General features: G+C 41.0%; 104 protein-coding genes and 2 pseudogenes (2 of these 106 cut by a window edge). 48 read left to right on the top strand and 58 right to left on the bottom strand.

Annotated features, from left to right (window positions below):
* The 3 genes from ACMUMK_RS14735 to ACMUMK_RS14725 form a co-directional block, all read left to right on the top strand.
* Positions 1-592, top strand: partial view of a hypothetical protein gene (locus ACMUMK_RS14735; protein ID WP_414701903.1) — the 3' portion only. 152 nt of this gene lie to the left of the window's left edge; the window shows 592 of its 744 coding nt (coding positions 153-744); the start codon falls outside the window, past its left edge; it ends in the stop codon at positions 590-592.
* 358 nt (positions 593-950) lie between these two features.
* Complete coding sequence (locus tag ACMUMK_RS14730) at positions 951-1,976, top strand: hydrolase (protein ID WP_414701902.1); 1,026 nt, start codon at positions 951-953, stop codon at positions 1,974-1,976.
* Positions 1,977-1,978: 2 nt separating this feature from the next.
* On the top strand, positions 1,979-2,233 hold the full coding sequence (locus ACMUMK_RS14725) for a YheU family protein (RefSeq protein ID WP_414702022.1): 255 nt from the start codon (positions 1,979-1,981) through the stop codon (positions 2,231-2,233).
* On the opposite strand, the gene ACMUMK_RS14720 is transcribed toward ACMUMK_RS14725, so the two are convergent.
* The 3 genes from ACMUMK_RS14720 to nudE are packed head-to-tail and all read right to left on the bottom strand — an operon-like array spanning position 2,220 to position 4,217.
* Positions 2,220-2,801, bottom strand: coding sequence for a YceI family protein (locus tag ACMUMK_RS14720; RefSeq protein WP_414701901.1), 582 nt, complete (start codon positions 2,799-2,801; stop codon positions 2,220-2,222). The two genes, ACMUMK_RS14725 and ACMUMK_RS14720, sit on opposite strands and share 14 nt — an antisense overlap.
* 7 nt (positions 2,802-2,808) lie before the next feature.
* Positions 2,809-3,672, bottom strand: coding sequence for a 3'(2'),5'-bisphosphate nucleotidase CysQ (gene cysQ, locus ACMUMK_RS14715; protein WP_414701900.1), 864 nt, complete (start codon positions 3,670-3,672; stop codon positions 2,809-2,811).
* Positions 3,654-4,217 carry an ADP compounds hydrolase NudE gene (nudE, locus tag ACMUMK_RS14710; RefSeq protein WP_414701899.1) on the bottom strand — a complete coding sequence of 188 codons (564 nt, stop codon included), beginning with the start codon at positions 4,215-4,217 and terminating at the stop codon, positions 3,654-3,656. Before nudE ends, cysQ begins: the two co-directional genes overlap by 19 nt.
* A gap of 86 nt (positions 4,218-4,303) precedes the next feature.
* Here nudE and yrfG point away from each other — a divergent pair, with 86 nt between their 5' ends.
* Positions 4,304-4,987, top strand: coding sequence for a GMP/IMP nucleotidase (yrfG, locus tag ACMUMK_RS14705; protein ID WP_414701898.1), 684 nt, complete (start codon positions 4,304-4,306; stop codon positions 4,985-4,987).
* 23 nt (positions 4,988-5,010) lie between these two features.
* Here yrfG and ACMUMK_RS14700 read toward each other — a convergent pair whose 3' ends face one another.
* From ACMUMK_RS14700 to gspC, 12 genes are all read right to left on the bottom strand, one after another.
* Entirely contained in the window at positions 5,011-5,754 is a 744-nt protein-coding gene (locus ACMUMK_RS14700; RefSeq protein ID WP_414701897.1) for a type II secretion system protein N, read from the bottom strand.
* A complete protein-coding gene (gene gspM, locus ACMUMK_RS14695) occupies positions 5,751-6,230 on the bottom strand; it encodes a type II secretion system protein GspM (protein ID WP_414701896.1) in 480 nt (159 codons plus the stop codon). The genes ACMUMK_RS14700 and gspM overlap by 4 nt, the downstream gene beginning before the upstream one ends.
* Before the next feature lie 5 nt (positions 6,231-6,235).
* On the bottom strand, positions 6,236-7,432 hold the full coding sequence (gene gspL, locus ACMUMK_RS14690; protein WP_414701895.1) for a type II secretion system protein GspL: 1,197 nt from the start codon (positions 7,430-7,432) through the stop codon (positions 6,236-6,238).
* A gap of 109 nt (positions 7,433-7,541) precedes the next feature.
* A complete protein-coding gene (gene gspK, locus ACMUMK_RS14685) occupies positions 7,542-8,582 on the bottom strand; it encodes a type II secretion system minor pseudopilin GspK (protein ID WP_414701894.1) in 1,041 nt (346 codons plus the stop codon).
* Positions 8,582-9,214 carry a type II secretion system minor pseudopilin GspJ gene (gene gspJ, locus ACMUMK_RS14680; RefSeq protein ID WP_414701893.1) on the bottom strand — a complete coding sequence of 211 codons (633 nt, stop codon included), beginning with the start codon at positions 9,212-9,214 and terminating at the stop codon, positions 8,582-8,584. The genes gspK and gspJ overlap by 1 nt, the downstream gene beginning before the upstream one ends.
* Before the next feature lie 2 nt (positions 9,215-9,216).
* Positions 9,217-9,594 (bottom strand): type II secretion system minor pseudopilin GspI, encoded by a 378-nt coding sequence (gene gspI / locus ACMUMK_RS14675; protein ID WP_414701892.1) that lies wholly within the window; start codon positions 9,592-9,594, stop codon positions 9,217-9,219.
* Positions 9,584-10,213: a type II secretion system minor pseudopilin GspH gene (gene gspH, locus ACMUMK_RS14670; protein WP_414701891.1), complete on the bottom strand. Its 630-nt coding sequence runs from the start codon at positions 10,211-10,213 to the stop codon at positions 9,584-9,586. Before gspH ends, gspI begins: the two co-directional genes overlap by 11 nt.
* Before the next feature lie 21 nt (positions 10,214-10,234).
* Positions 10,235-10,690, bottom strand: a complete 456-nt coding sequence (gene gspG / locus ACMUMK_RS14665; RefSeq protein ID WP_414701890.1) for a type II secretion system major pseudopilin GspG — start codon at positions 10,688-10,690, stop codon at positions 10,235-10,237.
* On the bottom strand, positions 10,690-11,910 hold the full coding sequence (gene gspF, locus ACMUMK_RS14660) for a type II secretion system inner membrane protein GspF (protein ID WP_414701889.1): 1,221 nt from the start codon (positions 11,908-11,910) through the stop codon (positions 10,690-10,692). Before gspF ends, gspG begins: the two co-directional genes overlap by 1 nt.
* A complete protein-coding gene (gene gspE / locus ACMUMK_RS14655) occupies positions 11,911-13,482 on the bottom strand; it encodes a type II secretion system ATPase GspE (protein ID WP_414701888.1) in 1,572 nt (523 codons plus the stop codon).
* 2 nt (positions 13,483-13,484) lie between these two features.
* The gene (gspD, locus tag ACMUMK_RS14650; protein WP_414701887.1) at positions 13,485-15,536 is read right to left on the bottom strand and encodes a type II secretion system secretin GspD; all 2,052 of its coding nucleotides are present in this window, start codon (positions 15,534-15,536) and stop codon (positions 13,485-13,487) included.
* Positions 15,537-15,538: 2 nt separating this feature from the next.
* Positions 15,539-16,468, bottom strand: coding sequence for a type II secretion system protein GspC (gene gspC / locus ACMUMK_RS14645; RefSeq protein ID WP_414701886.1), 930 nt, complete (start codon positions 16,466-16,468; stop codon positions 15,539-15,541).
* Between the two features lie 140 nt (positions 16,469-16,608).
* Between gspC and hslR the strand changes: the two genes are divergently transcribed.
* Together hslR and hslO are read left to right on the top strand one after the other, a co-directional pair.
* On the top strand, positions 16,609-17,007 hold the full coding sequence (gene hslR, locus ACMUMK_RS14640; protein ID WP_414701885.1) for a ribosome-associated heat shock protein Hsp15: 399 nt from the start codon (positions 16,609-16,611) through the stop codon (positions 17,005-17,007).
* Between the two features lie 18 nt (positions 17,008-17,025).
* Positions 17,026-17,913: an Hsp33 family molecular chaperone HslO gene (gene hslO / locus ACMUMK_RS14635; RefSeq protein ID WP_414701884.1), complete on the top strand. Its 888-nt coding sequence runs from the start codon at positions 17,026-17,028 to the stop codon at positions 17,911-17,913.
* A 60-nt stretch (positions 17,914-17,973) separates the two neighbouring features.
* Here the strand turns inward: hslO and ACMUMK_RS14630 are convergent, their stop codons facing one another.
* On the bottom strand, positions 17,974-18,594 hold the full coding sequence (locus ACMUMK_RS14630; protein WP_414701883.1) for a TetR/AcrR family transcriptional regulator: 621 nt from the start codon (positions 18,592-18,594) through the stop codon (positions 17,974-17,976).
* 137 nt (positions 18,595-18,731) lie between these two features.
* On the opposite strand from ACMUMK_RS14630, the gene ACMUMK_RS14625 reads away from it, so the two are divergent.
* Complete coding sequence (locus ACMUMK_RS14625) at positions 18,732-19,829, top strand: efflux RND transporter periplasmic adaptor subunit (RefSeq protein ID WP_414701882.1); 1,098 nt, start codon at positions 18,732-18,734, stop codon at positions 19,827-19,829.
* Between the two features lie 8 nt (positions 19,830-19,837).
* Positions 19,838-22,894 (top strand): efflux RND transporter permease subunit, encoded by a 3,057-nt coding sequence (locus ACMUMK_RS14620; RefSeq protein WP_414701881.1) that lies wholly within the window; start codon positions 19,838-19,840, stop codon positions 22,892-22,894.
* A 203-nt stretch (positions 22,895-23,097) separates the two neighbouring features.
* Here ACMUMK_RS14620 and ACMUMK_RS14615 read toward each other — a convergent pair whose 3' ends face one another.
* Positions 23,098-23,814 (bottom strand): haloacid dehalogenase type II, encoded by a 717-nt coding sequence (locus ACMUMK_RS14615; RefSeq protein ID WP_414702021.1) that lies wholly within the window; start codon positions 23,812-23,814, stop codon positions 23,098-23,100.
* Between the two features lie 296 nt (positions 23,815-24,110).
* Here ACMUMK_RS14615 and ACMUMK_RS14610 point away from each other — a divergent pair, with 296 nt between their 5' ends.
* Positions 24,111-25,151: a GGDEF domain-containing protein gene (locus ACMUMK_RS14610; protein WP_414701880.1), complete on the top strand. Its 1,041-nt coding sequence runs from the start codon at positions 24,111-24,113 to the stop codon at positions 25,149-25,151.
* A 36-nt stretch (positions 25,152-25,187) separates the two neighbouring features.
* Here the strand turns inward: ACMUMK_RS14610 and envZ are convergent, their stop codons facing one another.
* From envZ to ACMUMK_RS14595, 3 genes are all read right to left on the bottom strand, one after another.
* Positions 25,188-26,483 (bottom strand): two-component system sensor histidine kinase EnvZ, encoded by a 1,296-nt coding sequence (gene envZ / locus ACMUMK_RS14605; RefSeq protein WP_414701879.1) that lies wholly within the window; start codon positions 26,481-26,483, stop codon positions 25,188-25,190.
* 47 nt (positions 26,484-26,530) lie between these two features.
* Entirely contained in the window at positions 26,531-27,259 is a 729-nt protein-coding gene (gene ompR, locus ACMUMK_RS14600) for a two-component system response regulator OmpR (protein ID WP_414701878.1), read from the bottom strand.
* Positions 27,260-27,417: 158 nt separating this feature from the next.
* On the bottom strand, positions 27,418-28,320 hold the full coding sequence (locus tag ACMUMK_RS14595; protein ID WP_414701877.1) for a phosphoribulokinase: 903 nt from the start codon (positions 28,318-28,320) through the stop codon (positions 27,418-27,420).
* A gap of 251 nt (positions 28,321-28,571) precedes the next feature.
* On the opposite strand from ACMUMK_RS14595, the gene ACMUMK_RS14590 reads away from it, so the two are divergent.
* The 15 genes from ACMUMK_RS14590 (at position 28,572) to ACMUMK_RS14520 (ending at position 43,629) form a co-directional block, all read left to right on the top strand.
* Positions 28,572-30,713: an FAD-dependent oxidoreductase gene (locus ACMUMK_RS14590; protein ID WP_414702020.1), complete on the top strand. Its 2,142-nt coding sequence runs from the start codon at positions 28,572-28,574 to the stop codon at positions 30,711-30,713.
* Entirely contained in the window at positions 30,713-31,558 is an 846-nt protein-coding gene (locus tag ACMUMK_RS14585; RefSeq protein WP_414701876.1) for a DUF547 domain-containing protein, read from the top strand. The genes ACMUMK_RS14590 and ACMUMK_RS14585 overlap by 1 nt, the downstream gene beginning before the upstream one ends.
* Positions 31,539-32,702, top strand: coding sequence for an ABC transporter substrate-binding protein (locus tag ACMUMK_RS14580; protein WP_414701875.1), 1,164 nt, complete (start codon positions 31,539-31,541; stop codon positions 32,700-32,702). The genes ACMUMK_RS14585 and ACMUMK_RS14580 overlap by 20 nt, the downstream gene beginning before the upstream one ends.
* Positions 32,678-34,312: an ABC transporter permease subunit gene (locus tag ACMUMK_RS14575; RefSeq protein ID WP_414701874.1), complete on the top strand. Its 1,635-nt coding sequence runs from the start codon at positions 32,678-32,680 to the stop codon at positions 34,310-34,312. Before ACMUMK_RS14580 ends, ACMUMK_RS14575 begins: the two co-directional genes overlap by 25 nt.
* Positions 34,313-34,969, top strand: coding sequence for an ATP-binding cassette domain-containing protein (locus ACMUMK_RS14570; RefSeq protein WP_414701873.1), 657 nt, complete (start codon positions 34,313-34,315; stop codon positions 34,967-34,969).
* Between the two features lie 12 nt (positions 34,970-34,981).
* A complete protein-coding gene (locus tag ACMUMK_RS14565) occupies positions 34,982-35,611 on the top strand; it encodes a CDP-alcohol phosphatidyltransferase family protein (protein ID WP_414701872.1) in 630 nt (209 codons plus the stop codon).
* A 106-nt stretch (positions 35,612-35,717) separates the two neighbouring features.
* Positions 35,718-36,707 carry an alpha/beta fold hydrolase gene (locus tag ACMUMK_RS14560; protein WP_414701871.1) on the top strand — a complete coding sequence of 330 codons (990 nt, stop codon included), beginning with the start codon at positions 35,718-35,720 and terminating at the stop codon, positions 36,705-36,707.
* A 156-nt stretch (positions 36,708-36,863) separates the two neighbouring features.
* The gene (locus ACMUMK_RS14555; protein WP_133469925.1) at positions 36,864-37,061 is read left to right on the top strand and encodes a CPXCG motif-containing cysteine-rich protein; all 198 of its coding nucleotides are present in this window, start codon (positions 36,864-36,866) and stop codon (positions 37,059-37,061) included.
* Positions 37,062-37,206: 145 nt separating this feature from the next.
* The gene (locus ACMUMK_RS14550; RefSeq protein WP_414701870.1) at positions 37,207-38,196 is read left to right on the top strand and encodes a YeiH family protein; all 990 of its coding nucleotides are present in this window, start codon (positions 37,207-37,209) and stop codon (positions 38,194-38,196) included.
* A gap of 189 nt (positions 38,197-38,385) precedes the next feature.
* Positions 38,386-39,282: an amino acid ABC transporter permease gene (locus ACMUMK_RS14545; protein ID WP_414701869.1), complete on the top strand. Its 897-nt coding sequence runs from the start codon at positions 38,386-38,388 to the stop codon at positions 39,280-39,282.
* Positions 39,283-39,289: 7 nt separating this feature from the next.
* Complete coding sequence (locus ACMUMK_RS14540; RefSeq protein WP_414702019.1) at positions 39,290-40,042, top strand: amino acid ABC transporter ATP-binding protein; 753 nt, start codon at positions 39,290-39,292, stop codon at positions 40,040-40,042.
* A 36-nt stretch (positions 40,043-40,078) separates the two neighbouring features.
* Complete coding sequence (locus tag ACMUMK_RS14535; RefSeq protein ID WP_414701868.1) at positions 40,079-40,942, top strand: ABC transporter substrate-binding protein; 864 nt, start codon at positions 40,079-40,081, stop codon at positions 40,940-40,942.
* A gap of 68 nt (positions 40,943-41,010) precedes the next feature.
* The gene (locus ACMUMK_RS14530; protein WP_414701867.1) at positions 41,011-41,679 is read left to right on the top strand and encodes an AroM family protein; all 669 of its coding nucleotides are present in this window, start codon (positions 41,011-41,013) and stop codon (positions 41,677-41,679) included.
* A 9-nt stretch (positions 41,680-41,688) separates the two neighbouring features.
* A complete protein-coding gene (hutI, locus tag ACMUMK_RS14525; protein WP_414701866.1) occupies positions 41,689-42,942 on the top strand; it encodes an imidazolonepropionase in 1,254 nt (417 codons plus the stop codon).
* A 9-nt stretch (positions 42,943-42,951) separates the two neighbouring features.
* Positions 42,952-43,629, top strand: coding sequence for a GntR family transcriptional regulator (locus ACMUMK_RS14520; RefSeq protein ID WP_414701865.1), 678 nt, complete (start codon positions 42,952-42,954; stop codon positions 43,627-43,629).
* 52 nt (positions 43,630-43,681) lie between these two features.
* On the opposite strand, the gene ACMUMK_RS14515 is transcribed toward ACMUMK_RS14520, so the two are convergent.
* A complete protein-coding gene (locus ACMUMK_RS14515; protein ID WP_414701864.1) occupies positions 43,682-44,491 on the bottom strand; it encodes a sterol desaturase family protein in 810 nt (269 codons plus the stop codon).
* A 105-nt stretch (positions 44,492-44,596) separates the two neighbouring features.
* On the opposite strand from ACMUMK_RS14515, the gene ACMUMK_RS14510 reads away from it, so the two are divergent.
* From ACMUMK_RS14510 to ACMUMK_RS14485, 6 genes are all read left to right on the top strand, one after another.
* The gene (locus tag ACMUMK_RS14510; RefSeq protein ID WP_414701863.1) at positions 44,597-45,301 is read left to right on the top strand and encodes a DUF1499 domain-containing protein; all 705 of its coding nucleotides are present in this window, start codon (positions 44,597-44,599) and stop codon (positions 45,299-45,301) included.
* A gap of 225 nt (positions 45,302-45,526) precedes the next feature.
* The gene (locus ACMUMK_RS14505) at positions 45,527-46,159 is read left to right on the top strand and encodes a hypothetical protein (protein WP_414701862.1); all 633 of its coding nucleotides are present in this window, start codon (positions 45,527-45,529) and stop codon (positions 46,157-46,159) included.
* Positions 46,160-46,198: 39 nt separating this feature from the next.
* Positions 46,199-48,217 carry a hypothetical protein gene (locus ACMUMK_RS14500; protein WP_414701861.1) on the top strand — a complete coding sequence of 673 codons (2,019 nt, stop codon included), beginning with the start codon at positions 46,199-46,201 and terminating at the stop codon, positions 48,215-48,217.
* 57 nt (positions 48,218-48,274) lie between these two features.
* Positions 48,275-53,356 (top strand): DNA repair ATPase, encoded by a 5,082-nt coding sequence (locus ACMUMK_RS14495; RefSeq protein ID WP_414701860.1) that lies wholly within the window; start codon positions 48,275-48,277, stop codon positions 53,354-53,356.
* Between the two features lie 194 nt (positions 53,357-53,550).
* Positions 53,551-55,572, top strand: coding sequence for an ATP-binding protein (locus tag ACMUMK_RS14490; protein ID WP_414701859.1), 2,022 nt, complete (start codon positions 53,551-53,553; stop codon positions 55,570-55,572).
* A gap of 85 nt (positions 55,573-55,657) precedes the next feature.
* Entirely contained in the window at positions 55,658-57,640 is a 1,983-nt protein-coding gene (locus ACMUMK_RS14485) for an alpha/beta hydrolase family protein (RefSeq protein ID WP_414701858.1), read from the top strand.
* Between the two features lie 87 nt (positions 57,641-57,727).
* On the opposite strand, the gene ACMUMK_RS14480 is transcribed toward ACMUMK_RS14485, so the two are convergent.
* The 4 genes from ACMUMK_RS14480 to ACMUMK_RS14465 form a co-directional block, all read right to left on the bottom strand.
* Entirely contained in the window at positions 57,728-58,231 is a 504-nt protein-coding gene (locus tag ACMUMK_RS14480) for a hypothetical protein (protein WP_414701857.1), read from the bottom strand.
* Between the two features lie 192 nt (positions 58,232-58,423).
* A complete protein-coding gene (locus ACMUMK_RS14475) occupies positions 58,424-60,271 on the bottom strand; it encodes a PKD domain-containing protein (RefSeq protein ID WP_414701856.1) in 1,848 nt (615 codons plus the stop codon).
* A gap of 146 nt (positions 60,272-60,417) precedes the next feature.
* Positions 60,418-60,630, bottom strand: coding sequence for a SlyX family protein (locus ACMUMK_RS14470; RefSeq protein WP_414701855.1), 213 nt, complete (start codon positions 60,628-60,630; stop codon positions 60,418-60,420).
* Positions 60,627-61,565: a WD40 repeat domain-containing protein gene (locus ACMUMK_RS14465; protein WP_414702018.1), complete on the bottom strand. Its 939-nt coding sequence runs from the start codon at positions 61,563-61,565 to the stop codon at positions 60,627-60,629. The genes ACMUMK_RS14470 and ACMUMK_RS14465 overlap by 4 nt, the downstream gene beginning before the upstream one ends.
* 131 nt (positions 61,566-61,696) lie before the next feature.
* On the opposite strand from ACMUMK_RS14465, the gene ACMUMK_RS14460 reads away from it, so the two are divergent.
* From ACMUMK_RS14460 to ACMUMK_RS14450, 3 genes are all read left to right on the top strand, one after another.
* Positions 61,697-62,446 carry an FKBP-type peptidyl-prolyl cis-trans isomerase gene (locus tag ACMUMK_RS14460; RefSeq protein ID WP_414701854.1) on the top strand — a complete coding sequence of 250 codons (750 nt, stop codon included), beginning with the start codon at positions 61,697-61,699 and terminating at the stop codon, positions 62,444-62,446.
* An 86-nt stretch (positions 62,447-62,532) separates the two neighbouring features.
* Entirely contained in the window at positions 62,533-63,039 is a 507-nt protein-coding gene (greB, locus tag ACMUMK_RS14455; protein WP_414701853.1) for a transcription elongation factor GreB, read from the top strand.
* Between the two features lie 123 nt (positions 63,040-63,162).
* Entirely contained in the window at positions 63,163-65,475 is a 2,313-nt protein-coding gene (locus ACMUMK_RS14450) for a Tex family protein (RefSeq protein ID WP_414701852.1), read from the top strand.
* A gap of 66 nt (positions 65,476-65,541) precedes the next feature.
* Here ACMUMK_RS14450 and ACMUMK_RS14445 read toward each other — a convergent pair whose 3' ends face one another.
* From ACMUMK_RS14445 to bioH, 3 genes are all read right to left on the bottom strand, one after another.
* On the bottom strand, positions 65,542-66,504 hold the full coding sequence (locus tag ACMUMK_RS14445; RefSeq protein ID WP_414701851.1) for a putative metalloprotease CJM1_0395 family protein: 963 nt from the start codon (positions 66,502-66,504) through the stop codon (positions 65,542-65,544).
* 18 nt (positions 66,505-66,522) lie between these two features.
* Positions 66,523-66,846: a hypothetical protein gene (locus ACMUMK_RS14440; RefSeq protein ID WP_414701850.1), complete on the bottom strand. Its 324-nt coding sequence runs from the start codon at positions 66,844-66,846 to the stop codon at positions 66,523-66,525.
* 133 nt (positions 66,847-66,979) lie between these two features.
* On the bottom strand, positions 66,980-67,753 hold the full coding sequence (bioH, locus tag ACMUMK_RS14435) for a pimeloyl-ACP methyl ester esterase BioH (protein ID WP_414701849.1): 774 nt from the start codon (positions 67,751-67,753) through the stop codon (positions 66,980-66,982).
* 97 nt (positions 67,754-67,850) lie between these two features.
* Here bioH and ACMUMK_RS14430 point away from each other — a divergent pair, with 97 nt between their 5' ends.
* The gene (locus ACMUMK_RS14430; protein WP_414701848.1) at positions 67,851-68,522 is read left to right on the top strand and encodes a ComF family protein; all 672 of its coding nucleotides are present in this window, start codon (positions 67,851-67,853) and stop codon (positions 68,520-68,522) included.
* On the opposite strand, the gene ACMUMK_RS14425 is transcribed toward ACMUMK_RS14430, so the two are convergent.
* Entirely contained in the window at positions 68,506-71,052 is a 2,547-nt protein-coding gene (locus ACMUMK_RS14425) for a M14 metallopeptidase family protein (protein ID WP_414701847.1), read from the bottom strand. The genes ACMUMK_RS14430 and ACMUMK_RS14425 overlap by 17 nt on opposite strands.
* Before the next feature lie 149 nt (positions 71,053-71,201).
* Here ACMUMK_RS14425 and nfuA point away from each other — a divergent pair, with 149 nt between their 5' ends.
* Positions 71,202-71,780 carry a Fe-S biogenesis protein NfuA gene (nfuA, locus tag ACMUMK_RS14420; protein ID WP_414701846.1) on the top strand — a complete coding sequence of 193 codons (579 nt, stop codon included), beginning with the start codon at positions 71,202-71,204 and terminating at the stop codon, positions 71,778-71,780.
* A gap of 250 nt (positions 71,781-72,030) precedes the next feature.
* Here nfuA and ACMUMK_RS14415 read toward each other — a convergent pair whose 3' ends face one another.
* Positions 72,031-73,380 carry an MATE family efflux transporter gene (locus tag ACMUMK_RS14415; RefSeq protein ID WP_414701845.1) on the bottom strand — a complete coding sequence of 450 codons (1,350 nt, stop codon included), beginning with the start codon at positions 73,378-73,380 and terminating at the stop codon, positions 72,031-72,033.
* Between the two features lie 23 nt (positions 73,381-73,403).
* Here ACMUMK_RS14415 and ACMUMK_RS14410 point away from each other — a divergent pair, with 23 nt between their 5' ends.
* Complete coding sequence (locus ACMUMK_RS14410) at positions 73,404-74,447, top strand: polysaccharide deacetylase family protein (protein ID WP_414701844.1); 1,044 nt, start codon at positions 73,404-73,406, stop codon at positions 74,445-74,447.
* Here the strand turns inward: ACMUMK_RS14410 and ACMUMK_RS14405 are convergent.
* From ACMUMK_RS14405 to ACMUMK_RS14380, 6 genes are read right to left on the bottom strand one after another with little or no spacing between them, the layout of a single operon-like run.
* Positions 74,444-75,061, bottom strand: coding sequence for a GNAT family N-acetyltransferase (locus tag ACMUMK_RS14405; RefSeq protein WP_414701843.1), 618 nt, complete (start codon positions 75,059-75,061; stop codon positions 74,444-74,446). The genes ACMUMK_RS14410 and ACMUMK_RS14405 overlap by 4 nt on opposite strands.
* A 35-nt stretch (positions 75,062-75,096) precedes the next feature.
* Positions 75,097-75,744 carry an SCO family protein gene (locus ACMUMK_RS14400; protein WP_414701842.1) on the bottom strand — a complete coding sequence of 216 codons (648 nt, stop codon included), beginning with the start codon at positions 75,742-75,744 and terminating at the stop codon, positions 75,097-75,099.
* A 20-nt stretch (positions 75,745-75,764) separates the two neighbouring features.
* On the bottom strand, positions 75,765-76,676 hold the full coding sequence (gene cyoE / locus ACMUMK_RS14395; protein ID WP_414701841.1) for a heme o synthase: 912 nt from the start codon (positions 76,674-76,676) through the stop codon (positions 75,765-75,767).
* A gap of 11 nt (positions 76,677-76,687) precedes the next feature.
* Positions 76,688-77,665, bottom strand: a complete 978-nt coding sequence (locus tag ACMUMK_RS14390; RefSeq protein ID WP_414701840.1) for a COX15/CtaA family protein — start codon at positions 77,663-77,665, stop codon at positions 76,688-76,690.
* Between the two features lie 10 nt (positions 77,666-77,675).
* Positions 77,676-78,245, bottom strand: coding sequence for a hypothetical protein (locus ACMUMK_RS14385; RefSeq protein ID WP_414701839.1), 570 nt, complete (start codon positions 78,243-78,245; stop codon positions 77,676-77,678).
* A complete protein-coding gene (locus ACMUMK_RS14380) occupies positions 78,238-78,969 on the bottom strand; it encodes an SURF1 family protein (protein ID WP_414701838.1) in 732 nt (243 codons plus the stop codon). The genes ACMUMK_RS14385 and ACMUMK_RS14380 overlap by 8 nt, the downstream gene beginning before the upstream one ends.
* A 27-nt stretch (positions 78,970-78,996) precedes the next feature.
* On the opposite strand from ACMUMK_RS14380, the gene ACMUMK_RS14375 reads away from it, so the two are divergent.
* A complete protein-coding gene (locus tag ACMUMK_RS14375) occupies positions 78,997-79,206 on the top strand; it encodes a DUF2909 domain-containing protein (RefSeq protein WP_414701837.1) in 210 nt (69 codons plus the stop codon).
* 39 nt (positions 79,207-79,245) lie between these two features.
* Here ACMUMK_RS14375 and ACMUMK_RS14370 read toward each other — a convergent pair whose 3' ends face one another.
* The 5 genes from ACMUMK_RS14370 to lexA all read right to left on the bottom strand — a co-directional run bounded on the left by ACMUMK_RS14370 (position 79,246) and on the right by lexA (position 84,450).
* Complete coding sequence (locus ACMUMK_RS14370) at positions 79,246-80,124, bottom strand: cytochrome c oxidase subunit 3 (protein ID WP_414701836.1); 879 nt, start codon at positions 80,122-80,124, stop codon at positions 79,246-79,248.
* A gap of 18 nt (positions 80,125-80,142) precedes the next feature.
* On the bottom strand, positions 80,143-80,709 hold the full coding sequence (locus tag ACMUMK_RS14365) for a cytochrome c oxidase assembly protein (RefSeq protein WP_414701835.1): 567 nt from the start codon (positions 80,707-80,709) through the stop codon (positions 80,143-80,145).
* Positions 80,710-80,729: 20 nt separating this feature from the next.
* The gene (gene ctaD, locus ACMUMK_RS14360; RefSeq protein ID WP_414701834.1) at positions 80,730-82,337 is read right to left on the bottom strand and encodes a cytochrome c oxidase subunit I; all 1,608 of its coding nucleotides are present in this window, start codon (positions 82,335-82,337) and stop codon (positions 80,730-80,732) included.
* Positions 82,338-82,348: 11 nt separating this feature from the next.
* Entirely contained in the window at positions 82,349-83,422 is a 1,074-nt protein-coding gene (coxB, locus tag ACMUMK_RS14355; RefSeq protein ID WP_414702017.1) for a cytochrome c oxidase subunit II, read from the bottom strand.
* 404 nt (positions 83,423-83,826) lie between these two features.
* Positions 83,827-84,450 (bottom strand): transcriptional repressor LexA, encoded by a 624-nt coding sequence (gene lexA, locus ACMUMK_RS14350; RefSeq protein WP_133470000.1) that lies wholly within the window; start codon positions 84,448-84,450, stop codon positions 83,827-83,829.
* A gap of 89 nt (positions 84,451-84,539) precedes the next feature.
* Between lexA and ACMUMK_RS14345 the strand changes: the two genes are divergently transcribed.
* Positions 84,540-84,758, top strand: coding sequence for a hypothetical protein (locus tag ACMUMK_RS14345; RefSeq protein ID WP_414701833.1), 219 nt, complete (start codon positions 84,540-84,542; stop codon positions 84,756-84,758).
* 9 nt (positions 84,759-84,767) lie between these two features.
* Here ACMUMK_RS14345 and ACMUMK_RS14340 read toward each other — a convergent pair whose 3' ends face one another.
* Positions 84,768-85,469 carry a hypothetical protein gene (locus tag ACMUMK_RS14340; protein ID WP_414701832.1) on the bottom strand — a complete coding sequence of 234 codons (702 nt, stop codon included), beginning with the start codon at positions 85,467-85,469 and terminating at the stop codon, positions 84,768-84,770.
* Positions 85,462-85,797: a PadR family transcriptional regulator gene (locus ACMUMK_RS14335; protein WP_414701831.1), complete on the bottom strand. Its 336-nt coding sequence runs from the start codon at positions 85,795-85,797 to the stop codon at positions 85,462-85,464. Before ACMUMK_RS14335 ends, ACMUMK_RS14340 begins: the two co-directional genes overlap by 8 nt.
* A 257-nt stretch (positions 85,798-86,054) precedes the next feature.
* On the opposite strand from ACMUMK_RS14335, the gene plsB reads away from it, so the two are divergent.
* Both plsB and ACMUMK_RS14325 read left to right on the top strand, forming a co-directional pair.
* Positions 86,055-88,487, top strand: a complete 2,433-nt coding sequence (gene plsB, locus ACMUMK_RS14330; protein ID WP_414701830.1) for a glycerol-3-phosphate 1-O-acyltransferase PlsB — start codon at positions 86,055-86,057, stop codon at positions 88,485-88,487.
* 127 nt (positions 88,488-88,614) lie between these two features.
* Complete coding sequence (locus ACMUMK_RS14325) at positions 88,615-89,634, top strand: patatin-like phospholipase family protein (RefSeq protein ID WP_414701829.1); 1,020 nt, start codon at positions 88,615-88,617, stop codon at positions 89,632-89,634.
* A gap of 214 nt (positions 89,635-89,848) precedes the next feature.
* Here the strand turns inward: ACMUMK_RS14325 and ACMUMK_RS14320 are convergent, their stop codons facing one another.
* Positions 89,849-90,550, bottom strand: coding sequence for an HNH endonuclease (locus ACMUMK_RS14320; RefSeq protein ID WP_414701828.1), 702 nt, complete (start codon positions 90,548-90,550; stop codon positions 89,849-89,851).
* Between the two features lie 741 nt (positions 90,551-91,291).
* The gene (locus tag ACMUMK_RS14315) at positions 91,292-92,173 is read right to left on the bottom strand and encodes a bacteriophage abortive infection AbiH family protein (protein WP_414701827.1); all 882 of its coding nucleotides are present in this window, start codon (positions 92,171-92,173) and stop codon (positions 91,292-91,294) included.
* 204 nt (positions 92,174-92,377) lie between these two features.
* Here ACMUMK_RS14315 and ACMUMK_RS14310 point away from each other — a divergent pair.
* Positions 92,378-93,189 (top strand): annotated as a pseudogene (locus tag ACMUMK_RS14310) (IS110 family transposase); the annotation flags it as partial.
* Between the two features lie 288 nt (positions 93,190-93,477).
* Here the strand turns inward: ACMUMK_RS14310 and ACMUMK_RS14305 are convergent.
* Positions 93,478-94,596 (bottom strand): hypothetical protein, encoded by a 1,119-nt coding sequence (locus tag ACMUMK_RS14305; protein ID WP_414701826.1) that lies wholly within the window; start codon positions 94,594-94,596, stop codon positions 93,478-93,480.
* Between the two features lie 150 nt (positions 94,597-94,746).
* Between ACMUMK_RS14305 and ACMUMK_RS14300 the strand changes: the two are divergent.
* Positions 94,747-95,747 (top strand): annotated as a pseudogene (locus ACMUMK_RS14300) (IS110 family transposase).
* Between the two features lie 376 nt (positions 95,748-96,123).
* Here the strand turns inward: ACMUMK_RS14300 and ACMUMK_RS14295 are convergent.
* The 4 genes from ACMUMK_RS14295 to ACMUMK_RS14280 form a co-directional block, all read right to left on the bottom strand.
* The gene (locus ACMUMK_RS14295; RefSeq protein WP_414701825.1) at positions 96,124-96,474 is read right to left on the bottom strand and encodes a hypothetical protein; all 351 of its coding nucleotides are present in this window, start codon (positions 96,472-96,474) and stop codon (positions 96,124-96,126) included.
* A 115-nt stretch (positions 96,475-96,589) separates the two neighbouring features.
* Positions 96,590-97,018, bottom strand: a complete 429-nt coding sequence (locus tag ACMUMK_RS14290; protein WP_414701824.1) for a hypothetical protein — start codon at positions 97,016-97,018, stop codon at positions 96,590-96,592.
* Positions 97,019-97,105: 87 nt separating this feature from the next.
* Positions 97,106-97,294, bottom strand: coding sequence for a hypothetical protein (locus tag ACMUMK_RS14285; protein ID WP_414701823.1), 189 nt, complete (start codon positions 97,292-97,294; stop codon positions 97,106-97,108).
* Between the two features lie 380 nt (positions 97,295-97,674).
* The gene (locus tag ACMUMK_RS14280; RefSeq protein ID WP_414701822.1) at positions 97,675-98,574 is read right to left on the bottom strand and encodes a LysR family transcriptional regulator; all 900 of its coding nucleotides are present in this window, start codon (positions 98,572-98,574) and stop codon (positions 97,675-97,677) included.
* A 107-nt stretch (positions 98,575-98,681) separates the two neighbouring features.
* Between ACMUMK_RS14280 and ACMUMK_RS14275 the strand changes: the two genes are divergently transcribed.
* The 4 genes from ACMUMK_RS14275 to ACMUMK_RS14260 are packed head-to-tail and all read left to right on the top strand — an operon-like array spanning position 98,682 to position 103,623.
* The gene (locus ACMUMK_RS14275; RefSeq protein WP_414701821.1) at positions 98,682-100,052 is read left to right on the top strand and encodes a nucleobase:cation symporter-2 family protein; all 1,371 of its coding nucleotides are present in this window, start codon (positions 98,682-98,684) and stop codon (positions 100,050-100,052) included.
* 5 nt (positions 100,053-100,057) lie between these two features.
* The gene (locus ACMUMK_RS14270; RefSeq protein WP_414701820.1) at positions 100,058-101,431 is read left to right on the top strand and encodes an amidohydrolase family protein; all 1,374 of its coding nucleotides are present in this window, start codon (positions 100,058-100,060) and stop codon (positions 101,429-101,431) included.
* Positions 101,432-101,458: 27 nt separating this feature from the next.
* Positions 101,459-102,670, top strand: a complete 1,212-nt coding sequence (gene tsgA, locus ACMUMK_RS14265) for an MFS transporter TsgA (RefSeq protein WP_414701819.1) — start codon at positions 101,459-101,461, stop codon at positions 102,668-102,670.
* Positions 102,667-103,623, top strand: a complete 957-nt coding sequence (locus tag ACMUMK_RS14260; protein ID WP_414701818.1) for a nucleoside hydrolase — start codon at positions 102,667-102,669, stop codon at positions 103,621-103,623. Before tsgA ends, ACMUMK_RS14260 begins: the two co-directional genes overlap by 4 nt.
* 16 nt (positions 103,624-103,639) lie before the next feature.
* Here ACMUMK_RS14260 and ACMUMK_RS14255 read toward each other — a convergent pair whose 3' ends face one another.
* The 7 genes from ACMUMK_RS14255 to ilvD form a co-directional block, all read right to left on the bottom strand.
* The gene (locus tag ACMUMK_RS14255; RefSeq protein WP_414701817.1) at positions 103,640-104,881 is read right to left on the bottom strand and encodes a leucine-rich repeat-containing protein kinase family protein; all 1,242 of its coding nucleotides are present in this window, start codon (positions 104,879-104,881) and stop codon (positions 103,640-103,642) included.
* Positions 104,882-105,028: 147 nt separating this feature from the next.
* The gene (locus ACMUMK_RS14250; RefSeq protein WP_414701816.1) at positions 105,029-106,123 is read right to left on the bottom strand and encodes a polysaccharide lyase family 7 protein; all 1,095 of its coding nucleotides are present in this window, start codon (positions 106,121-106,123) and stop codon (positions 105,029-105,031) included.
* 540 nt (positions 106,124-106,663) lie between these two features.
* Positions 106,664-106,924: a Txe/YoeB family addiction module toxin gene (locus ACMUMK_RS14245; protein ID WP_414701815.1), complete on the bottom strand. Its 261-nt coding sequence runs from the start codon at positions 106,922-106,924 to the stop codon at positions 106,664-106,666.
* On the bottom strand, positions 106,917-107,171 hold the full coding sequence (locus tag ACMUMK_RS14240) for a type II toxin-antitoxin system Phd/YefM family antitoxin (RefSeq protein ID WP_414701814.1): 255 nt from the start codon (positions 107,169-107,171) through the stop codon (positions 106,917-106,919). The genes ACMUMK_RS14245 and ACMUMK_RS14240 overlap by 8 nt, the downstream gene beginning before the upstream one ends.
* 686 nt (positions 107,172-107,857) lie before the next feature.
* Positions 107,858-108,778 (bottom strand): glutaminase, encoded by a 921-nt coding sequence (locus tag ACMUMK_RS14235; protein WP_133468959.1) that lies wholly within the window; start codon positions 108,776-108,778, stop codon positions 107,858-107,860.
* 34 nt (positions 108,779-108,812) lie between these two features.
* The gene (gene ilvA / locus ACMUMK_RS14230; protein WP_414701813.1) at positions 108,813-110,357 is read right to left on the bottom strand and encodes a threonine ammonia-lyase, biosynthetic; all 1,545 of its coding nucleotides are present in this window, start codon (positions 110,355-110,357) and stop codon (positions 108,813-108,815) included.
* Entirely contained in the window at positions 110,358-112,205 is a 1,848-nt protein-coding gene (gene ilvD / locus ACMUMK_RS14225) for a dihydroxy-acid dehydratase (protein WP_414701812.1), read from the bottom strand.
* A gap of 467 nt (positions 112,206-112,672) precedes the next feature.
* Here ilvD and ACMUMK_RS14220 point away from each other — a divergent pair, with 467 nt between their 5' ends.
* Entirely contained in the window at positions 112,673-114,187 is a 1,515-nt protein-coding gene (locus tag ACMUMK_RS14220; RefSeq protein ID WP_414701811.1) for a YifB family Mg chelatase-like AAA ATPase, read from the top strand.
* Positions 114,188-114,269: 82 nt separating this feature from the next.
* On the opposite strand, the gene yjgA is transcribed toward ACMUMK_RS14220, so the two are convergent.
* Positions 114,270-114,809, bottom strand: coding sequence for a ribosome biogenesis factor YjgA (yjgA, locus tag ACMUMK_RS14215; protein WP_414701810.1), 540 nt, complete (start codon positions 114,807-114,809; stop codon positions 114,270-114,272).
* A gap of 145 nt (positions 114,810-114,954) precedes the next feature.
* Here yjgA and pmbA point away from each other — a divergent pair, with 145 nt between their 5' ends.
* A protein-coding gene (gene pmbA, locus ACMUMK_RS14210; RefSeq protein ID WP_414701809.1) for a metalloprotease PmbA crosses the window boundary here: on the top strand, positions 114,955-115,343 show its start. 937 nt of this gene lie beyond the right edge of the window; only the first 389 of its 1,326 coding nucleotides appear in the window; it begins with the start codon at positions 114,955-114,957; its stop codon lies beyond the right edge, outside the window.

Genomic DNA, 115,343 nt, shown 5'->3' with positions numbered 1-115,343 from the left:
CAAAGGGGATTATGACAAGACTATTCTTTGTAAAGAGTGTGACTCGGTATTTGAAAAATGGGATGGGTTCGCTAAAAGATTATTAGTAGATGAATTTAATAATTTTAAAGAAATAAGAGATAACGGGGAATTATTAGCCTGGGATATGGGGAAAATAGATCATCGGTCGCTGGTTTACTTTTTTCTAAGTATATTATGGCGCTCATCTATATCACACAGACCTTTCTCTAGAGGTGTGCAGCTTGGCACTCATGAAAAGATAATCAAAAGTATATTATGGGAAAGAAAGCTAGATAACTACCCTTGCTATAGTGTTGTTCTATTTAAGTTTTACCAAGATAAAGACAACACTATTGAGAAAACAATTTTTTCTCCAGAGTTAGTTAAATATGACGGCATTAACCACTACCATCTCTATTTAGCTGGATATAAGGCAATTATTAAAATAGACAGAAATAGAAAGAACCCCAATTTTTCGAAGTTTGAAATTAAGGAAAATAACTGTTTAATTTTAGCTAAGCCATTTGGCCAATCTAAGGAAGAAAATTATTTAAAGAGCTGCAAAAATAGGTACCAAAAACACACCAAGTAACATTTAGCATATTTATTCTTAAAACCGCTATTCAATTTAAAGCCTCACTAGCCCTAAAATTCAGAAACGTTAACAGACACAAAAGCAAGGAAATCGGACTATATTTAAGGCTAACTGCTAACAGAACAAACACTTTATTCGCTAGTTAATCACCTTATAGCCTGCCCATCGCTCAATGACTACATCACCCCACCGCTTAAGCTTTCCTGTAAATGTTTAGGGAGCCTTGCTTTACCTACTAAGGGCTTTGCTAATTAGCTATGTAGCCTACTTTGCATGTGGTTACTGCTTAAGGTTTTATTTAATATCAGGTACTCTTGCTCTCTTATTTTGTTTTTATAGTGTTAGTTTTGTTTGTATGCCTGTAAGTAATACCTCCGTTCCGTTCGGCTCTATTTGTAAAAGTGATTTTTCTCCTGCTTGGTGGGCCCGTAATCCAAATGTACAAACTATATTTCCTAGGTTCTTCCAAAAGCGAGCCAAAATAGAACATAAATATCAAAAGCTTACCCTGCCAGATGGGGATTTTATTAACTTGGTTTGGATGGGAGACGTTACTTCTTGCAGAGGCTTAGTTGTAATGTTTCATGGTTTAGAGGGCTCGATTAAATCCCACTACACTAATGACACAGCCGCCAGTTTAGTAGGCAAGGGCTTTGCTGTGGTATTGATGCATTTTCGTGGTTGTGGCGGCGAGATAAATCTCAAACCCACCGCTTATCACTCTGGTGAAACCGAGGATGCTTGGCATATTTTAAATTGGTTAGATGGGCAATATCCTAATTTACCCAAGGTTGCCGTAGGTTTTTCATTAGGGGCTAACATGCTGTTAAAGCTATTAGGAGAGCACCCGAATCAAAGCATTGTAAAAGCAGCGATGGCCGTGTCTGTTCCATTTATGTTAGACGAGTGTTCCGACAGCATTAACCAAGGGTTTTCTAAGGTCTATCAAGGGTATTTGCTAAAAAGTATGATTAATTATTTATTGGCAAAAAAGAAGGTTGTTGATTTTAACGGAGTGATTAACGTAAGCGACAAACAAATACAGAGCTTTAAAAGTTTCAAAGAGTTTGATGAAAATGTCACTGCCCCTTTACACGGTTTTAAAGATGCCGACGACTACTATAAAAAATGCAGTTGCAGGGACTTTTTGAAATTTATCGATACCCCAACTTTGATACTGCACGCAACAGATGACCCCTTCATGCACCCTGATATTGTACCGAGTGCAGCGTACTTATCGAGTAAGGTGTGCCTTGAGGTATCTGACCATGGTGGCCATGTGGGCTTTATGCAAGGCACTCCCTGGCAACCAAAAATTTGGATGCACCAAAGGATTGCTGAATTTTTTGCTACTTACTTACCCATTAACCACAGAGGATAATGATGATTATTCCAATTGCAGATGTAAAACAAGAAACATTGTTTAGCATTATTGAAAGCTTTGTGCTTAGAGAGGGGACTGAATACGGTGAAACAGACGTGTCACTTGATGACAAAGTACAGCAGGTTCATAACCAGCTAAAAACCGGTGAGGTGTTGTTGGTTTACTCTGAACTACATGAAACTGTGAACATCATCCCCAAGCAAAAGCTTGGGGAATTTGAGGCAGCAGAAGCCCAAGAGTCTAATGGGCCATAAACACTAGGTTAAAGTTAACCGGAACAGTTAGCCCAATTCCGTTTAACCCAGCTAGCTTTTGTAATACTTCAATACCCGGTGCTAAGCCATAGTCTTTAGCTGAGATTAAAATAGGCTTAGTGCTGGTGGCCACTATGCCGTTATCTGCTTTACGGGTAACTTGCACACTTACTTGTATCTCGTTGCTATGGCCAAATAAGCTTAATGTTGCCGGAAGGCTCACTAAGCTAGTTTCGCCTTTGGGCAAGTCTAATACAGCTTTTGGTAATTGCGCCGTTAGCACTGCTTTAGGGAACTTATCTACCATAAAGAGTTTTTCACGCATACGGGTATCACGAATTTCGATACCTGAATCAATGCTACTTAAATTAATATCAATGCTGAGTTTTCCATCGGCTCCAAACTCACCATCAAGCTTAGTAAATTGCTGCACTTCGCTTATATGTTGATTCTTGGTGGACACAAAACTTAAGCTCGACTTATCTTCATTTAGCATCCAATTGGCATTGGCACTACCACAAAGAAGACTTAGGCTGATAACGGCTGTAGATAAAATTTTAGATTTCATAAGTCTCTCATTTAGGTTGGTTATGGTTACCAAATTCTTGTTTGACTATATTTAGCCAATCAACACTTTGGTCTCCGGTAATAAAAAAATCTGGGTTAATTACACTGGTTCGTTCGTTGTAACTTAAAGGTTCAAAATCATGGGCTAATACCTTACCGCCTGCTTCGACTATTATGCATTGAGATGCCCCCGTATCCCATTCACCTGTTACCCCAAAGCGTAAAAACAAATCTGCTTTTCCTTCTGCAATAAAGCAGGCTTTTAACGAGCAACTACCAGCAGGAAGGGTTTGATAGGTTCTGCTATCACTTAAGCTAGATATAACTCTTTCTCTGGGTTGCCTACGGCTAATAGCAATAATAATCGGATCTTCATTTGGGGTATCTAGTTTGCGCACATGAATAGGCTTATGCTCTAACGGGCACTTTTTAAAGGCACCAAAGCCTTTTAAGGCTGAGTAAAGGGTTTCACCAGAAGGCCAGTAAATCACTCCCATAATAGGTACATTATTTTCTATTAAGGCAATGTTCACAGCAAAATCACCACTACGGGCAATAAACTCTTGCGTGCCATCTATAGGGTCAATTAGCCAGTAGCGAGTCCAAGCTTTTCTTTGCTCTAATGAGCCTAAGGCCGTTTCTTCAGACATAATCGGTATATCTGGTGTTTCACGTTGCAATATATCTAGAATGATTTCATTGGCTTTGTAATCAGCTGTGGTGACAGGAGAGTCATCGCCTTTTTGGTAACTAGTAAAATCGCCACTTTCATATATTTTAAGTACCACTTTACCGGCTTCTACTGCAGCCTGTTTAGCTATGTCTAGTAACTCATGTATATCTTGGTTGGGCATTACTGAGTTCGTCTCCATTTTTCTGCTAAAAACAACGCTGCGATACATCTTGCTTCATTAAAATCCTCTCGCGCCATTAAAGCATCCATCTCATGTATGGACCATTTGACCACTTCTAATGGCTCGGGTTCATCTCCTTTTAAACTTTCAGGATATAAGTTTTCAGCAATAAATATATGCATTTGAGCATCGAAAAAAGCGGTGGCTAAATTCATTTTTTGTTGATGGTGTAATAGCTTAGCCCCAAACCCAACCTCTTCTTTTAGTTCGCGATTGGCGGCAACTTCGGGGAGTTCTCCTGGGTCAATTAAGCCTTTAGGAAAACCTAACTCATAGGTGTGAGTACCAGCGGCATACTCTCTTACAAGGAGAAATTCATGGTCATTAATGAAAGGCACTATCATGACAGCTCCACGACCACTGCCACACATTCTTTCAAATATTCGCGTTTGTCCATTCGAGAATTCAAGATCAAGTTGCTCAATTTTCATTAAAGAACTTTGAGCGACTATTTTTCGCTGATGGATTTTGGGCAGTGTTTTATTTTTGTCTATGTTGCTCATGTATAGTTTCAAGTAAAATGGCTAATTGCTTCATCACTAAGCAAATTTAGTATTTAAATATACCTGTTAACTAGAGGACTTACTACTTGTCAACGCTCCCTTGGAAAGAAATTAATACGGTTTTATTAGATATGGACGGTACTTTATTGGACCTACATTTCGATAATCATTTTTGGCTAGAATACGTTCCAATTAAGTTAGCCGCTAAACGAGGTATTTCTGTTCAAGACGCTAAAGGGTTTATGGCAACCGAATATGAAAAAGTGATGGGCACCCTAAGCTGGTATTGCTTAGATTATTGGGCTGAAAAATTAGACTTAGATATTATGGAAGCAAAGCGCGAAATTAATCATTTAATTAGTATGCGCGAAGATAGCATTCCCTTTATTGATGCTTTAAAAGCATCTGGCCGTGAGGTGATCTTAGTCACTAACGCACACCCCGATAGCTTATCTTTAAAAGTGGAACACACCCAGTTAGATGAGCATATTGACCAACTCATTTCGACCCACGAATTTGGTGTCACCAAAGAATCTCAGGCTTTATGGAAAAAGTTACAGGCTAGACTTGGGTTTAACCCCGGCACTACCTTATTTGTTGATGACAGCTTAGGGATTTTACAGGCCGCAAAAGACTTTGGTATCAAACACTTACTTGCAGTAAGTAACCCTGATAGTAAGCAGCCTACGCGAGACATTTCTGAATTCCCTGCGATACAGGATTACCGGTACTTACTAGAAGAAATCCGCCAGAATCAGATTTCTTCTTAGATTACTCCTAAAGATATACTCTGTTAGAGTTTAACAGGGTAGTAGCCATTTGAATCTGGCTTTCCAAAGAATGATGCCGCTTGATGCACTTCTTTAGGTAAGCTGGCATCGGGCTTAAAGCGGCCATTTACTTTAAATTTCATATTGGCCGGTAGCGTGACTTTAGCCGATAGCCCAAAGCTATTTGGCTCTTTCACATCTACAATCACGTTTTCATCTAAGCAGCTTAAGTCTGCATTAAAGTTACCTAAGTTAATCACATCTTGAGGACCGGTAAAGCTGGCATTTAGCCATTGCCCAGTACCCTCAATAACCTGACAACTTTTAGTGTAATCAAGGGCGTTAAGCTGTACCTTAAAACGGCCATTTGCTTCAACGGGTATGGGTAAAGGTAAGGCGCTAATCACAAACTCGGTGGGCACATAAGCCACTAAGTTATCGGCCTGAATGCGCTGGTTAGACACAGTAACCACACCATCAATAGATATTTGCTCTAAGTCTCGGATATTACCTGCACTTATTACTGCCTCTGCCTTACCCAACAGCAAAGGTAAAAAAGACAAAGACCAATCGACATCATTTAGCGGAATACCTTTTACAACAACTTGTTGTAAATTCCCTTCCCAAATGGTGCCTGTAACACCACTTATTTTGATGTCTTTACCTAAATCAACCCGAGAGATAACCTGCACTGCGGGTAGTTTTGCAACTAAAAAAATGCCATACACAAGTAAAGCCAACAGGCTCCATTTCAATACTAACTTCATGATTTTCCTAGTTTTAAACGGCGAATTTTAACCTGACCTGGTAAGTCTGATTCTGCAATATCAATATCTAGAATAATAATTCCCATTTTTTCTAGGCTCTGCAACCAGCTCAATACATCATTAAATGGAGCTTGATCCACCCATACTTGAATTTCATTACTTTGCGGTTGCATTCGGGATATAACGATTTTCATGCGGTTGGCTGCTTGGTTAACCGCTTGAGGTAACGAGCCTGAAAACCCGCTAGTGCGGCCAGAGCTACTACGCAATTGAACCGCTCTATTGGCATTTTTTTGAACCCAAGCTAAAAGACTTTTTTGACTAGTAACCGCTGCTTGCCCTTTTGCAATCGAGGTATTCAAAGGAGACCAAATACCCCAATAAAATATTGCTACCAATACAAAAACCGCCGAGATTAATACTAATCGTTTTTCCCGCTCATTTAATTGTTGATAGATGCTTTTGATTTTTTCCATTGCCTTTAGCTCCTCACCGATAAGGTACCAACAACTTGGTCACCTTTTTGATTAATCGCCCCTTGTTCAACTTCAAAACCTTGGGCTTCAGCTTGGCGTTTAAATTTGTCTAATGCGTCAAAATTAGCCGCAATAACTTGAATACGAATTTCGGCTCTTTTGCTGTCAAAGCGCATGGTTTGTGGCTTAACTTTAGACTCTCCAAAGGCTGACTCTAATTGACTAAGCATCACTAGCATAGAAGCTCCACCACCGCCTTGCTCTAAACTTTGCATTTGACGGGTCATGGTACGTCTTAAGTCACGATACGCACCTGAATTTGGAAAAGCGCTTTTGTAGGCTTTATCAGTTTGCTCTTTTAAACTCGCCAACTCTTTGGAAATTCTTTGTTGCTCAATACTTTTATCAATCAAGGTGGTACTTAAGGCAATAACGGCCAATACGGCAGCCACTCGCCATTTTTTCCACGCCCCTGAGGTTTTGTTGTTTACTTTGAACTCACCTTGTAACAAATTGAATTTGCTACTTTTAGCGCCACTAGCCAAAACTTTCATGGCTAATTCTAACGGCTGACTTATGATCTCTAAATTGTCTATTTCTGATAAGTCTACACCTGAGTAATCGCTTATCTTTAAAGGGGTTTCATTACGTTTGGCTTGATGTGCAATTGCCTGCTTTAACCAAGCCAGTTCACCTTGTAGCCCCGCCCAATCGTCTTGGCGGATCAAAAGCTGCTCGCCTAGTTGTAAAACAGACCATGCTTCTTCATTTTCTCTGGGTAAGGCTAAAATATCTGGCAGCATTTGCTCGCAGCTTAGGCCGGCTTCTTTAATAACCTCTAACCAAGCTGTCATGGTACTTTTTTGTAAAATTGCTACCGCCTGACGATTGTCTAGCTTTGGGCCCAGTGCAAAAAATTGATCGTTGATATCACCACTTATGTCTTCTTCTAACATAAATGGGATGGCAGAAATGGCCTTACGACCAGCTTTAGCAGGTAATGTTACCCACTTTAATAAAATGTCACTGGTAGGCACTAATGCACATATTGGCCTGCCACCAGCCCTGTCAGCTAGTGTGGCTAAGTGTTCTGCCGAGGGTAACTCACCAGACGCTATAATTTCATTTTGTTGGCTGGACCACACAAGCCAATGAACTGGCTCTTGTGAGCTGGCGCCTAAACGCACCACTAACTGTTCCATTTGGTTATATTACCTTTTGAATTATTTGTTAGTTTAACAATGTGGAAATCAAATTATATACTCAAACCAATACTATCTCGCGCACTTTGTAGCGGCTTGGATATACAATCTAAAACCCGTTAAATTCTCTGCTGACAACGCTTACGCTGTTATCTTCATTTATTTTTAAGACACTTTGCATCGCAAAAGTTGCGTCATTATATTTGGTTCTGATGTCGAGCATAAAATACGAAGTTGTGACATCAAACCACTTCTCTTGTTCATCACTTAAAGACAAAGCTGTAATACTTGGCTCTGCTAAAAAGTCTGTGACTTCTTGAAAACCTTCTGGGCCTCTATTAGATAAAACAGACTGAGCGTCTGCCAAGCTTAATCCTGTTGCTGCTGCTATTACTGCGGCATTTTCTTCGGTCACTGTATTCACATTGATAACAAATAGACTATCGCTTGGAATAACGCACACCAGCTCAAATAACTTCTCTAGCCACTTTACTTCCATGCCATGGATTAGCCGCAGCTCAGATTTGTGAGCCAAAAAGTTATTGGCTGGCAAATAAGGAAATTGCAAACTCTCATATTCACCATCTTCTGCCCCTAACTGTGATGATTGGTCATCGTCGTCTAGCCAATCAACTAAGGAGTCACGGACAGTCTCAACGTTATATGTGGGAATATCCCCATCTACTAACTCTAGTAATCTTTGAAAGGCTACCACTCTGTCTGGCAAGGCCGTACTTGAGTTACCTTGTACTGTAGCGTCTGTGGTTTGGTCGCTATCACTATCGGAACTATTATTTGATGTACCACCGGGATCCCTAAGTGCGTTTAAATTAAAACAACTCTGTAAGTCCACCAACTTAGCTTCAATTCCACCGCCATCAATAGGAAACACAAAGTCTTGATTCCATGCTTGGTCTAAATAAATCAGATCTCTGTCTTGTTCAGCCAAGTCTTTAATGGATTTACGTGCATATTGCTCTGCACTCATGGCATACCAATAGGCTTGATTATTGTCTTTAATATTCGATGAACGTTTAATTTGTAATTGTAATCTGGAGCCCATTTCTGTGGCCAATACACTTACAATGGCCACTATCATAAGCACAATAATCAGTGCCACGCCTTTTTGTTTTGGGTATCGGTTAGTCATTATTCAGCACCCACCACCAAAAATTCTCGGCGTATTTCACCAAAGGTTTTACTGGTGATTGTTACCGACACTGCCAGAGGTAAGGTCTCACTGGAATATATCTCTTCCCAATCTTCTGGCTCTTCTAGTTTCTGATCATCTGTTAAAAAGCTAACTTGGAAGTCTTCGATATCAGATAACAGCACCCTGACTTTGGGTTCATAACCAATAACGTTATCTACGTAATTACTGTAAACCCTTTGTAATTCATTGTCTTGTAAACGATAACCTACACTTTGCAACGTACTACGAGGCAGTATCATTTGAGGGTTGTGCCAACCAGACCTAACAAACGCCAGCCCACCAGCTTCACTAGCTAACACATCTTCACCGCCAGATACAACCACACTGCTTGCTTCACCATTTACCCGCACTGAGCGCTGCGACATTTGCATAATATCTCGCTCTATGGTGAGCATAGCTCGTTGTAATTCTTCAAGTTTTGCGAATCTTTCTGTGGATAGCTGATCGCTATCAATTACAGAATTTAAAACACCTGTGCTTGCGACTCCAATTAACGCAAATATGGCGATAGCAACCAGTATCTCTATTAGAGTAAAACCTTTTGAGGCGTTATAGTTGGCGTTATACATGGTTAATCTTGTTTCGCTATAAAGGTAATAGCAGAAGTCACCACGCCATTGTATTCTGGGTCTAAGCCTACAAATACTTCCACTTGAACCATCTCAGAGTCACTGGTTTTCTCTACGGTTTGTTGCCAATACCAAGTGCGGCCAGCCATATCTTGAGAGCCTTTTTTGTTATTTTTCACAGGCCAAGTAGTGTCAATGTGCAGTTGCGATAATCTGTTGTTGGCCACCCAGGTAGCAAAGGTTATATCTTCAATTTGGGCAACACTATTTAAATGCTCGCTTGCTGCTTTCATTATGGTGGTTGCTGTTAAAGCAAAAATTAATAACGCCACCATAACTTCAAGTAGTGTCATGCCTTTAGAGCTATGTTTATAGCTCATCTAAGGGGCCTTCCATTTCAATGGGGCTGGTATCTTGGCCGTTTAATCTGAAATAAACAGGCTCGGCATTCCCAAAGTCAGCTTCGTAAATTAATGACAAGGAGAAAGGGGTGATTTCGCCACTTGAGAAAATAAACACTTGAGGTGGTTCGGGCTTTTTATCTTCTTCGTTACCTATTTCGGTGCCATCTTCAGAAAGTGAGAAGTCTTCTTCAAATAGCTCATCGTTACTAAATAAACTACTGCTGGTATCCCAAGGTAAATCGGTCAAAGACAATTCTAAAGAAAACTCTTCAGGCAGAATGTGATCACCTAAAGCTCTGTCTTCTTCAATTTTTTGCCAAGTTTGCTCTTGGTCTAAATACATAAAATAATATGTATTTTCGTCTTCTTCTACTCTTAGCCCTAACTGTCTTTGGTTAAGGACAGCAAAGTCTGCTGCCATGTTAAAGACAACCTGCAACCGCTGAGCTTGCTTTTTGAGCCTATCCTGAGCACTCTCACCAGAATAATTAAGAACAACCGCCCCTACTGCTAGCCCCATGATGAGCAATACCAGCATTACCTCGATTAAGGTAAAGCCAGTTTGCTTTTGTTTATGTACAGGGGGCTTAAACATATAGGGGCAAACTCAAACTGACTAATTTAAATAATCGTTTAGGTTCCAGTTACCAATATCATCTTCTGTGCCTGGTTCACCGTCTGGGCCGTTTGAGAAAATATCAAACTGTCCTAGTTCACCTGGGCTTAATAACTGGTAAGGATTACCCCAAGGATCGTTAGGTAAACGTGTGATGTATCCATTAGCTCGGTAATTACGAGGAATAGGATCAATAGTTGGCTCGCTAACTAGGGCTTCTAAGCCTTGTTCGGTAGTAGGAAATACGTTATTGCTTAACTTATATTGGGTAAGGGCATTCTCTAAACTTTGAATATCAATAGCTGCGGTTTTAATTTGTGCTTCTTCTTGATTTCCTAGAATTTGCGGAGCAATCATACCCGCCATAATGCCAATAATTAGCAGTACCACCATAACTTCAATTAAGGTGAAACCCTGGGTTTTACGGGATGCAATAAGTGTTAAGTGTTGTTTCATTAGATATTTACCATTGAATTTAAAGCCATAATTGGTTGTAAAATTGCGATTACGATCAGCAAAACCACCACTGCCATAGTCACAATCAGGATAGGTTCAAATACTTTGAGTGATACACTCACTAAAGATTCAAATTGTCTGTCTTGGTTATCAGCAGCCCTACCCAACATTTGTTGTAGTTCGCCACTGCGCTCACCGGATGCAATCATATGCATCATCATAGGAGGAAACATTTTTGTTTGCTCTAAAGATGCCCGTAAACTGGAGCCTTCTTTTACATGGCCTGCGGCCTCTTTAATAGACTCTTTTATGTGTAAGTTTTCTAACACATCCCCTGCTATTCGCATACTTTCAAGTAAAGGAACGGCACTTGAAGACAAAATACTCAAGGTTCGTGCAAATCGTGCGGTATTCAAGCCTTTGGATATCTTACCTAGCATGGGCATGGATAAAATAAAGGTGTGATAGCGCATTTTCATGGCAGGTTGCTGCAATACTCTATTAACTATGACTATCAGTAGTACCAGAGCGATGAACACAAAAATGCCATAGGCTTGTAAAAAGTCACTCACCGTAATCAGAGCTTGAGTGATAGCTGGCAAATCTTGCCCCATATGCTGAAACTGCCCAACAATTTTAGGTACAACTTGCGTGAGTAATAACAATACAATTGCAAAAGCGAAAAACAGCATAATGCAGGGATACACCATAGCTTGAGTGATTTGGCTTTTGGTTTGCTGGCGCTTTTCTGTGTAATCGGCTAAACGATTTAACACAGTGTCTAAGTGTCCTGACTTTTCTCCGGCGGCAACCATGGCTCTGAATAAGTCATCAAAAACATGGGGGAATTCAGCCATAGCATCGGCAAGGGTATGACCTTCAACTACCTTACTGCGAACCGCCATCATCATATTTTTTTGACGGGGCTTTTCACATTGCTCGGCAACCGCTAACAAGGCTTCTTCAATGGGAAGTGCTGACTCCACCAAAGTAGAAAGTTGCCTGGTAAGCAAAGACAAATCAGAAGCTGAAATGGTGTTTTTAAATAAGGTAAACCCCTGTTGAGATTTACGCTCTTTTTCAGCCACTTGGTCAACCTGCATGGGGATGAGTCCCTTTTCACGCAATAGCTGCCTTATCTGCCTAGGATTGTCACCTTCTAGAACCCCACTTTTAGTTTTGCCACTTTTTTCCATGGCTTGGTATGCATAAGCGGCCATTTAGTCTTCCCTAGTCACGCGCAGTACTTCTTCGAGTGATGTAAACCCTTGTAAAACCTTACTGCAACCATCATCACGAATACTAGGCGTTGACTGACGTATGTATCTTTCAATGGCCTGTTCGCCTTTACCGCTGTGCATAAGCTCACGAATACCTTCGTCAACTATGAGCAATTCATGGATACCTGTTCGGCCACGATAACCCGTTTGATTACAAGCAGCACAGCCTTTCGGAGAATACACATTAGGCGCTTCTGCAGCTGAGCTTACCCCTAAAATTTTGCATTCTTGCTCGTTAGGCACATGGCTTACTTTACAGTCTGGGCATAAGGTTCTGACAAGTCGTTGCGATAACACCGCTAACAAACTTGATGAAAGCAAAAAGGCTTCAATTCCCATATCTTCAAGACGGGTAATAGCCCCAGCCGCTGTGTTGGTATGCAAGGTAGACATCACTAAGTGACCGGTCAAACTCGCTTGCACACTAATCTGCGCGGTTTCTAAGTCACGTATTTCCCCAACCATTACAACATCAGGGTCTTGCCTTAGAATAGCTCGCAGGCCACGAGCAAAGGTCATATCTACTTTGGCGTTAACTTGAGTTTGCCCTATGCCTTGTAAGTCGAATTCGATTGGGTCTTCCACTGTAAGAATGTTTCTGTCTTTAGAATTAATCTCACTTAAGCCGGCATACAAGGTGGTGGATTTACCAGAGCCTGTTGGGCCCGTAACCAAAATAATGCCATGGGGTTTGCGCACTAAACTAGAAAAGTAATCTCGGTTTGTCTTGGTCATTCCCAAGTCTTCGAGGTTTAGCCTAACATTGTTTTTATCAAGTAAACGCAGTACCACCCTTTCGCCATGGCTCGATGGCATAGTTGATACCCTAACGTCTACTGCTCTACCTGCAATCCGTAAGGTAATACGACCATCTTGTGGAACCCGTTTCTCTGCAATGTCCATTTTAGACATAACCTTAATACGAGAAACCAACATAGACGCCATTTTACGGTTCGGCCTGAGTATTTCTCTTAGTACACCGTCAACTCTAAAGCGTACTAATAATTGGGTTTCAAAGGTTTCGATGTGAATATCAGAAGCGCCCTCTTTGATGGCTTCACCTAACATGGCATTAATCAACTTAATGATAGGCGCATCATCTTCACTTTCGAGTAAGTCTTCTGTGTCTGGCAACTCGTCAGCTAGGCTGAATAAGTCTGTTTCGTTACCAATGTCTTCCATCAACTGCTTGGCTGCAGAGGAGTCACGCTGAAACGCATTAGTTAGTAAAGACTCAAACCGGTCAACTTCAATCTCTTTAAGGCGAAATTCGGCCCCTAAAAAACGTCTGACTTCAGCAAATACATGAAACTCAGTATCTAGGGTGTGATACAAGATAGCCGGTGTTTCGCCAGTATCTAGCAACACTTGATGTCTTTTCGCAAAACTAAACGCCAGTTGCTTATGCTCTGGATCATCGATAGGTGCATCAAGATCAGCACCAGATTCTATCAATGATTGCTCTTCTGCTTCTAAGGCACTTAAACCTAAAGACTCATCCACATCAGGCATAACTATTGGTCTTCCTTATCTAACTCTTTGTTTTCAATATAATCATTGAATGAAGGAGGCAAGGCTAATGAATCATCCCACTCTGGTAATTTTGGCGCTTCACTGAAAGGCATTAATGGAATGCCATCTGCTTGGTGCTCAAGTTGTTGTGCACGTATATATTGATATTTTTTCTGACTAATTTCGTTCATGGTCACGCCATCACGTATAATAGTAGGACGAATGAATACCATAAGGTTACGTTTGTTCTTACTTGTAGTCGTTGATTTAAACAAATGTCCAATAATGGGAATGTCACCTAAAAGCGGCACCTTAGACACACTTTCTTGCACATCTTCATCTATTAAACCGCCTAAAACAATCACGCCACCATCATCAACAATAACCGAGGTTTTGATTTCACGTTTATTGGTAATAATATCGACACTTGTGGCACCACTTAAGCTTGATACTTCTTGTTCAATCAAAAGCTGTACCGCATCACCTTCATTAATTTGAGGGGTAACTTTAAGCTTAATCCCCACCTCTTGACGCTCAATTGATTGAAATGGGTTGGAGTTATTTGTGCCTGTTGTAGAGCCTGTAATAATAGGAACTTCTTGACCAACTATAAAGAAAGCTTCTTCGTTATCCATAGTGGTTAGGTGAGGCGTCGCTAGGATATTGGCGTTAGTATCAGTACTTACCGCTTGTAATACGGCACCCCAACCATCAAATACACCGCCAACTAAAAAGCCACTAACACTACTTAACAAAGAAGCCAATGTGGTGAAATCACCTTCTTCGGTTGTATCAAATGAGTACGGGTCACCATCATCATCAAAACCAACAGTTGTGGTTGTAGACTCTTCTGCCTCTTCTACACCAACAGCTAATGAGCCAATACCCACTACACCATTAGAAAACTGAGTTCCGCCGTAATCTTCACTAGCCCATTGCACCCCTAGTGTAGCGCCGTCACCTTCAAATACTTCTACAATTATGGCTTCTACTTGTACTTGCGCTCTGCGCACGTCTAATTTACGAATCACGTCTTCAAGGGAGCGCATCATGTCTGGCTCAGCTGTTATCACTAAGGCATTAGAATCTTCGTGAGAGTCTATGCTGACTTCACGGTTATTAGTTGTTTTCCCCTTTGCTGCAGCCCCTTGTCCTTCGGCTTGAATGCTAGCACTTACCCCTTGTAATACTTTAACTAGCTCTTCAGATTTAGCGTAATTTAAAAATATAACTCGGGTGTTACCGCTGGTTTCTAACTCTTGATCCATGCGCTCAATCAAGTTAACGATACGCTGGCGAGCTTTAACATCACCGCTGACAATAATGCTGTTAGTTCTGTCATCAGCCACCACTCTAGGATCAGATTTTCCTGAAGTGTTTGCCTTACTTTGTGATTTGTTAATACTTTCAATAATACGCACCATCTCAGTGGCTGATGCATATTTTAATTTAACAATTTCAACTTCTTCATCACCGGCTTGGTCAACACGCTCAATGATTTCTACCAAACGATTCACTACCGCAGCTCGCCCTGTCAACATCATCACGTTTGATGCATCGTGACTGACTACATTTCCGCCTCCGGCTGTATCATTCAACTGGCGTAGTAAAGGCGCAAGCTCGCGAACAGGCACGTTATACACAGGCATAACACGGGTGATCATTTCATCACCGTCGTACGGACTCCCTTCCACAACCGGAATATTAGAAGCTTTGGCATCTTTTGAACGAATAACTTTAATCACACCGCTGGGCATAGATACCGCTGAATAGCCATATACTTGTAGTACGTTTAAAAAGAACTGATAGTACTGCTCTTCGTTAAGTAAGTCGTAACTACGTACTGTGATTTTTCCTCGAACATTTGGGTCGACAATAATGGTTTTTTGCAGGTTTTTACCCACGATATTAATGAATTCGCCAATATCTGTATTCTTAAAATTTGGAGAGTAATCGGCGGCAGCCACTAAGCTAGACACTGCATACATAGCACCGCCGATAATAGCGAGTAATGCTTTTGATGCAGCTAAGCGTTGGCGTTTAATAGACTTCATGTTTATTGTTCCTCTTCCCGTTCGGGTAAATCAAGGTATATGGTAATTAATTCATCTTCACGTTGTACTGTCATTTGTAAAGACTCTACTTCTCTTAATAAATTCATTGCTTCTAGGCCTTGCTGAATATCTGTTAGGTCTAAGCCATTGATATCTGTGACAACATCACCCGATTTTAATCCCACTTCTTTAAACAAAGATGAGTTTTTACCAGGGCTAACACGGTATCCGGTTAACTCTCCGTTCTCTCTATTTGGTGCTACAGCGATATAATCAGTAAAGCTTGCAGGCTTTTGCTGTAATTCTCTTCTGGCGTCTAAGGCATCTGATGAAAGTGTACGGCGACGGTTTGAGTCTTCTCTGGGACTGGTTTGCCGTGAAGGTTTAGAGACTTGGCTACTAGACTTTTTATTATAATCCACCCCATCTAACATTAGGGTCTCATTTACCCCATTGTTACTAATAATGACTCTATCGACATGAACTTCTTCTAAGGTGGCATTAGTGCCCTCTATCTCATCATTCACACCATAGGTTTGTTGCTGATTACGGTTTTCTATGATGGCTGCACCGAGGCCTTCTTCTGTGCTTGTTACAACACCAGTTAAGGTTAATTTCAAACGGGTAACGGGGGCATCCGTCACCTTTTCTTTTACAACAACTGGCTTGGCAGTCAAATCTCCAAACAAATTCAATCTTTTAATGGCAGCTAAGTTAAGCGTTTGCCTAGCGCTAGCACCCGTTGTTTTTTTAGGGGTAGAAACACTCTGACTGGCGGTTTGTTCAGGATATGGCCATAAGCGCCAGGTTAACTCAGCAGCATATGCCAGCAGAAAAATACTCAATAGTACTACCACCACAAAGTTAATCTTGTGTTGATTTTTGACTAATTGGAGCCATATTTGATTAGCGTTAAAATTTGCGACTGTCATTGTCTCTCGGTGGGACGGATTAAAATGTCTAAAAATGCTTGCTAGACTATCGGTCAAGCAAATAAGCCCTAATAATAGCGAGTAGGGGCGAGTGCTACAACACTAATCCCTAATCGTTACAAAAAAACGACAAATTCATCATGAAAAAAAATATTGATATCCCTACAAGCGTTCGTTTAGACAAATGGTTATGGGCCGCCCGTTTTTTCAAAACGCGCGCGCTAGCTAGAGATGCTGTGCAATCCGGTAAAGTACATTACAATGGGCAACGCAGTAAACCTAGTAAAATGGTAGAGCTAGGAGCTGCAATAAAAGTTCCCCAAGGGTTCGATTTTAAAGATGTAGTGGTGCTAGAAATAAAAGAGCAGCGCCAAGGAGCGCCAGCTGCACAACTTATGTACCAAGAGACAGAAGAAAGTGAAAAGCTACGTGCAAGTAACGCTGAAGCGCGTAAACTTAGCGCCTTTCATAGTCCTAAGCCTTTGCATCGGCCTGATAAAAAGCAGCGGCGTCAAATCATCCAATTTAAGCAACAGTAAAATTCAAGGTATATATACATGGCATTTGATCAACTTCATCGTTATTTATTTAATCAAGGGAATGTCAGAGGAGAGCTAGTGCGTTTACAAGCTAGCTATCAAGAAATCTTAAGCTCTTACCCCTACCCACCCGTCATCCAAAAACTCCTTGGCGAGCTTATGGTGGCCACGAGTTTGCTCACTGCTACTCTAAAATTTAAGGGCGATATTGCCATTCAAATCCAAGGGGAAGGGCCATTAAGTTACGCTGTTATAAACGGAACCGACAAACAACAAATGCGCGGTGTAGCAAGGTGGGATGAAACGCTAACAGACTTACCTGAAGAATTTTCGGCACTGCTAAAAAAAGGGGTTTTAGTGATCACCATTACCCCAGAAAAAGGTGAGCGTTATCAAGGCATGGTATCTTTAGACAAACCAACATTAGCTGAATGTATCGAAGGATATTTTGAACAATCCGAGCAGTTGGCTACTAAGGTTATTTTACGAACCCAGCTTGATGATGGCGCGCCGAAGGCATGTGGCATGTTTCTTCAAATACTTCCCACCAGCAGTGCTGCAACAAACCAAGCCGACACTGACTTTGGGCATTTAAGCACCTTAACTGAAACCATTAAAGATGAAGAGTTATTTGGGTTATCGGCCGAAGAAATTTTACATCGCCTATACCATCAAGAAGACGTTGAGCTCTTTGAGCCTAAAAGCGTAGTGTTCAAATGCAGTTGTAGTAAAGAGCGCAGTGCTCAAGCATTGGCCAGCGTTAGTAAAGAAGAGCTGTTAGATATCATAGATAAAGACGGTGATATTAAAATGAATTGCCAATATTGCCACACAGAATATAGTTTTGACGGTATTGATGTGGAGAGTATTCACGCTGGTACTTATAACCTACAAGCAGCGGAATAAAAATAATTGCTGGATAAAACCCGGCACCAGTGGTGCTGGGTTGCCTCGTTAACTTTGTAATTACAGTTTTGCCTGATTGGTGAGAATACCATTTAAAAAGATATCTACCGCCTGCTCTACCTGTCCATTGATTTGCTGTTCACTAGGCACAAAACTGGCGTCTAATAGACAATGAAGGTGCAGTGGCCCTTTTACCATTCCCAGCAGAAGCTGACTTGCTTCGAGTGAATTATTTATGTTTATCACACCCGCCTCATGCAATCGACTAAGATAAATAGCTAATGGTTTGGTGCCCTTCACAATGGCATTTTGATAAATTTTATCTCCTAAATCTGGAATAAAAGGCAAAGTATTTAGCATTAACTTAAATAGCGCTAGCATGTCTGGTTGTAGCATTTTTTTCAAAAATGTTTGGCACACTTTTACTAAGGTATTTTTGGGATCTAAAACATCACCAAACTCTGAAAGAATCGACGCCATGTCATTGGTTTTTTGTTCTATAACCGCTTTAAATAAGCCTTCTTTGTTTCCAAATTCAGCATAAATAGTACGCCTTGAACCACCAGCCTGAGCGGTAAGCATGTGTAGTGAGGTGCCTGAATAGCCATGCTCTAAGAACAATGCTTCTGCTGCGGATAAAATAAGTCTGACGCGTTCGGACTTTGAAACATTTTTACTCATAGATAATTTATACTACTCAATTAAGGGTTCATCATAAAACTTTTTGACTTTGGTACTAACTAGTACCAAAATAGCCTCAAAATAAATGGTACTCAATAGTACCAAAACTTTATTACCTTTCATATCCGGAGCAAAATATGCGGTTTTTGACATTGTTGTCGTTCACTTTATTAGTAGCCTGCTCAAAGGCACCTGTTGATGACAAGCCTGTTATTCGTCCTATAGCTTGGACCAAAGTGGCACAACATGACTTTACGCAAATGCGCAGATTACCAGGGGTAGTAGAGCCCGTTGAAACAGCCAGTTTAAGCTTTTTAGTTAATGGAAAAGTTGAAAAGGTACGAGTTAAACTCGGTGAAAAAGTAACTGCGGGCCAGCAGTTAGCTAGTCTCGAACAGCAGAACTTTGCGCTAAATTACCAAAGCGCAGAGGCACAGTTGGCTCAAGCTGAGGCCACTTACACAGAAGCTAAAAATGAGTTCACTCGTTATTCTGAGCTGGTTGATAAAGGCCTGGTTTCCCGTTCAGGCTTTGATACAGCAAAATCAAAGTATGAATCTTCACAAAGTGCTCGCAATGTGGCTAAAACCCAATTAGATATTGCCCGTAAAAACTCAGAAGACAGCATACTGCTAGCACCTTACGCTGGCGTCATAACCAAGCGCATGGTAGAGCCATCACAGCAGGTATCAGTAGGCCAAGCTGTTTTCGAAATTGAAGGTGAAGATGGGTTAGAAGTACAAGTTACTGTGCCAGAAACAATTATTCAGCAGTTAACGACGGGGTTAATATTACCGGTACATTTTCCTGCTTTGCCAAACGTCAATTTACAAGGCGTGATAACCGAGGTTGGCGCAAGAGCTGAGTCTGCCAATGCTTTTCCGGTAACCCTAGTATTGCAGGACATCCCTGCAGAACTTAGGGCCGGAATGACTGCAGAAGTAGATGTAACTTTTAGTGGTATTGGTAGAACCGGCTATAAAGGCCAAACGGTGCAAATCCCAGTGTCTTCTATCTTAGCAGGCCAAGGCCAGCAGGCTTATGTGTTCGTATACGACCCTGATTTGCAGGTAGTGAATAAGCGCCAAGTGCAAACCGAAAACATTCTAGACAATAAAGTTTTTGTATCAGACGGATTAAAAGTGGGTGAAATCATTGCTACCGCAGGCGTAACATTTTTACGAGAAGGGCAATCGGTTAAGCTCCTAGAACAAAATCTGCAGATTTTTAACTAGGGCGAATCATGAACTTAACTAAATTAGCGTTTGAGTACCGCCGTACGGTACTAATGATAGTCACTATTTTGTTGATTAATGGTGTATTTGCTTATTTCACCTTACCCACCAAAGAAGACCCCACTATTACCATTCGTGAGGCAACAGTGACTACCCAGTTTCCAGGTATGTCACCAGAGCGTATCGAGCTGCTGATCACCAAAACCCTAGAAGAAGAAATACGCAAAATCCCCGAAGTTGAAAAACTGCGCTCAACCTCTTCTACTGGTTTATCTGTTATTCATGTAGAGATCCACGACCGCTACTTTAATCTCTCTTCTATTTGGCAAAATTTACGTAATAAGGTCAGTAGTGCCCAAACAAGCTTACCTGAGGGTACCTACACATCTGTTGTGAATGACGAGGTAGGAGACGTATCTGTTATTACCCTGGCGTTAACAGCCGATGGCTTTGAACACGGTGAAATGTTTGATGTGGCAAAACATATACGAGACAACCTATATAGTGTCTCCGGTACCAAAAAAATAGATCTTTATGGTGTCCAAGAAGAACGTATTTTTATTGAAGTATCCAATGCAAGACTCGCCCAATTAGGTATAGCGCCTCAAAGTTTAGTGAGTGAATTACAAAGCCAAAATATTATTAGCTCTGGCGGAGAAGTCGATACCGGTAAAAAGTCTTTTATCATTGAGCCCAGTGGTAACTTTGATTCATTAGATGAATTAGCAGATACCTACATCAAGCTTGCTGGTGTTGAGGAATATGTAGCATTAAAAGATATAGTTACTATCTCTCGCGGGTATATTGACCCACCAGACAAGCCTGCCTATTTTAACGGTCAGCAAGCTATCATGTTTGCTATTGCAATGTTGCCTGAGTACAACCTTCTTGAATACGCTCCAAGGCTGATGGATAAGGCCAATGAAATTCAAGGCACCTTACCCATTGGCTATCAAATAGATGTGGCGACGTACCAACCAGAACAAGTTCAAAAAACCGTTGATGGCGTATCTATTAACGTATTACAAACCTTAGCCATAGTTTTGGTGATTGTAATATTATTTTTAGGCATGCGAACCGGCCTGGTGGTTGGAACTATAGTGCCATTCGTAATGTTAACGACTTTGTCAATTATGCAATTTAGCGGCATAGATTTAGAGCGCATGAGTTTGGCTACGTTAATTATTTCCCTAGGTTTACTAGTAGATAACGGCATTGTTATAGCCGAAGATTTTAAAAGTCGCCTAGAGCAAGGAGAAGAGCGTTTCAAAGCCATGGTTCAAGGGGGTAAAGAGCTGGCGCTGCCTTTGTTAAGTTCATCTGCCACTACAGTATTGTTTTTCTTACCTTTGATGCTCGCAGAGCATGTAGCCGGAGAGTTTACCCGCTCTGTATCCCTAGTGATATTAATCACCTTGCTAGCCAGCTGGTTATTGGCGCTATGTGTAACCCCTATATTTTGTTATTACTTCATAAAACTTCCTAAAGATCATGATGTTAATCATAGCAATGACAGTAAAGCATATCAGAAATACGAACGCTTTTTAGCCACCTTATTAGCCAACAAAATAATGTTCTTTATTTCAATTATTTTAATTTTTGTACTGGCTATTTACGGCATGGGATTAACCGCTAAGCAGTTTTTCCCAGACTCTGACCGCACCCAAATATTGGTTTATGTGGATTTGCCTAACGGCACATCGGCTAGAGAAACCAACCGCCAGATGAAAGACATTATCCACACTCTAAATGACTCTGAGCGCTTTCCTTATATTCAAAGTCATCTGGCTTATGTGGGGTTTGGCGGCCCTAGGTTTGTGCTTTCCCTAAGCCCAGAAGATCCTGCAGACAACAAAGGCTTTATGGTTTTAAATATTGAGCCCGATAGCAATGCCGATGAGATTGTTGTCAGTCTAGATGAAGCCCTTGAAGCCCAATTTCCTAATATCTCGGCAAGGGTAACTAAGATGTTCCTTGGCCCATCAGACTCAAGCACCATTAAAATACAGGTGAAAGGCCCTGATAAAGATGTGATATACGCCAAAGCTCAAGAAGTAATGGATTTATTGTATGCGACCCCTAACACCAAGGATATTCGTAGTGATTGGGAAAACCGCATTACTAAAGTCGTTGTAAAAGTAGACCAACAAAGAGCTAGGCGCTCTGGAGTAACCTCATCGGATATCGCCAATTCACTGCAAAGTTACTTCTCTGGTGCTAGCGTCACTGAGTTTAGAGAAGGTGATGATATTATACCGGTGAAACTCAGAGCCAATGAAACCGAGCGCTCTAACTTAGATAGATTGCGCTCGCTAACTGTGTACTCCGAAAGTACTGGCAAGGCTGTACCTTTGTTTCAAGTGGCTTACCTAATACCTGAAAACCAATACTCTAAAATTCAGCGGGAAGATATGACCCGAACAGTGAGTATCGAAGCCAAAAATAGCCGCATGGCAGCAGAAGATCTCAAACGCATAGTCGATGAGCAAATTCAGCAGTTGGCACAGGATTTACCCACTAACCATTCAATTGAATATGACGGTGTAATTATAGAGTCAGTGGCTGCACAAAAGGCCCTCAGTGCCAGTATGCCCTTTGTGTTAGGCGTCATTTTTATACTCTTGGTTGCCCAATTTAACTCTTACAGACGAGCTTTTGTTATTGTATGTACTATGCCTTTATCTATTGTAGGCGCGGTAATAGGTTTGCTGGTGATGAACGCGCCATTTGGCTTTATGGTGACCTTAGGTATTTATAGTTTAGCTGGGATTATCATTAACAATGCGATTGTATTAATCGACCGTATAGATATTGAAAGGCAAGGTGGGGCTAGCGACTACCAAGCTATTTTAAGTGCAAGTAAGTCAAGGTTACGACCCATTATCATGACGACTATAACCACAGTAATGGGGCTATTACCTCTTATAATTGGCCATGACCCACTGTTTTACGGAATGGCTACAGTTATTGCATTTGGTTTAGCAGTTGGAACCGTGTTAACACTTGGCGCTGTGCCTGTGTTATACGCCACCTTTTTTAAGGTACATATACCCAAAAATAGCTAAGCTTGGTTGAATGCAGATTAATCTTAAAAAGTGGCACCTAAGCTAACCGTTAGCGCACTTTAATACTCAGAGGGCTTACTTACAAAGCTACAACATTAGAGTTACAGAAAGGAAGCTTGGTAATATAAAACAATAACTACCAAGCTTTTTAGCGCTACCTATAAATATTTAAATACCCTAGATAGCAGCAGGTTTGGCTAAATTTAGTTTGGATATTTTTGGTTAAGCGCTTCAACCAACTCTAACAAGTCCTTCACTAAATAATCCGGTTGTGGTGCTAGCGGATACAACTGCTTATTAGGGCGTGCAACAAAAGCGGTTTGTAAACCTGCTGATTTTGCTCCAGCTATATCCCAACCGTGGGCAGCAACCATAAGCACTTCTTCAGGCTTCACACCCATTTTTTCTAACGCCCACGCATAACTACGTAAATCAGGTTTATAAACTCCAATATCTTCAACACTTAAACGCTCAACAAAAAAGTCAGTTAATTTGGCATGGGCAAACTGCGCTTTAACGCCAGCATTCGAGCTATTGGTTAAGCTGATAATTTTGTACCCTGCAGCAGTTAATTGGGTTAAGCCTTCTCTAACATCTGGATGGGGAGGCAATGATAATAGAGGGGGTACAATTGCTTGCTTGGCTTGTTCGTCGCTAAGAGTTATACCATTGTTTTTAGCCACCATCTGTAATGCTGCTACACCTATCTTACCGAAGTCATGAAACTCCCCTCTAGCAGTATCAACTAGCGAGTAATGCAACATAGTTGAAAACCATAATGGCAATAAGCTATCGTCGTTGTTTAACGCTTTACCTACTGAAGTACGCATCGACTCTAGGTCGAGTAGGGTTTCATTTACATCAAAAATAATAAGCTTAGGTTTTTGTTGTGCCTGTACATTTGTCATAGTGGTTACCATTAATAGAGTTGCTAAAAATAGGCGTATACAAATTTTCATTTATGGTCCTGTAGTTGGTTTAAATCGATTGTTTGTCACGTTAAATGATAAATAAAACGCCACGGGCATTTTATTGTAAACGATCTCAGTATCTAGACCAGAAAACATTGGATAATGTTTCAATCATTTTGAGGCAAATTATAGTCATATATTATTTCTCAAAAGACAGCAGTTTATATTGTTATAAAAGTCACAACCCTTTAATGTAAGTTTAGTGTTTATACTTTTATCAGTGATTCTCTTTAGGATAAATTTCCGTGTTTTTTGAAAAAATTAGACATGAAATAACCGTAAAAGCAGCATTTTTAATATTTTTGATCACCTTATTAGCTACGGTTGTCAGGCCCATGCTGATTGACCAAAGTGTCTACTTTACTTATATCGGTGCCTTAAACTCATTATTATTGGGCTCCATGTATTTGTATTTCAAACATACTAAACCTAAAGCTTGGCACCCCATGTTATTTGTATGTATGGGAGTGTTAATACTGTCTCCAATTACATTTATATCTGGTGGCGTAAATAGCCAGTTTGCATTTGTATTTCCTGTTATTCCTATTTTTATAACCTTGGTAGGTAACGCTAAATACACTTGGATAACGGCAATATTATTGTTTATTACCGTGATATTAATGTATCTAAATATGGATTTTTTCCCCGATTATACCTTTGAGACTGTTTCAGCGAATAAAACTGCATCTAGAGCAGTCTGGCTATGTTTGGCCATTTTACTTAGTACCACTTTTGGGGTGCAGTTAAGTCGTATTTACGGAACTTTAGGGAATAAAATTAGTGAGCAGGCTGCCACTGACCAACTTACAGCATTACATAATAGACATTCACTAATGCAGTCGTTACACACTATGTTACAAGACGCAAAAATCGAAGAAGGCTCACTTTCAGTAATGATGATTGATATAGACCACTTTAAGGCTATCAATGATAATTACGGCCATTTAGCGGGTGATAAATGTTTAAAGAAGATAGCTGAGTTAATCAAACAAAATGTAAGGGGCTCACAAGATTTAGCCGGCAGATATGGCGGTGAAGAATTTATAGTTGCCATAAAGGATATTAGCCCATCAAAAGCCAGTAACATAGCCAATAGTATTCGCACCGATATTGAAAAAACAGCCATATACTTTAATGATTTACAGAAAATAAATGTGACTGCCACTGTGGGTGTTTGCACCATAGAAAACTCAAAACTAGAATCTGTTGAGCAGCTAATTGGTCTGGCTGATGAGGCTTTGTATAAAGGCAAGCATAATGGTAGAAATCAGGTTGTAGTGGCATAGACTAGGCTGTGATACTTAAGCTAGTTACCGAATAAGTTAAGCGCCGATATTGATATATACCTTGGCAATTAAGCCTTGCTCTGGATGATTTGTTAGAGTCACATGCCCTGAGTGCATATCAACGATACGTTTGATAATAGCCAAGCCTAAACCTGAGCCTAAACTCCCCCTTGCTTTATCTCCTTGGGTAAAAGGTTCAAATAATCCTTGGATACAATCATCTGGAATACCCGGACCAAAGTCCCTAACAGAAAACCATAATGTTTGATTTTTTTTATCAAATCCAGAGTCAATTTCAATGTTATCACTGCCATAGCGAAACGCATTTTCAATAAGGTTATCCAGCACTCTTTTTAAGGCGACTCTTCTAATTAAAGTGTTAGGTATGGGGTTTAGGTTTAGCCGGATATTGTGATCTTCTTCGATATTTCTGGCTTGTACTGCGTCTTGAATTAGCTCATTAATATTGCCATTTTCTAGACATTCTTGCTGATCTTGACGAACATAATCTATGAATTGATCGATGATCTCATTCATATCTTCAATGTCATGCTCTATCCCTTCTTTTATCCAGTTTTGATCTTCTGGGAGCATTTCAGATGCAAGCCTAATGCGAGTTAATGGCGTACGTAAATCATGGGAAATACCAGCAGTTAACAGAGCTCTGTCATCCTCTAATTGTTTTATTCCCTTAGACATCTGATTAAAAGCACGGGTTACCGCTATCAACTCCGTGGAGCCTTCCTCTTTTAAAGCTTTAGGCACTTGGCCTCTTCCAACCTGCAGTGCTGCATCTTGCAAAGCCTGTAATGGACGGTTCAACCTACGCACAAAAATCAAGCTGCCACCTACACTTAAAATCCCTATCATCAGCAAATAAACCAAGTGGGGTGAGCCATCCCCTTGGCCAAGGCCTACCATAGGTATGGTTATCCAAATTGAGGGATCTTGTGGTGGGTTTACCCAATATAAATAAGGTTCACCTTGGGTGATCCTAACTTGCGCTGGTCCTCCTAGGTTTTCGGACATTTGCTTAGACCAAAGTTGATAAGGAATAGCTTGGTCTAAACCATGTTTAATCGCTTCGCTTTGGCTATACACCTTCATATTGGCAACATTGTAAAACCTTGGTTCTAGCACTGGGGTGTGGCTGTCGAGGTCTTCCACAAATGCCATTTTAATTTGGTTAGCTAATAAGTTGTTTATTTGCTTAACGTTTGGACTAACAAAATAGAAGGTAACAGAAACCAAAGACACCACTTGGTTAATCAATAACAAAATGGCGATAAGTAAAACCGTTTGGCCAAAGGCGCTTTTGGGAAATATCCGCATTAAACTAATTCAAAGGTGCGTAGCACATGTTTTATGTTTAGCTAAGGCTAACTAGCCTTACCTCCATCAGGCACAAATACATAGCCTAACCCCCACACTGTTTGGATATACCTAGGGTTGGTAGGGTCGTCTTCAAGCATACGGCGCAAACGAGAAACTTGCACATCTATGCTGCGCTCTAATGCACTGTAGTCTCGACCGCGGGCTAAATTCATAAGCTTGTCTCTAGAGAGTGGCTCTCTAGGGTGAGAAACCAAGGATTTTAACACCGCAAACTCACCACTGGTTAAAGTCATGGGAGTGCCATCTGCTACCATTTCACGAGTCCCTAAATTAAGTGAGTACTTACCAAACTCAATAATTTGCTCTTCAAGAGATGGTGCACCTGGGGCTTCTGTTGTTTTGCGCCTCAGCACGGCTTTAATTCTTGCGAGTAACTCTCTTGGGTTAAAAGGTTTAGGCAAGTAATCGTCAGCGCCCATTTCTAAGCCAATAATTCTGTCTACTTCGTCACCCTTGGCGGTTAACATGACAATAGGAATTTGATTATCTTTTTGTCTTAAACGGCGGCAGATAGATAGGCCATCTTCACCGGGCAGCATTAGATCTAAAACAATTAGGTGAAAGTTTTCACGCTCTAATAATCGGTCCATTTGCTCAGAGTTGGCTGCTACCCTTATTTGATAACCCTGCTCAACCAAATAACGCTCAAGTAAACTCCGTAAGCGCATATCGTCATCTACGACTAAAATTTTTGTTGTTTCTTGGCCCATCATTTCATCCACATATCAGAAAGTAATTACCTTATGTTAAACACTATATGTGAAAGGCTATAAATTCAAAAGGTTAGCAAGTGTATTGCATAGCTTGGATTGTTACAAAGTTTGTCAACTTCATCACAAGATTAGTGTGTCGCTCCCGCCCTCTTGGAGGCTCAATCTTCGCTAACCCAATCCATTTGAAAGCCAGCGCGGCGTTTTTTATCAAGAATTTCTTCTAATAGAGGCATTAACACTAGCTCCATGGCTAAGCCCATCTTCCCTCCGGGAACCACTATAGTGTTGATCCGTGACATAAATGAGCCGTCTATCATTTTAAGAAGAAATGGATAGTCGACATTTTTCATTTCTCGGCGAAAACGTACCACTACAAAACTTTCATCTTGGCTGGGGATTTCTCGGGCACTAAAGGGATTAGAGGTATCCACAGTTGGTACTCGCTGAAAATTAACATGGGTCCGGGAAAACTGCGGGGTTATGTATTGAAAGTAATCGTCTAGGCTGCGGACTATGCTACTCATTACCGCTTCACGGGAATGGCCTCTGTCTGTGGTATCGCGGACAATTTTTTGGATCCATTCTAAATTTACAATAGGTACTGTACCTACCAATAAATCCACATGTTTAGCCACATTCACTTCATCGTTTTTTACACCGCCGTGTAGGCCTTCGTAGAATAAAACATCGGTTTTTTCTGGTAAATCTTGCCAAGGTGTAAAAGTACCTGGCATTTGATTGAATGGCACTGCTTCATCAAAGGAGTGTAAATATTGTCTATGCTTACCTGTACCCGTTTCGCCGTATTCTTTAAACAGGGTTTCGAGCATTTCAAAATCATTGGCCTTGGGGCCAAAGTAACTAATATGCCTACCTTGCTCTTGGGCTTTGCGAATTTCCACTTCCATTTCTGGGCGAGTAAATCGATGAAAACTATCCCCAGCTACAATGGCAGCGTTCACCGACAAATTTCTAAAAATATGGCGAATAGCATTAGTAGTCGTTGTTGTACCCGCTCCAGATGAGCCAGTAATTGCAATTATGGGGTGTTTAACAGACATTCAATATTCTATATCAAGAAAAGAGCATCATTTATAAGCAAGCTTGGCACTTGGGTCAAGTACAACGTAAGATTCACCCAGTATTTTTATCACTCTATTTGGGGGTAAAAATGCTAATCAAGATGTAAACCAAGATGACTAATCAGTCATACTTTGAAATAAAAAACATAGTGCATAGGTCTTCAGTGGGCAGTAATGGTATTTATGCCATTAACATTAATTATTGTTTTGGAATAAGGTTTGTAAATACCATGAATGTAAAACGCGGAATTCTTGTTGTCCTCATATTAGCTTTGATAGGAGCATTTTTTGCTTTCGACTTAGGGCAGTATTTAACATTAGATAGTTTAAAAGCTAATCAACAACAGCTTGCAGAGTTTATTGAACAAAACTGGCTACAAGCTTTCTTTGGGTACCTCATACTATACGTCATAGTCACCGCCCTTAGCTTGCCAGGTGCAGCTATTTTAACACTTGGTGCAGGAGCACTATTTGGCTTAGGCTGGGGATTAGTGCTAGCTTCATTTGCTTCAACCATTGGTGCAACGCTAGCCTTTTTAGCATCTCGCTTCTTACTTAGAGACTGGGTTAAAAATAGCTTTAGTCAAAAAATTGCAGCCATAGATGCAGGCATTGAAAAAGACGGGGCCTTTTATTTATTAAGCCTACGCTTAGTGCCTTTATTTCCATTTTTCATTATCAATTTGGTAATGGGTGTCACGGGTATACGCACCATCACCTATTACTGGGTAAGCCAAGTGGGTATGTTAGCTGGCACCTTTGTGTTTGTGAATGCCGGTACCCAATTAGCGAATATTGAATCCCTATCTGGCATAGTTTCGCCCAATATCATCTTATCTTTTGTGTTGTTAGGTGTGTTCCCACTTATCGCGAAACTAATACTAAACGTAATCAAAACTCAACGCGTTTATAAAGGCTGGGAAAAGCCTAAAACCTTTGACCGCAACATGGTGGTCATAGGTGCAGGTTCAGCTGGTTTAGTGACAGCTTATATTGCGGCGGCGGTAAAAGCCTCTGTGACCCTTGTAGAAAAACACAAAATGGGCGGCGACTGCTTAAACACAGGTTGCGTACCTTCTAAAAGTTTACTCCATGCAAGTAAATTGGCTTATATGCATAAAGAATCAGAAAATTCAGGGGTAAATTACCAAGCGCCAGAAGTTGATTTTAAAGCGGTTATGGGTCAAGTACATAACGTAATCAAGTCTATAGAGCCCCATGACTCTGTGGAACGTTACGAGTCTTTAGGAGTAAACGTAGTAACAGGTAGCGCTACTATTGTGTCGCCTTGGCAGGTTGATATTCAGACCGAAAACGGAGTGCAGTCATTAACCACAAAGAACATAGTTATTGCTACTGGTGCCAGTGCATTTGTGCCTCCAATCCCAGGGTTGAAAGATGTAGATTATTTAACTGCTGAAAACCTCTGGAACCTAACAGAGCAACCTAAACGTTTAGTAGTACTTGGCGGTGGCCCTATTGGTAGTGAACTTTCTCAAGCCTTTGGTCGTTTAGGGACGCAAGTTACACAAATTGAAAAACATAACCAATTGTTAAGTAAAGAAGACCCAGATGCAGCCGAGCATTTATATAAGCAGTTAATTAAAGATGGGGTAGATGTACGTCTAAACACGACGGCTAAAGCCATAGAAAAAACAGCTGAAGGACAAGTGATTGTTCTTGAAAAAGACGGCGCGGAAGAGCGCGTAGCCTTTGACAAAATCTTAGTGGCGGTGGGCAGACAAGCAAACTTAAAAGGGTTTGGCCTAGAAAAACTAGGAATAGAAACCGACAGAACCATAATCACCAACGAAATGTTGCAGACTAAATATCCAAATATTTTAGCGGCAGGTGATGTAGCCGGCCCTTACCAGTTTACCCATACTGCGAGTCATCAGGCTTGGTATGCTGCGGTTAATGCATTATTTAGAGGCTTTAAAACCTTTAAAGTAGACTACAGCGTGATCCCTTGGGCTACCTTTACTGAGCCAGAAATTGCCACTGTAGGTTTAAATGAAACTGCCGCTAAAGAAAAAGGCGTTGCTTACGAAGTGAGCCGCTATGATATTGGTGGATTAGACAGAGCATTGGCAGACGACCACGCTAGAGGTTTTGTAAAAGTGCTTACCGTGCCAGGTAAAGATAAAATATTAGGCGCAACTATAGTTGGTGCCCATGCAGGTGAGTTATTAGCTGAGTTTGTATTAGCAATGAAGCATAACTTAGGTATGAACAAGTTATTGGGTACTATCCATATTTATCCGACCATGGCAGAAGCCAATAAAAATGTGGCAGGGGTATGGAAAAAAGCCAATGCACCAGAAGGCCTATTAAAGCTTGTTGAACGCTTTCACACCTGGAGAAGATCATAATGAATACTATGTACTCACTCACTAAAGGGGCGCTAAAAAGCTCCTTAATAGTCGCAGCTTTAGTGTTACTACCGAAAGCCTATGCCTTTGAACATAAACACTCGCAGTTCACCCAAATACTAGCTGATGTTGTAGTGGTGTCTGATGATAAAAAACAAACCCGCGTAAATTACGCCAAGTTAAGTGCAAATCCAAAAGCACTCAATACTTACTTAGCTAGCTTGTCTGCAGTGACTGAGCAAGAATACAAAACTTGGTCTGAAACGCAGCAACTGAGCTTTTTGATGAACGCTTACAATGGCTATACTCTAAAGTTAATTGTTGATAATTATGCAGATTTTGCTTCTGGTGAAGCAAAATCCATAAGAGATCTAGGCAGTATATTTAAAAGCCCGTGGAAAAAAGAGTTTTTTACCTTATTAGGCAAAAAGCGCCACTTAGATGCAATTGAGCATGGCATGATTAGAGAATGGTTTGCCTACCCAAGAATTCATGCAGCTTTAGTTTGTGCTGCAGTGAGCTGCCCACCATTACGTAATGAAGCCTTTGTAGCCGATAAGGTGGTTGCGCAACTTGATGATCAAATGACATTATTTTTAAGTGATGACTCACGAAATACCATTAATATTAAGGAAAAATCACTAGAACTGTCTCCCATATTTAAATGGTATGCAGATGACTTTGAAAAAGGTTACCAAGGCTTTAATAAGATTCAGGACTTGATACAGGCTTATGAAAAAGATATCGCCAACAACCCACAACAAGTTGAGTTTTTACAGACTCAAAATTTTGCTGTGGATTATTTAGACTACGACTGGCGCTTAAATGATATTTCAACTTTTTAACCTAAAGCTCGCCAGTATAGTGTTACTGGTGAGCTTTAGCGTATCTAATGTTGTAGCTGCAGCAGCTGAAACATTAGATGCGTCTAGTCCTCAATGGCAACAGACCCTCAAGAATGCTAAAGGTAAGTCAGTTTACTTTTATGCTTGGGGAGGCTCTAAGTCAGTTAACGAGTATTTACGCTGGGCTAAAAGAGAAATAGCAAAGCAGTATGGCGTGAGGTTAATACATGTAAAAGTTACTGACCCAGGTGAAGCTGTTTCTCGTTTGAAAGCAGAGAATGGCCGTACCAGCGCCATTGATTTAACTTGGATAAATGGTGAAAACTTTGCCTACCTTAAGCAGCATGACCATTTACTAGGTAACTTGTGGTCGAGTATTCCTAATACCGCCAAGCTAGCCACTGATGACCTACCTATCACCGTTGATTTTGGTGAGCCTATGGACGGTTATGAGGTGCCTTGGGGCATAGGCCAGTTCAATTTAATCGCTGAGGAATCGGTGTTCTCTAATGCTCAGTTTAGTGCAGATGACTTATTAACTATTGCTCGCAGTAACCCTGAAACCTTGACCTACCCAAGGCCTCCCGAGTTTCACGGCTCTACCTTTTTAAAGCAGCTTTTGGTAAACCTAACCCAAGCAGATCAACGCTTATACCTTGCAGCGACTCAAGAAGCGCAAGAAGAGTTGCTACCAATACTTTGGACTTATTTAGATAAATTACATCCACTTTTATGGCAGCAAGGGACAGCATTTCCTACATCTTCTGCAGAACAATTTTTGCTATACCAACAAAAAAGCTTAGCTATGGCTGTGTCTTTTAATCCTAACCAATGGATAAAAGAGAAAGCCACTAAACAAATCTCAAGCTCAAGTGTGAGGCGTTCATTTATTGATGGTGCTATCACCAATAGTCATAATTTAGCTATACCCAAATTTGCGCCCAATCCCGAGGCTGCAAAAGTAGTCATTAACTTTATGTTAAGTGAGCAAGCTCAGCAGCAAAAATTTGCTGGAGAGTGGGGAGACCCATCCGTGCTTAAGTCTATGTTTAACAGCCGCTCATCATTACAAGCCCACGCTGAGCCCCATAGCTCATGGCAATTAATTCTTGAGGATGCATGGCAACAACGTTACGGCGGCTAGGTGGAGTATTAGGCTGGTGCCTTGTACTCTTTATTGCCAGCCTACCTCTGTGGGGAATTTTATTTGGACTATGGCCTGATTCGGATACAGCCATAGCCGATTTTTTACGATTGCTAGCCTATCAGGGCCTAGCTTTGTCCCTTTGGCAGAGTATTTTTAGTGCTGTGTTTAGCAGTTTAGTCTCTTTGTACATTGCATTTTTGATCTATAGCCAATATCAGTCACCCTCTAAAGTTGGGGCCTCTTGGCTTGAAAAATATCTATCTCCCTTATTATCCTTACCCCACTTAGCCATTGCCTTAGGATTAGTGTTTTTATTTAGTGAGTCTGGCGTCATGTTTACGGGTAGTGATACTGGCTTACCCCGTAAAGGATTATCGACTTTTATCTTGGCCATTATAATTAAAGAAGTACCATTCTTTTTACTCATTCTAATTGCAATAGGCAGGCAGTTACCTATACATGCTTGGTTATTGCAAGGTCGAGCTCTGGGCCATAGTAGTACCACCAGCTGGTGGTTATTAGTATTCCCCAATATGCTAAAACAAGTACGTTTGGCTTTACTAGCGGCATCTGCCTATACCTTGTCAGTAGTGGATATGAACCTACTTGTTGGCCCAAATATCCCAGAGTTATTCGCTGTATCTGTGTACCGCTGGCAATCGAGTTTCAGCCCAGGCGACCAAGCGTTAGGTTTTTGGGCTAATGTGTTGCTATTGTTGCTTTTGGTGGTATCTATTGCCCTATTATATGGTCACGAGAAAATGGTTAACGGTGCTCTGAAGCATTGGGCAAGCTTAGGCCGACAAGTTCGCTTAGGAGTAGTTAAAGGCATAGGCCGGTTATGGTTACCGACCTCTGGGCTAATTACCTTACTTATGGTTTTGGTATTTTCACTGTGGTCTTTAAATGTTAATTGGCATAGCGAAACTGCTAGCTTAGCCAGTTTGAACACCCATTTATGGCAAGACGAATGGCTCTTTGTGGCTTTGCCATTACAAAATGCGCTGCTAATTGGCGTAGGTGCAGCAATGCTAGGAATTGGCTTTGCCTTGCTGGCTTTAGAGCTACAAAGGCAAAAGGGCCGCTATTTACCTGACTATATTTGGTTACTTGGTATTTTACTGCCTCAGCTTAGTATGGTGTTGGGCTGGCAGGTGTTACATATTGGGTTAGAAGGGCAATATCATAATGGATGGGTGATGTTCGCCCACCTTCCCTTTACATTTAGTTACGCATATTTGGTATTAAAAGGGCCTTTTAATAGCATAGATCCTAATTACGAATTAATAGCTGCAAGCTTTGGGTACTCCCCTTGGCAGCGCTGGTGGAAAATACGTTTTAGATTACTGCTTCCAGCTGTTTTATCTGCCTTTGCCATTACATTTGCAGTTAGCATCGCCCAGTACATTCCTACTTTAATGATAGGTGCAGGAAGAGTTACCACTATAACCACAGAGGCAGTTGCCATAGGTACAGGTAGCCAACAAGACGTAGCGGCACTGTATATTTTGCTGCAATCTTTTTTACCCTTAGCCGCTTTTTTAGTCACTGCATTTTTGTCGAGTCGCATTGCAGGGCCAAAACATACAAATATTGGGAATATCTAGATGTTGAGTATCAAAAACTGCCAAATTAGCAGCGAAAAATGGCAAATTAGCCTCCCAGAAATACAATTAAATTCAGATGAGTTATTAGTCATTATTGGCCCTAGCGGTATTGGTAAGTCAACCTTGTTACATTGGTTGTTAGGCAATCAGCCTAAGCATGTAAACATAAGCGGTCAGGTTTTGATTGATGGCCAAGATGTGAGTCTATTGGCTGTGGAAAATCGCCACATTGGCCTGCTAATGCAGGACGTTTTTTTGTTTCCCCACCTTAGTGTTACAGATAATATTTGCTTCGCTTTACCTAAAAGTGCTGAGTTTGCATCAAAGAAACAACGCTACAACAAAGCCCAAAAAATGCTTGAACAAATTAACCTAGAGCACCTTAGCAAGCGTTATCCTCAATCTTTAAGTGGAGGCGAACGCTCTCGAGTAGGCTTAGTAAGAGCATTAGCGAATCAACCCAAAGTAATGTTACTCGACGAGCCCTTTGCAGCCCTTGATCCAAGTAACCGAGAAAAAATAGGTAACTGGGCGTTTCAACAATTAGCACAACAGGCCATTCCAAGCATAATGGTGACCCATGACCTTAACGATATACCAGCATCTGCTAAACAACTTAATTTGGCTGACTATTACCAGTCAAAAGACACACAATAGAGTAACGACTTTATGATAGATCCATTACTAAATAAGCTACTAAGGTCTCCCTTAGCGATAATAGTTAAGCCTTTAATTGCCGCCGGAATTACCGCAAATCAAGTCACAGTTGCAGGGTTCATATTAGGCATGCTGGCTGTGCCTGCTATCATTTCAGAGCACTTTACCCTAGCCCTTATTTTGATTTTAATAAATCGAATTTGTGATGGATTAGACGGAGCAATTGCTAGGCAAACCCAAACATCGGATGCCGGTGGCTTTTTAGATATCAGCCTAGATTTTATATTTTACTCTGCCGTTGTGTTTGCTTTTGTAGTGAGTCACCCGGAGCAAAATGCCATTGCGGGTAGTTTTCTAATGTTGTCTTTTACTGCCACAGGAAGCTGCTTTTTAGCGTTTGCATCCATGGCCTGTAAATACGATATGCAAAATCCTGAATACCCTAATAAAAGCCTGCATTACATGGGCGGTTTAGCAGAAGGCTTCGAAACCATAGTTGTATTGTGTTTGTTTTGTATTTTCCCGCAATACTTTGTGCCAATAGCTCTGGTCTATGCCGTCATGTGCTGGATAACTACTGGAGTCAGAATTATCACTGGGTATCAGACTCTCAAAAAAGTTAACGTCACTGAATCAAACTGAAGGTAGCGAGTACGAATAGTAAGTTAATCGCGTTTCAACTATCTAAGCTCAGCTCAACCCTCTATTATAGGTGGCTGATTATAAGTCATTTGTAAGAGAAGTAGTCTTGAATTTAAGCTTGCCCCGGTTATTCCTATTTATATGTTTGTTAACAGCTTGCGAGCGAGCACAATTTAAAGACCAAGTGACCCAAACTTACGGTCTTGCTGATAGAAGTTCAGAATATCGTGCTCTGGTAAGCAAAAACCCAAAGGAGCTAAGTGGTGAGCAGCTATACAACCGCACGCTTACCCTTTGGGATATCCCTTATCGTGAATTAAAGCTCCCCACTTCAAACGGTAGTGCCCACGTTTTAGTTTCAGGACCTGTTGATGGTAAACCTATTGTGTTACTCCATGGAATGAGCGTAGATTCTACTATGTGGTACCCCAATATTAAGGCCCTTTCAGAGCATTATAGAGTATACGCCATTGATGATATTTGGGGCGCTGGTAAATCTACACCTAGCCATGAAGATACAGAGATAACAACTTTAGTGGCTTGGTATTTTGAAGTATTTGAACTGCTACAACTGCAACAAATAAATCTGATTGGCGCATCTCAAGGGGGGTGGATAGCCACAAACTTAGCCCTTAGCGCCCCAGAACGATTTGATACTCTAGTTTTACTAAGCCCAGCTCAAACTATCACTTGGCTTGAACCCAGTTTAGATATTCTTGCTAATATGTGGTTTAAATTAAACCCAGAGCGAGATGGCCTTGAAGATAATTTAGAAACCTTATCTAGTCGCGTAGAGAATATTGATATTCTGTATAAAGACCGTTTTTTTAGCACCATTAAAAACGAACCAAGATCGCCTATCCTTTTGGATATGCAACCTTTTAACGATGCGCAATTATCAAGGTTATCTATGCCAGTATTACTTTTAGTAGGAGATGATGATTTAGTTAACGACTTGGACACAGTGCAACAAGCCAATAAAATATTGCCAAATGTTCAGGCTGAAATCATTCAGGAAAGTGGCCATTTTATTAACGCTGACCAAGCAGATTTAGTAAACAGGAAAATCTTAGCCTTTTTAAAAAATGAAAGTTAACTGATACCGCATACTTTGGCAGCAACAAGCTTGAAAAGATTAGCGTGCCAATGGACACTTATTTCAATAGTTAGTGTCCATAGGAACTAAAGTGATATTAATGTATAACGAGTAAAGATTGTTAATCAGCAAAATATATTAGGGAGGTTATCAACCTTGAATGAACTAACACCCAAGTCTATAGGATGCCCATATTGTGGTGAAACCATCAAAGTTTTACTAGATGCATCTGATGTTGCCGAGCAATACATTGAAGATTGCCAAGTATGCTGCAGACCAATTAGCTTTTTGGTTTATGAAAGTATGGATGGCGAGCTTGATGTTAATGTGTACAGTGAAGATGATGTGTTTTAGCACTACACCATTAATGCATTTACAAAACTCTTCAATTGACCCGCTTCTTTAATTATAAAAACCACTGATACCATAACGGGTTACACCAGTTATCACTTTAGGTTAGAGTCTCTTGGGTTGTTTCTATTTTTAGGCTTATTTTAGCATGTCGCACGTTTTATCTGTAAAAGCTGTCTTACCTGGGCTAACTGTTTCAATCATTGTGGGCTTAGCAGCGCTATTTTTAAGTGAGCATTATGGCGCGCCAGCCATGTTATTTGCCTTATTACTGGGCATAGCCATGTCATTTTTATATGAAGACACCCAATGTAAGCAAGGTGTTGAGTTTGCAGCAAACCATGTATTACGAATAGGTGTTGCTTTACTAGGGTTTAGGGTTGCATTTGGTGACTTGCTAACACTAGGGTGGAAAACCGCACTGTTATTAGTGTTTGCTATCCTAAGCACAATTACCATAGGCGTAGTCTTGTCCAAAGCCCTAGGTTTAAATAAACGCTTTGGGGTGTTAACTGGCGGGGCTGTGGGGATCTGCGGTGCATCAGCGGCTATGGCCATTTCGGCAATTCTTCCTAACGACAAACATAAAGACAGAGACACCCTTTTAACTGTGATTGGGGTCACCTCTTTATCGACCATATCTATGATTTTGTACCCAGTTATTGCCGATGCTTTAGGGTTAAACCATACAGAAACTAGCATCTTTTTAGGGGGAACAATCCATGACGTTGCGCAAGTAGTAGGAGCCGGGTACTCAGTGTCTGAACAAACCGGAGATCTCGCCACCTTAACCAAGTTAGTAAGAGTCTCTTTTTTAATGCCAGTAGTACTTTGTATATTGTTGTTATTAAAACTAAATTTAGATAAAGATCTTGAAGCTAAAAGCCCCAAATTCCCTGCTTTTTTAATCGTATTTGTATGCTTAATGACATTAAACAGTATGTTAGACATTCCAGCTTTTGTTACCCAAGCAGCAACTGATTTTTCTCGCTATGCCCTGGTCATTTCAATTGCTGCCATAGGTATGAAGTCAAACTTAAGACAAATTTTAACCGTCGGCCTTAAACCTATTTTCTTGCTGTTATTTGAAACTATTTGGATTGCCCTAGTGATTTTGTTGGCGTTACCTTATTTGTAACCTGTAAGTTTTACCTTAGACAACTTTGGATGATGGGCCATAAACATTGTTTTTAGACTTTTTCCACAGCTGCCCTTAACTCACATTTACCTTAATTTGCACAAGCTAGGTGGCTTTTAGTCGTTGCATTTTTCATCAATTCCTGCAATATTGTCCTACAATTATTGTTGAACAATATTAAAAATCCAGATGAATATATCTAAAGACGTTAAACCAGAAGACAAGATCATCCCCTTAAAACATTACGGGCGCTGGATAAGTGGCGCCTTGGTTATAGTGCTTCTAGGTTTAATTGTTAGGGCATTCATTTATGGGCAAATAGATTGGAGCATAGTGCAGCAGTTCTTTTTTGCTGACACCTTACTAAAAGGGCTAGGCAACACTTTACTATTAACCATTTGCTCCATGGCTATTGGGCTAGTATTAGGTATATTGTTTGCAGTAATGAGAATGTCTGACAACCCTGTTACGCGTGGTTTTGCAGGGCTTTATATTTGGATATTCCGCGGCACACCTATTTATCTGCAACTGCTTATTTGGTTCAACTTGGCTTTAATATTTCCAGTGCTAAACCTTGGTTTTGTTGAGTATCAAATGGTGGATCTTATGACACCATTTTGTGCCGCCCTTTTAGGGTTAGGCATTAACGAAGGTGCCTACATGACCGAAATTGTACGTAGCGGCATATTATCCGTAGATAAAGGGCAAATGGACGCATCAGCCTCTTTGGGGATGAATCGCTTAACCGCTATGCGCCGCATCATATTACCCCAAGCAATGCGTGTAATTGTTCCACCCGTTGGTAATGAATTTATTGGCTTACTTAAAACTTCGTCTATGGCGTCTGCTATTGCTTTTGCTGAAATCCTATATCACGCCCAGCTTATTTACTTTGTAAATGCCAAAGTCATGGAGTTACTCATAGTAGCAACCGCTTGGTATTTAATAGTGGTTACCCTACTCACGATTGTTCAAGGGTTTGTAGAGCGTTATTTTAATCGTGGCCACGAACACAACACAAAGCGTTCTATGTTTACTATATTCATGTCCACAGTTCGCTTGAATCGACCAACAAAAGGAGCGTAACGTGTACATGCTCAAAGCTGAAAATGTTCGTAAATCCTATGGTAAAAACGAAGTACTAAAAGGAATAAACTTAGAGATTGCAGCGGGTGAGGTTACATGTTTACTAGGTCCTTCAGGCTCTGGAAAAAGTACTTTTCTGCGCTGTATTAACCGTTTAGAAAAAATTGACTCCGGTAGAATTTATATCGAAAACGAACTCGTTGGTGTCCGTCAACACAATGGAAAGCTGTACGAACAAACCGACAAAGAAGTGTGTAAGCTTCGGGAAAAAGCCGGTATGGTTTTTCAACATTTCAATTTATTTCCCCACCTAACAGTATTACAAAACCTCATTGAAGGCCCTGTAATAGTGCGCAAAGAAAGCCGCAAAGTTGCTACTGAGCGTGCACTAGGGCTATTAGAAAAAGTAGGTATGCTGAAGTTTAAAGATGCTTATCCTAAGCAGCTATCTGGTGGACAACAACAACGTGTTGCCATTGCTCGCTCACTAAATATGGAACCGTCATTAATGCTCTTTGATGAGCCTACCAGTGCTTTAGATCCAGAGCTAGTGGGCGAAGTACTTACCACAATGAAAGACTTAGCCGCATCGGGAATGACTATGATAGTCGTCACCCACGAAATTCAATTTGCGCAAAATGTTGCTACCAATGTTGTTTTTATGGATGGGGGATATGTGATTGAACAGGGTAGACCTAACGACATTCTAGTTAACCCTCAACACCCACGAACCCAAGAATTTTTAAGTAATGTTAGCTAGCAGGCACACCATCAGAATGCACCAAAGAGGACTCCCATGTTAAGTGATTTTATTAAAGCGCTGTCTGCTATCTGCTTTGCAGCAATGGCCTTATCGAACACAGCAATAGCACAAAGCAGCCATGATCGATTACCGCAATCCATTAAAGATAAAGGTGAAATAATCATTGGGATAAATGCTATTTATCCGCCAATGGAATACGTTGATTTAGGTACGGGCGTCCTTACTGGGTTTGATGTAGAGCTTGCACAGGCCTTAGGCACAGAGCTCAAGATCGACATAAAATTCGAAAACCAAAAATTTGACCAACTTATCAATTCTGTAAATACAAGCCGTGTTGACATGGTAATGTCTGGTCTTTCGGATAACGCTAAACGCAGAGAAACTCTAGACTTTATTGATTACTTCAACACAGGTACTCAAGTTTTTACAACCCGCCGCTTTTCGACACAAATCAGAAAAATTGCAGATATCAGCGGCAAACTATTGGCAGTTTCTGGCGCAACCGATTACTTAACGACAGTACAAAAATGGAGTGCTGATAACCTTGAAGCGAAAGGCATGCCTGCAATCAATATTATGGCGGTTGACTCAGCACCAACCGCTAGGCTGCAAATGATTCAGGGGCGAGCTCAGGCTTCGGCAGTGAGCCCAGAGGTTTTAGGTTGGGTTATCAAGCAAGCGCCAGGTACCTTTGTACCTGTTGGGCCGGTATTAGACCCAGCCCCATACGGTATTGCATTTACCAAAACAAACACCCAACTACGAGACGCCGTATTCTTTGCCATGCAGGCTTTGTTTAATAACGGTACTTATCAGGCTTTACTTGCTAAGTGGGAAATAACAGCTGGCACTTTAAGCACCCCTCTGATTAACGGTAAAAAGCCCGTACTTCATTAATCACTGCCTAGGGGAACAGCCAAACACTTGCAGCAAAACATATAAAAATTGAGTTGATTACGCCGTTTATGAAGAGTTTTACACTTGGGATTTTAACATTAGGGCAAGCGCCTCGCGAAGACATAGTACCCACTTTTCAGGCCATACTTGGGGGCAATACTAATTACGTACAAGCTGGCGCCCTTGATGGGTTGTCTCTCACGCAAATAGCAGAATTAAAAACCAATAACGCCCGAGAAGGTATCGAAACACGCTTGTTAGGTGGTGACTCAGTGTTAGTGCAGAAACAACAGCTCATAGATAAACTCAAGCTCAAGGCGACTCAATTAGCAACACGTTGCGACATATCATTTTTGCTGTGCTCTGGTAGGTTTCCCGAGTTAAAGCAGTCTCACCCATTTTTATTACAACCAATTGACTATTTAAAACCTATTGTGAAATCAGCGGCAACCGGACGCTGCCTATGCATTATAGGGCCAGAGTCAGATATGGAAATGGCGCCCAGTCAGTGGCGTGAATGTGCTGGCGAAGTAGTCACTGCGGCCGCATCACCTTATGACCATTTTGAATTACTGGCCGGCGCAGCCAAAAGAGCTAAAGCCATTGGCGCTGATATTATTTTTATGGACGACATGGGCTTTACTGAAACCCAGCGACAACTAGTTCGCACTGTGTCGGGAGTGAGCACCATTAACGCAACCAGCTTGTTTGCACGAATCATTGAAGAAATACGTTAAGAGACACCCATGCCAAACGATGTAAATATTATTAATGCCAGTTCGGTGGCACTAATTTGTGACAACGGTAAACCTCGCTCTGGTAACGACCAGAGTGAACTAAACATTATCCACAATGGCGGTGTGATTATTCGCAATGGTGACATTGTTGCTGTGGGCACTATGCCAACCTTATCGGCATGGTTAACTGACAAGATACCCGTTATCGATGCAACCGGAAAAACCCTATTGCCCGGGTTAATCGAATGTCACAGCCACCCTATTTTTGACGGAAATCGCCATTGGGAATATGTGAGACGCTTAGAAGGTGCCTCCGGGCAAAGTATTCGCGCAGAAGGTGGGGGGATTTGGTCTACCATAGTTAACACTCGTAAAGCGTCAGACTCCTTACTGATTACTAATACATTATCTGCATTTCAAAGCATATTAGCTGGCGGTGTTACAACCTTAGAAGTGAAGTCAGGTTATGGTTTAAACACAGAACAAGAGTTACGCTTATTGAGGCTATTAGACCAAGCTGCCAGCCATACCCCACTTGATATTGTGACTACATTTTTAGGTGCGCATATAGCGCCGCAGGATGGCAGAACTGTCAGTGAATATGTTGAGGAAATTAAAAACAAAATGGTTCCGGCTGTAATCAATCAAGGTATAGCTGAGTTTCATGATATCACCTGTGAAATTGGTGACTTTGAACATGAACACGCCACAGAATTATTATTGCAGGCGAAAGAGTTAGGTATTCCAACCCGTGTACATGCCGATGCCTCCTCTAACTCAAAAGGTTGGCGAACTGCTGTAAACAATGGCGCGGTAGCGGCCGATCACCTAACTTATACCCCTGATCACGAAATTACCGATATCGGCGCAACCAATACCATTGCAGTGTTACTACCTGCAGCTGAGCAATTTTACCTAGATAACCGTAAAGCGAACGCCAAACTCTTTATTGATACTCAAGTTCCTGTGGCCATTGCAACGGATTATTGCTCTTCTTTTCAGGCTACATCACTGACACTCACCATAGCGCAGGCCTGCTCCTGGTTTGGGATGACTCCCGCCCAAGCGATTGTGGGCGCAACCATTAATGCTGCATATGTATTAAACCGAGCGACAGACCGAGGCAGCCTAGACATAGGAAAACGTGGAGACATTACTATTTTTGACTGCGAACACCCTAACCAATTAGGCACAGCCATTGGCGCACCTATTGTGAATTGTGTAATCTCTAAAGGCCAGGTTATTTGGGCAAGCCAATCCTAAAGGTAAGTAATGAGCGTAATCACAGATTCACAAACAAGCGTTGGTAAAGTAGTAACCACATTAAAAAGAGCTATTTTTACCGGTGAGCTGCAGCCTGGAGAGCAATTACGAGAAGTGTTGCTTACTGAGCACTTAAGTGTATCTCGAAACAGTGTACGGGAAGCATTGAGAGTGTTGAGTGCCAATGGACTTACCAGCCATATGCCCAATAAAGGTGTTCGAGTTAGAAAATTAAGTATAAGTGAAGTAGAAGAGATATTTAAAACCCGTTTAATCATCGAGCGTCAAGCCGTGTTAAATGCAAATTTTTGCGAAGCGTCGCTACTTCAACAACTAGCGGCAGCGATGAACGACTATGCAAAAATGGCAAAAACCAACGATCCGGTAACCGTAGCTGAAGCCCACAATCAATTTCATGCAGCCTTAGTTGGTATCACTGGAAGTAAACACCTCATGGAGCTTGAACACTCCTTAATGCAGGAGCTTCAAGTTGTAATTGCCTCTGTGGATAGTGATAGGAATGACCTAACTAACGAAATAAAAAAACATCAAGCTCTAACGAATATGTTGCTCGAAAAGCGTATAGATGAGGCTGTTGAATGGATAGAAAACGATCTAGCCCTTACCAAAGATTTTGTGATTCAGCATCTTTGTGCTCCAAAACAAAAATTTAAAATACACACTTAATTACTCTGAACTAACGTGGCAAAGCTAGTATTGCGCCCCACCTTTTATGCCATCAATCAGGCTTATTTTTAAAAGGCATCAACAATAAATGTACTAAGTTGCTATTCGATTTTTCTGTTGGATATTCTTTCAAACCAATATTTATACCCATGTCGCCGTTTTTCGCAGTTTGGGTATAACTAGCAAATAACCTGTCCCAGATTGATAAATTAAACCCAAAGTTGCTATCTGTCTCACTTACAATTTGGCTGTGATGAATACGGTGCATGGTTTGCGTCACTATGACTTTACGAAGTAGCTGCTCTATATTTTTAGGAAGCGCAATATTTGCATGGCTAAACATAGCGGTGGCATTGAGTAGCACTTCAAAAATTAGAATCGCCATTAATGGAGCACCCAGTAGAACAACCGCCACTAACTTAATGGCAATACTCAGCCCAATTTCTATTGGGTGAAACCTAAGGCCAGTAGACACATCAATATGTGGGTCGGCGTGGTGTACTCTGTGTAGTCGCCAAAGCAAAGGTACTCGGTGAAATAACCTATGTTGCCAATAAATCAGGCAATCAAATAACACCACTGTAATGGGTATAGACCACCACAAGCTTACAGAAAATTGATTCCATAAACCTATATTGTGCTGTTGTGCCCACAGAGCAACCGCCCCTAAACCTGCAGGTATGAGCAAGCGAACCACCAAGGAGCCAAGAAAAATTAACCCAAAGTTTGAGGTCCAACGCGCCAGCTTAGATACCGGAGATTTGCGGTTAGGTGTTAATGCTTCCCAGCACATCATCAGTGCTAAAACGCCAATAAACACACCTAGCCTGATCCAAACTTCTGTGGTGCTATCAATCATCATGTTTGTTTATGCCTCAACCTTAGTTGGAACAATTCGCATTGCCGCAACCATTTATATATTATCATCTGCATATATTGCTACTTATCATGACAGGACCGAGTTTTTATGAAAGTTATTACCTTAATTGCAGGTATTTTATCTGTACTTATTTTGATGTTATCTGGCCCTTTATATCAAGCCGAAGTTTTAGAACTACGACAAGCCTTTATGGGATTTCGTGTGGCACTTATTGTGGGCGCAATTGTTTTGGTCTTAGTGTTAATTCAAGTTATTTTTATGCGTAAAAATATAGTATGGAGTACCACTATATTTTCAACTTTGTTAGCACTTGTGGCTGTAGGTTTTCCCTTAGGTATGATGAACAAAGGAAAATCTGTGCCCGCTATTCACGACATAAGCACCGATTTAGTTAACCCTCCTAAATTTAATGCCATTCTTGCCCTACGCGCAGACGCCCCCAACCCTGCAGCCTATCAAGGTGAAGAAATTGCCAGCCAGCAACGAAGCGCATATCCAGAGTTACAAACGCAAACTTACTCTCAATCTAGCGATCTAGTCTTTGATGCTGCACTAGCTTCTGTAAAAAATATGGGCTTAGAAGTCGTTACCGCAGACAAAGCCACAGGGCAAATAGAGGCATATGACACTACAGCTTGGTTTGGCTTTATAGATGACGTGGTAATTAGAATTCAAAGCCAAGCAGACAAAACAATATTAGATGTGCGTAGTAAGTCACGTATCGGCCGCAGTGACTTGGGTAAAAACACTGAACGTATTCATGAAATTTTAAATGGTATTCAATTAAATTAAACATCATTTATAAGGCTCTAATACACATACTATTATAGAGTAAGGTTTGTGATACAAAGCCATGAAGGAGGGGGCAAAGATCCCTCTTCATGGCGCATTTTTTGTTACAAGAATTCATTGTGAATAAAAACACTTCTCATTGACAAACCTATGTTTTAAAAGTAGTTTCAATCTTTTCAGACCTGAATTGTCTGATTTTCCAACCCAGTTGTGGAGCAAATCTAAATGGAACTTTTTTTAAATGAAGTGTTTAGCTTCCCGACCATAATATTCACCCTTCCTTTAATTATCTTAATGCTGTTCTGGCTTATGGCTTTTGCAGGATTAATTGATATTGAAATTCTTGATTTTGATAGCGACAGTGATGCTGACGCTACCAGTGGCACTTGGATAGAAAGCCTTGGTTTAGACGGAGTACCGCTAACCGTAGCATTAACCCTTGTTGATATTTATGCCTTTGCCTTTACCTATTTGGCCCGCAAATATTTGATGCCCTTGCTTGATGGCGTGTTAACGGCCACTGCCGTAGGTTTTATTGTGGCGATATTTGCAGTAGTGATTGCTATTCCTTTTGCTGCGGTATGTTGTAAACCTCTTCGTAAAGTATTTCATACTCATGAAGCTCTCTCGAAAAAAGACTTACATGGTGTGATATGCACTGTTACCACACAGACGGTTACCGAGTCTTTTGGTCAAGCGACTGCAGATGACGGCATGGTATATAGCATCAGAGCGAATACCCCCAACGATTTATCTAAAGGCAGCCGTATCGTGTTATTAGAGTTTTCTGAAGAAACCGATAGCTATACGGTCGCCAGCGAAGCAGAAGTAATGGCAATGTCATCTTCTAGCCTATAACCCCTTTCCCCAATAAAAAGTAGTTAATGGAGTCAACGTATGAATACTGAAAGTGATGTGATTTTTTGGATTTCTCTTGCTGTAGGCATTTTTGTATTAATTATGGGGGTCACGCTTATGCTTGCTCGCTTATACAAAAAAGTGGAGCAAGGCCGTGCCATGATCATCAACAAAATGGGTAACGAACCTACAGTTACTTTTACTGGTGGTGTGGTGATACCGGTATTTCATAAAATGGAAATTATGGATATCTCCTTGAAAACCATTGAGGTGGACAGAAGCGGCTCTGATGGTTTGATTTGTAACGACAACATTCGTGCAGACATCAAAGTAGGCTTTTTTGTAAAGGTAAACAAAAATAGTGATGACGTAATGAAAGTGGCACAAGCTATTGGCTGTGAGCGTGCGTCTAACATTACTACTTTAGAAGATTTATTTAGCGCCAAGTTCTCAGAAGCTCTAAAAACCGTCGGTAAATCTTTAGAGTTTGAAGACTTGTACGCTAAGCGAGATACATTTCGCGACATGATTATTGACAATATTGGCACCGACCTAAACGGTTACGTTTTAGAAGATGTAGCCATTGATTACTTAGAGCAAACGCCCCTAGAAAAACTTGACCCAAATAACATTTTAGACTCACAAGGTATTCGTAAAATCACGCAGCTCACTGCGGAGCAACACATAGAAACAAATGTGTTTCAACGTGATGAAGAGATGAAAATCAAACGTAAAGACGTTGAAACCCGCGAAGCAATACTTGAGCTAGAACGCCAACAAGCTGATGCAGAAGCTAAACAAAGGCGTGAAGTTGAAACTGTAGTTGCCCGAGAGACTGCCGAAACAGAACGAGTACAGCATGAAGAAAAACTCAAATCTGAGCAGGCTCGAGTACAGGCCGAGCAAGAAATTGAAGTGCAAGAGCAAAACAAACAGCGGGAAGTTGAAGTAGCCGAGAATAACCGCTTACGTGCCGTTGCCATTGAAGAAGAGCGCGTAATTAAAGCTCGTGAGCTAGAGCAAATTGAGCGTGAAAAAGAAGCATCCTTACAACGTATAGCCAACGAAAAACTCCTAGAGCATGAAAAGCGTGAAATAGCCGATGTTATTCGTAGCCGTGTTGAGGTAGACAAAACCGTAGCCGAAAAAGAAGAAGAAATTAACGATGTACGTGTGGTTTCTGAAGCTGAGCGCTTGAAAAAAGCCAAGGTGATTGCCGCCGAAGCAGAAGCTGAAGAAGCCTTAGTAAAAGACATTAAAGCCGCTGAAGCTGCAGAGAAATCTGCGGAGTATATTGCCAAAGAGAAGGCTGTCATTGCCATGGCTGACTTAGATGTAGCTGAAAAACTTGCCCTATCTCAACGTAAAGAAGCCGAAGGTAAAGAAGCCCTTGCTGCCGCCACTGGCTTAGCAGAGGCGAAAGTAATGGAAGCCCAAGCTATCGCCAAAGAGCAAGAAGGCATGGCTGAAGTAAGAGTACAAGAAGCCTTAGCCGATGCCGTTGAAAAAACCGGTGTGGCAGAAGCTGAAGTCATGGCGAAAAAGGCAGCTGCGGAAGCAGAAGGTATGACCAAGAAATTTGAAGCCATGGGCACTATGTCTGACAGTCAGCGTTCTCACGAAGAATTCAGAATGCGTTTAGACAAGCACCACGAAGAAAACATGGAGTCAATTACTACCAATGTAGAAATAGCGAAGCAACAAGCTCTAGTGTTATCTGAAGCCTTGAAAGAAGCCAATATTGATATCGTAGGAGGAGACACCAGCTACCTAGATAGCTTTGTTAAATCTTTGTCTGTGGGCAAGTCTATTGATGGTACCATAGGCAAGAGTGAAACCCTGCAAACTGCATTTGCAGACCACTTTAACGGCGATGCCAGCTTTGTCGAAGATGCCAAAGAACTGATTGCAGGCTTTGGTGGTGCCAGCGGTAATGCTAAAGATACCGCCATTACTGCACTTGTAGCTAAATTCCTCAAAGAAGGTGGAGACAACCCACAAGTGATGGATTTAGTCGCCAAGGCCTTAAGTAAAAAGAACGATAGTACTTCAAGCTAATACACAGTGTGTGGGCAGTGATTTCACTGCCTGTTTTTATTAGCTGGGAGAGGCTTTATGGCAGAACAAGCTACAAGAGATCAAAACCAAGTTGACCAAGCGGTTGCCGAAGGCGGCGCTTACGAAGTTATTCGCGCTCGATTAACCGAGCAAGCATCTATTCTTAAACAAAAAGTCGATACTCTTAATCAGGCCCGTATCGATGAATTTGGTCAAGCTAAACTTGATGTGCTCAGTCGAGTGCGAGTCAGAACCGAAAACAATTGTATTGCCAGAGATATAGTCCCCGTTGGAGAAAGTATCTTATTTGGTTACAACGTCTTTATTGGTCTTAAGAAAGAAACCAAAGTACAAGATGTATTTGGTCTGTTTAAGCTCAAACAGAGCGATGCAGGATATGACCTTGAAGCCCAGGATATCAGTGGCAGCTTTTTAGATGACAGCCTTTTTGTAAAAGAATTCAGTGAGTTATACGTTTACTATAAAGAAGCCCGTCTGATCCAGCTCAAAGTACAAAATCAAACGCTTTTTGCTGTATTTCAAATAGGCCGAAAGATTGAAGACACCCGAGTATTTCAGTGGCGAATTAACAAAGACGGCAGTGCTACCTACATAGATAACCGCGGTGAGCGAGCCATAAAAACCGCGCCATCACATGATTTTGAATGGCTAAAAGCTGGGCGCGAACAACACGAAACTGGACAGCATCCCCATGTTAATATCCTAGATTCTGTATTCGTTGAAACCATTGGTGGGCAGCTAACCATCAAGGTGGAAAATAATACAGAAGACGGCTTAGGTATATACAACGAACCCGTAGACGACCAAACTCAAAGCCTTGCCGATGCCGATATTCAATATGCACAAATTGGCACTTTGATTCTGCTAAAAATCCAACCTTACCGCGAAAAGCAGTATCGTTATTTGGTCTTTAACACTCGAACAAATCAGGTTAATCGTATTGATGCCATAGGCTTGGCTTGTGTGTCGTTACCAGAAGACCACGGCATTATCTTCCCAGGTGGCTATTACCTGCAAAATGGTGAAACAAAGTCCTTTCCTGATGAAATCGAAGGCTTGCGTTTTAAGCGAACTATCCGCTCTCCTAATGGTGAAGATGTACTGTATGTATTTTACGAGCCAGAGTCGGGTCTAGCTGGTTTGTACTCTTACAACCTGATCCGCAAAGAACTACAAAATCCTATTTATGCTCATGGTTATAGCGTGTTTGAAAACGGCACTATGGTGGTATTTGTAGCTGAAGACGAGGCAACGCGGGTCCACCCTATGCAAGTATGGGAAACTCCTTACTTCAGTCAAGAGCATGCCGCGAAACAACCCACCACAGATAGCTTTTTTAGCCGTATAGGCAACAAAGAGTTAGTGCGGGGTATTTCGGATTTGATTGCTATTAACCGCAGCATTAGCAACCCTAATCCTAGCCGAAACCTATACGAAGATTTAATTAAAACTTGCCATACCATGTTCGACAGCTATTACTGGTTGGCAGAGCCTGAGGTTGACGGTTTAGGTGAAGTATTACAAAAGATTACTGCCACTGCAGAGCTTGTTATTGATGAATTTATCAAGGTTGAACAAATACGCTTTCAAGCCGATAAGGGCCTTGGGCAAGCAGAGCAGAAACAAGCTGACGTGTTAGCGTCAGTCAAAATTAGCGATTGGCAGTCTCCTGAGCAATACGTGGCATGCCTTACGGCATTGCGCCAACAGCGTGGCCACCTAATTACCTTAAAAGACCAGCGTTACATAGATACATCGCGCATTGCAGAATTAGATACTCAAGTAACTGAAAAATTCGAAGAGGTGAGTAGTGCAACCGTAGAGTTTTTAGCAGCAGACAAGGCGCTGCAGCCATATCATGACAAAATCATCAGCTTAGAAAATAGCGTGGCTGAAGTTACTCTAGTAGTAGATATTAAGCCACTGCTTGATGAGTTAGATAGCTTATCCGTTGGCTTAGATTTATTGACCGAAATTTTAAATGGTTTAAAAGTAGACGATGCCACAGTAAGAACAAAGATTCTTGATGATATATCTGAAATATATGCCAAATTAAATCAAGTCAAAGCCCAAGGTAAAAATCGCCGTAAAGAGCTAGGAACCGGTGAATCCTCCGCCGAGTTTGCCGCGCAGTTTAGATTGTTTTCTCAAAGCATCAATAGCGCCATTGCCATGGTAGACACACCGGACAAAGCCGACGAGCAGTTATCTCGCTTGATGATCCAGCTTGAAGAGCTAGAGTCTAAATTCAGTGAATATGATCAGTTTTTATCCGACATAATGGATAAACGAGAAGAGCTTCACAGTGTATTTGAAAGCCGTAAACAAAGCCTGATTGAAGACCAGCAACGGCGCTCACAAAATTTATATACTGCTGCAGAGCGTATTTTAAAAGGTGTATCTAGGCGAGCTGCTGGCTTTAACGATGCCGACCAACTGAACACCTATTTTGCCTCTGATCCTATGGTCATGAAGCTAGCTGACTTAGTAACACAGCTACGTGACTTGAATGACCCAGTTAAAGCCGATGATCTAGAAGCCCAACTTAAAGCCGCTAAAGAACAAGGTATCCGCAGCCTGCGAGATAAGCAGGATATTTTCGAAGATGGCGGTGCGGTTATTAAACTGGGTAAGCATAAATTTAGTGTGAATTCGCAAAATCTAGATTTAACCTTGCTGCCCCGTGACGACGGCTTATATCGACACTTGGTTGGTACAGATTATTTTGAACGGTTAGATAATCAAGAGTTAAAGCAACTTAAGCCTTATTGGCAACAAGCCTTAGTATCTGAGAATGATAAAGTAAGCCGAATAGAATATTTAGCGTCCTTAATCATTCGTGATGCAGAACAACAGCAAAATGGTCAGTCAATTAACAAGCTGTACGATTTAGCAGAAGATCCTAAAGCACTATTAGTGCTAGTACGCGGATACATGTCTGAACGTTACCAAGAAGGTTACGAAAAAGGTGTCCACGACTCAGATACAGTGAAAGTACTACAAGCTATTTTACCAGTACACCAAAAAGCCGACCTCTTGCGTTATCCACCCAAAGCAAGAGCTTTAGCAATGATGTTTTGGGGATTTTCTAGTCGCGATAAAACCCAAGAAAAAATCTGGCAAAGCCATGCTTTTAGCGCCCAGCTTTTAGCTAACTCATTTAACAGTTTGCAGGGTTTTGAACAATTGCAGCAAAGCTTACAACTTAGGCTGCAAGATTTTTGTAAGCGATTTAATTTAGCCTTTACCCCTAACGAAATCGAGCAAAGCAGTCAGTATCTAAGTGCTGAGTTAGCCCAAAGTAAGCTGGCATTTATCAGTAGCCAGCCAGCTAAGGGGTTAGCAGAACACTTTACCAAGCAGTTAGATACCTTAGGCCACATTCATGAGTTCCAATCAGCCATGGCTCAGTTCAATCAGTTAATTGAAGATGCTACCGCAGATACCTCTATAATATCTGGACTGGAAGAGCAGTGGGCGCTTACTAATGCCTGGTTGACTGCAACCTTACAAGAGCAGGATAAAGCGCAACTAGCCCATTATTTACCCGAGGCGGCGGCACTGATTATTTGTCAAGGTAAGCTCAGTACTCGCCCAAGCAAGGTAAACTTAAACCTCAGTATTGATGGGTTACTTAGCGATCATAAAAATATAAAAGAGGGGCAATTACACCTAGCTTTAGATGAATATAGCGAAAGGCTGAATCACTACCACATTCAAGATGTGGCTAACTTTCATCGCTACCATGAATTGCGGCAGCAAGAAATGCTTGCTAGCAAACGAGAATTACAATTAGATGCCTATAAGGCCAAGCCATTAAGCTCCTTTGTCCGTAACCGTTTAATCAATGAAGTATATTTACCCATTATTGGTGACAACCTAGCCAAGCAAATGGGCACAGTAGGCGATAATAAACGCACCGACCTAATGGGATTATTATTACTAATTTCTCCTCCAGGTTACGGTAAAACTACCTTGATGGAATATGTCGCCGACCGGTTGGGCTTAGTGTTTATGAAAATAAACTGTCCTTCATTAGGCCATGATGTGACCTCTATTGACCCAGAGAATGCGCCTAACGCTACCGCTCGTCAGGAACTTGAAAAGCTCAACTTGGGCCTAGAGATGGGCAGTAATGTCATGCTGTATCTAGATGATATCCAACATACTCACCCAGAATTTTTACAAAAGTTTATTTCTTTATGTGACGGGACTAGACGCATCGAAGGGGTTTGGAAGGGCCAGTCAAAAACCTATGATATGCGCGGCAAAAAATTCTGTGTGGTCATGGCTGGTAATCCTTACACAGAGTCAGGAGATGTATTCAAAGTGCCAGATATGCTGGCAAACCGAGCTGATATTTATAACCTTGGTGACGTGTTGGGCGGTAAAGAAGAGCAATTCGCACTTAGCTACATAGAAAACGCACTAACTTCAAATCCTGTGCTTGCACCTTTAGCTTTAAGGGATATGCAAGACGTGTATAAGTTTGTGGCTATGGCGCAAAATGGAGAAACCACTAGTAGTGACCTAAGTCATCAGTATAGTGGTGCAGAAATAAACGAAATCACCAGTGTGTTAGCTCACCTAAGCGCGATTCAAGACGTTATTTTAAAAGTGAATTTACAATATATTCAATCAGCCGCTACCGCAGAAGACTACCGGGAAGAGCCACCGTTTAAATTACAAGGTAGTTATCGAAATATGAATAAAATGGCTGAAAAAGTCTCAGCTGTGATGAATCATGAAGAACTGATGCAATTGATTGGCGACCACTATACGGGTGAAGCGCAAACCCTCACCTCTGGTGCAGAAGAGAATTTACTGAAATTGGCTATGCTGAGGGGTGTGATGAATGAAGAGCAACAAGCTCGTTGGAAACATATTTGCAGCGCCTTTAGTAGCAAACAAACCTTAAAAGTAGAAGGTGATCCCACTACCCAAGCTGTGCAACAACTAGGACAAATGGCGAGTTCTCTAGAGGCAATTAAACTAGACATGCAGCAATCTGATACCACAGACTTGATTAAACCTATTAATAGGGTCGCCACAGCTATGCATTTATTAAGTAAAGTTTGGTCTGGCGCGACTGAAGATGATTTTAAAAAGAATAAATAGTTTAAAAGTGATCCTTATTACTACTTTAGTCATATGTGTTTAATTTATTAGCACTAACTGCCGATAAGCTGGATAGCTTTGAATGCAGTGTACCAACTTGTGGTTCATACAAACTTATTACTTTTGAGATAAGATTACAGATATAAATAATGGTTTTTGTCCCTGGGGCGATCATATAAAACGGATCTATTAAAATGAGTCAATCCGAACATGCGGCATTAATAAATGAAAACGAGAAGCTGAAACGTCAGCTACAAGATGTTCGTTTTGAAAGAGACAAGTATAAAAAACTGTTTGACGTATCTGCAGACGCTCTATCAATTATTGACCTAGACACTGGAACCTTTGTTGAATGCAATGCCTCTGCCATTGCTATGCATGGTGTCGAAAGTGAAGAAAACTTTTTGAACTTAACCCCTAGTGATATATCTCCCGAATTCCAACCTTGCGGACGCCCTTCCTATGAATTGGCAAAAGAATACATTGAAAAGACAATGCAAGGTGAGCCACAGGTTTTCCAATGGCAACATGCAAAACTAGATGGAACAATATTCCCTTGTTTGGTGTCATTGACAGCAATACCCGTAGGAGAAAGGCCACTTATTTTGGCGGTAGGCAGAGATGTATCTGATTTAGTAAAAACCCAAATAAAATTAGTAGATGCTCACGTTGATGCTAAAAACTTTGAACGAGCGTATTTATTAGAAAAAGAAAAATTTAAGCAATTTGTAAAACTAGCCCCTGTAGGCGTAGCAATAAATGAGTTAGAAAGCGGCTTATTTGACTATGTAAATCAAGAGTTTAGCCGTTTTACTGGATATAATATAGAAGAGCTGAATAACATGGATTATTGGCAGCTCACTCCGAAAAAATACGAACAACAAGAGCAAGAACAGCTCGACTCCCTTAGCAAAGAAGGACGCTACGGCCCTTACAAAAAAGAATATATCCACAAACTAGGCCATACCTATCCAGTGCAATTATCTGGTGTAAAAATTGATGGCGAAGATGGCAAAGAATATATTTGGTCTGTGATTCAAGATATCAGTGAGCAACAACAAACTGAAAATTTATTGCGAGAGTCAAAGCAGCTAGCAGAGAGCTCTAATAAATCCAAAAGCCAATTTTTGTCTAATATGAGCCACGAAATACGTACTCCGTTAAATGCAATAACGGGGATACTGCAACTACTTCAACGAGACATTAATAACGTCAAAAACCAAAAGCTCATTCCACAGGCTATTTATTCAGCCAACTCTTTACTACGAATAATCAATGATATTCTCGACTACTCTAAAATAGAAGCCAATCAGTTAACGATTGAAAACGTTGAGTTCTCTTTATTGACGATAACCGAGTCTGTGATTTCAGATATGTTACCCGTTGCTTTAGATAAAGAGCTGGGTATCAACATATGTTTTGACAAAGATATTCCTAAAATTTGGATAGGCGACCCTGTAAGGATCAGGCAAGTACTTCTTAACCTAGTATCAAATGCCATTAAGTTTACCGAAGAAGGTGGTGTGACTATTACTCTAAACGAAACCCAGAAGAAAGGCGTCCATGGAGTAGCCATTGAGTTATCAGACACAGGTATTGGCATGTCTGATGAAGCATTAAGTGTACTATTCGAAAGATTCACGCAAGCAGACACTTCCATAACTCGAAAATTCGGTGGCACAGGGCTAGGTATGTCGATTACTAAAGATTTAGTATCTTTGATGAAAGGCGATATTAATATTCAAAGCACCGAAGGGGAAGGTACTACATTTACTATCTTCTTACCGCTACAAAAATCTACAAAAGCTGCTATGCCCAAAGCTGAAGTTCAAGCCGTTCAAGCTCCTAAGCTAATAGGTAAGCGTATTTTGATTGCCGAAGATAATGTTATCAATCAAGAAATAATCAAATCTATGCTCGAAGTCACAAATGCAGATCTTTATTTTGCTGAAAACGGAAAAACAGCAATTGATATGTTTAACCTCCATCAACCTGATATCGTCCTTATGGATATTCAGATGCCAGTAATGGATGGCAAGCAAGCCTTTAGAGTTATTCGAGAATGTAACGAAAAAGTGCCTATTGTTGCCCTAACAGCCAATGTCATGTCAGAAGATATAGAAGAATATAAATCTATAGGTTTCAATGACTTCTTAGGCAAGCCCTTTGATATGCAAAGCCTTTATTCTTATTTGAGCAAGCAGTTTACGGAATAGATTTAAGCTTATATGTAAGCTATGCTCCACCCTTATGCACTAAGCTTCTGTAGATAAAAGCAGAGCATACTTATATGGACATTATATGTTGAATAACCCTTTAAAATTGTTTGTTTTCTTCGTTTTATTTAGTTCAATTAGTGTTAACGTTTTTGCCAACTCATCAACAGCTGCCCTATTAAAGCCTCCATTAGCTTCATTTAGCCAATTGCCTTCCTTTCAAAATGTACGTTTATCTCCAAGTGGTAATCGTATTGTGTACACTCAAAATGTGCCTAGCCCCAAAAATGTAGCCTCACTCAATTTTTATGATTTATCCACTGGTAAAATGACGCCTATTTTATCTTCTGATAATAAAAAAATTAGCATCAGATGGTATAGGTGGGCCACTGAAGACATCTTACTGCTGAGTATTTCTGACGAACAAGAATCTGAAGGAACCAAATATATAGACACGCGTTTATATAGCATCGACTTAAGTAAAAACAAATTTGAATTAAAGCTTTTGGTTAAGCCTGCGTATTCTACTCGTAATGACATAAGAAACTACTGGGACCCACAATTTAAAGATAAAGTCGTAGATTTTTTACCGGAAGATCCTGACCACATTTTGATGGCAATTGACTTTGATATTCCACATCAACCTGCCGTATACAAAGTGAATATTCACAGCGCTAAAAATCAACGAATACTGCGCAGCAAGTTAAATGTTAGGCATTGGATAACCGATCGCCAGAATGTTGTGCGAATTGCAGCAGGACAAAACTATGATAATGGTGAGTTTAGATATTCTTACGCAAAAGAAAAAGGAGCCAGCTTTAAGACTTTATTTAAATATAACGCGTTAACAGATAAGCCAATTGAAGTATTAGGCTTTGATCTAGACCCTAACATATTGTTTTACACCCAGTACAAACTAGACAAAAAAGCATTATATAAAATGGACTTGACCACTCAGGAGTCTAGCTTATTGCTTGCCCATGAAAATTATGATGTTGATGGCGAGCTAATTTATTCAAAGACAAGCGGTGAAGCCATTGGGTTAACTGATGCCCACTCGCCCTATGGTCGCTTCTACTTTAATGATAAGCACTACCAATTACACCGCCAGTTAGATAAAGCGATACCTAATGCATCGAACTTTATTCATAGCCAAAATAAAGATGGAACTAGATATATACTGCGTTCAGAGTCAGATACTTCACCTAGCTTTTACTATCTTGGCGACAAAACAGAAGGCAGTTTATCTGGGTTATTAAACAGCTACCCTAGCTTAGAAGGCGTTCAGCTACCAAGACATAAAACAATAACATTCACCACGCGAGATAACCTAAAAATCGAAGCCCTGCTCACTTTACCTCTTTTTGGTGAGGCGCCTTACCCTACAGTGGTGCATCCACATGGAGGCCCTGGAGCACGGGATTATAGTGGCTTTGATCCCTATGTATCTTTTATGAATAGCAGAGGGTATGCGGTTATTCGACCTAACTTTAGAGGCTCTACTGGATATGGCCATGAGTTTGCAGAAGCACAAAAGGGCCGTTGGGGCCTTGAAATGCAAGACGATATTGTCGATGCCACTCAGCACCTAATAGAACAAGGCATAGCTCAAAAAGATAAAATATGTATTTTTGGCGCCTCCTACGGTGGTTATGCTGCAATGATGGCAACAGTAAAAACACCAGATCTATATGCTTGTGCTGTTAGCTTTGCGGGTGTCAGTGACTTGAAGGCACTACGGAGGAGTACACGTGAATATTTCGCTGGTAGCCTGTTTATAGATGCTCAACTTGGAAAGCGTAGTAGTGATTTAGCAAGCCGCTCCCCTATTAATTTTGTTGAAAAAATAAAGACCCCACTATTAATCATGCACGGAGTTGAAGATAGAAGTGTACCCGTGGAGCAATCTAGGGCGTTTGTTAAAGAGCTCAAAAATCAAGGAAAGGTGTTTAAATATGTAGAGTCAAGATTGGGTGGACATCACCTAAAATTGTCTGAGCAACGCCACGAACTTTTTGTTGAGCTTGAAAAATTTCTAAGTGAGCACTTAGGCGAAATAACACCTTAAAATCATAGGATTAGATTAATCACAAATTTACAATCTAATTGATAGGTTTGGGTACTTTAATTTGTGATTAGCCTCACAACTATTGTTCTAATGGTGTTGGTGATTTCTCTCTAGAGGTTGAGAGGTGAACTTGTGCAATATAATGGGTTCTTTAGATAGGTCAAAGAAAACTGAACTGACAATATTATGGTCGCCCGACACCCAATTCTCATGTTGATGACTATTTAACGAAATCGCCACCTGATTAACTCCTGCTTTTAACCACTCTTTAGGTATATGAATATCATTACCGTAAAGCCTGCGACGTTTTTGAGCATTCACAAAAACGTGAGCATGGCCTTGTAATATTCCCTGTGCAGTTAAGTCCTGCTTAGCTTCAACCATATCAGGAGCTCCCAATGCATAGTTTTCTATATTTACATGGATATTTACACCATCCATTGGGTCTCTAAAAATAAGCAACTCTATCTTGGGAATAGGCGTTCCCTTTCCTATTGCTTTAGTTTTGTGCTGATGGATTTCAGTGTTTGCAGTAACTGAAAAAATGCTAAATAGTAATATTAAGCATCCACAGTATTTAAATATATTCACGCTTACCTCTTAAAATCATTTTGGAAATACCCATTTTAAGTATTCAAAACAAAAGCTAATAATTAACAATTTTAGCTAGCTAAGATACACAAACCTTCTAGGCTTTGGGATTTCTTAAAGTACTGGAAAGTTAATGATTGTCTTGTGAAACAATCATTAACTGCTAGGGTAAATTAACTTTTAGTGACCCCATTAGCCACTGGGAGGCGCACCCGGTCCACCGCCTGAAACCTCTCCTGTGGAGCAGCTAGCAACAGTGTTATCGTCTAGTTGACCCGCGTAACGAGGGCCAATTATGTAGGGAAACGCAGCCTTAATATTATCATCGTCATCAATAGTTATGGTGATGTGATAGTGGTAACCCCGCTCTTCATCTGTGTGGCCGTTATGTTGATCTAAATACACGCCACCTTGCTCAGTCAAAGTCGAATCCCAGTAATAATCTTCAAAATAAAAGCCATTTACCGTTACGAATTCATTACTAGAAAGAGATAAAGTAGTGTCATCAAAGTCTGGGCCTTGGGTAACAATTTCAGTACCTAAAGAGATGTCATATTGGTCAACTAATTGACAACTTCGAGTCCCATCAGAACAACCTACTAAGGAATCATTATAATCTCTCGTGACCCAAGCACTTACAGCTAGTTCTCCGTCAGACTCCCAAGGTCCATAAATTGGATAACCATCAGCTGCATAGCCCCAAATTGGTGAGTGGCCACTGCCGTCATCGCCCAGCAATTCAGCTAAACAGGAAGAATAAAGGTGATGGTGATAATCTGTACCAGCAGCGTGACCACCGCAGACATCTATATCGTAAACTTCAGCTTCTGGCGCTAAATTTAACCAATAGCCATCACTTGTATAACTAAATCCATCTTCCCAGTTATAAATAGATGAGCCATTCACCATAATACCCATTTTGGATAAACCAGTATCACATTCTTCTGTAGCAGGCTGAGGCTCTGTTGGTAAATAAACAGTGCGTTCATCTTGAGTTGGGCACTCAGGACCTGGTGGCCAATATCCATAGCCATAATCAGTAGTGCAATTATTATTGCTGTCGTAACCTATGTCCTGCCCAAAGGCTATCGTATCTCCAACCTCTACTGTAGGCGAACCTGTGACAAAATCAGAGTCAGCTTTAGGCCTGCTGGTTAAACCATCAATGATGTCTTGAGTAGCAGTAATTTCATAACTTGGAATACCTTGAGAATTTACAACTGTATAATCAACATTATCTATTGTCTGTGCTGTAACAGATTGCACATCAACTTCAACACCAACGCCAGTTGTAGAGTCCAATATATGCGCTGACACCTCTCCAGATTCATTGATGATCCAAACTGAATTTGAGGTTTCTATTTCTGCAGTTACCGTGATAACCACCGAGTCAGTAACAGCAGCATTGGTGCCATCATCAACAGACACTTCAAATATTAATATTTCTTCATCACTTAGAGTTGGTGCAGTGAAAGTAGCTGATTCTGTGTCGCTATTAGTTAAGGAAACCGTAGAGTTACCAGAGGTTTGAGCCCAAGACACTGCGTAATCAGTATCATCATCGCTAATACTTGCAGATAAGGTTACTGTTGCGCCAGATTCGACGGTTTGGTTTGTACCTGCATCTACAATTGGAGAATCATTACTAGTCACTACACTTACCGTAATAGTCACTGAGTCAGTTACAGCAGCATTGGTGCCATCATCAACAGATACTTCAAACACCAAGGTTTGTTCAGATATAGTGTCAGGTGCAGTAAAGCTAATACTTTCAGCTGAGCTATCGCTTAAGCTAACAGCCTCGCCAGAGGTTTGAGTCCAAGACACTGCGTAATCAGTATCATCATCGGTAATGCTAGCTGATAAAGATACAGTGGCGCCAGATTCGACAGCTTGATCAGCACCCGCATCAACCGTAGGAGAAACATTGCTAGTTTCTTCAGCATCACTATCTGATGAGCCAGAGCCGCAAGCCCCCAAGAATAAACACAAAAGCAACATAGAGATGACTTTTGTGAAAACAGAGCGTAAATAATTCATCCATTACTAACCTATTTATCTATGAAGCTGAAAATCATAGCTCCTTATAAACTCGGTAAATGTGTAACAAATGAGAAACAATAAACACTATGTAGGTAGAGGTATCGGCATTGAATTACTTACATCCCAATACCTCTAAGGGGAGATTAATAATGAGGAGGAGGGACTTCTTCTTTTTCTGAGGCCATATTGCTCGGCTCTATAGCACTGACTTTAGAGTCTAAGCGTTTAAGGGCAAACTGCAGTGAATCTATCTGCTTTTGTTGCTCTATTAAGGCTTGGTTTAAGCTCTCTATGGTGTCTTCTTGAAACGCCACTTTCATTTGTAACTGTTCTATATCGGCTTCTAACATACTCATAGTTTTTCTATCTTCCACGTTTCAAATTTGCCACTACTGCTTTCAGATACAATTTCTGTTGCACTCTTAAAACCTAAGCTATGAACCACAGCAGAGGCCGGTTTACTGCCTTCTCTGGGTGACACTCGCCATTCGTTTATTTCTTTTCCTGTTTCTAGGTCCCAAAGGTTCACTCTCCTTGAGGGTGAGCCTGTAAGTAGGTATTTACCGTCTTTTGAGAATACCGCAGTTGTGAAGATTCTTTGCCTTGCTAGATATTGTAAGCTGCTTATTTCTTTGCCGCTATTTAAGTCCCAAATTCTAGCGTCTCGCTTACTATCAGCTGTAAACCCATAGCGCCCTTCGTCATCTAACGCGACTTTAGTTACACGGCTTGAATGTTCGAATTTATGAATAACCTGTGCGGTGCGGGTGTCCCATAGGTAGGCAACATAGTCATTACCTCCGGTTAATGCATAGAAGCCATTAGGCGAAATGTCAACACTATTGATTTTCTCTTGGTGCCCTAAAAATTCTAATCTACGGCCAGTTTTTGGCTCAAAAAACATCACCTTGCCACTGCCTCGGCCAACTAAAATGCCACGACCTTGGTTAGACACGGCCACATCTCTGATGCTCGACTCATCTATTCGCCAAAAGCCTTCTGGTTCACCAATTTCCATATTCCATAAAGCGAATGCTTCTCTGTCAGAGGTAACAACATAAGAATTATCAAACGCTATATGAATATTAGTAACTGAATTGTTGCCATCGTCTTGGTGGCGCCATACATATTTTTGAGTATTGTTAGTTAGATCCCAAACGCTAATACCGTTATCGATACTAGACACCACAGCTAGGCTACTGTCTGCAGAGATATTAGCACCATGGGAGCCACCTAAGGCATGAGTAACACTGCTTACAGGTGCATCATCCACATCACTGCACCCAAGCATTAACAGTAGGATTATAAAGATAATATTGTTTGAATAATTTAATGACACTATCAATCAGTTTCTCTTTTCCAATGAGGCCGCTAGTATATACCCAAGATCTAGTTGGTTTATTTACTTTTATGAGAATTATAATGAAAAATCTCCCAGTCATCACGCTGATGATATTTGCTATTGCGTTTAGTGCATGTCAACCACCAGCTAAACCTAAGCCCAAAGATCCATTAGAGGTGCAACTACTAGCACTAAACTCTTACACAGAAAAACAAGCTTATGCGTTAGGGGCCAGCATCGGAGATATAGTTGCAGATAAAACTAACAAACAGCAAAAGGTAGGCATAGAGCTAGACACCTTACTAATTGTGAAAGGCTTTATCGCAGGGTTACAGGAAAAATCACAGCTGAGTGCAGCTGACGTTCAAACTTTAAACCGAGAGTTAGACAAGCAGCTAAAAGATAAACAAAACCAACTAAAAATAGAGCAAACAAAAGTAAATAAAGAAGCTGGCCTTGCTTTTCTAGAAAGTAACTCACACAGTGAAGGCATTATTCAGACAGAATCGGGCCTGCAATATCAAGTATTGCGGCAAGGTAATGGCCAATCTCCAAAAGTGTCGGATACTGTAACCGTCAACTACCTCGGTACCTTGTTAGATGGAACTGTGTTTGATTCATCGTACGCCAGAAATAAGCCAGCGACGTTTCCGCTGACACGAGTCATCAAGGGCTGGACCGAAGGCCTACAGTTAATGCAAACAGGTGCTAAGTACAAATTTTTTATCCCCCCTGAATTAGCATACGGTGCAAGAACAACAAGTAAGGTCCCAGGTTATTCAACGTTAATATTTGAAGTAGAGTTGTTAGAAATAATAGCAGCTGAGTGAAGGCCAATACATTATTCGATACACCTTGAAGCAATTATGAAAGCGACAGACAATCCCTAATAATCAGCCAATATGAACACATTACATTGAAAACAAAATTAATTACCCCTGAAGGCTATAAAAAGCTGCATGATGAACACGAGTACTTATGGACTAAGCAGCGTCCAGAAATTACTAAGGTAGTAACGTGGGCTGCCAGCCTTGGCGATCGTTCAGAGAACGCAGATTATCAATACAATAAGCGTCTATTAAGGCAAATAGACAGACGGGTGCGTTTTCTTCGAAAATTACTTCCAGAATTACAAGTGGTGCACCATTCGCCACAACAAGACGGCAAGGTATTTTTTGGCGCTTGGGTAGAAATTGAAAACCAAAGCGGAGACACAATGTATTTCCGCATAGTTGGCCCAGAAGAAATCTACGGTGAAGATAAAAACGCCATATCAATCGACTCGCCAATGGCCAGAGCCTTACTCAAAAAGTCGGTAGATGATGTATTTGAGGTAAACACGCCAGCGGGTCCCAAGGAGTGGTTTATAAACTCCATTGAATATAAAGATGCGTTTGATAATAAAGATAACACTAAACAGTAAAAGCGATCTTTACCCCGCTAAGTTAAAAAAATGATCTTTTTCTTCGCTCAACGCTGGTAATTTGCTTATGCAGCCCTATATAGGTGCCTAGATAAAAATGCATGGCAAGTAGGGTCATCAAATATGATATTGGAAAAAATCGCACAAGAGTTACAGGTACAAGTTCAACAAGTAAGCGCAGCAGTAACTCTTTTAGATGAAGGCTCTACCGTTCCCTTTATCGCTCGATATAGAAAAGAAGCCACTAAAGGCTTAGACGACGCAGATTTACGGAAGTTAGAACAACGTCTAACCTATTTACGTGATTTAGAAGATAGAAGAAAAGTCATCATTAAGTCTATTCAAGACCAAGAAAAGATGACCCCCGCTCTCGAAGCAAGCTTATTAGCCGCTGATAACAAAACCGAGCTGGAAGACATTTACCTGCCATTTAAGCCTAAGCGTCGCACCAAAGGGCAAATTGCTATTGAAGCAGGGCTAGAACCATTAGCTGACATGCTATTTAACGACCCACAGCTAGACCCAGAAGCTCAAGCCAGCAATTTTATAAACGCAGATACCGTTACCGATACAAAAGCTGCCTTAGATGGCGCAAAATACATCTTAATGGAACGCTTTGCAGAAGACGCCCACCTATTACAAAAAGTACGTCAGTATCTTAACAAGCATGCTCATATAAAGAGCCAATTGGTCGCAGGCAAAGAAAACGAAGGCAGCAAGTACAAAGATTACTTTTCTCACACTGAGCTATTGAGCAAGGTTCCATCTCACCGAGCACTCGCTATGTTTAGAGGCAGGAACGAAGGAATTCTTCAAGTGAGCCTAGATGCTGATCCTGAGAAGGACGAAAGCGATAGAAGCTCATACGGCGAACAAATTATTGCCGAACACTTCAATATCAAATTTGCCAATAGAGCCGCTGATAAATGGCTGAGCTCGGTTGTACAATGGACATGGCGTGTAAAGATTCTAATGCACATGGAAAATGAACTGTTTGGCGCAGTGCGAGAGCAGGCTGAGCAAGATGCAATAAGCGTATTTGCTAAAAACCTAAATGATTTACTAATGGCGGCACCTGCTGGGCCTAAAGTAACTATGGGGTTAGATCCCGGCCTACGCACAGGTGTAAAAGTCGCCATAGTTGATTCAACAGGTAAAGTACAAGCAACCAGTACTATTTTCCCCCATGTTCCACAAAATCAGTGGGACAAATCATTACGTACTATCGCCACTTTATGTAAACAACATAAAGTTCAACTGATTAGTATTGGAAACGGAACGGGTTCGCGAGAAACTGACAAGCTAGTTGCAGAGATGATTAAAGAAAACCCTGATCTTGGTGTTAGCAAAATTGTAGTCAGTGAAGCTGGAGCCTCGGTTTATTCAGCTTCTGAACTAGCCTCCAATGAACTACCAGATATGGATGTGTCTCTACGTGGTGCAGTATCAATAGCAAGACGTTTACAAGACCCGTTGGCAGAACTTGTGAAAATTGAACCTAAAGCCATAGGTGTAGGGCAATATCAGCACGATGTAAGTCAAAGTAATTTAGGTAAATCTTTGAATACTGTTATCGAAGATTGTGTAAATGCTGTGGGTGTAGATATCAATACCGCCTCTAGCGCACTCCTTAGCCATGTTTCTGGCTTGAACCGTACTTTAGCAAACAACATAGTGCAGTTCCGTGATGAAAACGGTGCCTTTAGTAACAGGAAAACTTTATTGAAAGTTGAGCGATTAGGCCCGAAAGCCTATGAGCAAGCTGCAGGTTTTTTAAGAATTATGAATGGTGATAATCCACTAGATGCCTCAGCCGTGCACCCTGAAGCCTATCCAGTTGTAAATTCAATTATCGAACATACATCAATTGCAGTAAACGATATAGTTGGCAATTCAGAAGTACTTAAAAAATTGCAGCCAGAAGCCTTTGTTACAGATCAGTTTGGTTTGCCTACCATCACAGATATTATTGATGAATTAGACAAGCCTGGACGAGATCCTCGCCCTGAGTTTAAAACAGCAAACTTCAAAGATGATGTACATTCACTCAAAGATTTAAAAGTGGGAATGATTTTAGAAGGTGTGGTCAGTAATGTTGCCAATTTTGGTGCGTTTGTCGATGTTGGTGTACATCAAGATGGCTTAGTACATATAAGTGCTATGACAGACAAATTTATTTCTGATCCACGGGAAATCGTAAAAACTGGCGACATAGTTAAAGTCAAAGTTATGGAAGTAGATGCAGACCGTAAACGTGTATCTTTTACTATGCGTATGGGCGACACTCCCAACCAAAGTAACAAACCTAAACATAATAAGCCTAAGCAAAAAAGTCATAACACAAGTAACAAAAATACTTCATCTAAACCTGCAAAACAGGGCAACCAAATGATGGGGAATGCCTTTGCTGAGGCATTTGCTAAAGCTAAAAAATAACTTAAATATTCTGTTTCAGTACGTCAAAAAGCCCTTAAACAAGGGCTTTTTTGTTATTGGTAAGTATTAAGCAGACAGTTGTAAGCCTTGCTCTTTGGGAGTAGTAGATTGCTGATAGTAATTTTCGATAACAGATACGCGACGGGTGATCTCTAAACTTCTATTTTGTAACGCTTGATTATCTTGCTCTGCAATAAAATCAAATGACTGTTGACCACTTTCATTATCAACAAACAGTGCATGGTTTTGCAGAGATCGTGTAGGTGTACCTTCATCAATGCTATTAACAATGTCTTCTAAATCTGGCCCTTGCGATACAGTCCCATCATCTGAGCTATCAATAAGGGGAGAGGTCTGCCTAAAAGCAACTTGCGATTGCTCAGCATTTTCTGAGGCTATTTCAGTGCGAGCTTCTAAGGCAATTTGTGATGCTTCAGCTGCCACCCGCAAGTCTGCCGCACTAGGCTCTGCAGGGGCTAAGGCAGCCGCTTTGACTTGCTGCGCTTTACGAATGGTTTCTTCTGGGGTCGACTCTTTAGAAACGTCTATTGATACTTCACCACTAACAGCATATTGCTGACCGTCTGGCCCTATTTCATATTCATATTTGGGTGAACCCGCATATTGGCCACCCACAGAAGCATGAGCTTGTTCATGGGTTCGAACTTCTGCATCTCGCTCTTTAAGTTCTGAAATCTCTTGCTGTTCTGCTTGTTGCTGCTGTTTTTCTTCGGCAGTTTCTTTGCCAGCACTTTCATCTTGAGCGTTATCTTGACTGCTAGTGTTTTGAGTATCTAGTTGCTGACCTGCCTGAATACTAGGCTTTTCGTAGGTAAGGGGTTGTGAGGCTTGACCTGGAGTTTTAGTTTTGTCTTTTTCTGAACCTACTCCTGTCTCAGCAGCCGAGTTTTCAGCAGAACTAAGCGCAGGAACGGTTTCTCTTTGAATATTGTCCCTACGCACAGATTCAGTATTAACTGTACCTGCATTAAAAATAGTAGGAGTAGGAATGGGAGGGATAATATTCATAGTCAGAAACTAAGTAGCCTAAGCAAAAATATCGAGCAGAGTACCGACTGTGCCATTAGCAACATCTAAAACTTTAGCTGAAGCCTCAGCATTATTGGCACTAACAGATAAACCAACTAAGTCTGAGGTTATACCTGATGTTGTTTCTGGTAAAAGCTGCTTAACATTACTCAACTGAGTTACGGTTGCGTTTGCTAAAAACTCTTGAGGTGTACTTGAAGATGTGTCCTGAACCGACAAACTTGCTAAATTAGAGGCACTATTGGTTATCGCGTCAGAGGCATTTTGAATGCCCAAAGTACCGCTTACAATAGCTGAATTTATATTATTACTTACGTTCACAGGCCCGTCCCCACGAGTTAACCTTAACTGCTTAATTATTAATCATAAAGTCATAAATAGAAAGACATTCCTTAGCCTATGTTTAAATGAAACTGTTTACGGTTATATCAAGCCGTTATAGGTTGGCAAACAGCTACAGTGTTAGTGCTCCCAATAATCGTTTCACGAAACCCTCGGTATCAGAAATAAAAGGAGCATGAGAAGCATGGGCAATAACTTCCACCTTAGCAGTTGGGCTTAGCTCCCTTAATTGCTCAGAAACAGCGGCTGGAACTAAGCTGTCTAATCTGCCTAAAAAGATATGGCAGGGCATAGTTAGCTGATTAAGCTTAACTCTTAGGTCTACCTTTTCAAGCATGTTTAAACCTGCCATAAGGGCCGTCTCAGAAGGGTTGGGATACTGCTGTACATTTTGTTTGATTGTCTTAACATCAAACTTAGCATTTTCACTTCCCATTGCTTGGATCATCAAAAAGCGCTCTAACATTTTCGAAAAATCTAAAGATAATTGACGGGCAAAAAGCATCAGCACATTTTTCTCAATACCTGGCCAATCAGGCTCCTTTGCAAATTTTGGAGTAGAGCAAACTAAAATAAGTTGGCTAAGCTTTTCTGGAAAATCATAGGCAATCTGCTGAGCAATTAAGCCACCTAAAGACCAACCAATTAATACACAAGATGTTGGCAAATGAGCTGCGATAAGCGCTGAAACAGTATCGATATCATAGGGTTCTGGTAACTTATCGTGATTTTGTCCGTAACCGGGAAGGTCTATAGTCGTTATAGAGTATTCCTTCGCTAGTATGTCTATCAGAGGCTGCCATACACCACTATTTACTCCCCAACCATGTAAGAATACTAGGTTTGGCCCCTGCCCAATCTTTGTAACATTTAAATTAATCGACATATTTCTTCTACACTTAATTGACGTTTAACGGGAGTCTTTGTTTAAAGTAATTGACTAAATTGAGGCTTATTAAATATAAACCAAGGATGGTTAGCGAATGATTATACCCTTTGAGCAGCACTGTTTAATATGCAAACAATCTTCAAGCCATCTTATTTGTGGCTATTGTAAAAAAGACTTAGTCCTGTTTGAACTAGCCAACTATGACTTTAACTTAATGCTAAACCCTAAAGTTAAAAAAGGATTAGCAAAAGTCGACTTTTCTAATGTTGTGGCGCTAAGCGATTACCAGTGGCCGCTTTCAAAATTAGTAACGGGTCTAAAATTTTCAGCATATATACCTAATGCCAAAGCTCTTGCTACCCTTTTTAATAATCATTGTCTTAGGGATATCAGCACGTTACCGCAATTAATACTGCCTATTCCTTTACATAAAAATCGCTACTTTAAGCGTAAGTTTAACCAAAGCATAGAATTGGCCAAACAAATTAATAAGCTATCTCATATACCTTTAAACACATCTAGTTTGTACCGTAACAAAGCCACACAAGCACAAACAAAATTAAGTGCAGCAAAGCGCAGACAAAACCTAAAACATGCTTTTATAGTCAACCCAAAGAGCAACTTAATGCAGTATCAACACATAGCATTATTTGATGATGTAATTACCACAGGCACCACAATGAATTATGCCTACAACACATTAAAAGCTGCCTATCCCCACTTGAAGATAGACATATGGTGTATTTGTCTTACCCTTGCGCCTTGATAAATGGCGCCATAAAAATTGCGTTACTCATTAAGCGGCTAGTGCCATACCAAACACCTCTGAAGTTTACGTTGTTAGCAAAGGCAATGACCTTACCCTTACCTACGTTGTGAGCTACAACGGCAGCACTGCCACTTATTTGCTCTTGAATCTCTTGCGCTGTGTATCCTGCCATAAGGGATGTTTGGGGGTGAAAAGCTGCAGTTATAAAAGGTTTTACAGGCTTTCGTAACACAATCGCGCTATTGCGAAATACCGGTAAGGTTTCTGAATGAAAACCAAAGGCTAGTGGGTGACTTAAGTCTAGCTGGGTTTCATAAACAGCCCCTGCAACTCTTTGCTTTGCAGCCAAACTATCTTTGTCTTTATAACTAAGATGATCTGTTGCAAAAGCCGACTGAACATCACTTTCTGTTTTAACTGAAACTTTTAACCAGTTGTTATTTGAAAACCAAGCTACTGCTGATTTTTGCCCTATGAGTACACCGCCGTTTCGAAGCCAAGTATCAAGGTTTTGAGAAATTCTATCCGCTACATTTTTATATGAGCCTTGCACCCAAATCATATGAGTGTAGTTCTCAAGGTTTAGTGTTTGTAGCTCATTCATATCTGTGACCGAAACAGGCATATCTAGGTGTTGGTCAAGATAATGCCAAACTTCTCCCACCTCATACTGAGATGTACCTTTGCCGCCCACTAACAATACTTTAGGCTGAGAGACATTGAGCATTTTTCGGCTACCTATATCAATTCCTTGAGTGGTTAAGCCCGATGAAATAGAGTGCACCGAAATACCTAAATCAACACTTTGCGCTTCAAGTATCGCCACAAGATTATCTGGTTGCGCTAACGCAGTAGGGACAATTACTGCACCTGCAGAAAAGCTCATACCACCCTGAGAGGTTTTCGCAAAAAAAGCATCACCAGCCACTTTGACCTTAATGTTACTGGCTAATAATCTTTGTAGTAATTTAGGTGCGTTATAATCATCCCAAGAAAAAGCGTAGGCATAAGCTGATGACTGCAGCTCAGGCAATATAGCTTGGGAAGTAGATTGGCTTTGCTTATTTACTTTAGGAGCCCTAGATACTGGTGTGTATTGAATATTGAATGCTAAAGGCAAATTCCAATTCGAGACATCATAGAAAGTATTATCATCAAAACTTTTGCGGGTAGAAAATATAGACTTAATTAATCTGTATTGAGCTTGGTCTAAAGGAACAAATACACTGCTTTGGGCTTCAAAGGTTTGATTATCTACCTTAGTGTTTTTAGATAATGGCCAATATTCAATTTTATGGGCTTTAAAAATAGATAGCATTTTTGCAAAACGCGTTTTATCTAGTTTTTCCTGCAGAATATAACCAGCAAGGTCATCATCTTTTATTAAGTCATTAGTCTGTTGAACAAATTCAACCTGATAGTCTAACAAAGCTTTTTTATTGGCCAGAGCCCCCTCAAAGGTTGATAAGGTGGTTGTCACCTGATTTTGAATCGTGTCAGAAAACCTTAACTCACCATTTACTGTATCTTGCACATGACCGCGACTGCTCGCTTGCTCGAATAAAATACCTATGCTTCCTATCGAGTCAGGATAGGTTGAACCTTTTCCATAGTAAAAATCATCATAGGATTCACCACTAAAATACAGCTGCTTAGTTTTATCTAAGGCTGCGGCATGAAAGTTTCCTAATTTAGTTGTCAGTTCTACGTTTTTTCTAGGGGTCCACGGATTTTTCCTTGACGGAATGCCTGGCTGAAAAAAGTATGTACTGTTTGATCCCATTTCGTGAAAGTCAGTGAGCACATGGGGGCGCCATTGATGAAACTGAGCAATACGGGCTCTTGACTCGGGGTGGGTTAGCAACAACCAATCTCGATTTAAATCAAACCAGTAGTGATTTGTTCTTCCCGATGGCCAGGCTTCTTTATGTTCGCGATGTTGCGGATCAGCAACTAAGGTATTGCCTCTATGCATATTGGCCCATTGAGCAAAACGGGACAAACCGTCAGGGTTAAGGCTTGGGTCTAACAACACCAGATTATTATTTAACAGCTCATCTATTTTTTGACTTTCACCTGCCGCTAAATAATAAGCCACCAGCAACGCTGCATTACTTCCAGATGCTTCATTGCCATGGACACTGTAACCCATCCACAATATAAGAGGGTCATCTGCACTCGCTGACTTTCCTAAATTATTAATGTGCTTGGCTTGAATAGCCGCAAGATTTTTTTGGTTTTCAGGAGAGCTAAAAGCCAATAAATATAAGGGTCTATTTTCATGGGTTCGCCCGGTTTCGACTATGCTGACTCTGTCTGACTGGGCAGCTAATAACTGCATATAATTTGCGAGTTGATCATGACGTACGTGCCACTCCCCCACTTCTGCCCCAAGTGCTTCGGTAGGTGAGGTAATATTAGGGTTAAATCTTGTATCTCTTGGTAAATAGTCTTCATCGCCAACAGCAGAAACATAACCACTTACCATCAAAAAAGAAAATGCGAAAAGTCGCAGTATAAAAGTCATAACGGTCTATCCGATCAAAAAGCAGAGGTTTTTAGAAAAGGGTCGCACGTTTTAGTTAAAATTAACATAAGGAAATGCTATTACCCGAGTGTTTTAGTCAAGTAATTTTGTTATCCTGTTGGCAATAATAGTTTTAAGGTATTTGTTCAATGATTACAATTTCTGATACAGCTCAAGCCCACTTTGGCAAACTACTTGAGAAGCAAGAGCCAGACACCAATATTCGAGTATTTGTGGTCAACCCAGGTACACCAAGTGCAGAATGTGGCGTGTCATATTGCCCGCCAGACGCAGTTGAAGCGTCAGACACAGTATTAGAGTTTAATGGTTTTGACGCTGTAGTTGACTTAGAAAGCGCGCCCTTTTTAGAAGACGCCGAAATCGACTTTGTCACCGACCAAATGGGCTCACAACTTACCCTTAAAGCCCCTAACGCTAAAGCCAGAAAAGTAGACAGCGATGCTCCATTGAATGAGCGCGTTATCTATATGATAGAGTCAGAGATCAACCCGCAGCTAGCAAGCCACGGTGGTAAGGTAATGTTAGTTGAAATAACAGAAGCCAAAGAAGCTATTCTTGAGTTTGGCGGTGGTTGTAATGGTTGTGCCCAAGTAGATGTCACCTTAAAAGATGGTATTGAAAAGCAAATGTTAGAGCAGTTTCCCGGTGAGTTAACAGCCGTTAAAGATGCCACTGAGCACCAAGCTGGCGAGCACTCTTACTACTAAACCGCACAAAGCCAAGTAAATAAGGAAATACCAATTAACTGGTTAAACCGCTTAGCTAATAACCCAGCAAAAAGTTGGACTGAGTTTAAACGGGGTTTAGGGATATTTTGTGGCGGCGTAATATGTATTCTAATGGGGGCTAAATATTATGCCCTCATTCAAATTCCTGGCTTGATACTTCTTGTAATTGGAAGCCTGTACGCAATAAAAGGTTACATTGGTATTTTAGCTCACCGTATGACAGCAAGCTTTAAGCCTGTTTCTCGATTTGAAAATGATGACCACAAAGATACATAAAATACCCACCAAGACTGACACCTCTGGCCATTAAAAAGCAGCTCATAGCTATCCACAACCCTTGATTTTCTAAATTAGCAAAAATATAAAAAGCTGGGAAATACACAGCTAAAGCACAAAATAGCATACTGTTGCGCATAGCAACTGCACGGGTTAAGCCTACAAATACCCCATCAAAGTAAAAGCACCAATGGGCGATAATTGGCAAGCTATAAATGAACCAATGATAATCCCTGATGGCAACTTGTAGTTCGACTTGGTCGGTAAGTAAACCTACTATTTCTTCACCAAATCCTACAAACACTAAACTATACACTACCGCTAACAAGCAAGACCAAATCAAACCATGCAAGGTGACTTGCTTTATCCCCACTGATGATAACCTTCCTTTTTGTTCACCCACCAATGCCTCTGCAGCAAAAGCGACTCCATCTAACCCTAAGGCAATAAGCGTAAAAAATTGCATTAAAATAGCGTTTATGGCGGCATTAGTAGGGCTAAACCCTACTCCTTTAAAAATTAAGAAACCAATGCAAGCTTGTAGTGCTAAGTTTCTGAAAAAAGTATTACCGTTTAGGTTTAGTAAAGGTTTTAACTGTGAGAAAGTTAACCATTTTTTACTAAATTGAATGTGCGCTAAGCCTTTCACTGCCATCCATGTACTTACAGCGGTAATAGTATATTCGCTGACCACAGTAGCGAGTGCGACCCCTTGCACGCCCCATTCAAATACAAACACAAAACATATGCTCAGGGCGACGTTAATTAAGTTTCCGATTACTTGAATCGCCAATACTTGCTTAGTTTGTTGCTGGCCTATCATCCACCCAATCAATGCAAGGTTTAACATGGCAGCAGGTGCACCCCATATTCGCGCCTTGAAGTAATCAATCATAGCTTGCTTAACTAACTCGGTGGTCTCAGAAAACCTTAAGCCAATGGTTAAAATCACATCCTGAAGCGCTAGGAGCCCACAACCTAAAACCAATCCAATTAAAAGGCTTTGAAACAAAGACTGATTTATTTTAGATACCTTGGCGCTACCTTTAGCTTGGGCGCTCAAACCCGTACTGGTCATACGCAAAAAGCCGCACACCCAATATATTTGAGTAATCAATAGGGTTGCTACAGAAGCTCCTGCCAAGAAATAACTGCCCTGCATATGGCCTAACACAGCTGTATCCACCAGCCCCATCAAAGGAGTTGTGATATTGCTTAGGATCATTGGAAGTGCAATAACAACAATCTGCTTATGTAGGCTGAGCTGCCAGAAATTTGATAGAGTAGGTACTTTAATTTTCACATCACTTTGTTACAGGCCCAGTTATGGACATCAAATCAATCGTACTTAGCATAACATTCACATTGTTTAGCATACAGTTGTGGGCGCAGGATAATGCTGTAATTTTAGTGTATCACCATGTTAGTAATTCCACGCCTCCGGTGACCTCTGTATCACCCGATACATTTAAAGAACATATGCGCTATCTTGATCAACATCACAAAGTTTTACCATTACAGCAGGTTATCGAAAGCTTACAGAACAACCGACCATTACCCGATAAAGCTGTTGTGATAACCTTTGACGACGGCTATAAAAATATTTATGAAAACGCTCATCCAATATTGCGAGAATTTGGATTCCCCTACACTATATTTGTAAACCCTCCACTTATTGGAAAAGCTCACTACCAGTTAGACTGGAAACAAGTACAAGAGATGGCGTCGCAAGGGGTTAGCTTTGCCAATCATGGCAATCAACACACCCATATGTTGACACGAGAAAAAAATGAAACAGAACAGGCCTGGTTACAGCGTTCAATCGAAGACGTGCAACAAGCAGAGCAACAGCTGTTAGCTAAACTCGGCTACAGCCTAAAATATTTTGCTTACCCATATGGTGAATTTAATAACAAGCTGAAAAACAGCCTAGCGGATTTAGGATATATAGGATTTGCTCAGCACAGTGGAGCTATTTCATCTTTTAGCGACTTTTCTGCGTTGCCACGATTTCCTGCAGCGGGTATCTACAGCAACCTGAAAACACTAAAAATCAAAATGAGTGCTCTGGCTATGCCTGTATCTGAGGTTAGCCAGCAAGATCCAGTCATTACCTCATCCCCACAAAAGCTGGCATTTAATGTGAAGGATGAAGATTTAAGACCAAGCCAGATAAATTGCTTTCAAAATAATGAAGTACTACCTAAAGAAATCAACCAAGAACACATAACTCTATCAATTAAAACCATTGATAAAGCCGGTAGACACAGAATAAATTGCACCGCTGTAAGTAAACAAGACAGCTCTAGGTACTACTGGTTTTCACAACCCTTTCTAATGGCCACACCACAAGGGCAGTGGTTAGACTAACCTAAGGTTTTAAGTAAATGCCAATGGGCATCTAAACCTAAGGCTTGCATGCGATTGGTTGTGCCAGACAGGTCAGCTTTCACAAATCCTTGGTGCTCATAAAAAGCTAAAGCTGACCTATTGTTAGCTGCAACATCTAAGCTTAAATGTGTCTTGTTAGCTGCAACAGCTTGCTGCTCCATAAACGCTAACATGGCTTTGCCATAACCTAAACCTTGATAACTGCTAGCAACAGAAAGGTGGCCAACACACCATTCATTGGGTGCTGGCTTAGGGATACAATCTTGAGTGATTAGGCTATTACGGAGTATGGAGTGAACATGTTCAGCCCCGTAAAAATTAAGCAAACTGCTCAAGGTAGCCTGATGAAACTCTTTACTTAATTGACTATGCCATGCAGACACACAGCCAATGGTTTGTTGATTTGTCACCACCACCCAATGATTTAAGTAACCATACTGGCCATCAGGCTCAGTTAGGCAGCTAGCCAAAAACTTTAAAGCAGTTAAGTCCGTATTTATATCCAAAACCGCTGCTAAGGTTTCTGACCCTGAAGCAAAAATAAGAGGGGCTAATGCAATAGCATCAGAAGGGTTAGCCTGCCTAATAATCATTTAAGATTGTTTTAGATACAAGCTAGAGCACATCATTAAGGCTTAGCCCCTGCAATAATTGCAGGCATATCCTCTAAGATTTTCTGCCCCTCACTAACTGGTAGTTTACCGACAGAAAAATCAGGCTTAAAGCGCCCTATAACTTGTGCGCTTGGGTTAATCACTACAACAGAAGAGCTATGGTCTACCAAATAATTGGGATTATCAGTGCTTTCTGTCATGGAGTACATCATTCCCATGGCCCTAACAAAAGGGAAAAGCTGAACATGCTCTGCGGTTGCGGCAATAAAGTCTGGATCAAAAAAGTTGATATATTCATTCAACCTTTCTGTTGAATCTCGGTTTGGATCCACCGAAATAAAAATCACCTGAAGCGGCTTATCTGTAGGGATTTTCTGTAGTTCAGGATAGATACCTTTTAATTCCGCTAAGGTAGTCGGGCAAATATCAGGGCAATAGGTATAGCCAACAAAGACCAAACTCCAATGATCCTTCAAGTCGGCTATAGTGAGGGCCTCTCCCTTATGAGTTACCAACTCAAAGTCAGGTAAAGCTCGCGCTTGAGGATACAGACTAATATGCTCGGTTTGGGGCCCTGTCTGCGGCGGTGCAATATACACAGAGGCTATCAACCCCAAAATTAAGGCTACCAAAGCAATAACGCCGGCTTGAATTTTACTCATTTATACACTTGTCTCTAGCTTTAAAACTGTAAGTAATGATCCACTAATAACACCACAAACAACACCATAAGATGAATAATAGAGAACCTAAAGGTTTCTATTGCGGTTTTATTATTAGCTGCAAATTTTAGTTTCCAAGCGTAATACAAAAAGCCCGCATTTAATACAGTTGATCCAAGGAGATAAATCAAACCAGTCATGCCTGTTAAGTAAGGTAATAAACACACCACACTCAATAAAACTGTGTACAGCAAGATAGACGTTTTAGTAAATTCAATACCATGGGTAACAGGTAACATTGGCACTTTAGCCCGAGCATAATCTTTCTTTCGATGAATAGCCAAAGCCCAAAAATGGGGTGGAGTCCAAGTGAAAACAATCAAAACTAATAGCAGGGCATTGGCGTGAACTTCACCTGTTACTGCTGTCCAGCCTAAAAGCGGGGGGATAGCGCCAGCTAATCCGCCTATTACAATATTCTGTGGAGTAGCACGTTTTAAGTACATAGTATAAACAACGGCATAACCAAGAAGACCGGCTAACGTTAAAAAGGCAGTTAAACGATTTACCCATACCTCCAAAATCACATAGCCAATGAGTGTTAATAAAGCTGCAAAAATAAGAGCTTTTTGAGGTGTAACCTTTCCTTTTACAACGGGCCGATTAAATGTTCGCGCCATTTGGCTGTCTATTTTACGGTCGACTACGTGATTAATCACGGCAGCAGCAGATGATAAAAAACCGATACCAATTAGCCCTGCAATAAGCACTTGCCAACCAACCCAAGACTCAGTAGCCAAACACATACCTACCAAGGCCGTCAGCAGCAGTAATAGCACCACTTTAGGTTTGGTCATTTCATAGTAATCTTTGCATGCACTGTAAAAATTAGTCGTGCTTATTGGTTGTGCCGCAGTTATAACTTTACTCATAACTTTCTCTCCTATATTTTGCGATATAAGGTGTAGGCAATAGCCACCAAGGACAACAGCAAACAAGCGGCCATTGCGTTATGCATTACTGCTATAACCACGGGTAAACTGAATACCACATTGCTCACACCTAAAATTACTTGCACCCCAAGAATAAGCACCATGACGACTGACAGCCTTTTGATTAACTTCGAGTTAGATAAGGCAAACAAGCGAACACCCAACCAACACAAATATAAAAAGGTAATTAAAGCACCTGCTCTATGTAAAATGTGCATAGTCACCCGCTCATTGTAATCATGGGCACCATATTCATAGTTCTCTACGTCAGGAACGCTGAATGCTCCTAAAAAGTCTAACCTGCCTAACCAGCCAGGTTCACATATGGGTAATTCTGTACAGGCTAAAGCAGCATAATTTGCAGACGTCCAGCCTCCCAACGCAATTTGCACTGTTACGATAAACAGCCCCAAAATCGTAAATTTTCGAAACTCCCTTAATCGATGATCCCCTCCTGGAATACGATAAGGGCTCAGTTTTAAATATAGTAAGAACAAACAGGAAAGTAAGGTAAATCCCCCCAACAAATGCCCCATGACAACCACAGGGAGCAAATTGAGGGTAACCGTCCACATTCCCAGCGCTCCTTGAAAGCACACTAAACACAGTAAGAAAAAGGGAAGTTTTACGGGGGCGTGTTCGGCTCTTTTTAATGAGCTAGCAACAAAAATTATTAAAATCACAAACCCAAGACCACTAGCAAAGTAACGATGGATCATTTCATTCCATGCTTTATGCTCTTCAAAGGGCCTATCAGGAAAAGCCTGCTGCGCGGTTTCTATATTTTCGGTTGTTTTTGCAAAACTCAGATGGCCGTAACAGCCCGGCCAATCGGGGCAACCCAAACCCGCATCGGTTAGTCGAGCATAAGCGCCCAACACTATCACAACAAAAGCCAACGCTATGCTCAATACCACAAGCTTTTTCATTGAACCCCTCCTAACCAATACGTGATAACTTCAACACTTTACGAATATCAAAAAGCATATCTCTGCTATGTAGAATGGCGTCCTCTTTGTTGTCGTAAACTGGATAACGGAGAATGATGTTATTTAAGGTGTCTGCAATAAAAATGCCCTGAATATCAGTATCTTTGAAGACTTGCTTGAGGGTTTCTTCATTGGTGTTCACCACTCTATATTCTGCTTGCTCATTGGCTAAAGCAAGTTGCTCAGTATCACTACCTGCAAATGCTAATACTAGAGTTTCAGCTCTGTTTCTTTCTTTACCTAAAGCACTATGTACTTGGGCAATACTGTACAAAGCATTCTTGCAAGACTCTGTACATTTCTCGGGTAAAACATAAAGCAATTTCCATTTTGGGTCGACCGACTTAACTTGTAGCGTTCCCATGTCTAAGGCCGGTTGTATTAGCTCACCCTTGTTTGTCGCAGCTTGATTAAACCAGTTATTGTCTAGGGCAATTTTTGCCAAAATAACAGGTAACATGAAAGCTGTAATAAAGATAAAAATTGTACGCTTGTTAGTTGCTTTTTCATCGCTACTCATGACGGCTCCTTAGTTGCTTTTTACGTTGTGCCAAAACAAAAACTGCAATAGCAGCAATGGCTAACAGAAACCACTGCACTGCGTAAGCTATATGTTTTTCTGGCGGCATCACCACTGCTTGCCAATGTCGCTCAAAACCTGAATCAGGCTCGGCGTTTAACAATACGACTAACGGCAGAAAGTCATGGTCAAAATGTTGCGCCATGATTTCTATATCTATTTGCTGTAAGACCTTCGGCCACTGACCATCAAAGACTGCGGTCTCTTTCACCATAGGATTCTTATTAGGAATAGCGACCACTCCTGAATACTCTCTTGAGTCTGCACTTAGGTTTACTAGTGGTAAATGACCGCGACTTTCCATGGCTGCCACCCATCCAAAGTTAGCAAGCACCCAAGCTGAATTTGTGTAAACAGGCACTAAAACATGATAGCCAACGCGGCCTTTGTGGATTTTATTGTCAATCAAAAAATACTTGGTGCGCATTGCTTCACCCACAATAGAAACGGGCATATCTAAAATATCGTCAAAACTTTTATCTAGCAGTGCTGTTATTGTCATTTGCTCTTCACTTTGGCCTTGTTGAATAGATAACAATCGTTCTGTCTTCTGCTGCGCTCTTTGTAATTGCCACACACCTAATGCAAACATAATGACAACCGCTGTAAATGTTACTAAGCTAGCTACCATTGAAAAGTGTGACTTAGTGCTGTTTACAGCCATCGGTTACCAGTACTTTGGAGTGGCAAAATGATCGTTAAGCTAATCATTGGGGCGTTACTATTATTTATGGTATTCAACCTTTTTAAAGCCATGATGGTGATGTTAAAAAATGACCCTAACCAAGCACCAATGAGCAAATTTATTGGACGTAGACTCATAATATCTGCGCTTATCATCCTCTTAATACTCTTAGCTATGGCAACAGGTCTGATAACACCAAACCCATCACCATATTAAGGGCCACCAACCCCGAGATAACCAGCAAAAGTCACTGTTTTATAAAATATAAACAAAGAAAAACAGCATCACCCAAACCACATCAACAAAGTGCCAGTACCAACTGCCAGCTTGAAAAGCAAAGTGGTTATCTGGTGTGAAATGCCCCTTGAACACCCTAAGTAACATTACCAATAAAATGACTGTTCCTAAGGTGACATGAAATCCATGAAAGCCAGTTAACATAAAGAAAGTATTTCCATAAATGCCGGCATCTAGGGTTAGCCCCATTTCCGTATAGGCATGGATATACTCCTCAACCTGCAAGGCCAAAAAGATACACCCTAAAACAACGGTAATACTTAACCAGATTTTGAGCTTTTGTCGTTTATTCTCTTCTAAAGCTAGATGGGCCATATGGCAGGTAACTGAAGAAACCATTAATATAATAGTGTTTATAAGCGGTAAGCCATACCAGCCCATTGCCTCGGTTTTGGTGCCGCCTGGGGTTTCGATTAAGGGCCAAACTGCATTAAACATGGGCCACAAAACCTCACCTGTCATATCGTTATTAGATGCGCCGCCAAGCCAAGGCACAGCGATAACTCGTGCATAAAATAAAGCCCCAAAAAAAGCCGCAAAAAACATCACTTCAGAAAAAATAAACCATGCCATTCCTTGCCGGTAAGAGCGTCCTAATTGGGAGCTGTACATGCCACTCATAGATTCATGAATTTGGTTTCTGAACCAACCAAACAGCATAACAACTAATGTAATTAGCCCTGCAGCTAAAATAAAACCACCATATCCGTCTTTATCTCTTGTGGTTTCAATGACAAAATTTCCAGCACCAACGGCGATAAGAAACAAAGCAACCGCCCCCATAAAAGGCCAAGGGCTTTCTGCTGGTACATAATACTTTTCATATTTTTCAGACATTTTTGCTCTCCTAACCCCTTAATTCATCACTACGACTTCTTGGATATCAGAAGAAGGAGTGACGTTATATAGGGTGTATTGAACGGTAAAATAAGTAATATTTTTAGGTAGTTGTGGGTCAACATAAAACTTCATGGGCATATGCACTTCTTCGCCAGCGTTTAAGGTTTGTTGTTCAAAACAAAAACACTCTGTTTTATTCATGTATAGCGCCGCAGGACCAGGAGATACAGAAGGTACAGCCTGGCCAACAATTAAAGAATTAGCTGGATTACGAACATAAAAGTTCACTTGGCTCATCTCACCGGGGTGAACTTTTACTTGTCGTGTTTCGGCTTTAAACTCCCATGGCATACCCGTATTGATACGCGTAATGAAATCCACGGTTATCAAGCGACTTTTGTCCACCTCAACAGATTCATACACAGCTGCTGTTTCTGACGTTTTACCATTAATACCCAGCGCATCGCATAGCACATCATAGAGAGGCACTAAGGCAAAACCAAAACCAAACATACCCAAAACAATAGCAAGTAACTTCACTACCATTTTGTTGTTTTTGCTTCGTTCTTGCTGCTTATTCATAGAATTTAGCCCTAGGGTATTTACTTCACTTCAGGGGGTGTTTCAAAGCTGTGATAAGGAGCAGGAGAGGGAATTTCCCACTCTAATCCTTCAGCCCCTTCCCATACTTGGTCCGATACAGGCTCGCCTTTTTTCTTACAGGCTTTAATCAAAACAGCTAAGAAAATAAGTTGCGACAGACCAAAGGCAAAGCCACCTATACTGATCCACTTATTGAAGTCGGCAAACTGTAAAGCATAATCAGGGATACGTCTGGGCATGCCCGCTAAGCCAACAAAATGCATAGGGAAAAACAACACATTCACAGAAATGAGTGAACACCAGAAATGCCACTTGGCTAAGCCAATATCGAACATCTTTCCGGTCCACTTAGGTAACCAATAATACACTGCCGCCATAATTGAAAATATCGCGCCAGTTACAAGTACATAATGAAAATGCGCCACCACAAAATAGGTATCATGGTATTGAAAATCTACTGGAGTGATAGCCAACATCAGGCCAGACAAGCCCCCTATGGTAAATAGCACAATAAAGGCTAAGGCAAATAGCATAGGCACTTCAAATGTCATTGAGCCTCGCCACATAGTGGCAACCCAGTTAAATACTTTTACCCCAGTAGGTACTGAGATCAGCATAGTAGCGAACATAAAAAACAGCTCTGCGGCCACTGGCATACCTGTGGTAAACATATGATGCGCCCACACAACAAATGACAACAAAGCAATAGAGGCTGTGGCGTAAACCATAGAGGCATAACCAAATAAACGCTTTCTGGCAAAAGTTGGAATGATCTGCGAAATAATCCCAAATGCCGGCAAAATCATTATGTACACTTCAGGGTGCCCAAAGAACCAAAAGATATGCTGGAACATGACAGGATCACCACCACCAGCAGCATCAAAAAAGCTTGTTCCAAAGAATTTATCTGTGAGTACCATAGTTACAGCACCCGCTAAAACAGGCATAACAGCGATAAGTAAAAACGCGGTAATCAGCCAAGTCCAAACAAACAAGGGCATTTTCATCCAAGTCATACCTGGCGCCCGCATGTTCCAGATTGTGACTATCACATTGATTGCGCCCATAATCGAAGACGCCCCCATAATATGCACCGCAAATACAAATAAAGCGGTACCATCATTACTGTAAGTGGTTGAAAGAGGCGCATAGAATGTCCAGCCAAAAGCAGGGCCGCCACCTTCCATGAACAATGAAGATAGTAAAATTGCAAAAGCAAAAGGTAAGATCCAGAAGCTCCAGTTATTCATTCTAGGCAAAGCCATATCTGGCGCACCTATCATCATAGGGATTAACCAGTTAGCCAACCCAGTAAAAGCAGGCATAACCGCTCCAAACACCATGATCAAACCATGAACGGTGGTCATTTGGTTGAAGAAGTTTGGCTCTACAATTTGCAACCCGGGTTGAAATAATTCAGCGCGGATCACCATAGCCATGGCGCCGCCGGTTAGAAACATAATAAACGCAAACCACAGATACAAAGTACCTATGTCTTTATGGTTAGTAGTGTATAACCAACGCTTTATACCAGTTGGTATATGATGTTCGTGGTGCTCTTCGTCATGAGGGCCATCATGATGAGTGTTATTGGTTGTTACAGTCATGGTCACCTCTCCTATTTTCCGTTCATTGCAGCGTGAATGTCTTTGGCTTGCACCAAGTCACCAGTATTGTTTCCCCAAGCGTTTCGCTCATAGGTAACAACAGCGGCTAATTCAGACATGGTTAATTGCTTGGCATAAGCCTGCATGGCAGTGCCAGTTACACCGTTAAGTAAAATATTAATATGTTTAGGTTGGTCGGCAGTAGCAACTTGACTACCTTTAAGCGCTGGAAATACCCCCTGCAAGCCCTCTCCGTTAGGCATATGACAAGCTGCGCAATTGGCGTTATAAACTTTTTCTCCTAGCGCCATAGACTCTGCCATGGTCATATTCATAGCCAATAACCTTTGCTCTTCTTGCTTGGCTTTTAGCTGGATATTCTCTTGTTCCGTGATCCACCTATCATATTCAGCAGGCTCTTTTGCAATAACAACAATTGGCATAAAGCCGTGGTCTTTACCACACAACTCAGCACATTGGCCTCGATAAATACCGGGGTCGTTAACTAAGGTCCAAGCATCATTAATAAAACCTGGGTTTGCATCTTGTTTCACAGCAAAATCAGGCACCCACCAAGCATGGATCACATCATCAGAGGTAATAAGAAAACGTACTTTTTGACCGGTGGGAATAACCAGAGGCCTATCAACCTCCAGTAGATAATTTTCGCCTTTTGCAAATTTTCCAGATATTTGTTCGGCTTGTGTTGCCATTTTTGAGTAATACTCAAGGTCGTTATCCATATACTTGTAATGCCATTTCCACTGAGAGCCAGTTACTAAGACTGTCACTCCGGGCTCACTAGCATCTTCCATTTCTATTAACAGCTTCATCGCCGGTACGGCCATAGCAATCAAGATAATGAAAGGAATAACAGTCCAGGCTATTTCTACTTTGACGCTCTCATGAAAATTAGCGGGTTTAGCACCCCGAGATTTTCGGTGAAAATACATAGAAATGAACATGGTGATAAACACACCAGCACCAATAACAATACAAATAATGAACATCAACATATGCATGTCATAAACTTCAGCGCTTATTTCAGTTACGCCTTTAGTCATATTTAATTGATATTGATTAATTTTATCCGTGGCTTCTGCAAATACTGGAGTGGTAGCGAATAAGGGTAATAATATTCCAGTCTTGGGCAAAATTCTCTTCACTTGACACCTCATAAACGTTTTACGTATTAGTATTTATTCATTGTCAAAAACACCAGAAGCGAGAGATTACGCAATAACAATGGTTAAATATACGTTAATTTATTGTTACAAATTGATACGAGAAAGTTAAGAATGGACTATTTTATAGGGGTTCGTCTAGCTTTTTTGTATAAAATACAAACTAAAGTTTATTTTTTAAGCATTTAAATGTTAAATGATTTACAAGGAGAGAAGTGAACTAAAAAGTTACAAAAGCAGGTAAGTGTTAGCTAAAAAGCGCAATCAAGGTAACTGCGCTTTTATGTGTTTTACTGTAAAAAAGGTTACATCCAATCAGCGTTACGAATTACACCAACAGCAATACCTTCGATATTGAAAGGTTGATTAGCCAAATCAACTTTAATAGGCGCAAAATCATCGTTCTCGGCATGCAGTAACACTTCACGGCCCTTTTTCTCTAGGCGTTTTACTGTCACATCTTCATCTACACGGGCCACAACAACTTGACCATTATGGACATCAGTAGTGCGATGCACGGCTAATAAATCACCGTCCAAAATACCGATATCTTTCATACTCATACCGTTTACTCTCAATAAAAAATCAGCACTGGGCTTAAACAAACTTGGATCAACTTGATAATGCCCTTCAACATGCTCTTGAGCTAAGATAGGCTCACCAGCAGCAACCTGACCAATTAGTGGTAAACCAAGATCTTCGAGTTGATCTTCAATAGGTGTGTTGAGTTTTATACCGCGAGAAGTTCCCGGTAAAATTTCGATAACCCCTTTACGTGCCAAAGCTTTTAAATGCTCTTCAGCTGCATTGGCTGATTTAAAACCAAGGTTTCTGGCAATTTCAGCTCGGGTGGGAGGCATACCTGTATCTAACATAGTATCTTTTATGAGTTGTAAAACTTCTTCTTGTCGTTTCGTTAATGGACGCATAACCAGCCTGTTTATCTATACAGTTAGTGTGAGTATATACAGTTATTAAAAAACCTCAAATTTGTTTTACATTGATTAAGGAGAGTCAAATGAAGAACATACTTTTTATTTGTAGCCGGAACCAATGGCGCAGCCCAACTGCTGAAAAGGTTTGGAAAAATCACCCAGAGTTAAACGTCAGGTCCGCAGGTACTAGCCCAAGGGCGAAAAGAACGGTAAGTGTCAAAGACATTCAATGGGCAGATGTGATTTTTGTGATGGAGGAAAAACACAAAAGCCGGCATATGCCGGCCGTGCTAATTCATTAGTACCTAGCTTTAGTCTTTAACCCCTTTCAACAAAAAACCAACAGACATAGGTAAAGTGAAAAACGGTGCCAACATCATAAAGGCTAGAATCGGCCCTACTTTTTGTGGAGGTGGCTCAAACGAACTAATCACCCCATATCCAAACAGATAAGGCAACAATATATAAGCCAAGGTAAAGGCACTAAACATCCAGACAGACGGCTTAGATTTTTTCAAGAACAAGTAAGCCGATACTGCAAATACCATTGCCCAGAGTATGGATGGGATATGCATAAACATGTCGACCTCTAGGTGAGATACACCACTTTCGTTCCATGCAATTCCCCAATATTCGCTATTAAACAATATGTAATGCACTTCACCCGCCATCAAAAGCTGCCACAAATGCTCTGAAGGCATACGCATGTTTGACAACCAACCAACAAATAAAGCAATGGTTGGCAACGCCAGTACACATAAAAGAATGCTGAGTGTTTTTACAAAACCTGTTGTTCTAATCATCGCTTTTTGCCCATCCCAAATCGCCAGTGTGGTTTGTCTTAGTAGCCAGTTGTTTGCATCTTGATTGGTCTGCTGGCGCTCTGTGTATTCCTCTTCTATATCGCCTATTAGCTCGTCACGATAGGTTGGATTAGCTAATCGTGACAACAGCCAAGTCGCTAACTTGGACATAGTTGTGTGCTGTTTTTGAGATGAATGAGTATTAAGCATGTCCACCTCCCACTGTCAGTACAACACCTTGCCACATGGTATCCATGGTTTGCTTAGCGTGTTTAAGTGCTGCCTTACCTTCAGCTGTTACCGAAAAAAAGCGCTTAGGTCTTCCGCCACGTTGCGCGGTGGCCTCTCCGAGTTTAGACACGACCAAACCTTTTTTCTCCATTCGTTCTAATGTTGAGTACAAAGCCCCTAAAGCAACATCTCTGTTTATTTCGCGCTGTAAAAGCTGACGAATAGCCGCACCATATGCATTGGTTTCTAAGCGCAACAATGCGAGCAAAACAACTTGTTCAAATTCACCTAACGTTTTCTGATTCATCACACCCTCCCTATATTTCCTACAATGTAGTTTTTAAAAATAGGCTTTGCAAAAAAAATTACTACATTGTAGTAATTTTAATGTATACCAAGGTATACAAAGCAATACGGGATAAAGTAGAACTTGATAGACTCAGTCCGCTTAAATTGAAGTGCCCCCAGACAGTTTTTTACCAAGCATTTCAATCAGCAAAAGCAAACTGCATATTCTCTGTGATATCCTTTACTGGTTCTAAAACCTATTAGTTGAGAGAGAAAATGTGGCTGGGTAAATTGCTACTAACAATCGTTACAATCCCTACAAAGTGGTTAGTAAAAGCCACCAGTACACCGACAGATATCGAAGGTGAATTGGGTATAGATAAATCCAAACCTATCGTTTATTTACTGCGTACTCATTCCATTACCGATCTTATCGCACTAAAAATGTCTGCAAAAACTTTAGGCTTACCTAAACCAACAGACACGATTGAAGTCGCAGGGGAAAGCCATGCTTCTTGTTTGTTTTTACAAAAGCCAAGGTCAGTGCTCAATCGTAAAAAAAGTAATACCGATATTCTTGAAGACGCAACAGAACTATTCAAATTACACAGAGAAAACCCAGATTTAGATATTCAAATAGTCCCTGTATCTATTCTTTGGGGCCGGGCCCCCGACAAAACCCTATCAAGTTGGTCTGACATTATTGCCAATCAGGTATCACCTAGCTGGCTGCGTAAATTCTTTATTGTGCTGTTTTTAGGGCGCGATAACTTTGTTTGTTATAGCAAGGCAGTGTCGTCTCGAGCCATGGTGCAACTCAAAGGCGACGACCAAACCATAGCTCACAAATTAGTTAGAGTCGCCGGCACTCACTTTCATCGCAGGCAGCAAACCCTTACTGGCCCCAATATTTTAGAAAGGCATGAATTATATAACGGCGTGTTAGGCTCTGAATTTGTACTTAAAGCCATAGATGACCGCGCCAAAACAAAAAATATTAGCCAGCAAAAAGCCAAGCTTGAAGCCAAAAAATATGTAGATGAAATTGCCGCAGATTACCGGCCAGGGCTAATCCGCCTTGGCGAAAGGATCTTAACTAAGATATGGAATAAAATTTACAACGGCATAGAAGTTAATCACGCTGAAAAAGTCCGAAACCTAGCACAAAATGGCCACGAAATTATCTATGTTCCTTGCCATCGTAGCCATATGGATTATTTGTTACTCACCTATGTTATTTACCATCAAGGATTAGTAACTCCAAGAATAGCTGCAGGGATTAACCTTAACTTTCCACCTGTTGGCGGCATTTTGCGTAAAGCCGGAGCATTTTATTTACGCCGCAGTTTTGCTGGCAATAAACTATACACAGCAGTGTTTCGTGAATACTTAGAGTTGCTTTTCAAAAAAGGCAATTCAGTAAAGTATTTTCCTGAAGGTGGTCGCAGTAGAACAGGGCGTTTACTGCCCCCTAAAACTGGCATGCTCGCCATGACAATGCAAGCTGTAGCAAAAGGTATAAACCGCCCTGTGAGTATAGTGCCTGTTTACATAGGCTACGAACATGTAATGGAAGTATCCAGTTACGTTAAAGAGCTTAATGGCAAAAGTAAGCAAAAAGAATCTTTTTTCCAAATATTCTCAGCCATTAAAAAGCTTAAAAATTACGGTACTGGCTTTTTAAACTTTGGCGAACCTATCAATCTTACTAACTTTTTAGATCAACAAGCCCCAAATTGGCGAGAAGAGCAGCAAGCCAATGTTGATAAAAAGCCCCAGTGGTTAACACCTGTAGTGAACAGCCTTGCCACAGAGGTGATGAGCAGAATTAACCAAGCGGCGGCGGTAAACGGCATGGCGCTTTGCTCGTTATGCTTGTTGTCATCGAATAAACATGCCATGTCGAGGATAGAGTTAGAAACAGCAATGGATCATTTTATTGCGCTACTCAAAGACTCTCCATACAGCGAAATGGTAACAATACCAGAAACTAGCGGAGCCGAATTACTAGCAAACACACTAAAACTCAACAAGCTCACAGTGACCGAAGACAGCTTTGGCGAAATCGTTTCTCTAAAAGAAAGTACTGCCGTGGCCCAAACCTATTACAGAAATAACATTCTACATTTGTTCGCTTTACCCGGACTAATAGCTGCCATAGTGTTCGCACACGACGAGCTAGACAAATCACAAATAGTTAAACTAACCGGAAACCTCTACCCATTACTTAAGCAAGAGCTTTTCATGCACATGGACCATCAAGAAGCACAAGAATACATAGAGTCACTTATAGATCAGATGTTGAGTATGGGTTTGTTAGTTGACGAAAATGGAAAAATTCAGCATGCCACGCCTTCAAGCCATGCCTTTTACTCTGTGTATTTACTTAATCGCAGCATTCAAGAAACCCTGCAACGTTACGCACTTGTACTCACTTTGCTGTGCAAAGAAGAGCAAATAAACCGCAAAGAGCTAGAAAAACAAAGTACACAGTTTGCAGCTCGGTTGTCAGCTTTAAATGGCATTAACTCTCCTGAGTTTTTTGATAAAAAAGTACTCGCGACCTTTATTAACGCGTTAAAAGAAAACGGCCTAGTAGAAGCAGATGAACAAGGGCAATTAAGCTATGCCAAACAAAGTGACCTACTTAAAAATGAAGTGACTGCGCTAATAGAGCCAGAAATCGCGCTGCGGCTACAGCAAATATAAGGCGTAAAAAAGTAACTCAAGGAATGAGATAAAGAATACAAAGCCAACACTATAACTTTGTATTTTTTGACTATGATTATTAGCGTCAATATTTACATTGGCGCTAAACGACCAAAAGGATTTCACCATGTCTAAACTTATTTTATCACTGGATGGCGGCGGTATTCGCGGTGCTGCCACCACTCAATTTTTAAGCCAAGTAGAGGCTCAACTACAAGCCAAGTATCAAAAATCGGTTCGTGACTGTGTTGATTTTTATGCCGGAACCAGCACAGGTAGCATCATTGCTTTGGCGCTGGCCACCACAGATATGTCTATGGATGACATAAACAATCTATATAATGTCACCAATGCCAAAAAGATATTTACCGATAACAAAGGCGTGTTCGAGCTAGATGGTATTAACGCCCCCAAGTACGAAGCAAGGGGCAAATCTTCAACCTTAAAAGACAAGCTAGGCGCAGCAAAATTAGGTGATGTGCCTGATGGGAAACACGTACTTGCCGTCACTTATGGCGTAGAAAAGCGTCGCCCCTTTGTGATTAAGTCCACTAAACCTGAATATCAAAAGCTACTGTCTTACCAAGTGGCAGACTCTTCGAGTGCAGCACCTACCTATTTCCCCACTAAAGGCTTACCACTGCCCCCAGATAACGAAGAACACTGGCTAATCGATGGCGGTGTGGTAGCCAACAACCCCACTATGTGCGCGTATGCAGAGGCAAGTCGTTTATGGCCAACACTTGAAAAACGGGTATTAACCATAGGCACAGGTACCCACACTCGCAAAATTAATGGCCCAGACTCACGCAAATGGGGCGCAGTACAGTGGATGTTAAAGGGCCAAATTATAGATTTATTGTCAGACGAAAAAGTCGTCGCCTACCAAGCCATTACTATTACCCAACCAGGTAAATATATTCGAGTAAATGCAGAAATGCGCACCCAGCCCGGCCTCCCCAAAGCCCCTGACGATGCCATGGACGATATTAGTAAAACCAATATAAAAAGACTAAAAGCTTTAGGGGACTTTTGGTTTACACGCTATGGCGATGCCGTAGTTGAGTTACTAAACGATAGTTATCAAGGCCCGTCTTTGGATAGGATTGATCCAACAACAGGCGAGCCAATTGTTTATCAGCCTTAATTGTTAAATTAGGGCAGCTATGAGCAACTTGTAAATATTGGGATTATTGCTTTGCCCAAAAATCGGATGAAGCAATTGATTGTGATTTAAGCCTTCGCCTGATAGCTAGCATCAGAGATATTAATCTTTATTTTCTCTGAAAACTCTACAGATAGACAGGAATAACTAGGGCCCCTTTATTACGTGACCCTAGTGACTTCGCTTGTTAGGTGCATTAAAACTGTTGAATTGAATCCCAATCCAACTCTCCTTTAATTGCTGATTCAGCGTCAGAATAAAAAGCCCATATAATCTTTAATTGAAAGTCATCTCGCATATTATATATACGATAGTCGATATGATATTCCAATGTTGTTTTATCTAAGTCTAAAACCTTGAACTCTTCCCCTGGAAATATACTTTCAACCCCTTTGACTTGAAATTTTTTGTATCGAAGATGCTCTTGTTCAATATTGTCTATTAATTTAATTTTTGAATTAATAACCTCAATCGCTTCCGGTATTAAAATATCTAACTTCCAATTAGAAATTACTTTTTCATTGCCATTTATAATTGATATTAATAGCTTATGCTTGTGTAAATCTTGTGCAGTAAATATTCTTTTAGTATCAGCAACAATGCTAGTATTTAATTTTGCGGTACCATTTACGCATGATTTCCACCAAGCATCACGATGCTTTACAAGCTCAGATGTTGAATATTTTGTACCCATCGGATGTCTAGAGTTGAAATGCCCTGCTTCTGCATGGCACCTTAAACACAGCACAATTGCATTAGATAATTCATTTAAACCACCATCAGCTTCCTGAATAATGTGATGTACGTTTACAGAACGGCCAGCAAACTCATGACACACACAACAAAACCTATTTGATTTGACTAATGCTTCTTCACGTATTTTTTTTGGGAATGGCATAAAGCTCCTTAATCACCTAACTTTCCAATAACGGGCGCAGACATGTGGGGTATAATGGCGAAGCCGCCACACGTGTAGGTAACACTAACTGGACACCCTTCGTTTTTTTAAATTAGAGTGGGTGTACATACAATTTTTTTTCAGCGAGTAAAATTTCCGCTGACTTCGCTTGTTAGGTTAATCCCACGACAACTACACTAAATAATGCTAGTTGAATAGAGACAACCAATATACTCCACCAAACTAAGGTACTTAACCTAAAAAACCGATTAAATACACCAAGGCATATGCTATAAAAAAACTGGTAAGCGAGAACTATCACAGTATTAATTACTATGGTTATAAATACATCTAACGGCCCAAATACAAACAATATAAATGCAAAAAAATAGGTAGGTATACCAAGGATATGCATGAACTTGGTATCAGTTTTATTCAATCGAGAATATGTCAGTAACATCAAAACCTAACAAGGATGTAGAAAAACCCTCACCTTAAAGTTTGTTATAAAAATTAACCTAATTTGACCACAAAAACGCGTCACTAGTGAAATCGGTACAGTTTTACCATTAAACAACACAAATATTTGACCTAGCGCATTGCCATTTTCTATCCCTGACCTTTTTCTACAGCCTCAACGCCCCACTAAGAGGCAAATAATAGTTGGTTAAAATAAGCGACGTAGAAGCAAAAACCAACTGTTATTTGTCCTTTTGAGTGACTTGTTATATGCATATCCTATTAGGGAACAGGATAAATGCCTTTAAGCTTTTCAGAAGAAAACGACTCCAATCTAGTTTCTGAAACACCTAAAGCGATCAATTTTTCGTGCGTCTCAGATACTTCATCAATACCCTCATCATCATTCTCGTAATTGTAATTTTGCCAATCTGCATCAGGATAAGCATCTAAAATGCATTGAAAATATGGAATATCAATTTCATTAACCGAGTGTCCTATTACGACTATATTTTGCACATCACCATATCCTTCTAATATGGAGCGATTGCGCTCTAAAATTTCGTCTACTGGTTTATGAAAGAGCCCCGGTATTTGAGCAACTTCTTTTGAAGTTTCATGGAACCATGGAGCATCACTTTCAGCAGTATTTGATCTTATACTACGTCCATGACCAAATATTATATTTCTCCCAACTTTTCCATGTACGTGCAGTACCCTATTCTCTGGAACGTTGTACACGTTTTGTAAAGTTGCTGTGTAATTGAAATTAACAAAAAATGCAGGCAAATTAAAATGCATCAGCTTTTGAGCTGCATTCACATCAATAGACCTAATCCACTCCCTAAAAGCGTTTGTTATATCATCAACAAGCTCTTCTTTTTTTATTAATATTTCATCTTCGTAACCATATAAGAGTTTAGGTTCATCACCCAATTCCTCCAAAGATGGTTGCATTGCAGCATTGTCATGGAAATTATCTTGATTAAATGATCCTAATGACTCTTCGAAGTTAGACCATTCAGAATCAATATCGCAAAAGTCATCAAAGTAATGGATGTGATCATCAAGATGCTCTTTATACTCTTTATTGAAATTTCCATAGCTAGTCGGCAATCCGCTCCATATATCAAAACCATTCCCGATTATAAATAACGTTGACACTCAAATACCTCTACTATTGAATAACAATTAACTATGCATATCGCTTTGCTAAGCGGCAATAAAATAGTTGGCTAAAATTAGCGAGGAACGAGCAAAAGCCAACTGTTTTTTGTCCGTTTAAGCAACTTGATACTCATTGAGCCTCCCCAATCAGCGTAACTTTCGGCTACTCTGATTGGCGACAAAACCAAACGGAGAAGCTCAATGAACTTTTATACTAATGCACATCCTTACTATTGTGGAATCGATTTACACGCTCGCTTACTTTATGTCTGTATCATTGATAATAAAGGGGAGGTGCTAGTCCACAAAAAATAAAGGGCTCACCCGAACAATTACTGGTTTTACTCACTCCTTACCTTGGAAATGTCATCGTAGGAGTCGAATGCATGCATTGTTGGTATTGGGTGAGTGACTTATGTCGGCAACATAATATTGATTTCGTCTTAGGCCATGCTTTGTATATGAAAGCCATACATGGCGGTAAAACTCAGAATGATAGAATTGATTCTTTTAAAATCGCTAAATTGTTACGCGGCGGCAGCTTCCCATTAGCCTATAATTACCCCAACGAATTACGGGCTACCCGAGATTTGCTTCGTCGTCGAACGAAGCTTGTTCGCTTTGGGGAGGATTTAAAAGCCCATGTATCTAATACTGTTAGCCAGTATAACTATCGACCTCATTCACTTAACTTACGCTACCCCGCATCAAGAGATAAAATGGCCCTCGTATTTGAGGACATATCCGTACAACGTAATGTCGATATTGATTTAACTATGGTCGGGCATATTGAAACCGAACTGCGATAAGTAGAATGGTTCATAGAGAAGCAAGCAAAACAGCATTATCCTAAAGACTATTACTTGCTCAAATCCATTGCCGGTGTAGGGCAAATACTCGCCCTGACTATCTTATATGAAATAGGTGACATTGAACGCTTTGACAATGTACACCTCAAATGGGCTTTCTCTGAAATGGCCATCCTCTACCTTCGAGGTAACGATAAGGCCAGAGCCTGAAACTAACTGGTGGAATATTCCAACCTTATTCTTGAATAGCGCCAGTGCTGGGTTAACCGATGAATGTCTAGCGCCCCTGTCATCATCATGGAGGATGAAACGGCAGGCTGTGATGAGCTCACATAAGAGCGCCTCTATATGTGTTTGCTGTAAGCGATGACTTAATAGCCTATATGACAGATGAAGTATACGACTTAGCTCAGAGACTTGGATTGACCTTGAAAAAGTGGTCAAAAGGTGACTAATACCTATTGACCAACTAGAGGCTCATATGTGTTAACTTTATGATTCGATAGAATTGATATAACTTTTAGCACCATCGAAATGGAAGCTTACATCTCGCTTTCCAAAGAATTTACGCCAATGTTTCTCTATGCTTTCTCTAGCTTCTGACTGCTTTTCATTATCATCATATTGACAAAAATCTACTACTTCAATCTCTGCATCTTTACGGGTCATTCTTGACAGTAATTGACGCATTTCAAAATCTGCACTTGGCAATGAGTACCCAATAAATACAAGCTTTGTTGCTTCCGATAATTCAATTCCAGCGTTTTGCCAAATAATTCGGTATTGTGGATTAGATAAATCCTTAATAAAAGTTGGCATAATTAAGTTAGGGGCTAATAAGTGCTTGCCTGCTTCTTCGCTAAAGTTTGTATCACAGTGACGACACGATGAAGTTTTTGTAAAGCTATGAATTGCCTCTTTCTTAGAAAACCTTGCATATAAGCGAGCACATCTGGGGCACTGCAACCAATTTAATGAACCATGAAGTTTAAGTAATTTCACATTAAAACCACCTTGGCCAAGCTTTTCCAAACCGGGCTTAACACTTCCATCATCTTCATCTTTCGAACTGATATAGCAACAATAATCTACTACAGCATCGTATTCAGTTTTTTCAGATATTGATTGATATATAGAGTTATCTAGCAATATATCCCAATTAGCACTTATGACACTGACTGGGTCCTCTTTACTATAATTACTATCCGCGCGAATTGAAGAGGCTTTGGCAAGGTAGCCAGCAAAGTTATCTATATATGATTTTGATTTATCTGTCTCGTTTAACAAAAATTGGATGGTTCTGCCAACAACATAAAATACAGCTTCACGGATTTTCATAATACTATCCAAACTAACTCCACGAAACTGAGAGCTGTCAGAAAGACAACGGTCAAGCGGGGTAAAAATATCCTCTAGCTCAATATCAGGAAAGTAACTTTCAGGCATGTTCAGTTGGTTTTGGAGGAATCCCTTAAATAATGAAAATTCTTCAGCTTTAAAAATTTTAGGATCTCTATCGTAGAGCCTAAAAGCCTCTTTCATAATTGCGGCTTGCGTAGGCGCTCCAGCTTCTACTGAAAAACCAGCCCCCAAAATGTATACAGTTTTCATTCTTAAATGTTCCACCTTTACCGAATAAAGTTAGACATAATGACTCCCCACGAGCCACCTTAAAAAGTGCTGATATCCAATTAAACGTGGGTTAGCTATAAGCCAGAGCCATAATAGTTGCGTTGAACAAACTAATAAAAGGAGATCAGCATGAACAAACATAACATACTTTTTATTGGCCTTGATACTCACAAAGAGTTTGTCGAAGTGGCCTACATTGAAGACCAGCGCGGAGCCAAGTCCATACACCTTGGACGACAACCATGCAGTAAAATAGCCATAAAAAAACTGGCTCGTCAGTTTGCAGATGCCACTTTACATTTTGTGTATGAAGCTGGGCCTTGTGGTTACTGGATATACCGCTTTCTGACCAGTTTAGGTCACTGTTGTTACGTCGTTGCGCCATCCCTCATCCCCAAAAAAACAGGGGATAGAGTCAAAACAGATAAACGTGATGCCATGATGCTAGCCAAGCTACTTAAGTCCGAAGACTTAACGCCTATCTATGTACCAGAGCCTGAGGATGAAGCCATACGCGATATATCCCGCGCTCGCGAAGTGGCAATGAAAGACTTAAAAGATGCCAAATACCAACTCAAAGCCATGTTATTGCGCAATAACATAACCTGCAAAATAAAAGATAATTGGTCTACAGCACACTTACGCTGGTTAACCGAATTGGTGTTGCCACACCCCGCCCAACAAATTGTATTGCAAGAAGCCATTCAAACCATTACTGAGCGTATGAAGCGCTTAGAGCGACTAGTGAATGAACTAGAGAATCACGTCAAGCGCTGGCGTTATTATCCAGTGGTGGCAAACGCCATCAAGGTGCCATTACCAAATGTGGTAATGGCAGAGCAAGACGATTACTCATTGAAGGGGCTCACAGTTATCGTTATAGCGCCAATATATCCACTGAACTACAAAAACGGCAAGAAGGGTTACCGAAAGAAATTATAGAGATTGCATGGCAGGCACAACTTAGACTGTGCAGACGCTATCAACGACTCATGCATAAAGGGAAGCACTACAATGTTGTCGTCACTGCCATTGCCCGTGAAATGATTGCCTATATCTGGGCCATATCACGAGAAGTAGTATTAACACCGGTCAATCCTAAATTACGTTTATCTAGAGTACCGGCATGAGAAAAGAGTTTGAGTTAACCTATTGGGTCAAGCATCGGCTGTGGCACAACCACCGAGGGCGTTAGGATGGCAATAACCTAACGGTTATTGAACCACGAACATAGACTGAAGACAGGTGTCACGACGGATTAAGTAAGGTAGGCGCTGTTCATCAAATTGATGAATAATCCACGGATATCAGCATGACAACCGACGAATTTACTTGCTTCACTCGATGGGTTAACTCATTTTAATAAACTAAAAAATGGCTTTAAAAAGAAGTAGGATATCGCTCGTCCTACTTGACGTGGGGAGTCATACCAACGCTTAACATATGGGGATTTTAGGAACGCTTTTTCAGTGAATAAAATTCCTACCGTGATGCACTTGTTAGTGTTTAGCCCCGCCATTCTGCGATCACATCGTCCGTTGAGAACCCTAAAATAGTAAATTGGTTTTCACCCGTTTTCCATGCCTTTGCAAAGAGCTTAGCCCTAGTGGCATAGAGCAAGTACTCTTCATTACATTGCGCAATGGCTACCACATTTTGTTTATTAATAAATTCGCAATCTTCTTGTGGATGATAGGCAGCTTCAACCTGTACCGAAACTGGTGTAATTAGGCAGCTCTCTAGCTGCGCCAAAGACTTATCAATTTCAGCTTCACGATCAAGCGCACCAACGAACGGAGAACTTGTTCCATTTGTTCGAGATGCTCTTATTAATTGTAATATTTCGTCTTTGCTCATTTGAACACTAACGCTTTACCAAGGAGCAAATGCGAACGTTGTTGGGCTTTGCCCAGTGAAAATTTGTCCCAGCCGCGCTTTTTGCGGCGAACTTAGGTAACTTGTTATATGGAATTTACTCACATCTACTGCCTTTATCTCTAACGACATAAGCAGCAAATTTATCATCTTCATTTCCACTAATACGAACATTTTCAAAACGACCATCTAATACATCAAACCAAAAACACCTAATGTGTTTGTTTGCATGATTTTGAGATATATCCTGAATCTTTTTACTTATATCTGGGTCATCCAACAAAAGCTCTCCAAACAAGAATGATGCTTGGGCTTTGTAGGAATTTGAATTCTCAGCATTGAGCAAATCTAAAACAACTGGTTTGTAGCGCTGTTTGTTTTGAATAAACAACTCAGTAGCACCGTCGTCCATACCAGAGCCAAGAGAATACATTTTGTGAAGTAAATATACTTGAACTCTACTGCTAAAAGTAACTAGCAAAACAAAAGTAATTACTAAAACTAAAAACCCTATGAATATTTTCACTAAACTTTCCTTGCCACATAGCGCTTAACATATGGGGATTTTAGGAGCGCTTTTTCAGCGAGTAAAATTCCCACCATGATGTTTTTGTTATAAAGCTCTATTGCTAGCAGTTGCATCATTATAGCCTTCTGAAAATCCAGACAAAAAATCCGGACCAGCTAAGCCAATTAGCAAGATTATTGAAGCTAAAAGCATGATGTTACGTTTGTTTGATTTATACCCGATGATCGTTAAAACAACGAACAAGATAAAACTAATAATTTCTACCCAAAACATACAACTTCCTTTTTTATTTCAACTGAATCTAAATTCAGCTTTGCTTTATAACAATTTAATAGTGCGCAAACTGCGCATTTTTCAATTTACAAATTGCGCACTTTCTTAATTTATCTATTTTTACCAAATTCAGTAACACTTTGCTAACTAAAGAAAAATTTGGAGTTTGAAATTTTTATGATCCCACAAAAATGCGCGAACCGCGCATTTTCCTAAATATAGGGGAAACCAAACCACAGTGTATAAAAAACAGTTTAATTGAGTATTCAACATGAAAACAAAATCATCGTATTTACAGTACAAAGTTGACTACATGTTAACTATGCAATGAGCTAATACAGCCTTTTTAAATACTGCAAAAAATATCATCACACCTAGCGTTACAGTAACACTGGCTTAATTGGTGTCACCCCAAATGCATCTCTTAGCCAGCTGCCTGCTTTACCTAAACGCTCGCTAGATGACCAGATTAAATCCACACCCACTTCCCATTCTGTGTGGGGATATGATGTAAGCTGTAATTCACATAATTGGTCTTGTAACTGTAAATCTAACATAAGTTGTTTAGGTACGGTTGCCCAGCCCATTCCCGTACATAAGGTGTTCATTAAGGTGAGATAGCTCGACATTTTCCACTGGTTGGTGGCACTAAGGTATTCACTGGTGGGGAGTTTTTCTAACAAGGGTGAGTACACCAGTTGCCTATGTTGATTGAGCTGCTCAAAATTCACCTGTGGCAGCTTAGCTAAGGGGTGCTCTCTGTGCACTACATTGGCAAATACAATATTACCCAGCCTTTTAAAGTGGATGTTTTTTGGGTAGTGAGTGCCTGCACACATAATACCCAAAGACGCCTCACCTTGCTCTATCAGCTGCTGAATATACTGTGACGATGGATGTAAAATATTTAAATCTACTGGCGCAAAGCTCTCTGCAAACCCTGCTAAGTTGTGGTTTAACAGTTGAAACGGAATAGTTTCATCAATAGCAATAGTGACTTGGCTTTCAAGCTCGGCTGCTAAACTATTAGCGCGGTTTTCCATGGACGAACATTGATGCAATATGGCTTCGGCGTCTCGTAGCAATGACTCACCATGTTTAGTTAGCACTGGGTATCGGCTAGTTCGGTCAAACAAACTCACCCCAAAATCAATCTCTAGGTTGGCGACTGATATACTTAAAGCCGACTGAGATTTACCCAATTTTCGGGCGGCTGCCGAAAAAGACTTTTCGCTCGCTACCGCACAAAATGCTGTTAACTGTTCAATCGACAAACGCATAATCACCACAAAACTATTAAAATTTTTAATAGTTTCTATTTTGCACACTCTGCCCAGCAGAGTAAATTTAATCTATTGCCCAACAATTTGTTTTGAGGTTGTAAGAGATGACATATTTTAAGTCACAAACAAACCACACACAGAGCAACATCCACCCAGTGGATCAAACCCTGCCCATGGCACCAACCTTGTTACTGGGCTTACAACATGTATTGGTGATGTACTCGGCTTGCATAATAGTCCCTCTTATCTTGGGCGCAGCCCTTAACCTACCCAAAGAAACCTTGTCGCTTATCATCAATGCCGATCTATTCGCAGCTGGGCTTGCCACCTTAGTGCAGTGTTTTGGGAATCGTTATTTTGGCATTAAGTTACCCATAATGATGGGCGTAACCTTTACGTCTATCGCACCCATGATCGCCATAGGTGTTAACCCAGAGCTGGGCTTGCCGGGGATTTACGGTGCGATTATTGTTTCTGGAATATTGGGGATTCTATTTGCCCCTGTTATGGGCCGCTTGATGAAGTTCTTCCCCCCTGTAGTGACAGGCTCAGTGTTATTAGTAATCGGCATTAGTTTAATGAAAGTGGGCATAGAGTGGTCGGCAGGTGGCAGCCCAACTCTTGCTGATGGTTCGGCTAACCCAGATTTTGGTAAGCCCATTTATTTACTGGTTAGCTTGTTGCAGCTGAGTTTAATCTTACTAATCAATCGTTTTGCAAAAGGCTTTTTGAGTAATGTTTCTGTTTTGGTTGCTATGCTTGCTGGGTTTATTGCAGCTTGGTTACTTGGGGATATTTCATTAACTGGCTTAAATAACGAGCCTTGGGTGGCGGTTATCAAACCGTTAAGCCTAGGCATGCCCACCTTCGATTTTTTAGCTATTTGTTCTATGTCACTCGTCATGCTGGTGACTATGGTTGAGTCCACTGGGATGTTTTTAGCCTTAGGTAAATTAGTAGACAAAGAGGTGGACCAAAAACAATTAGTTAGGGGCTTACGTTCCGATGGGCTTGGTACCTTACTAGGGGGCTTGTTTAATGCCTTTCCTTACACTTCTTTTTCGCAAAACATAGGGTTAGTCACTATAAGTGGCGTGAAAAGCCGTTATGTTGCAGCTGCTGGTGCGTTTATTTTAATTGCCCTTGGCTGCCTACCTAAAATGGCATTTATTATTGCGTCTATTCCCCAGTATGCTTTAGGCGCTGCCGCTATGGTGATGTTTGGCACGGTGGCCGTGATGGGAGTACGAATTTTAAGTCAGGTAGATTTTACTGATTCACGCTCTAATTTATTAGTGGTATCCGCAAGTGTAGGAATGGGCTTAATTCCTATGATTGCTCCTACTTACTTTCAACACCTACCACGATGGAGTGCTATTTTTACAGACAGTGGCATTATCTTAAGCGTGTGCACTGCCATTTTACTCAACGCTATTTTTAATCAGCCCAACTCTCAACAAGCAAACAAAGGTTAACCACCATGACAGCCACACTTTATCAAGCCGATTACCTAGTCACTATGGATAGCAACAATACCATTATCAAAGATGGTGCTGTATTGGTTGAACATGGCATTATCAAACAATTGGATAAAGCTAGTGAGCTACTCAGCCAACATCCTAATGTACCTGTTAAAACCTATGCTAAGCGCATATTAATGCCAGGGTTAATCAATACCCATTGCCACTCTGGCATGTTGCGGGGCACAGCTGAGGGATTGCCAGTGTGGGATTGGCTGCAGCAATATATTGATCCTATGCATAAGGTGTTGACCGCCAAAGAGGCGAGTTTGTCGTCTTGGCTATGTTATGCCGAGGCATTGTTATCTGGCACCACCTGTATTGTTGATATGTGGCGCTACATGGAAGGCAGTGCAGATGCTGCTAAGCAATTAGGGATTCGAGCTTGCTTAGTGCCTTATGTTGCCGAGCACCCAGATCACGATTACTTTGAAACCCTAGACAGTAACGAAGCACTTATTAATAACTGGCATCAAGAAGCCAATGGCCGTATACATGTGTGGGTGGGTCTAGAGCATTTATTTTATGCCGTGCCACCAGCATTAAAGCGTATCGCCGATATGTGCCAAGACTACCAAGTTGGCTTTCACACCCACAGCAACGAAAGCAAGTTTGACGTAGAACAAACCCTTGAACGATACAACATACGACCGATTCAGGCATTAGAGAAATTCGGATTACTAGATGCCCCAAAAACCTTATTAGCCCATTGCGTGTGGGCCGATGATACCGAAATAGCGCTTATGGCACAGCGCAAAATAGGTGTGGCCCATAACCCTATTAGCAACATGAAACTAGCCTCAGGTGCAGCACCTATAGTGGCTATGTTAAAAGCTGGCGTTTCCGTGGGGCTAGGTACTGACGGTGAAAAAGAAAACAACAACCTAGACATGTTTGAAGAAATGAAAACCTCATCACTACTGGCTAAATTTTCTAGCTTAGATGCCGCCGCCCTTGATGCGTGGGATATATGCCGCATGGCCACAATTGATGGGGCAAAAGCTTTAGGGTTAGCAGATACAACTGGTTCACTTGAGGTGGGTAAGTCTGCTGATATGATAGCGGTTCGCTGTGATACACCTCGCATGACACCTCTTATTGATTCAGGGCCACTGATGAACATTCATTACAACTTAGTCCATGCGGTACAGGGGCAAGATGTTGATATGACTATGGTGGCCGGAAAAGTACTAGTAGAAAATGGCCAATTACTTGAACACGACATACAACAACTTATCGAACAAGTTAACCTAGCTGCCCCTGCTTTGTTTAAGCGGCGCCAAGCTTGGTTAGATAGCACCAAAGGCGCGATAAAGCGGGCGCTAACCTCCTAACCAAACACCACACTACTAGGAAATAAAATGGGGATAAACAAAGTACTTTTAACCATGGTCGCTTTTATGACCTACATGGTTATGTCTGGGTTACTCACCCAAATAGGTGTGTTGATTGCTCCTGTATCCGAATATTTGAATATAAGCATTACCCAAGCTGCCTCTTTGTTCTCGCTATTAACAGGTGGCACCTTTGCCGGTACTTTTGTGGCTATGCTGGTGTATGGTCGCTTTGCTTTAAGGCAGATTTTTAAAGTAAATTACGCCGCCTTTATTGGCCTATTGATTTTAATGGTGACCTTAGATAACCGCTCACAAGGTTCCGTGTCTTTTTACTTATTTTCATTAGGGTTATGCTGTGGCGTTGGCTTAGCGGGCGGGGCGGTATTAATTGCCAATTTATATAACGAACAAAAGCGCGCCTCTGCCTTTTTGGCTACCGATTGCTCCTTTAGTTTAGCTGGCTTTGTGTTTCCTTCATTGGCGGTAATATTACTATCAGCTAATCAATTATGGACCATTAGTTATGGCGCTGTGGGTATATTAGCTCTACTGATATTAATAGCATGTTTCACCCTAAACTTTCCCAAACAGCCAACTCCTAACAATCAAGAATCTCAAGAAGATAAAGCCGAGCCAAAAGTTAATATTTGGACCCCAAGAGTCTTTATCATGGCCATTGCCTTGTGCTGTTACCTTACCACTCAAACCACCTTTTTAACTTGGGCGCCTAATTACTTACAGCAAGCCCTTAACCTTGAAGCTAGCCAAGCTGCCGCTGCAGTGGGTAATTACTGGGGGCCTTCTATATTTGGCCTACTTACGGTTACGCTACTGGTAATTAAGGTACCCACTCGGCCTTTATTACTGGCCGTAATAGCTATCGCTATAATGTTATCAACCCTTCTTTATACCACTGACGACCCAGACTGGTTTTTAACAGTTACCTTGGGCCTTGGGTTAATGACTTCTTGTATTTTCAAGCTAGGGATTTCGGTGGGCTCCCAGCAAATAACAAATGCCCCACCTATTCTAGTTACCTTTTTACTGTGTTCAGCTACAGTAGGAAGCACGATAGCACCGGCACTTTCGGCCCTTGTGGTCGAACACTTTGGTGTAAGTAGTGCTATGTTAATGACAGTGCTTGGGTTTGTACTTGTGGCAATTTTAATGTCCACCTGCTTATTGCTAGAACAAAAAGCCCTTACAACACATACATCACAAGGAACCTCAGTATGAATAACAAAGTGATTTTTGATACCGACCCAGGGATAGACGATGCCATGGCCATACTCTTTGCACATGCCAGCGGTAAAATTGACTTAATGGGGATCACCACAGTATTCGGTAACGCCACCATAGAAAACGCCACTCGCAATGCCTTGTATCTAAAACAGCGTTTTTCCATTGCGACAAATGTTTCTGCAGGAGCTGACACCCCGTTAGTAGTGCCGGCTGGTGAGCCCACTACTTTTGTACATGGGCAAAATGGTCTAGGGGATATTGATTTACCCGACACCATTCCCCTAGAAACCGATCCACGCTCAGCCTTTGATTTTATTATCGACACAGTACGGGAGTACCCCAATGAGATAACACTTATCGCAGTGGGGCGCTTAACGAATTTAGCCCTAGCACTACAGAAAGCCCCAGACATTATCCCATTAGTAAAAGAAGTGGTTGTAATGGGCGGCGCTTTTGGCCATAACGGCCATACAGGTAACGTTAGCCCCTATGCCGAAGCCAATATCATAGGCGATCCACATGCAGCGGATATTGTGTTTACAGCAAACTGGCCGTTAACAGTGGTGGGTTTAGATGTTACGCAGCAAACCATTATGAGCAATGCATACATAGAAAATCTTAGAAATGAGTCAAAGGTTTACGGTGAATTTATCTATCAAATCAGCCGCTTTTACAGCGACTTTCACAAACAAAGCGCGGGGTTAGACGGTTTTTATGTACACGACTCATCCGCAGTCGCTTACTTGTTAGCCCCAGAATTATTTAAGGTTAAACAAGGGCCAATACGAGTGGTTTGCGAAGGCCCAGCCATAGGCATGACACTTTGCAAAACCATAGAAAAAACCTTCCCAGTAGATGACTGGCATAATAAGCCTAAACAACAAGTATGTACTGATGTTGATAGCCAAGGGTTATTAGATTTATACATGCAAACCCTCAGCTTATAGGACCTAACAGGGTTTGCTAATTACTGATTATCTTTTTTAGCTTTGCAAACCCTGCACTATCTCTATCTTCTTTTGCGCAGATACTTAATAAGTCCTCGATGAAATACCCTAAAGCTCTGCGCTCTATCTCTACAATCTGCGCTTGCTGCTTTTGGTTTAACATGTGATACATACTCGCAGCACCAAAGTCGCCAAAGATCATGTTTCCTTCATCATCTATCAGGGTGTTGTGGGCATATAAATCGCCATGGCAAACTTGTTTACTATGTAAGTGTGCAAATACTGATTGCATTTGAGCGACTATTTTTTCGATATGCGCTATAGATAAGCTCTCACCCTCCTTGAAAGTGTCACGGGTACAGGTGTCAAAACTAGGTGGTAAACCAAGGTTACGATAATGCTTTGGTATTAACGCCATCACCAAAGCCAAACAATCATCCTCTGCTACCTGGGCTAATGGCCTAACTAAATTTGGATGAGCCCCCACCTTTAAACAAGCTTGCATCTCATCTTTTGGATATCCATCACTGGTTACTTCACCTTTAAACACTTTAACAGCGATATGTTCAGGGAGTTCTACTTGAGGCGCTTGCCACTGTGCTTTTGAAATCACACCAGACGCACCTTGCCCTAATACATTTTGTACCTGAATACTTGATAAAGAGACTTGAGGCACTGTCAGAGCCTGATAATTTACATGACTAAAAGGGTTACCCGAAAACGCTACCCATGCCAGTTTGGGCAAGCTTAATAACTGCTCAGGGAAACTGGTAAGCTTGTTCGCCGAAATACGCACCAACTCAAGATTGGTAAGCTGTGAAAGGTTACTTGGCAATTCAGCTAATTGATTTCCAGCTAACATTAATTTTTGCATTAGGTGTCGCTCACCCAATGACTGAGGCAATGCAGTAATTTGATTGTCGGTCAAAATTAACCAACGTAGCTTTTTGGGAAGCGCTCCCTCAGGCACATGCTTTATCTGATTAGCTTTAAAACCCACAATCTCTAAATTTGGACACTTACCAAGACTTTCCGGCAAGGTTTCAAATGGATTATTAGAAGCAAATAGTATTCTGAGTTTGGTTAGTTGCTGTATTTCATCAGGCAAACTGGTTAATCGATTATTTGATAAATCTAGCACCTCTAAACTATCTGCTAAGGATAAAATCTCCATAGGAAATTCAGTTAAGTTTGCAGATAAAGTTAGCTTTGAAGCACCAGCCAATTGACCAGAACGTAATTCAGAAAGAGTGTGCAAAATAGAGCACCTTTAACAAAGGAAAACAACGAGCAGAAGCCTACTGAAAAAGCCCTAAAAAAGATAGTAAAGACATACCCTTATGTTTGTCACCCTCAGAACCAAAAAACGGGCCAAAGCCCGTTTTTTAAAGGTGTTTACAGAGTACTACTCAGATACTTGAGGAGTACCATGGCCTTCTCTTGGTGGCTCACTTTCAGTAACGACAAGACGTGAGAATGTCACACTTGAGTAATCCCCATTGGCTTTATCTTCTTCCCAGTTACCTGTGCCAGGACAAGCTGGGTACCAAAAGGCAGGATCATCTTTAGTACTACATTGGTTATAGGCACCGGCTTTAAAGTAATTAAAATCTAGAGTGTATCCATAAGGGTGATCTAACTTATCCAACTCTCCATAAGCATTAACTGCATTGGCTAAGTTGATAGCATATTCTACCGTTTCATGACCTTGAGTTGTAAAGGTTAAATACATCACATCTTTATGAACATTTACCACATAACTAAACTCATCGCCCAATGACAAGCCTTGCTCTCCTGGGTCTTCAGGGTTTAGCCAAGTATTCCCCCAAACTGGATAAGCAATATCTATACGGTTAGGATCGTCTTTTGGTAGGTTTCTCTCGTAGGTCCAAAAAACAGAGCCTGTGTCATGGTTAGGGTGCTTTTTAAAGTAAATTTTAAGTGGTTCATTGCCCCAACCAAAGCCTTTGACGGGCTTGTCCCACTTAGTAGCATGAATTTGTCCAACAACCACCGAAAAAGCAGGTGCTTTTTCTGGGTATTTTGCTCTAACAGATACATGATTTACCTTAAGAGTGGCTTCTAATTTACCCCCAATTCGCTTGAATTTTTTGGCGATAGGGTTACTTGCCACTGTAAAGTTGTTTTGAGGTGAGTGAGTCTTATAACGGGTAGATTTACCACGCAACATATGACGTAACTCACTACGAGTATTCGTGGTGTTTTTTGTAGTACTCGCTTTATTGGGAGTGGTGAATACCATGCCTCCGTTTTCATCTAAGTAGAAAAAGTCTGGGTGCTCAAAGTCTTGGATCTTTTTTACAGATACTGAGTCTGGCTTACCGTCATTATTTTCGTCTGTGGGGAGCGTAATATTCCATTCACTTAAATCAAATTTATCGGCTGGCACATCTGCAACCGCACTTTCAGTAATACATGCAGTCAACAATAGCGTTACTACCATTTTCTTATATTTTAGGTACTTAGAAAAAGCTTTCATAAAATCTCTTTATTCGTAGGGTATAAAAACGTTAAATATTTAAACTGTGCCTTATCCGTAAGATCTTTATTTCTATTCCCTTAAACACTATGTTAACAAATAAACTCATTTAGCTCTAACTTCCCTTAATCTAAAGTAATCTTCTGCAAAGCCGCCGGGTCGTAAGCTGGTCGCCTCGTTTCATCATTTTGATACTTAGAGTCGAGCTTATCTTCAATCAAATGGTGAATGGCATACTCAAACGTACCCGTTTAAAGTTGCTCTAGGAAGTTAATCATTACCATAGTATTTTGCTGATAGTTGAGTGAAATAAAGCGTGGCATCACCGAGGCTCCTATGCCTAATTGATAATACCTATTTGATCACAAACCATGATCTGAGGGAAGTAAAAAACGAACAAAAAACAAACTATTCACGACTTTTTCTACAGCCTCAACGCCCCAAGCAGGGGCAATAACACGTTGGCTTAAATACGGAACGAAGTGACGGGAGCCTGCGTGTTAATGTCCCGCTGACTTGGTTTGTTAGCTGCCGCTTACACTAATAGTGATAGCGACAGGAAATGATAGTTAAATATGAATCCGATACTGCATAAACTAAACGATTAGTTTCATCTATTCGTCTAGACCAAAAACCAGATAAATTCTCTTTTAATGGCTCAGGTTTACCAATACCCTCAAATGGAGAGCGCTTGGAGTCATAAATTAATTTATTTATACGTTTTAAAGTCTTTTTATCTTGGCTTTGCCAGTAGACATAATCACTCCAAGCTTCATCAGTCCATGCAAGTTGTCTAACCATCTATTAAGTCTCTAGACTTTACTTGACCTGAATTATACTGCTCAATTGATTTAGATAAATGAGCAGCATTAGCTGGAGATTTAAGTAAATGAACAGTTTCCATAAGACTATTATAATGATCCAAGGACATTACGACTGCGTCTTCAGAATCTCTCCGAGTTATCACTGTGTAATCTACATCATTTACAACTTGATCTAGTACCGACTTAAGCCCATTTCGAGCTTCTGTAAAAGATACTATGCGCATAAACACCTCGTAGTTGTACAATAAACAAGACAAGTTTAACTGTTCAATGATACATGTGCAAGATCTAAGACAACTCTGAATTTTAAGGGCTGCTAACTTTTAAATAAGGGGCGCATACATGTGGGCTAAAATGCGAAGCAGCCCACGTGTATGCGTCCCAGCGAACGAAGTGAGTGACTTAATTTTTTTGTTATGTGCCCGATTGCACCTTTTTATGTCTAATAAATCGATATAGATTTTTCAAAATATTAGAAACACACAAAATCAAGAAAATTGCTGCTGATAAAAAAAGTAATAACCCAGAGTATCTGCCGTCAGCCCATTTATTGAATCCGTTTAATTCCAAAAAACTCAACGACCAATAAATAGCTCCAGAACAGAGTGAAATTGGTATCAGTAGTAGTGGTATATGCCACAACATATACCGCTTATTATGATCCTTTAATTCCACCACTTTCAATACCTCTTATCCTCGAAACAACCAAAATTACGAGGGCTCATAACAAAATTAATATCCGGAAAAATTCCGTGTTTAAACACGGAATTTTTCCTAGATCTTGCTGTTATGCGGAATTTCAGTCATAACAGGATCAATCAGCAGTACTATTACTTACTTGAACATCAATACTAGCTAACTGTTTAACTGCCTAATCTTTTAGTCGGCAAAGCCAATGCTCCTAACAAGCTTACTGCCCAAACACTGACCAGCCTGTTTTTCTAGCGAGTAATTCCAAGGCTTGTGTACCAAGTTTACTATTACCTATAGGATCCAAGCCCGGTGACCAGACTGCAATCGACGCCTTGCCCGGTGCAACTGCCATAATCCCTCCACCTACACCACTTTTACCTGGCAAGCCTACTCTAAAGGCGAATTCTCCTGAGCCATCATAATGACCACACATAAGCATTAGAGAATTGATACGTTTGGCGCGCTTAGAAGAGACTACACGGTATCCCGTAGTGGGGTTTACCCCATCATTTGCTAAAAATAGCCCAGCGGTTGCGAGTTGTTGGGTATTCATAGCTATTGAGCAGTGGTGAAAATAGGTCCCTAGTACTGCATCCACTGGGTTTTCGAAGTGCCCAAAGGATGCCATAAAGTGGGCTAATGAAGCGTTTCTGTCGCCAGTTTCTAGTTCAGAACGGGCGACTTTTTCATCTATGCTAATGGTGTCATCATTTGCCACAAAGCGCATAAATTGCAAAATTTCGGCTAGGGTTTCTTTAGGCTGGTGACCTTGTAAAATAATGTCAGCTACAGTGATTGCACCAGCATTTATAAAGGGGTTTCGGGGTTTTCCGTGTTCGTGCTCTAACTGCACAATAGAGTTGAACGGGTCTCCTGAGGGTTCGCGGCCCACTCTATTCCAAAGACGTTCGCCTAACTTGCCCAGAGCTAAGGTTAATGTAAATACCTTTGAAATACTTTGTATTGAAAACAGCGTGTGAGCACACCCTGCGCTATAAATGGCTCCATCTGGCAGGGCCACGCTAATGGCAAACTGCTCAGGGTCAACCTGAGCTAACTGGGGAATATAGCTGGCCACTTTGCCTTTATCGGCTTTCGCGGCCATTTGCTCCGCAATATCGTCGACTATCTGTTGCATGCTCTACTCTTAGTAATGGTGTCAGTGAAGAGCTTTAAACACCCGTCAAGTCAGACAAGAAAAACTGATAAGCAGGGTTGTGAGTTTGCTCTTGATACACATAACCAAGCTCTGCTAGATGCTGATCAAAGCTTGCTCTGTCTGCATCAGCAATATCAAATCCAGCTAACACTAAGCCTTCTGCTGCACCGTGGTTACGGTAATGAAACAAAGTGATATCCCAGCGTTCGCCTAGAGTATCTAAAAACTTCATTAATGCACCTGGGTGCTCAGGAAACTCAAAGGAAAATAGCTTTTCGTTGATAGCCGTTGGCGGTCTGCCACCTACCATGTAACGAACATGCAACTTCGCCATTTCGTTTGCTGATAAATCAAAGCTTTGATAACCGCTAACGGTGAGCGAATCAGTTAACTGTTTAAGTTCTGTTTGGCCATCTCGTAAACGAATACCCACAAATATATGGGCTTCTTTGTCTGTGGCGTAGCGGTAGTTGAACTCTGTAATTGCGCGACCACCAAGTAAAGAACAAAAGTGTCTAAATGCACCCGTTTTTTCGGGGATTTTAACGGCAATTACTGCTTCTTTTTGCTCGCCTAATTCACAACGTTCAGACACATAACGCAAGGTATGAAAGTTGATGTTAGCGCCACATAAAATCCCAGCAAACTTTTTACCTTGTTGCGGATTAGCTTTTAAATATTTGTGCATTCCGGCAATAGATAAGGCCCCTGCAGGCTCTGCTATTACTCGGGTGTCATCAAAAATATCTTTGATGGCTGCACAGATTTCATCTGTATTAACAGTAATGACTTCATCAACATACTGCTGGCATAGCCTAAATGGTTCATCACCAATAATTTTAACGGCCACACCGTCTGCAAAAATACCTACGTGATCTAGGGGTACTGGCTTACCTGCAGCCATGGCAGCTTGCAAACAAGCAGACTCATCAGATTCAATGGCGATGATCTTAACGTCTGGCTTAAGCTGTTTAATAAATACAGCAATCCCAGCAATTAAGCCACCACCACCTACAGCGATAAACAGAGTGTCCAGATCCGGTTTTTGCTCTAATAATTCTCGAGCGATTGTGCCTTGACCTACTATGACATCTTCGTCATCGAAAGGCGCAACCATAGTGTAGCCACGCTCTTTTGACAAACGAACTGCTTCGGCTTTTGCCTCATCAAAGCTGCTACCGTGCAGCACAATATCTACATATTCACCACCAAAGTTACGCACAGCTTCTACTTTGATATCAGGGGCAGTAGCGGGCATAACAATAGTGGCTTTGATTTGTTTTTTACGGGCCGAGTGCGCCACACCTTGAGCATGGTTACCCGCAGATGAGGCTACCACGCCCTTGGATAATTGTTCCGCAGACAGCTCGCTAAGCTTGTTATATGCACCACGAAGTTTAAAAGACTTCACCGGCTGTTGGTCTTCACGCTTTAACCAAATTTCATTGCCTAAGGTTTCAGACAATTTATCTAGCTTTTGCAAATCAGACTTTACAGCTACGTCATACACCTGCGCTTGTATTATTTTTTGCAGGTATTCATTGGCAGATCGTGTCATTTACTCTTCCAATTTAGACGCATCGCGAACACCACCTTTGTCAGCACTTGTGGCTAACAAAGCATAGGCTTTTAACGCTAATGATACGTTTCTTTCTCTAGACACTGGCTTCCATGGTTTAGGACTAGCATTCATCTTGTCACGGCGCGCCTGCATTTCTTCGTCACTAATATCGATACCAATTTTACGACCCGGAATATCAATACTAATGCTGTCGCCTTCTTCAACTAGGCCTATGCCACCGCCACTTGCTGCTTCTGGAGCACAGTGACCGATAGATAACCCTGAAGTACCACCCGAGAAACGCCCATCGGTAATTAACGCACATTCCTTACCCAAGCCTTTGGCTTTTAGGTAGGTAGTTGGGTACAACATTTCTTGCATACCCGGGCCACCTTTAGGGCCCTCATAACGAATAATAACTACGTCACCAGCAACGATTTTATCACCTAAAATAGCTTCAACTGCTTCATCTTGGCTTTCAAAAATACGGGCACGGCCTGTAAATTTATGGATAGACTCATCCACTCCAGCTGTTTTTACAATACAGCCGTTTTCAGCGATATTACCGAACAATACTGCTAGGCCACCTTCTTGACTGAAGGCATGGTCGATATTACGTATACAACCGTCTTCACGGTCAGTATCTGCCGTTGGCCAGCGACAATCTTGGCTAAAAGCTTTTGTGGTACGAATACCAGCTGGTCCCGCTTTATAGAACTCTAGTGCATGTTCATTTTGACCATTAGCGATATCCCACTTGCTGATTACATCACCTATACTTGTTCCCAATACATGAGGTGAATCAGGATGTAATAAACCAGCACGATTTAACTCAGCTAATATGCCAATAACGCCACCGGCTCTGTGTACATCTTCCATATGATATTTAGGGGTAGACGGCGCTACCTTACATAGATGCGGCACCTTACGAGATAGCCTATCAATATCACCAAGGGTAAATGGAATTTCACCTTCAACTGCTGCAGCCAATAAATGCAAGATTGTGTTGGTTGATCCACCCATAGCAATATCTAAACACATAGCATTTTCAAAGGCTTTGAAATTAGCAATATTACGAGGTAAAACAGATTCGTCATCTTCAGCATAATAACGGCGACATAACTCAACAATTTGCGTTCCGGCTTGTTTGAATAGGCCTTCACGGTCAGCATGTGTGGCTAGCATTGAACCGTTACCCGGCAAAGACAAACCTAATGCTTCGGTTAAGCAGTTCATAGAGTTTGCGGTAAACATACCAGAACACGAACCACATGTTGGGCAAGCAGAGCGCTCAACCTGCTCACTGTCATCATCACTTATGTTATCGTCAACACCTGCCACCATGGCATCGACTAAATCGAGCTTAATTAGTTGGTCAGAAAGCTTGGTTTTACCTGCTTCCATTGGCCCACCAGACACAAAAATTACCGGTATGTTTAGGCGCATTGAAGCCATTAACATGCCTGGGGTGATTTTGTCGCAGTTTGAGATACACACAATAGCGTCGGCACAATGGGCATTTACCATATACTCCACTGAATCAGCGATAATCTCCCGTGAAGGTAAACTATAAAGCATACCGCTGTGACCCATAGCGATACCGTCATCCACAGCTATAGTATTGAATTCTTTTGCAACACCACCTGCTGCTTCTATACTACGAGCAACCAGTTGCCCCATATCTTTTAAATGAACATGCCCCGGTACAAATTGGGTAAATGAGTTAGAGACAGCAATAATGGGTTTATTAAAATCACCATCTTTCATCCCTGTTGCGCGCCATAGTGCGCGGGCACCCGCCATATTGCGGCCTTGAGTACTGGTGGCTGAACGTAATTTTGGCATTATTTCACTCTTAATTAATTGTCTAAAACGAATTATAGGTAACGACTGATGCTTTATCTTGTTAACAAAAAACCCCTCGTACTTTCGTGCGAGGGGTTTAGTAGTCTAAAAAGGTATAACCACTATCCCCGCGATGTAATAATCACCACCAATAATGTCAGGTAATTTGTTTTTACACTGGGCAGAAAAGAATAGGGCATTAGATTACAAGATTTTTATATCATCACTGGGGTATAGAAATATCACGAAGGTAACAAGCTGATCAAGCATTGCTATATGCCATTTTAGAGGATCATATATTCAAGATGGACCATTCATAACTTCAATAGATTACCATCATTTAAATTCTATCTATTTATCCATATTTAAAGACCAAGGCACAATAAGCAATAAATATTTATTACTCGCAAAATTCTAGGTTAAGACTAGCCTTAAGATATCAATTAAATAAGCAAATGGAGTGGCTTATGTCTTTAGCAATTGTTTATTCTCGAGCCAGTGTGGGTATAGAAGCTCCTTTGGTGAGTGTCGAAGTTCACCTAGCGAATGGACTACCGTGTTTTAACTTAGTTGGTTTGCCAGAAGCATCGGTTCGCGAAGCTAAAGATAGGGTTCGCAGTGCCTTAATTAACTCTGGATTTGAATTCCCTGCCAAACGTATTACTGTAAATCTGGCCCCCGCGGATTTACCCAAAGAAGGCGCGCGTTTTGATTTAGCTATTGCCATTGGCATTATTGCCGCCAGTAGTCAATTACCTGAGCATTCATTACAAAATATAGAATTAGTGGGCGAGTTAGCACTTTCTGGCGAGATTCGTTCCATCAAAGGGGCATTACCTTTTGCTTATGCTAGCCACAAAGAAAATAGAGTATCGATACTTCCCGCAGTCAATGCCGCAGAAGCCTCACTCATTGAAGGAGCGCAAATTTTCGCAGCTAATCAATTACTAGATGTATTTCATCACATTAGTGGACAAAAAAATCTACACTTCTATCAAGCTGAGTTTACCCAAAGAACCCTACACTATGAAAACGACCTGCAAGATGTAGTGGGGCAAGCTGGCGGTAAACGTGCACTAGAGATAGCCGCAGCTGGCGGCCACAACCTATTATTTACAGGCCCCCCAGGCACAGGAAAAACCATGCTAGCAAGTCGTTTGGTTACTATTTTGCCGCCAATGTCTGATGAAGAAGCCTTAGCTTCTGCAGCTATCCATTCCATCGTTGGGAAGCCCGTAGACCCAAGTACCTGGAAACAAAGAAGCTACCGGCACCCTCATCATACTAGCTCGGCGGTGGCTTTGGTTGGCGGCGGCAGTATCCCTCGCCCAGGGGAAATATCATTGGCCCATAATGGAGTGCTATTTCTTGATGAGCTTCCAGAATTTGATCGTAAAGTTTTAGATGTACTCAGAGAGCCTTTAGAATCTGGCTCCGTAAGTATTTCTCGGGCAGCGAGACAAGCTCAATTTCCGGCACGTTTTCAATTAGTTGCAGCCATGAACCCTAGCCCAACTGGCAGTTTACAAGATGGCCGTAGCAGCAGCGATCAAGTATTACGCTACCTCAACCGTATTTCGGGGCCGTTTTTAGACCGTATCGATCTGCAAGTTGATGTTCCTAAGCTGCCAAATAATGACTTTTCTGAACAAGTTAAATCTAGGGGAGAAAACAGCGATACTGTGCGAGCTAGAGTAGTTAAAGCCCACCAATTACAAATTAAGCAAAGAGGTAAGCCTAATGGGCAACTTGGCAGCAAAGAAATCGAAAAATACTGTGCTTTAAGCCAAGCCGACCAAATATTTTTACATAATGCGGTAGAGAAATTAGGGCTCTCACTGAGGACTTATCATCGCGTACTGAAAGTAGCGCGCACCATAGCGGATTTGGCAAACTGTCAACATATAGAAAAAGCTCATTTAGCTGAAGCTTTACATTACAGGGCGTTTGATAGGATGTTAGCTCAGCTAACTAACAACTAAAGGTTGGACGAAAAAGTACTAAAACTGCTGAGGCTCAAAAATCATGACTAGCATCTTTGATTAGAGCCTCAAAGAGTTAGCATCACTCTCCAATTTCTTGTTTTAGATACTTAAACAGCTCTCTTGAAGCCTTAGGGGGCTTGTTCTCAGCCTTTTGTTTATTAGCTTGGCGCACATACTGTCGTAACTTTTGTCTATCCAGTATGGGGTGCTGTGCAATAAGCTCTTCAATTTTACTGTCGCCCTCAGCCAAAACCGCGTCACGAAGCAATTCAAGTTCATGAAATGCGTCATTTAACTTTTTATGGGCCGACTTAATGTTAAACATTGCCTGTTCTATAGGTGCAATGTCTTGATTACGCATAATCTTGCCAATCAACTGCAATTGGCGACGATAGCCTTCTTTTTTACGCAAAATTTTACGAGCCAGCATGACTGCTTCAAGCAGTTCAGTCTCCATAGGGATTTTGGCTAAGGATGACTGCCCAAGGTGAACAAGGGACTCTCCTAGTTTTTGTCTCTCAAGCATTTGCGCTTTTATTTGCGTTTTACTGAGGTGTTCTGTGTCTTCTGCTACGTCAAACTCATCTTCAACGTCTTTGTTTCTTTTAGGTGCAACCATGGCTTTATCTTTAGTGATACACTAGTGAAGATTGTAACCCCCAAAGCAAGAATAAACTACAGGCAAAATCATTCATAAGGGTTTGAACCCAATATGATTGCATAAAATGCTTGAAACATAGCCGAAGGTTGATAACGAAGGTCTCATGCAACAACAATTAACAGAAATTCAAAATATCGTAGAAGACGTCTTAAAACTCGCAAAGCAGAAAGGCGCAACACAAGCTGAAGCCAGCATGTCTAAAGTTGAAGGTATAGCCGTCTCTTCACGACTCAAAGAAGTAGAAACGGTAGAGTTCACTAACGATGGTGGTTTAGGTATTACTGTTTACCATGGGCAGAAAAAAGGCAGTGCATCTACTGCTGATTTATCACCAAAAGCTTTACAACTTACAGTAGAAAAAGCCATAGAAATAGCCAAACATACCAGCGACGATCCTTGCTCTGGTCTTGCTGATAAAGCTTTAATGGCGTTTGACGCTCCTGATTTAGACTTGTACCACCCTATAGAGTTGGATACTGAAAAAGCCATTGA

The sequence above is a fragment of the Paraglaciecola sp. 2405UD69-4 genome, from assembly GCF_047525415.1.
Lineage (GTDB): Bacteria > Pseudomonadota > Gammaproteobacteria > Enterobacterales > Alteromonadaceae > Paraglaciecola.
The sequence above is the reverse complement of the archived record's forward strand: the minus strand, read 5'-3'. Positions and strand labels throughout refer to the sequence as shown.

Coding starts and splice junctions, on each gene's coding strand:
- ACMUMK_RS14730 (WP_414701902.1), top strand. CDS start 951: ATGCCTGTAAGTAATACCTCCGTTCCGTTCGGCTCTATTTGTAAAAGT.
- ACMUMK_RS14725 (WP_414702022.1), top strand. CDS start 1,979: ATGATTATTCCAATTGCAGATGTAAAACAAGAAACATTGTTTAGCATT.
- ACMUMK_RS14720 (WP_414701901.1), bottom strand. CDS start 2,801: ATGAAATCTAAAATTTTATCTACAGCCGTTATCAGCCTAAGTCTTCTT.
- cysQ (WP_414701900.1), bottom strand. CDS start 3,672: ATGGAGACGAACTCAGTAATGCCCAACCAAGATATACATGAGTTACTA.
- nudE (WP_414701899.1), bottom strand. CDS start 4,217: ATGAGCAACATAGACAAAAATAAAACACTGCCCAAAATCCATCAGCGA.
- ACMUMK_RS14700 (WP_414701897.1), bottom strand. CDS start 5,754: ATGAAGTTAGTATTGAAATGGAGCCTGTTGGCTTTACTTGTGTATGGC.
- gspM (WP_414701896.1), bottom strand. CDS start 6,230: ATGGAAAAAATCAAAAGCATCTATCAACAATTAAATGAGCGGGAAAAA.
- gspL (WP_414701895.1), bottom strand. CDS start 7,432: ATGGAACAGTTAGTGGTGCGTTTAGGCGCCAGCTCACAAGAGCCAGTT.
- gspK (WP_414701894.1), bottom strand. CDS start 8,582: ATGACTAACCGATACCCAAAACAAAAAGGCGTGGCACTGATTATTGTG.
- gspJ (WP_414701893.1), bottom strand. CDS start 9,214: ATGTATAACGCCAACTATAACGCCTCAAAAGGTTTTACTCTAATAGAG.
- gspI (WP_414701892.1), bottom strand. CDS start 9,594: ATGAGCTATAAACATAGCTCTAAAGGCATGACACTACTTGAAGTTATG.
- gspH (WP_414701891.1), bottom strand. CDS start 10,213: ATGTTTAAGCCCCCTGTACATAAACAAAAGCAAACTGGCTTTACCTTA.
- gspG (WP_414701890.1), bottom strand. CDS start 10,690: ATGAAACAACACTTAACACTTATTGCATCCCGTAAAACCCAGGGTTTC.
- gspF (WP_414701889.1), bottom strand. CDS start 11,910: ATGGCCGCTTATGCATACCAAGCCATGGAAAAAAGTGGCAAAACTAAA.
- gspE (WP_414701888.1), bottom strand. CDS start 13,482: ATGCCTGATGTGGATGAGTCTTTAGGTTTAAGTGCCTTAGAAGCAGAA.
- gspD (WP_414701887.1), bottom strand. CDS start 15,536: ATGAAGTCTATTAAACGCCAACGCTTAGCTGCATCAAAAGCATTACTC.
- gspC (WP_414701886.1), bottom strand. CDS start 16,468: ATGACAGTCGCAAATTTTAACGCTAATCAAATATGGCTCCAATTAGTC.
- hslR (WP_414701885.1), top strand. CDS start 16,609: ATGAAAAAAAATATTGATATCCCTACAAGCGTTCGTTTAGACAAATGG.
- hslO (WP_414701884.1), top strand. CDS start 17,026: ATGGCATTTGATCAACTTCATCGTTATTTATTTAATCAAGGGAATGTC.
- ACMUMK_RS14630 (WP_414701883.1), bottom strand. CDS start 18,594: ATGAGTAAAAATGTTTCAAAGTCCGAACGCGTCAGACTTATTTTATCC.
- ACMUMK_RS14625 (WP_414701882.1), top strand. CDS start 18,732: ATGCGGTTTTTGACATTGTTGTCGTTCACTTTATTAGTAGCCTGCTCA.
- ACMUMK_RS14620 (WP_414701881.1), top strand. CDS start 19,838: ATGAACTTAACTAAATTAGCGTTTGAGTACCGCCGTACGGTACTAATG.
- ACMUMK_RS14615 (WP_414702021.1), bottom strand. CDS start 23,814: ATGGTAACCACTATGACAAATGTACAGGCACAACAAAAACCTAAGCTT.
- envZ (WP_414701879.1), bottom strand. CDS start 26,483: ATGCGGATATTTCCCAAAAGCGCCTTTGGCCAAACGGTTTTACTTATC.
- ompR (WP_414701878.1), bottom strand. CDS start 27,259: ATGATGGGCCAAGAAACAACAAAAATTTTAGTCGTAGATGACGATATG.
- ACMUMK_RS14595 (WP_414701877.1), bottom strand. CDS start 28,320: ATGTCTGTTAAACACCCCATAATTGCAATTACTGGCTCATCTGGAGCG.
- ACMUMK_RS14590 (WP_414702020.1), top strand. CDS start 28,572: ATGAATGTAAAACGCGGAATTCTTGTTGTCCTCATATTAGCTTTGATA.
- ACMUMK_RS14585 (WP_414701876.1), top strand. CDS start 30,713: ATGAATACTATGTACTCACTCACTAAAGGGGCGCTAAAAAGCTCCTTA.
- ACMUMK_RS14580 (WP_414701875.1), top strand. CDS start 31,539: ATGATATTTCAACTTTTTAACCTAAAGCTCGCCAGTATAGTGTTACTG.
- ACMUMK_RS14575 (WP_414701874.1), top strand. CDS start 32,678: ATGGCAACAACGTTACGGCGGCTAGGTGGAGTATTAGGCTGGTGCCTT.
- ACMUMK_RS14570 (WP_414701873.1), top strand. CDS start 34,313: ATGTTGAGTATCAAAAACTGCCAAATTAGCAGCGAAAAATGGCAAATT.
- ACMUMK_RS14565 (WP_414701872.1), top strand. CDS start 34,982: ATGATAGATCCATTACTAAATAAGCTACTAAGGTCTCCCTTAGCGATA.
- ACMUMK_RS14550 (WP_414701870.1), top strand. CDS start 37,207: ATGTCGCACGTTTTATCTGTAAAAGCTGTCTTACCTGGGCTAACTGTT.
- ACMUMK_RS14545 (WP_414701869.1), top strand. CDS start 38,386: ATGAATATATCTAAAGACGTTAAACCAGAAGACAAGATCATCCCCTTA.
- ACMUMK_RS14540 (WP_414702019.1), top strand. CDS start 39,290: ATGCTCAAAGCTGAAAATGTTCGTAAATCCTATGGTAAAAACGAAGTA.
- ACMUMK_RS14535 (WP_414701868.1), top strand. CDS start 40,079: ATGTTAAGTGATTTTATTAAAGCGCTGTCTGCTATCTGCTTTGCAGCA.
- ACMUMK_RS14530 (WP_414701867.1), top strand. CDS start 41,011: ATGAAGAGTTTTACACTTGGGATTTTAACATTAGGGCAAGCGCCTCGC.
- hutI (WP_414701866.1), top strand. CDS start 41,689: ATGCCAAACGATGTAAATATTATTAATGCCAGTTCGGTGGCACTAATT.
- ACMUMK_RS14520 (WP_414701865.1), top strand. CDS start 42,952: ATGAGCGTAATCACAGATTCACAAACAAGCGTTGGTAAAGTAGTAACC.
- ACMUMK_RS14515 (WP_414701864.1), bottom strand. CDS start 44,491: ATGATGATTGATAGCACCACAGAAGTTTGGATCAGGCTAGGTGTGTTT.
- ACMUMK_RS14510 (WP_414701863.1), top strand. CDS start 44,597: ATGAAAGTTATTACCTTAATTGCAGGTATTTTATCTGTACTTATTTTG.
- ACMUMK_RS14505 (WP_414701862.1), top strand. CDS start 45,527: ATGGAACTTTTTTTAAATGAAGTGTTTAGCTTCCCGACCATAATATTC.
- ACMUMK_RS14500 (WP_414701861.1), top strand. CDS start 46,199: ATGAATACTGAAAGTGATGTGATTTTTTGGATTTCTCTTGCTGTAGGC.
- ACMUMK_RS14495 (WP_414701860.1), top strand. CDS start 48,275: ATGGCAGAACAAGCTACAAGAGATCAAAACCAAGTTGACCAAGCGGTT.
- ACMUMK_RS14490 (WP_414701859.1), top strand. CDS start 53,551: ATGAGTCAATCCGAACATGCGGCATTAATAAATGAAAACGAGAAGCTG.
- ACMUMK_RS14485 (WP_414701858.1), top strand. CDS start 55,658: ATGTTGAATAACCCTTTAAAATTGTTTGTTTTCTTCGTTTTATTTAGT.
- ACMUMK_RS14475 (WP_414701856.1), bottom strand. CDS start 60,271: ATGAATTATTTACGCTCTGTTTTCACAAAAGTCATCTCTATGTTGCTT.
- ACMUMK_RS14470 (WP_414701855.1), bottom strand. CDS start 60,630: ATGAGTATGTTAGAAGCCGATATAGAACAGTTACAAATGAAAGTGGCG.
- ACMUMK_RS14465 (WP_414702018.1), bottom strand. CDS start 61,565: ATGCTTGGGTGCAGTGATGTGGATGATGCACCTGTAAGCAGTGTTACT.
- ACMUMK_RS14460 (WP_414701854.1), top strand. CDS start 61,697: ATGAAAAATCTCCCAGTCATCACGCTGATGATATTTGCTATTGCGTTT.
- ACMUMK_RS14450 (WP_414701852.1), top strand. CDS start 63,163: ATGATATTGGAAAAAATCGCACAAGAGTTACAGGTACAAGTTCAACAA.
- ACMUMK_RS14445 (WP_414701851.1), bottom strand. CDS start 66,504: ATGAATATTATCCCTCCCATTCCTACTCCTACTATTTTTAATGCAGGT.
- bioH (WP_414701849.1), bottom strand. CDS start 67,753: ATGTCGATTAATTTAAATGTTACAAAGATTGGGCAGGGGCCAAACCTA.
- ACMUMK_RS14430 (WP_414701848.1), top strand. CDS start 67,851: ATGATTATACCCTTTGAGCAGCACTGTTTAATATGCAAACAATCTTCA.
- ACMUMK_RS14425 (WP_414701847.1), bottom strand. CDS start 71,052: ATGACTTTTATACTGCGACTTTTCGCATTTTCTTTTTTGATGGTAAGT.
- nfuA (WP_414701846.1), top strand. CDS start 71,202: ATGATTACAATTTCTGATACAGCTCAAGCCCACTTTGGCAAACTACTT.
- ACMUMK_RS14410 (WP_414701844.1), top strand. CDS start 73,404: ATGGACATCAAATCAATCGTACTTAGCATAACATTCACATTGTTTAGC.
- ACMUMK_RS14405 (WP_414701843.1), bottom strand. CDS start 75,061: ATGATTATTAGGCAGGCTAACCCTTCTGATGCTATTGCATTAGCCCCT.
- ACMUMK_RS14400 (WP_414701842.1), bottom strand. CDS start 75,744: ATGAGTAAAATTCAAGCCGGCGTTATTGCTTTGGTAGCCTTAATTTTG.
- cyoE (WP_414701841.1), bottom strand. CDS start 76,676: ATGAGTAAAGTTATAACTGCGGCACAACCAATAAGCACGACTAATTTT.
- ACMUMK_RS14390 (WP_414701840.1), bottom strand. CDS start 77,665: ATGAAAAAGCTTGTGGTATTGAGCATAGCGTTGGCTTTTGTTGTGATA.
- ACMUMK_RS14385 (WP_414701839.1), bottom strand. CDS start 78,245: ATGAGTAGCGATGAAAAAGCAACTAACAAGCGTACAATTTTTATCTTT.
- ACMUMK_RS14380 (WP_414701838.1), bottom strand. CDS start 78,969: ATGGCTGTAAACAGCACTAAGTCACACTTTTCAATGGTAGCTAGCTTA.
- ACMUMK_RS14375 (WP_414701837.1), top strand. CDS start 78,997: ATGATCGTTAAGCTAATCATTGGGGCGTTACTATTATTTATGGTATTC.
- ACMUMK_RS14370 (WP_414701836.1), bottom strand. CDS start 80,124: ATGTCTGAAAAATATGAAAAGTATTATGTACCAGCAGAAAGCCCTTGG.
- ACMUMK_RS14365 (WP_414701835.1), bottom strand. CDS start 80,709: ATGAATAAGCAGCAAGAACGAAGCAAAAACAACAAAATGGTAGTGAAG.
- ctaD (WP_414701834.1), bottom strand. CDS start 82,337: ATGACTGTAACAACCAATAACACTCATCATGATGGCCCTCATGACGAA.
- lexA (WP_133470000.1), bottom strand. CDS start 84,450: ATGCGTCCATTAACGAAACGACAAGAAGAAGTTTTACAACTCATAAAA.
- ACMUMK_RS14345 (WP_414701833.1), top strand. CDS start 84,540: ATGAAGAACATACTTTTTATTTGTAGCCGGAACCAATGGCGCAGCCCA.
- ACMUMK_RS14340 (WP_414701832.1), bottom strand. CDS start 85,469: ATGCTTAATACTCATTCATCTCAAAAACAGCACACAACTATGTCCAAG.
- ACMUMK_RS14335 (WP_414701831.1), bottom strand. CDS start 85,797: ATGAATCAGAAAACGTTAGGTGAATTTGAACAAGTTGTTTTGCTCGCA.
- plsB (WP_414701830.1), top strand. CDS start 86,055: ATGTGGCTGGGTAAATTGCTACTAACAATCGTTACAATCCCTACAAAG.
- ACMUMK_RS14325 (WP_414701829.1), top strand. CDS start 88,615: ATGTCTAAACTTATTTTATCACTGGATGGCGGCGGTATTCGCGGTGCT.
- ACMUMK_RS14320 (WP_414701828.1), bottom strand. CDS start 90,550: ATGCCATTCCCAAAAAAAATACGTGAAGAAGCATTAGTCAAATCAAAT.
- ACMUMK_RS14305 (WP_414701826.1), bottom strand. CDS start 94,596: ATGAAAACTGTATACATTTTGGGGGCTGGTTTTTCAGTAGAAGCTGGA.
- ACMUMK_RS14295 (WP_414701825.1), bottom strand. CDS start 96,474: ATGAGCAAAGACGAAATATTACAATTAATAAGAGCATCTCGAACAAAT.
- ACMUMK_RS14285 (WP_414701823.1), bottom strand. CDS start 97,294: ATGTTTTGGGTAGAAATTATTAGTTTTATCTTGTTCGTTGTTTTAACG.
- ACMUMK_RS14280 (WP_414701822.1), bottom strand. CDS start 98,574: ATGCGTTTGTCGATTGAACAGTTAACAGCATTTTGTGCGGTAGCGAGC.
- ACMUMK_RS14275 (WP_414701821.1), top strand. CDS start 98,682: ATGACATATTTTAAGTCACAAACAAACCACACACAGAGCAACATCCAC.
- ACMUMK_RS14270 (WP_414701820.1), top strand. CDS start 100,058: ATGACAGCCACACTTTATCAAGCCGATTACCTAGTCACTATGGATAGC.
- tsgA (WP_414701819.1), top strand. CDS start 101,459: ATGGGGATAAACAAAGTACTTTTAACCATGGTCGCTTTTATGACCTAC.
- ACMUMK_RS14260 (WP_414701818.1), top strand. CDS start 102,667: ATGAATAACAAAGTGATTTTTGATACCGACCCAGGGATAGACGATGCC.
- ACMUMK_RS14250 (WP_414701816.1), bottom strand. CDS start 106,123: ATGAAAGCTTTTTCTAAGTACCTAAAATATAAGAAAATGGTAGTAACG.
- ACMUMK_RS14245 (WP_414701815.1), bottom strand. CDS start 106,924: ATGGTTAGACAACTTGCATGGACTGATGAAGCTTGGAGTGATTATGTC.
- ACMUMK_RS14240 (WP_414701814.1), bottom strand. CDS start 107,171: ATGCGCATAGTATCTTTTACAGAAGCTCGAAATGGGCTTAAGTCGGTA.
- ACMUMK_RS14235 (WP_133468959.1), bottom strand. CDS start 108,778: ATGCAACAGATAGTCGACGATATTGCGGAGCAAATGGCCGCGAAAGCC.
- ilvA (WP_414701813.1), bottom strand. CDS start 110,357: ATGACACGATCTGCCAATGAATACCTGCAAAAAATAATACAAGCGCAG.
- ilvD (WP_414701812.1), bottom strand. CDS start 112,205: ATGCCAAAATTACGTTCAGCCACCAGTACTCAAGGCCGCAATATGGCG.
- ACMUMK_RS14220 (WP_414701811.1), top strand. CDS start 112,673: ATGTCTTTAGCAATTGTTTATTCTCGAGCCAGTGTGGGTATAGAAGCT.
- yjgA (WP_414701810.1), bottom strand. CDS start 114,809: ATGGTTGCACCTAAAAGAAACAAAGACGTTGAAGATGAGTTTGACGTA.